Genomic DNA, 113,941 nt, shown 5'->3' with positions numbered 1-113,941 from the left:
CTTCGGCGACATCCTCACCGACCTGGCCGGCGCCATCAGCGGCGGCATCGGGCTCGCGGCCTCGGGCAACATCAACCCCGACCGCGCGTTCCCGAGCATGTTCGAGCCCGTGCACGGCTCGGCCCCCGACATCGCGGGGCAGGGCAAGGCCGACCCGACGGCGGCGATCCTGTCGGCGGCGCTGCTGCTCGAGCACAACGGGCACCCGCAGGCCGCCGCGCGCATCCACGCGGCCGTCGCGAGCGACCTCGCCTCGCGCGGTGCCGAGCGCCGTTCGACGAGCGAGACGGGTGCGGCCATCCTCGCCGCGCTCGCGCGCTGAGCCCGAGTACCCTGATTCCACACCGCGCCGTCGGAGCGCCTCCGGCGGACCTTCCTCGAGGACGACCATGACGAACCTCCTGCCGATGGCCGAGCAGGGCCTGAGCTTCCAGGTGACCCGCAACGACAGCGCCCGCAGCGTCGCCGAGCGCGAGGCGATCCTCGCCGCGCCGGGCTTCGGCAAGCACTTCACCGACCACATGGTCGACATCTGCTGGAGCGTGGGCGGCGGCTGGCATCGCCCGCGCGTGCAGCCCTACGGCCCGATCTCGCTCGACCCGGCCGCGTCGGTGCTGCACTACGGGCAGGAGATCTTCGAGGGCCTCAAGGCCTACCGTCACGCCGACGGCTCGATCTGGTCGTTCCGTCCCGACGCGAACGCGCGCCGCCTGCAGCGCTCGGCGAGGCGCATGGCGCTGCCCGAGCTGCCGGTCGAGCACTTCCTCGCCTCGCTGCGCGAGCTCATCGCGATCGACGGCGACTGGGTGCCGAGCGCGCCGGAGACGAGCCTGTACCTGCGGCCGTTCATGTTCGCGAAGGAGGCCTTCCTCGGCGTGCGCCCCGCGCACAAGGTGGCCTACTACCTCATCGCCTCGCCCGCCGGTGCCTACTTCTCCGGCGGCGTCGCCCCGGTCTCGATCTGGCTGACCACCCAGTACTCGCGCGCCGGCAGGGGCGGCACGGGGGCGGCGAAGACGGGCGGCAACTACGCCTCGTCGCTCGTCGCGCAGGCGGAGGCTGCCGAGCACGGCTGCCAGCAGGTGCTCTTCCTCGACTCGGTCGAGGGCCGCTACCTCGAGGAGCTCGGCGGCATGAACGTCGTGCTCGTGAAGCGCGACGGCACGCTCGTCACCCCGCAGAGCGACTCGATCCTCGAGGGCATCACGCGCGACTCGATCCTGCAGCTGGCTGAGGATCGCGGGCACCGCGTCGAGCGCCGGCGCGTCACGCTCGACGAATGGCGCGAGGGCGTCGCCTCGGGCGAGATCGTCGAGGCCTTCGCGTGCGGCACTGCCGCCGTGGTGACGCCGATCGGCCTGCTGAAGGGCGTCGCCGACGGCGAGAGCTTCGAGATCGGCTCGGCCGACGCGCAGCCCGGCGAGCTGACGATGTCGCTCCGTCAGGAGCTCACCGACATCCAGTACGGCCGCCGCCTCGACCCCCATGGGTGGATGCTCCGCCTCGACGCCTAGGCCCATGGCAGCCTCCTCCGCGCGCCCCGGCGCGCTGCACCGCATCGCCGTGCTCGCGCTGGCGAGTCTCGGTGGCGCCGTGATCGGCCTCGTCGGCTCGTTCACGCACCAGTCGCTGCCGCCCGTCGGCCTGCTGCTCGGGCTCACGACGGTGGGCCTCTACACGGCGGGCCTGCGCGTGTGGGGCGACGACCGCGGGCCGGCGCTCGCGGGCGCCCTGGGCATCTCGGCGGTCGCCCTCGCACTCGCCTCGCCCGGCGCGGGCGCCTCGGTCGTGATCCCGAACAACTGGCTCGGCTACGGCTGGAGCCTGGGTCTCATGCTCATCGCGCTGCTCGTCATCGCCTGGCCCCGCGTCCAGCGTGCTCACCGCCGCCCTGCGGGTAGCATCGAGGAGTCCGCTTCCGAGGAGAAGGAACAGCCCGCGCCGTGACCTACGTGATCGCTCTACCCTGCGTCGACGTCAAAGACCGCGCCTGCATCGACGAGTGTCCCGTCGACTGCATCTACGAGGGCGACCGGATGCTCTACATCCACCCCGACGAGTGCGTCGACTGCGGCGCCTGCGAGCCGGTGTGCCCCGTCGAGGCGATCTACTACGAGGATGACCTGCCCGAGCAGTGGAGCGACTACTACCGCGCGAACGTCGAGTTCTTCCAGGAGATCGGCTCGCCCGGCGGCGCGGCGAAGGTCGGCGTGATCCACAGCGACCACGAGATCGTCGCGTCGCTGCCGCCGCAGAACTGACGCTCGGCGCGCCGCCCGCCCCGCTCGTGCCCCTGCAGCTGCCCGACTTCCCCTGGGATTCCCTCGCGCCGTTCGCCGCGCGCGCCCGCGAGCACGCCGGCGGCGTCGTCGACCTCTCGGTCGGCTCGCCCGTCGACGCGACCCCCGAGGTGGTGCGCGCGGCGCTCGTCGCCGCGACCGACGCGCACGCCTACCCGCAGACGATGGGCACGGCCGCGCTGCGCGACGCGATCGCCCGCTGGTACGCGCGTCGTCGCGACGTGACGGTGGCGGCGGATGCCGTGCTCCCCACGATCGGATCGAAGGAGCTCGTCGCGCTCCTGCCGCTGCTGCTCGGCCTCGGCCGCGACGACATCATCGTGCACCCCCGCACCGCGTACCCCACGTACGCCGTCGGCGCCGCCCTCATCGGCGCTCGTGCGGTCGCCGAGGACGATCCCGCACGCTGGCCCGAGGGCACGCGTCTCATCTGGATCAACTCGCCCGGCAACCCCGACGGCGCCGTCCTCGGCGTCGACCAGCTGCGCGCCGCCGTCCTCCGGGCGCGCGAGCTCGGCGCGGTCATCGTCAACGACGAGTGCTACGCCGAGCTGGGGTGGGAGCCGGAGCGCTGGGCGCACCCGGACGCGCCGGCGGGGCCCGGCGTGCCGAGCATCCTGCATCGATCGGTCGTCGGCGACGACCACACCGGAATGCTGAGCGTCTACTCGCTGTCGAAGCAGTCGAACCTCGCCGGCTACCGCGCCGCGTTCGTGGCGGGCGACCGCGCGATCGTGCGGCAGCTGCTCGAGGCGCGCAAGCACCTCGGGCTCATCCCGCCGGCGCCCGTGCAGGCGGCCATGATCGCGGCGCTCGACGATGACGCCCACGTCGCCGCCCAGCGCGAGACGTATCGAGCGAGGCGGGATGCCCTGGCCGGCGCCCTGCGCACTGCCGGCTTCCGCATCGACCGCTCCGAGGCCGGGCTCTACCTCTGGGCCACGCGCGACGAGCCCGCCCTGACGACGCTCGCGAAGCTCGCCGACCTCGGCATCCTCGCCGCCCCCGGCACGTTCTACGAGGGCGAGGGGTCAGGGCACGTGCGGCTCGCGCTCACCGCGACCGACGAGCGCATCGCGGAGGCCGCGGCGCGGCTGACGGCCGCCGCCTTGTGACGAGCCACGGGCATCCTTGGTCGAAGTCCACAATCGGCACGGTGTGACCTTGGCCGATGCGGTACTGGTCGGCGAGGTCGCCTAGGCTGTACCCGGGTTCCTTCCGCGCACCGGCACCACCCCGACCATCGCGGTCATCGCCCGCCACCACCCCCGACCTACCAACGCGAGGAGGCGCAGTGAGCGACGCCGACAAGGCCACGCTGCAGTTCCCCGGCGGAACCGCGGAGTTCCCCATCCTTCCGAGCGTCGACGGCGCTTCGAGCCTCGACCTCTCCACCCTCACCAAGCAGACCGGGCTCACCGCGCTCGACTACGGCTTCGTGAACACCGCGTCGACCAAGAGCGCGATCACCTACATCGACGGCGATCAGGGCATCCTGCGCTACCGCGGGTACGCCATCGAGGACATCGCCGCGAACTCGACCTTCCTCGAGGTCGCCTGGCTGCTCATCTACGGCGAGCTGCCGAGCCCGAGCGAGCTCGCGGAGTTCGACGAGCGCGTACGCCGGCACACCCTCCTGCACGAGGATCTGAAGCGCTTCTTCGACGCTCTGCCGCACCAGGCGCACCCCATGTCGGTGCTCTCGAGCGCCGTCTCGGCGCTGTCCACCTACTACGGCGACTCGCTCAACCCGCACGACCCCGAGCAGGTCGAGATCTCGACGATCCGCCTGCTGGCGAAGCTGCCGGTCATCGCGGCGTACGCCCACAAGAAGTCGATCGGGCAGGCGTTCCTGTACCCGGACAACTCGCTGAGCTTCGTCGACAACTTCCTGCGCCTCAACTTCGGCACGATGGCCGAGCCGTACGAGGTGAACCCGGTGATGTCGACGGCGCTCGACCGCCTGCTGATCCTGCATGAGGACCACGAGCAGAACGCCTCGACCTCGACCGTGCGCCTCGTCGGCTCGACGGAGGCCAACCTCTTCGCCTCGATCTCGGCCGGCATCAACGCCCTCTCGGGCCCGCTCCACGGCGGCGCGAACGAGGCCGTGCTCTCGATGCTCGCGCGCATTCGTGACTCGGGCGAGAGCGTCGAGCGTTTCGTCGAGCGGGTGAAGAACAAGGAGGACGGCATCAAGCTCATGGGCTTCGGCCACCGGGTGTACAAGTCGTACGACCCGCGCGCCAAGCTCGTGAAGGAGAGCGCCGACGCCGTGCTCGCCGACCTCGGCATCAGCGACCCGTTGCTCGACATCGCGCGCGAGCTCGAGGCGATCGCCCTCGACGACGACTACTTCAAGCAGCGCCGCCTGTACCCGAACGTCGACTTCTACACGGGCGTGATCTACAAGGCGATGGGCTTCCCCACGCGCATGTTCACCGTGCTGTTCGCGATCGGCCGCCTGCCGGGCTGGATCGCCCACTGGCGCGAGATGAACAACGACCCGCAGACGAAGATCGGCCGCCCGCAGCAGCTCTACACGGGCGCGCCGGCGCGCGACTGGCCGCAGCGCTAGTCGCGACGCGGCCTCGAGACGCAGCAGCGGGCCGTTCCCTCGGGGGCGGCCCGCTGCGTCGTCGGCGCGTCCTACGCGTGCAGCGCCTCGTTGAGCACGACGCCCGCGCCGGAGCGGGGCAGCACCTCGACCGCGCCCGTGAGCGAGTTGCGCCGGAACAGCAGCCCCGCCACTCCTGAGAGCTGCGCCGCCTTCACGGTGCGCTGGCGGCCATCCTCGTCGACCGTTCCGTCGAGCACGACGACCTTCGTGCCCGCGGTCACGTACAGCCCCGCCTCCACGACCGAGTCGTCGCCGATCGAGATGCCGATGCCCGAGTTCGCGCCGAGCAGCGCGCGGGCGCCGATCGCGACCCGGTGCGTGCCTCCGCCGGAGAGCGTGCCCATGATCGAGGCTCCGCCGCCGATGTCGCTGCCGTCGCCGACGACGACACCCTGACTGATGCGGCCCTCGACCATCGAGGCGCCGAGCGTGCCGGCGTTGAAGTTCACGAACCCCTCGTGCATGACGGTTGTGCCGGGCGAGAGGTAGGCGCCGAGGCGCACGCGCGAGGCGTCGGCGATGCGCACGCGCGGCGGCGTGACGTAGTCGAGCAGGCGCGGGAACTTGTCGACGCCGAGCGGCGACACCCCAGCGCGCTGCAGCGAGGGCCGGTTCGCGTCGAAGTCGTCGGGGTGCACGGGGCCCGCGGTCGTCCACATCACGATGGGCAGGTGGCCGAAGATGCCGTCGAGGTTGATCGTGTTCGGCTGCACGAGGCGGTGCGACAGCAGATGCAGGCGCAGATACGCATCGGGGGTGGATGCCGGGGCCGCCGCGAGGTCGATCTCGACTGTGCGCGCCTCGATGCGCACCCCTCGGCGCGCGTCCTCCGCCTCCAGGTGCTCGATCTCGGCCGGCACGATGTGCGGGTCGCGGCCCTCCGGCAGCGTGCCGAGCGCGGGGGAGGGGAACCAGGTGTCGAGCACCTCGCCGTCGGCGAGGCGGACGGTCGCGAGGCCGTAGCCCCAGGCGTGCGTGGCGGCGGTCTCAGGCATGATTCCAGGCTAGTCGGGCGGCGAACTAGGCTCGAACCGATGACTGCGCAGCCCTTCGCCCCCGACCTGCTCGCCGACGTCGTCGCCCTCACGGCGGCGCTGTGTGACATCCCGAGCGTTTCGGGCGACGAGCGCGCGATCGCCGACGCCGTCGAGGCGACCCTGCGCGCGCACGCCCCGCACCTCGAGCTCGTGCGCGACGGTGACGCGATCGTCGCGCGCACGAACCTCGGCCGCGCCGAGCGCGTCGTCATCGCCGGGCACCTCGACACCGTGCCGGTCAACGCGAACCTGCCGACGCGACGCAGCGACGACGACGGCGTCGACACGCTGTGGGGCCGCGGCACGGTCGACATGAAGGGCGGCTGCGCGGTCATGCTTGCCCTCGCCGTGCAGCTGACCGAGCCGGTGTGCGACCTCACCTGGGTCTGGTACGACCACGAGGAGGTCGCGAGCGAGCTCAACGGCCTCGGTCGCCTCGCCCGCACACGGCCCGAGATGCTCGAGGCCGACTTCGCGATCCTCGGCGAGCCGAGCAACGGCGTCGTCGAGGGCGGCTGCAACGGCACGCTGCGGCTCGAGCTGCGCACCACCGGTCGGCGCGCGCACTCGGCCCGCGCCTGGATGGGCGTCAACGCCATCCACGCCCTCGCGCCCGTGCTCGAGCGCCTCGCCGCGTACGAGCCCGCGACCGTGACCGTTGACGGCCTCGACTACCGCGAGGGCCTCAACGCGGTCGCGATCGACGGCGGCGTCGCCGGCAACGTGATCCCCGATGCCGCGAGCGTCACTGTCAACTACCGCTTCGCGCCCGACAAGTCGCTCGCCGAGGCCGAGCAGCACGTGCGCGACCTCGTCGCCAATCTCGATCCGGCCATCGAGGTCGTCGTCACCGACGCGGCGGCGGGCGCCCGCCCCGGCCTGGATGCCCCCCTCGCGCAGCGCTTCGTGCGCGCCGTCGGCGGCACCCCGGCGCCGAAGTACGGCTGGACGGACGTCGCCCGCTTCAGCGAGCTCGGCATCCCCGCCGTCAACTACGGCCCCGGTGATCCCTCGCTCGCGCACACCGACGACGAGCGCGTGCCGGTCGAGCAGATCGTCGCGGTCGAGCGCGGGCTGCGCGCCTGGCTCGCGGGCGCCTGAGCTCGCACGCCGCTTCTCCACGGCCGGGCATCCGTCGATTTAGCCGAACGCCCGCCGTACGGGATAATGAAGGCAGAGCTTTCATCGAAAGGGGAGACCGCATATGGCCGCCATGAAGCCGAGGACCGGCGACGGACCGATGGAGGCTGTCAAGGAGGGGCGCCTCATTATCGTGCGCGTCCCGCTGGAGGGCGGTGGCCGTCTGGTCGTCTCCGTCAACGACGACGAGGCGAAAGAGCTGCACGACGCCCTCGCTGCCGCCATCTCCTGACGACAGCACTCGCAGCGCGAACGGGGTCGAGCCTTCGGGCTCGGCCCCGTTCCGCCGTTCCGGGCCCGTTCGCTCGCGGGCGGCCGCGGCCTAGGCCGCGCGCTTGACGATCTGCAGCAGCCCGTCGCCCACCGGCGACAGGGCGACGTGCACGGCGCTCGAGCTCGACAGCTCGCCGATCACCGAGCGGAAGTCGCGCGTCGTCGCCTCGCGCTTGGCGGGGTCGGCGACGGTGTCGCGCCACAGCGCGTGGGGGAGCAGCACGACGCCGCCGACGCGCACGAGGCGCAGGGCGTGCTCGAGGTAGTCGAGCAGGCTCTGCGGGTCGGCGTCGACGAGCACGGCGTCGTAGCTCGACTCGTTCATGCGCGGCAGCACGTCGATCGCGCGGCCGGTGATCATGCGAACCTTGGCGGTAGCGTGCCCGGCGTCGGTGAAGAAGCGGCGGGCGTGCTGCTGGTGCTCGGCCTCGAGGTCGATCGTGGTGAGGTGGGCGTTCGGCGCCCCGCGGAGCATCCACAGACCGCTCACGCCGAGGCCGGTGCCGATCTCGATGATGGCCTGCGCGTCGAGCGCGGCGGTCGCGAGCGCGAGGTGCGAGCCGGTCGCCGCCGTGACGGGCTCGACGCCCTGCTCGATCGAATGGGCGCGGGCCGCGGCGATCTCGTCGGGCTCGACCGTCGACTCCTCGACGTACTTCCACGACAGATCCTTGCTGGCCACGGGCCCTCCTTCTCGCGACCAGCCTAGGGGCGGGGCCCCGGTTCGCCCGGCTATTCTGTGCGGGTGTCCTTCGGCCTGACGTTCGAGAAGCTGCTGCTCATCGGGCTCATCGCCGTCTTCCTCATCGGGCCCGACCGACTGCCGGGGTACGCGGCCCAGTTCGCGCGCCTCATCCGGTCGCTGCGCGACATGGCCAACGGCGCGAAGACCCGCATGCGGGAGGAGATGGGCCCCGACTTCGACGACGTCGACTGGAAGAAGCTCGACCCGCGCCAGTACGACCCGCGCCGCATCATCCGCGAGGCGCTGCTGGAGGACGAGGCGCCGCCCACGCGCCCTGGGGCCGCGGGTGCAGGAGCCGCCGGCGGCTCGGTGCGCGCCGCCGTGCGCGAGTCGGCCTACGCGCAGCGCCAGCGGCTGCTGCGCGAGGGTCGGCCGGCCCCCTTCGACCCCGAGGCCACCTAAGCCTCAGCGCTCGCCGACGGTGCGCCAGCCCTCGACGACGCGCGTCGCCTCCGCGCCGAGCAGCTCCAGCACACGGCGCACGCTCGGGCGCTCGGCTCGGTCGGCGCGCATGAGGGCCGAGATCTGGCGCTCCGCCGGCAGGCCGGAGATCGGGCGGGTGACGATGCCGTTGCCGTGGCTGCGGGTGGTGAACCGCGGCAGGATGGCGATGCCAATGCCGGCGGCGACGAGGCGCTCGACGATGAGGTTGTCCATGATGCGCTGCACGATGCGCGGCTCGCGCCCGACCGCGGCGCCGAGCCGTTCGAGCACGCGATCGTAGGGGTAGCCGACGGGCGCGCCGATCCAGGGCTCGTCGACGAGGTCGGCCCCGCGCACGACGGTCTTCTCCACGAGTCGGTGCCCGGCGGGCAGGGCGACGTCGAAGGGCTCGGTCATGAGCGGCACGCAGCGCAGACCGTGCTCGTTCCAGTGCGCGGGAATGCCCTGCGAGTCGGCGATGACGATGTCGTAGTCGGCGGTGAGCGAGGCGAAGTCGGGCAACGGCAGGTCGTGGTCGGTGAGCACGACCTCGAGCCCCGGCTCGTCGCGCAGCGCCCGCAGCACACCGGGCAGCAGCATCTGACCCGCGGTCGGGAAGGCGCTGACCGTGACGGTGCCGCGCGGGCTCTGCTTGAACTCCTCCCACAGCGCCTCAGCCGCCTCGAGCGCGACGGCGATCGTGCGGGCCGTCTCGGCGAGCGCCTCGCCCGCGCCGGTGAGCACGATGCCTCGCCCTCGCCGCTCGGTGAGCGCGACACCGGCCTCGCGCTCGAGCTGCTTCAGCTGCTGCGAGACGGCACTCGGCGTGCGATGCGTGGCGCGCGCGACGGCCGTCACCGAGCCGCGGTCGGCCAGTTCGCGCAACAGTTCGAGTCGACGCACATCCATGTAGCGAGACTAAACCGATCGTGAAGAAACAGTCGCTTGTCCTTCAGTTTCGACAGGTGTGGAATAGCAGTGTTCAGGAAACAACGAAGGAGATCGCGACCATGCTCGCCGGACTGACCATCATCGCCCTGCTCGGCCTCGCCGGGGCTGTCTCGACCGCCGTGGTGACGGCGAAGGACGGCTATCGCCGGGTGCCGTCGCTCCCGCAGCGCTGACCGCGACCTTCTCGCGACTGCCGTCGGATCCCGCGCTCACCATTCCAGGGGTGAGAGCGGGTTCCGGCGGCAGTCGTCGTTAAGGGGGTGGATGCCTTGCTCTCGGCCCGCCGCCGCCCCACTCAGCGCGGCGTGACCGTGAGCGGCCGGCCCGCGAGCCCGCGGCCGCGCGCCGCGATCACCCGCGCGAGCTCCCGGATCGCCGCGCCCGCCGCGTCGCCCTCGTCGAGCACGATCGGGCGGCCCTCGTCGCCGCCCTCGCGCAGCGCGACCGAGAGCGGCACCTGCGCGAGCAGCGGCACCTCCAGGCGCACCGCGGTCTCCGCGCCTCCGCCCGAGCCGAAGAGCTCGAGCACCGAGCCGTCGGGCTGCGCCAGCCCCGCCATGTTCTCCACGACGCCGATGACGGTCTGCCCCGTCTGGCGCGCGACGATCCCGGAGCGCTCCGCGACGTCGGCGGCGGCCCGCTGCGGCGTGGTCACGACGACGACCTCCGCGTGCGGCAGCAGTTGCCCGACCGAGATGGCGACGTCGCCCGTGCCGGGCGGCATGTCGAGCACAAGCACGTCGAGGTCGCCGAAGTAGACGTCGGTGAGGAACTGCTGCACCGTGCGGTGCAGCATCGGCCCGCGCCACGACACGGCGGTGCGCTCGTCGACGAACATGCCGATCGAGATGACGGCGACGTCGTGCGCACGCGGCGGCATGATCGCCTCGCCGACGCGGGTCGGCTTCTCGCCGGCGATGCCGAGCAGTCCGGGGATGGAGAAGCCGAAGACGTCGGCGTCGACGAGCCCAACGCGCAGCCCCTGCCGCGCGAGGGCGACGGCGAGGTTGGCGGTGATGGTGCTCTTGCCGACGCCGCCCTTGCCGCTCGTCACGGCGATGACCCTCGTGAGCGAGTCGGGGGTGAAGGGCATGGCCGGCCGGTCGCCGCGCAGGCGGGCGATGAGGGCATCCCGCGTCGCCGGCGCCATGACGCCCACCGCAACATCGACGGCGTCGACGCCGGGCACGGCGGATGCCGCGGCGCGCACGTCGCGCTCGATGCGGTCGGCGGCGGGGCAGCCCACGATGGTGAGCTCGAGGTCGATGGCGACGCGGCCGCCCTGCACGCTCACGCGCGGCACCATGTCGAGCTCGGTGACGGGTCGGCGCAGCTCGGGGTCGATGACGCGGTCGAGCGCCCGGCGCACGCTCTGCTCGGTGGGCGCCGGGGATCCGGCGTCAACCACGGCGCGAGCGCTCGGCGTCGTCGGCGGCCGCGGGGCCGGGCGCCGGCTCGTCGCCGCGGTCGAGCTCGTCGAGCAGGCTGCGCAGCTCGGCGCGGATGAACTCCTTCGTCGCCACGTCCTTCATCGCCAGGCGCAGTGCGACGACCTCGCGCGCGAGGTACTCGGTGTCGGCGAGGTTGCGCTCGGCGCGCTGGCGGTCCTGCTCGATCTGCACGCGGTCGCGGTCGTCCTGCCGGTTCTGCGCGAGCAGGATGAGCGGTGCCGCGTACGAGGCCTGCAGCGACAGGATGAGCGTCAGCAGGGTGAAGTTGAGCGAGCGCGGGTCGAACTGCAGGCTCTCGGGCGCCGAGGTGTTGAAGGTGATCCACACGGCGACGAAGACCGTCATGCCGATGAGGAACCACGGCGTGCCCATCGCGCGGGCGAAGCCCTCGGAGAAGCGGCCGATGCGGTCGCGGCTGGAGAACTGCGGCACGAAGAAGGTGCGGCGCTGCGTCTTCGGCGCGTCGAGTCCGGGCGCGCGGGCGGGCGTCGGGCGCCGGGGGCGCCGACGCTCAGCGGCCATCGCCCGGCCTCCTCGCGGCGGGGCCGCGACCGACGCGCGGCACGGGGGCGGGGGAGCGGCGGCGCGCGCGCGGCGGCAGCGGCTCGTCGTGCTCGGCGCTGCGCCAGTCGTCGGGCAGCAGGTAGTCGAGCACGTCGTCGATCGTGACGACGCCGACCAGGCGCCGCGCCTCGTCGACGACGGGCAGCGAGACGAGGTCGTAGCTCGCCAGGCGGCGCGAGACTTCGGCGGCCGAGGTGTCGGGGGCGACGGGCTCGATGCCCTGGTCGAGCAGGGTGCCCAGGCGCTCGTGCGGCGGGTAGCGCAGCATCCGCTGGAAGTGCACCATGCCCAGGTATCGGCCGGTCGGCGGCTCGTACGGCGGCAGCGTCACGCAGATCGCGGCGCCGATCGCCGGCGCGAGCTCGTGACGGCGGATGAGCGCAAGCCCCTCGGCGACGGTCGCGTCGGCCGAGACGATGATCGGCTCGGTCGTCATGAGACCGCCAGCGGTGTCGGCGTCGTACGAGAGCAGGAAGCGCACGTCCTCCGCCTCCTCCGGGTCCATGAGCTCGAGCAGGTGCTCGCCGCGCGTGGCCGGCAGCTGGGCGATGAGGTCGGCGGCGTCGTCGGGCTCCATGTTGTCGAGCACGTCGGCGGCGCGATCGTCGTCGAGCTGCGAGAGGATCTGCACCTGGTCCGACTCCGGCATCTCCTCCAGGGCGTCGGCGAGGCGGTCGTCGGGCAGTTCCTCCGCGACCTCCATGCGGCGCTCCTCCGAGAGCTCCAGCAGCGTGTTGGCGAGGTCGGCGGGCAGCAGGTCGGTGTACTGCGCGATGAGCTGCTCGGCGCTCTGACCCTCGGCGCCCGCGGCGCGCTCGGTGACGTCCGTCCAGCGGGCGAAGACGGTCGCGCCCTTCGCGAACGGGGCGGCGCTCGGGCGGGGCCGGCGCAGGAAGAGCTGGCCGACGGCCCACTCGCCGGGGCCCGATTCCTCGATCGCGACATCCTCGATCGTGGCCTCGCCGCTGCCGTCGCGCAGCGAGACGCGGCGGCCGATCATCTCGGCGAGCACGCGCACCTCACCGCCGCGCTGCTCGAAGCGGCGAAGGTTGATGAGCCCGGTCGTGATGATCTGCCCCGAGCCGATGCTCGTGACACGGCCGATGGAGAGGAACACCCGGCGTCGGCCGGGCACCTCGACGACGAGGCCGACCACGCGCGGAGCATCCGTGCGCCGGTAGACGACCAGCACGTCGCGCACCTTGCCGACCTTGTCGCCGGCGGGGTCGAAGACGGAGCACCCGCTCAGCCGGGCGACGAAGACTTTCGCGGCGCTCACGGTGAAACCCTACCGCCGGGCTGTCAGAATGAGCCGATGACGAACGCCAGCCCCTTCGCGCGCCGCACGGCTCCGACGCCCGCTGTTCCGCGAGGCGACGTGCTCGGAACGTACGACACGTACCCCGAGGCGCAGAAGGTTGTGAACCGGCTCGCGATCGCCGACTTCCCGGTCAAGCAGCTGTCGATCGTCGGCAACGACCTCAAGACCGTCGAGCGCATCACGGGCAAGCTCACCTACGGCCGGGCGGCGCTCGCCGGGGCCGCGAGCGGGGCCTGGTTCGGCCTCTTCCTGGGGCTGCTGCTGTTCCTGTTCTCGCCGACCGGCGACTTCTCGTTCATCCTCGCCGCGGCGCTCATCGGTGCCGGCTTCGGCCTGCTGTTCGGGGTCGTCTCGTACGCCCTCAACCGCCGCCGTCGCGACTTCACCGCGACCCACCAGGTGGTCGCGAGCAACTACCAGGTCATCATCGACCCGAACCTGACGGCGCGCGCCCGCCTCGTGCTCGCTGGCGACGCCTCCGCGGCGGCCGAGCCGGTGGCGGCGGATGCTCCGCTCGCGCCGCCCGCACCCGAGCCCGCACCGCCCCGACCCGCCGCGGCCCCGGCGAGCGGCCCCGGCGAGCGCTCCGCCGGCTCGTCCGGCACGCCCTCGGGGACGACGCCGGACGACGGTCCCGGGGGCGGATCCGGCGCCGCCCCCGTTTCCGACGAGCCCGGCCCACGCTGACCTCCCGACCCGGCGGACGCTTGCGCACCGCTCGGGTCTTCGTAGACTGGCCCGTGGCCCCCGAAAGGGGGACCCGCGCCGTCGCCCTGCGGCGCCTCAGCTCAGCCCGATGGAGACGCCGTGAGCCGACACCGCCTGCCCCGTGAGCGCTCGCGCACCGGACTCGCCGCCGCGGTGTTCGCGGCCGTCACGGCCATGACGCTCGTGATCGCGGGCGTCGTCGGGTGGCGGGCTGGGCTCATCGACCCGCTCGTCTCCGCCTTCGCCTCGGGATGCGGCGATCGCGTCGAGCTCACGGTCGCCGTCGATCCCGAGGCCGCCGCGATCGCGGCCGACGTGGCCGCCGACCTCTCGGTCGACGACGAGGCGTGCGTGCTCCTCGACGTGCGCGAGCAGGAGTCGGCCGACACCGCGGCAGTCGTCGCCGCGGGCGCGCTCGCGGGCGTCGACGCCTGGATCCCGGATTCGACGGTCTGGCTCGATCGGGCGACGTCGACGGCGGCCTCGCTCGGTCGCCCGGCGCCGGCGATCGAGCAGCTCACGGTCATCGCCGCGACGCCCGTCGTGCTCGCGGCGCCCGCCGCGCGCGCCGACGAGCTCGGCGAGGCGCCGAGCTGGAGCCGTGTGGCGGCCGAGACCCTGCCGACCCTGCTGCCCGATCCGGAGCAGTCGGCGGCGAGTCTGGCCGGGCTGCCCGCGCTGCGCGCCGCCGTCGCGGGCGAGGAGGCCGATCGGCGCTTTGCGGCCGCGATGATCCGCCTCGGGCGCGAGATCCCCGCCGATCTCGACCAGGCGCTCGCGATGGCCGCGACCGCCGACGCGGCGACCGTCGTGGTGACGACCGAGCACGCCGTCGCCGCCCGCAACGCCGCGGGGGGCACCGAGCCCTGGGTGGCGATCTACCCCAGCGAGGGCGCGCCGCTGCTGCAGCTGCCGTTCGTCGACCTGGCCCCCGAGACCGAGGCTGCCGGCACCGCCGCCGAGGGCGAGCCGGAGGGCGAGCGCGCCGCCGATCGCCGCGCGGTCGCGCTCGCGACCGTCGCCGCGGCACTGGAGGCGGCCGAGGGCGCTCGCGAGCGCGCGGGGTTCCGCGCCGCCGACGGCAGCGGCACGATCGGCATCGCGGGCGTCGTCGAGCGACTGGAGGGCGCCCTGTCGCCGCCGCCCGCCGCCGAGCAGCTCGCGGCGCTGCGGTCGTGGAGCGTGCTGACCCTGCGCTCCCGCATGCTCGCGGTCATCGACGTCTCGGGCTCGATGGAGGAGCCCGCCGGCGGCGGTCTGCGCCGCATCGACGTCTTCCAGCAGGCGGCGCTCGCGGCGGTGCAGCGCTTCCCCGGGGAGGCGGAGCTCGGGGTGTGGGTCTTCTCGACCGAGCGCGTCGGCGGGCAGGACTGGGAGGACCTCGTGCCGGTGGAGCCGCTCGCCGACCCGGCGCAGCTCGCGCGCATCGCCGAGGTCATCGACTCGCTGCCCGGGCGGCTCGGCGGGGCGACCGGGCTCTACGACACGGTGCTCGCGGCGACCGACCGCGCGCGCCAGACGTGGGAGCCGGACAAGGTCAACTCGGTGCTGCTCATCACCGACGGTCGCAACGAGGATGCCGACGGCCTCTCGCTCGAGCAGCTCATCGCCGAGCTCGACGCGCGCGCCGACCCGGCGCGGCCCGTGCCGGTCATCATGATCGGCTTCGGCCCCGACACCGACCTCGCGGCCATGTCGCGCATCGCGGAGGCCACGGGCGGCGGCGCCTACTCGGCCACACGGCCCGAGGATCTCGGCACCGTGCTCGTCGACGCGCTCTCGCAGCGCACCTGCCGCCCGGACTGCGGCTGAGACCCAGACGCCCCCCACGCGGGCGCGACGCTCCTCGACGTGGCGCAGAGCGAACCCGCGCGGCGCGCGCCCCCTCGTCCTCGCCCACCGGGGCTTGCTACGCTGACCCTGCACGACCGCTCCACCACAACCGAACACCGGGCCGCACAGCGAGTGCGGGAGAGCCGACGGGGCCCAGGCCGCCGACGGCACCGAAGGAGCAAGCCTCCCCGCCAATCTCTCAGGTACGCGTACCGCTCTCGCCAGGCCACTCTGAAAAGCAGAGCGCGCATCCGACACCGCTGTCGGTGACCGACGCTCTCGCCCACGGTGAAAGCGACGCCCCGACCGGCACGACCGGGCTCGGCCGACCGAAGCTCTCAGGCACCATGACAGAGGGGGAGTTCCACCGGCCTTCAGCGTCAGGAGAACTCCGTGTCCGAACCCTCCACTCCCGTCTCGCGTCTCTCGCCCCTGCACGATCAGCACGTCGCGCTCGGCGCGAGCTTCACCGACTTCGCCGGCTGGCAGATGCCGGTGCGCTACACCTCCGACCTCGCCGAGCACCACGCCGTGCGCACCGCCGCGGGCCTGTTCGACATCTCGCACATGGCCGAGATCGCGGTCATCGGCGAGGCCGCCGGCGCCTTCCTCGACGAGGCCCTCGCCGGCCGGCTGTCGGCGCTCTCCGTCGGGAAGGCCAAGTACTCCCTCATCCTCGACGAGCACGGCGGCATCATCGACGACCTCATCGTCTACCGCATCACCGACCACGAGTTCCTGGTCGTCGCGAACGCCTCGAACCGGGATGCCGTGGTCGCCGCCCTCACGCAGCGCACCGCCGACCACGCGGTCGCGATCGACGACCGCACCGACGCGACGGCCCTCATCGCCGTGCAGGGGCCCGCTGCGCGCGCCGTGCTCGAGGCGACGAGCGCCTTCGTCGCCCCCGAGCTCGACGAGCTGAAGTACTACGCCTGGACGACGGGCGCCTTCGTCGCCGACCCGGCGAGCGACGACTCGGTCGCCGTGCTCGTGGCCCGCACCGGCTACACGGGCGAGGACGGCTTCGAGCTCTACCTCGACACCGCGCACGCCGCCGGGCTGTGGGCGGCCCTGCTCGAGGCCGGCGCGCCGCTCGGCCTGCAGCCGTGCGGCCTGGCCTCGCGCGACACGCTGCGCCTCGAGGCGGGCATGCCGCTCTACGGCCACGAGCTCGGCCTGAGCATCCAGCCGGTGCAGGCGGGCCTGGGTCGCGTGGTCGTGACCGACAAGCCGCACTTCGTCGGCAAGGAGGCGATCGAGCGCGGCCCGGGCGACGACGCCCGCGTGCTCGTCGGCCTTGCGGCCGAGGGCAGGCGCGCTGCGCGCGCCGGCTACCCGGTGATGGCGGGCGACGAGGTGGTCGGCGAGATCACCTCCGGCGCGCTGTCGCCGACGCTCGGCCACCCGATCGCGATGGCCTTCGTGCACCCCGCGCACGCCGCCGTCGGCGCGCAGCTCGACCTCGACGTCCGCGGCAGCCGCATCCCTGCGACCGTCGTCCCGCTCCCGTTCTACAAGAAAGAAGCCTGATCATGAGCGTTCCCGCCGACCTGCAGTACACCGCCGAGCACGAGTGGGTGCGCCTCGAGGGCGACGTCGCCACCGTGGGCATCACGCAGTACGCGGCCGACGCCCTCGGTGACGTCGTCTACGTCGACCTGCCGAAGGTGGGCGCGAGCGTCAGCTCGGGCTCGATCGTCGGCGAGGTCGAGTCGACGAAGTCGGTCGGCGAGCTGTACGCGCCGCTCGACGGCGAGGTAGTCGAGGCCAACCAGGCCGTCGTCGACGCCCCCGAGACCATCAACGCCGACCCGTACGGCGACGGCTGGCTCGTCAAGGTGCGCGTCAGCGAGACCCCGGCGCTGCTGAGCGCCGACGAGTACCGCGCCCTCATCGGCCAGTAGGAGCCCGCGACACCCATGTCTCTCGATTTCAGCGCCCGCCACATCGGCATCGACTCCGACGCGCGGCAGCTCATGCTCGACGCGCTCGGCTACGCCTCGCTCGACGACCTTATGGATGCGGCGGTCCCCTCCGCGATCCGCCAGACCGCCCCGCTGCGCAGCCTGCCCCACCCCGCGACCGAGGCCGAGGCGCTCGCCGAGCTGCGCGCCATCGCGGCCGAGAACCGCGTGCGCGTCAGCCTCATCGGCCAGGGCTACTACGGCACGATCACGCCCGCCGTGATCCAGCGGAACGTCCTCGAGAACCCGAGCTGGTACACGGCCTACACGCCGTACCAGCCGGAGATCTCGCAGGGCCGACTGGAGGCGCTGCTGAACTTCCAGACCATGGTGAGCGACCTCACGGGGCTGCACACGGCGAACGCCTCGATGCTCGACGAGGCGACCGCCGTCGTCGAGGGCATGCTGCTGGCGCGCCGCGTGTCGAAGAGCGACTCGAACCTCTTCCTGGTCGACAGCGACGTCTTCGCCCAGACGCGCGCCGTGCTCGACGGCCGGGCCGAAGCGGTCGGCCTCGAGCTGCAGTACCTGCCGCTCGCCGACACCGACCCGGCCGACCTGCCCGAGGCGTTCGGCGTCTTCGTGCAGTACCCGGCCGCCTCGGGCCGCATCTGGGATCCCTCGGCGGTCATCGCCCGCGTCAAGGAGCACGGCGGCCTCGCGATCGTCGCCGCCGACCTGCTCGCGCTCACCCTCATCACGAGCCCCGGCGAGCTCGGCGCCGACGTCGCCGTCGGCACCACCCAGCGCTTCGGCGTGCCCATGGGCTTCGGCGGACCGCACGCCGGCTACCTCGCCGTGCGCGAGGGCCTCGAGCGCTCGATGCCCGGTCGCCTCGTCGGCGTCTCCCGCGACGCGGACGGCCGCCCCGCCTACCGCCTGACCCTGCAGACGCGCGAGCAGCACATCCGCCGCGACAAGGCGACCTCGAACATCTGCACCGCGCAGGTGCTGCTCGCCGTCATGGCGTCGATGTTCGGCGTCTACCACGGGCCCGACGGCCTGCGCCGCATCGCTGACCGCGTGCACGGCCGGGCCACGGCGCTCGCCGAGGCGCTGCGCGGCGCCGGAGTCGAGCTCGCCCACGACGCCTACTTCGACACGCTCGAGGTGCGCGCTCCCGGCCGCGCCCGCGCGATCGCGGCGCGTGCCGCCGCCGACGACCTGCTGGTGTGGGTCGAGAGCGACGACGCGCTGCGCATCTCGGTCGACGAGACGACGGATGCCCGCACGATCGAGCGCCTCGCCTCCGTCTTCGAGGCGCCCGCGCCGCGATCGCAGGCCGACGCCGCGACCGCGTCGGCGATCCCCGGCGACCTGCGGCGGGCATCCGAGTTCATGACGCACCCGGTGTTCCACACGCACCGCAGCGAGACCGCGATGATGCGCTACCTGAAGCGCCTTGCCGACCGCGACTACGCGCTCGACCGCGGCATGATCCCGCTCGGGTCGTGCACGATGAAGCTCAACGCGGCGACCGAGATGGCGGCCGTGACGTGGCCCGAGTTCTCGAGCCTGCACCCCTTCGCGCCGCTCGAGGATGTGCAGGGCTCGCTCGTGCTCATCGGCATGCTCGAGACGTGGCTCGCCGAGCTCACCGGCTACGACGCCGTCTCGCTGCAGCCCAACGCCGGCTCGCAAGGCGAGCTCGCGGGCCTGCTGGCCATTCGCGGTTACCACCGCTCGCGCGGTGACGATCACCGCACGGTGTGCCTGATCCCGTCGAGCGCGCACGGCACCAACGCCGCGAGTGCCGTGCTCGCCGGCATGCGCGTCGTCGTCGTCGGCACGACCGAGACCGGTGACGTCGACCTCGCCGACCTGCGCGCGAAGATCGAGCAGCACCGCGACGAGCTCGCGGCCCTCATGATCACCTACCCCTCCACCCACGGTGTGTACGAGCACGACGTCATGGCGGTCACCGCGGCCGTGCACGAGGCCGGCGGGCAGGTGTACATCGACGGCGCCAACCTCAATGCGCTGCTCGGCTACGCCCGCTACGGCGACATCGGCGGCGACGTCAGCCACCTCAACCTGCACAAGACCTTCTGCATCCCGCACGGCGGCGGCGGTCCCGGCGTCGGGCCGGTCGCGGCGAAGGCGCACCTGGCCGAGTTCCTGCCAGGGCACCCGCTCGCGCAGATGCATCAGCACCCGCCGTTCGACATGACGACCGGCGGCGTGGGAACGGTCGAGCACCGCGGCGCGCCCGTCTCGGCGGCGCCCTACGGCTCGGCGAGCATCCTGCCGATCTCGTGGGCCTACGCGCGCATGATGGGCGCCGAGGGGCTGACGGAGGCGACGGCCAACGCCGTGCTCGCCGCGAACTACGTCGCGCTGCGGCTGCGCGAGCACTACCCGGTGCTGTACGCGGGCGAGAACGGGCTCGTCGCGCACGAGTGCATCCTCGACCTGCGCCCGCTGAAGGAGGCGACGGGCATCGGCAACGACGACGTCGCGAAGCGCCTCATGGATTACGGCTTCCACGCCCCGACCATGTCGTTCCCGGTCGCGGGCACGCTCATGGTCGAGCCGACTGAGTCGGAAGACCTGGCCGAGCTCGAGCGGTTCATCCAGGCCATGATCGCCATCCGCCTCGAGGCTGACCGCGTCGCCGCGGGGGAGTGGCCCGCTGACGACAACCCGCTCGTGAACGCGCCGCACACGGCCGAGAGCGTCATCGCCGGCGAGTGGCAGCACCCGTACTCGCGCGAGCTCGCCGTGTACCCGGCGTCGCTCGTCGCCGACGGCGCTGACGGCTCCGGAGGCTTCGGGGCGACGCGCGCCGACAAGTACTGGCCGCCGGTGCGCCGCGTCGACCAGGCGTACGGCGACCGCAACCTCGTCTGCTCGTGCTTGCCGATCGAAGCGTTCGCCTGACGGCGCGCTGACCGCGGGCGCGCGGGCTACGAAGCGGCGGATGCTCCGCCGAGCCCGCGCGCCCCGGGCAGCAGCGCGAGCTGCTCCTGGATCGTCGCAGCGCTCTGGTACGTCATGCCGACGAGCGCCACGTGCTTCCAGCGCACGACCCCCTCGGCGTCGAGCACGAACACCGAGCGGCGCACGCCGACGCCGAACAGCGACACCCCGTAGGCGTCGACGACGTCGCCGCGCTCGTCGGCGAGCAGCGGGAACGCGAGCTTCGAGCGCCGGGCGAACGACTCGTGCGAGGCCGTCGACTGGCGGCTGATCGCCCAGACCTCGGCGCCGAGCGCCTCGAAGCCAGCGAGCTCGCTCTGGTAGTTGCACAGCTGCGCCGTGCAGCCGGGCGAGGCATCGGCGGGGTAGAACGCGAGCACGAGGGGCGAGCCGCGGTGCTCGCGCAGCGAGAAGAGCCGGTGCTGGGCATCCGTGCCCTCGAGCGTGACGCCGGGCAGGGTGAAGTCGGGCGCGAGCTGACCGATCTCGGGCTGAGGCATGCCGTGAGGTTAGGCGGGCAACCCGAGAAGTTCCGGGAACGCGCTCGCCGCCCAGGGGTATCCCACGAAGATCACAGCGTCGATGACCGTGTGGCCGATGACGAGCGGCAGCACGCGGCCCGTGCGGGTGTAGATCCAGCCGAACACGATGCCCATCACGAAGTTGCCGATGAAGGCCCCGAACCCCTGGTAGAGGTGATACGTCGCCCGCAGGAGCGCGCTCGTGAGGATGATCGCCCACGGGCTCCAGCGCAGGTCGCGCAGCCGGGCGAACAGGTAGCCGACGGCGATGACCTCCTCGGTGACGCCGGCGCGCACGGCGGCGAGCAGCAGCACGGGCACCGTCCACCAGTAGGTGTCGAGCGCCGTGGGCACGACGGTGACGGTGAGACCGAGCTCGCGCCCGAGCAGGTACACGCCGAGGCCCGGCACGCCGATCAGCAGGGCGAGCCCGAGCCCGTCGCGCGTGTCGCGCCACGGCCGCGAGCCGTCGATGCCGAGCCGCTGCAGGTGGGGTCGCGCGGTGCTCCAGAGCAGGAAGGCCACGAGCGCGACGGGCACGAGGTCGAAGAAGACCCCGAGCAGCTGGTAGATGAGGTCGAAGACCTCGCGCTCCGCTCGCGGCCGGTTGATGGTCGCGGTCTGCTGGGCCAGCGGCACGTCGCGCGTGACGCGCTCGGCGATCGCGACGATCGAGTAGACCGCGCTCGCGCCGAGCGAGAGCCCGAGCACGAGCAGGATCTCCGCCCGCAGCCGACGGCGCGAGGGGAGGCCCGGCGCGCGATCGTCGGAGGGCGTCGAGGTCACGGCGCCAGTATCCCGCGCGAACCTCGTCGCACCCTGCGCGCGGACGAGCGACGTTGTGCGATCGGGGGAGCGCACGTGCCCGAACGCCGCCGCTCATTGGCGCACCCCGACAAACCCGAAGGCGACGGATGCTCGACTGACGCCTCGCGGAAGCGCGCAGTCGCGCCACTCCCGCGCGGTCGACGCAACGATCGTGCTTGGTGAGGGCCGGGTGACGCAATGATCCGTACTCGTGCACAGGATTGCTCGAATGTCGTTACCGGTGTGTAACGAATGCGCTTAGGGTTTGGCCTGGCGCTGTGCCCCTCTCTAGGGTCATAGCCAACAGGCGTGACGGCGCGCCCATCCGTGCCGCCGCGCGTCCATCTTGCACAGGAGGAAAATTGCGAATCAGCAGAATCGGGGCAGCGGGTGCGGCCACGATCGCGGCGAGCGCTCTCGTCCTCTCGGCCTGCGCTGCACCGCAGCAGGAGTCCGAGGTCGTCGAAGGCAGCTCGATCACGGTCGCGTGGAACCAGCCGTTCTACTCGTACAACAGCAACACCTCGTTCGGTAACGCCACGGCGAACGCGAACATCGTCTACATGACGAGCGGTGCGTTCAACTACTACGACAACACGCCCGAGCTGCAGCAGGACGAGTCGTTCGGCACCTACGAGGTCGTCTCGGAGGACCCGCTGGTCGTCGAGTACACGATCGCCGATGGCGTGCAGTGGTCGGACGAGGTGCCCGTCGACGAGGCCGACATGCTGCTCGCGTGGGCCGCCAACTCGGGCGTGCTGAACACCCCCGAGTTCGACCCGAGCGAGTTCACCGACCCCGAGACCGGTGAGTTCACCGACGACTACCCGACGGACGTCGTCTACTTCGACGGCGCGCTCGGCGGGGGCCTCGAGAACGTCTCGCAGACGCCCGAGATCGAGGACGGCACCATCACCCTCGAGTACGACAACATCTTCGTCGACTGGGAGCTCGTCTTCGGCGTGGGCCTGCCGGCGCACGTCGTCGCGCAGCGCGCGCTCGGCATCGAGGACGCGCAGGAGGCCAAGGACGCGCTCGTCGAGGCCATCCAGAACGAGGACCAGGAGGCCCTCGCCGCGATCTCGTCGGTCTGGAACTCGGACTGGAACTTCACCGAGATGCCGGCTGAGGAGGACGCGAACCTGCTCGTCGTCAACGGCCCGTACCAGATCACCGACTTCGTGGCCGACCAGTACATCACCCTCGAGGCCAACCCGAACTACGTGGGCGCCAACACCCCGCAGATCGAAGAGGTCACCGTCCGCTTCATCACCGACCCGCTCGCGGCCGTCCAGGCGCTCGCGAACGGCGAGGTCGACGTGATCAGCCCCCAGGCGACCGCCGACGTGGCCGACGCGCTCGCCGAGCTCGACGGCATCACCGTCCTGAACGGCATCGAGGGCACCTACGAGCACATCGACCTGCAGTTCGACCAGTCGAAGAGCGGCACCTTCAACGACCCGCTCGTGCGCGAGGCCTTCCTGAAGACCATCCCGCGCCAGCAGATCGTCGACACGCTCATCAAGCCGCTCAACCCCGAGGCCGAGGTGCGCAACTCGCAGCTCTTCGTGCCCGGTGCGCCCGGCTACGACGAGACCGTCGAGAACAACGGCATGGCCGAGCAGTTCGGTGAGGTCGACATCGAGGGCGCTCAGGCGCTCCTCGCCGAGGCCGGCGTCACGAACCCTGAGGTCTGCATCCTCTACGCGACGAACAACCCTCGCCGCGTGAACGAGTTCGCGCTCATCCAGGAGTCGGCCAACCAGGCCGGCTTCAACGTGACCGACTGCGGCAGCGACCAGTGGGGTGGCCTCCTCGGCACCCCCGGTGCCTACGACGCGGTGTTCTTCGGCTGGCAGTCGACGAGCCTCGGTGTGACCAACAGCTCGGCCACGTTCCGCACGGGCGGCATCAACAACCTCAACTTCTACTCGAACCCCGAGGTTGACGCGCTGCTCGAGGAGCTCGACACGGCTCTCGACCCGCAGGAGCAGATCGACATCCAGCTGCAGATCGACAAGCTGCTGATGGACGACTACTACGGTCTGACCATCTTCCAGTTCCCCGGAATCACGGCGTACAGCGACCGCGTCGAGGGCGTCAGCCCCGGCCCGATCTCGCCGACGATCTTCTGGAACATCTGGGACTGGACGCCGACTGAGACCGAGTAGGTCCGAGGCTCTCTCGGGCTGATCACGTCAGTCAGCTGACTCAGCACCCGGGGCGCTGGAGCCGCCGCACAGCGGCTCCAGCGCCCCACCGCTGAGTGCGTCCAGATCTTCAGTTAGGTAGGGTGCCATTTCCGATGGCCACATTCGTTATTCGGCGACTCATCGCCTCCGTCTTCGTCCTCCTCGCCGCGACGTACCTCATGTACAACCTCGTGGCGCTGTCGGGTGACCCCCTCGAGGAACTCCGTCAGAGCACGGCTCCCAACAAGGAGCAGCTCATCGAGTCGCGCACGCGACTGCTCAATCTCGACGTGCCGCCGCCGCTGCGGTACTTCATCTGGTTCGGCGCGCTCCTGCGCGGCGACTTCGGCGTCACCATCGAGGGGCGCAGCGTCAACGCGCTGCTCGAGCAGGCGCTCGGCTCGACCCTCCAGCTCGTGACCATCTCGACGATCGTCGCGATCTTTCTCGGTCTGATCGTCGGCATCACGACGGCCCTGCGTCAGTACTCGGGCTACGACTACTCGGTCACGTTCGTGTCGTTCCTGTTCTTCTCCCTCCCGATCTTCTGGGTCGCCGTGCTGCTGAAGCAGTTCGTGGCCATCGGGTTCAACGACTTCCTGCAATCCCAGTCGCAGCTGCCGCTCGTCGCCGTCGCCATCATCGCCCTGGTCTCCGGTGCGCTGTGGGCCTCGATCATCCCGGGGTCGACCAAGCGCAAGGCCATCACCTTCGCGATCGCGCTCGCCGCGACCGCCGGCATCCTGACGGTGATGAACCTCACCAACTGGTTCAGCTACCCGGCGCTCACGATCGGCGGCGTCGCGATCATGGGCATCGGCGCGGCCTTCGGGTTCACGGCGCTCATCACCGGGCTCAAGAACCGTCGCGCGCTCATCGCGGCCCTCATCGTCGCGGGCCTCGGCATCGCGCTCTACTACCCCTTCCAGTTCAGCCTGTCGTTCTACGTGACCGAGTGGTGGATGCTGCTGGGGCTCGCCGTGCTCACCGCCATCGTGAGCGGCGCCATCGGCTGGTTCGCCGGCGGCGTCGACCGCGGCCCGGTCATCCGCGTCGCGATCTTCACCGGCATCACCACGGCGTTCGTCATCGCACTCGACCGCTTCATGATGGTGTGGGACGACTACGCGAGCTCGGGGCGCATCCGCGGTCGCCCGATCGCGACCATTGGCGCATCGACCCCGAACCTCGAGGGCTCGCTGTGGGTCGAGGGCGTCGACATCTACACGCACCTGCTGCTGCCGACCCTCGCGCTGATCCTCATCTCGTTCGCGACCTACACGCGCTACTCGCGCGCGAGCCTGCTCGAGGTGCTCAACCAGGACTACATCCGCACGGCGCGGGCCAAGGGCCTCTCCGAGCGCACGGTCGTGGTCCGCCACGCCTTCCGCAACGCCCTCATCCCGATCGCGACGATCGTCGCGTTCGACATCGGCGGCATCGTCGGCGGCGCGGTCATCACCGAGCGCGTCTTCGGCTGGACCGGCATGGGGCAGCTGTTCCAGAACGGTCTGGAAGACGTCGACCCCAACCCCGTCATGGCCTTCTTCGTCGTCGTCGGCGGGCTCGCGATCCTCTTCAACCTGATCGCCGACCTCGTCTACGCCGCCCTCGACCCGCGAATCCGAGTGAACTGATGACGAACAACCCCACCTTCGAGCCGGATCACACGCCTGGCAGCGTGACCGACGCCGAGAACAACCTCGAGCTGAAGGAGGTCGAGGGCCTCAGCCAGGGGCAGATCGTCCGCCGGCGGTTCTTCCGCCACCGCGGCGCCCTCGTCTCCATGGTCGTCCTGGCCTTCATCATCATCACGGCGTTCTCGTCGGTCGGCCTGAGCTTCAGCTTCTTCGGCATCGACGTGCGCACGCCGGGCTGGTGGCAGTGGAACTGGACGCAGATCCCCGACCCGCAGAACGGCGGCGCGCCGACGCTCAGCCTCGTGCCCGAGTTCCTCGGCGGCGAGGGCATCCGCTTCGGCGATCACCCCTTCGGTCAGGACGAGGTCGGTCGCGACATCTTCGCGGTCGTCATGCGCGGCACGCAGCAGTCGATCGTCATCATGGTCGTCGTCGGCGTCATCGCCGTCTCGATCGGCACGGTCATCGGCGCGGTCTCGGGCTTCTTCCGCGGCTGGCGCGACTCGGTGCTCATGCGCTTCACCGACATCATCATCACGATCCCCGTGATCGTCGTCGGCGCCGTCGTCGGCAAGGCCGTGGGCAACCAGGGTGCGCTCGCCCTCGCCATCGTGCTCGGTCTCTTCGCCTGGACGGGTCTCGCGCGCCTCGTGCGCGCCGAGGTGCTGAGCCTGCGCGAGCGCGAGTTCGTCGACGCCGCGCGCGTCGCCGGTGCGAGCAACCGCCGCATCATCTTCAAGCACGTCCTTCCGAACGCGATCGGCGTCATCATCGTCAACGCGACGCTGCTCATGGCCGCGGCGATCCTGCTCGAGACGGCCCTGAGCTTCCTCGGGTTCGGCGTGCAGTCGCCCGACACCTCGCTCGGCAAGATCATCAGCGACAACCAGGCCGCCTTCGCCACGCGCCCGTGGCTGTTCTGGTGGCCCGGCGTGTTCATCATCGCGATCGCGCTGTGCATCAACTTCATCGGCGACGGTCTGCGCGACGCGTTCGACCCGCGCCAGAAGCGCCTGCCCAGCGCCCGCGCGCTCGCGAGGGCCACGGCGAACCGCAATGACCTCGCTCGTGCCGAGGTACTCGTGGGCACGCGCGGCGGTGACACGCAGGTCGACGGCGACGTCACGCCGGGAGGGGCGCCCGACCGGCGCGAGGACGACCGGCCGACGCACGGCTCACGAGGTGACGCCTGATGCTCGAGCTCGCTCGAGCCGCCTCAGAGCACGAGGCTCGCGGCGCACAGCGCCACGAGGCCGCCGAGCACCGAGAGCTCCACGACGTGCAGCGTGCGCCGGGGCTGCGCCTCGGGCGCCTCGGGGCGCAGCAGGCCGTCGTCGCGCAGCTGCTCCCAGTGGCGGCGGATCACGTTCGCCGCGGCGCCGCTGTCGGTGTTGAGCGCATCGCCGGGGCGGATCGAGCCGGCAACGTGGGCCGACTCGCTCACGCGCAGGTCGTCGCGACCGAGCGTCATCGGGGTCCAGCGGCTGCCGGCCGGCGCCGCCCAGGCCTCGATGCGACGGCCGCCCGCCCGCAGGGTGAGCGCCCACTTCGTGTCGATGAGCTGGATGCCCGTCCAGGGCAGCTCCCACGTCACGAAGGGGTTCCGCACGACGACGGCCTCCTCGCGCACGTCGACGCGCGGCAGCCAGAACAGCACGGCGGTGCCGTAGGCCATGAGGCCCAGCCACCAGCCGTAGCGCACGAGGCCCTCGAGGTCGCCCGTGACGACGAACCCCATCAGACCCGCCGCGGCGAGCACCGTCATGACGACGGTCAGCACGCGGCCGAACAGCGGACGGAAGACAGCCGGCTGGAAGCGCATGCTGCCAGCTTCGCAGACCGCCGCATGCCGAACGCAGGGAAGGACCTCCCGTGAGCACCACCACCCCCACCGCTGTCGAGACCGTGCTCGAGGTCGAGAACCTCGGCGTGGACTTCTGGGTCGACGGCGAGTACTACCCGGCCGCGGTCGGCCTCGACTACCGCGTCAAGCGCGGCGAGGTGCTCGCGATCGTCGGCGAGTCCGGCTCCGGCAAGAGCTCGAGCTCGATGGCGCTGCTCGGCCTCCTGCCGCCGACCGCGCGCATCACGGGTTCGATCAAGCTGCTCGGCCGCGAGATCGCGAACCTCGACAACCGCGAGCTGCGCAAGGTGCGCGGCAACCAGATCGCCGTCATCTTCCAGGAGCCCATGACGGCGCTGAACCCCGTGTACACGATCGGGTTCCAGATGGTCGAGACGCTGCGCACGCACTTCGACATGACGCCGAAGCAGGCGAAGGAGCGCGCGATCGAGCTGCTCGAGAAGGTCGAGATGCCCGACCCGGCGACAGCCTTCAACAAGTACCCGCACCAGCTCTCCGGCGGCCAGCGCCAGCGCGCCATGATCGCCCAGTCGATCTCGTGCGACCCAGTGCTGCTCATCGCCGACGAGCCGACGACGGCGCTCGACGTCACCGTGCAGGCCGAGATCCTCGAGCTGCTGCGCAGCCTGCGCACGCGCCTCGACTCCGCGATCGTGCTCATCACGCACGACATGGGCGTGGTCGCCGACCTCGCCGATTCGATCATGGTGATGAAGAACGGCGAGGCCGTGGAGCAGGGAGCGGCGCTCGACATCTTCCAGCGCCCGCAGCATCCGTACACGCAGTCGCTGCTCGCCTCGGTGCCGCACCTTGGCCTCGAGGTCAGCGAGGCGGGCGACGCGCGCCCCGCGCCGTCGACGGCCGCGACGCCCGTGCTGTCGTTCCAGGACGTCGCGATCGAGTACCCCAAGCGCGGTCGGGTGCCGGCTTTCCGCGCCGCGGACGAGATCAACCTCGACGTCTACCCGGGCGAGATCGTCGGCCTCGTGGGCGAGTCGGGCTCCGGCAAGACCACGCTGGGCCGCGCCGCGGTCGGTCTGCTGCCAATCAAGAGCGGCACGCTCATCTCGGCCGGCATCGACATCTCGGCCGGCACGACGAAGGAGCTCAAGGCGCTGCGCCGGAAGGCCGGCATCGTCTTCCAGGATCCGGGCTCGAGCCTCAACCCCCGCATGCCCATCGGCGAGTCCATCGGCGAGCCGCTGCTGCTCGCGGGCGAGGCGGAGGGCAAGGAGCTCGACAAGCGCGTGCAGGAGCTGCTGACCTCGGTCGAGCTGCCCACGAGCTACCGCAACCGCTACCCGCACGAGCTCTCCGGCGGTCAGCGCCAGCGCGTCGGCATCGCCCGCGCCCTCTCGCTCGCGCCCGAGCTGCTCATCGCAGACGAGCCGACGAGCGCGCTCGACGTCTCGGTGCAGGCCCGGTTCCTCGACCTGCTGCAGGAGCTGCAGCAGAAGCTGCAGTTCGCGTGCCTGTTCATCAGCCACGACCTCGCCGTCGTCGACATGCTCGCGCACCGCATCGCCGTCATGCACCGCGGGCGCCTGGTCGAGCAGGGCACGCGCGACGAGATCCTGCGCAGCCCGAAGGAGGCGTACACGCAGCGCCTCATCGCGGCCGTGCCGCTGCCCGACCCGATCGCGCAGCGCGAGCGTCGCGAGAGCCGGCGGGCAGGGCTGTAGGGCATGAGCGGATGCTCGGCGCGCGCCGGGCATCCGCCACCATCACGAACGCACGCAGGGGGCCGAGCAGGCCGACCGACGGGCCGCCGCAGGGCGCCCGGTAGACTGGTCGCGCTGCTCGGCCCTCTCTGTCGTGCCTGAGCCACCACTCCTCCCCGAACGAAGGCTTCTGTTTATGGCGCTCGCCACCCGCTCCGACCTGCGCAACGTGGCGATCGTCGCCCACGTCGACCACGGCAAGACCACCCTCGTCGACGCGATGCTCCGTCAGACGGGGTCGTTCGCCGCGCACGCCCACGTCGACGAGCGCGCGATGGATTCCAACGACCTCGAGCGCGAGAAGGGCATCACGATCCTCGCAAAGAACACGGCGGTGACCTACACCGGCAAGCACGCCGGCGGGCAGGAGATCACGATCAACGTGATCGACACCCCCGGCCACGCCGACTTCGGCGGCGAGGTCGAGCGCGGCCTCAGCATGGTCGACGGCGTCGTGCTGCTCGTCGACGCGAGCGAGGGCCCGCTGCCGCAGACCCGTTTCGTGCTGCGCAAGGCGCTCGCGGCGAAGCTGCCGGTCATCCTGCTGGTCAACAAGACCGACCGGCCGGATGCCCGCATCGAGGCCGTCGAGGAGGAGACCCACGATCTGCTGCTGGGCCTCGCGAGCGACCTGCAGGATGAGGTGCCCGACCTCGACGTCGACGCGATCCTCGACCTGCCGGTGATCTACGCCTCGGGTCGCGCGGGCGCCGCGAGCCGCACCCGCCCGGCCGACGGCCAGCTGCCCGACAATGACGACCTCGAGCCGCTGTTCGAGGCGATCCTCTCGCACATCCCGGCGCCGACCTACGACGACGAGCACCCGCTGCAGGCGCACGTCACGAACCTCGACGCGAGCCCCTTCCTCGGCCGCATCGCCCTGCTGCGCATCTTCAACGGCACCCTGAAGAAGGGTCAGCAGGTCGCGTGGGTGCGCCACGACGGCACGCACAGCCAGATGCGCATCACCGAGCTGCTGAAGACTCGCGCGCTCGAGCGCTACCCGGCCGAGTCGGCCGCGGCGGGCGACATCGTCGCGATCGCCGGCATCGAGGAGATCACGATCGGCGAGACCATCGCCGACCCCGACGACATCCGCCCGCTGCCGGCCATCACGGTCGATGAGCCGGCGATCTCGATGACGATCGGCACCAACACGAGCCCGCTCGTGGGCAAGGTCAAGGGCCACAAGCTCACCGCGCGCATGGTGAAGGATCGCCTCGACCGCGAGCTCATCGGCAACGTGTCGATCCGCGTGGTCGACATCGGCCGCCCCGACGCGTGGGAGGTGCAGGGTCGTGGCGAGCTCGCCCTGGCGATCCTCGTCGAGAACATGCGTCGCGAGGGCTTCGAGCTCACCGTCGGCAAGCCGCAGGTGGTCACGAAGACCATCGACGGCAAGCTGCACGAGCCCTTCGAGCACCTGACCATCGACGCTCCGGAGGAGTACCTGGGTGCGATCACGCAGCTGCTCGCCGCTCGTCGCGGCCGCATGGAGGGCATGTCGAACCACGGCACCGGCTGGGTGCGCATGGAGTTCATCGTGCCGAGCCGCGGCCTCATCGGCTTCCGCACGGAGTTCCTCACGACGACCCGCGGCACGGGCATCGCGAACGCGATCGCGCACGGCTACGAGCCGTGGGCCGGGTCGATCGTCGCGCGCAACAACGGCTCGATCGTGGCCGACCGCGCGGGCGTCGTGACGAGCAACGCGATGATGGCCCTGCAGGAGCGCATGACGTTCTTCGTGAACCCCACGGAGGAGGTCTACGAGGGCATGGTGGTGGGCGAGAACTCGCGCGCCGACGACATGGACGTCAACATCACCAAGGAGAAGAAGCTCAACAACATCCGCTCGTCGACGGCGGAGGAGCTCGAGCGCCTCACACCGCCTCGTCAGCTGACGCTCGAGGAGTGCCTCGAGTTCGCCCGCGAGGATGAGTGCGTCGAGGTAACACCCGAGAAGGTGCGCATCCGCAAGGTCGAGCTCGACCAGACGCTGCGCGCCCGCGCCGCCTCGCGCCTGAAGAAGCAGAACGCCTGACCCCAGGAGGACTCATGACCCGTCGCCCCCGCACCGCTCGACTGGCCGCCGCCGCGCTCGCGGGCGCCCTCGCGCTCGGCGCGAGCGGCTGCGCGACGGGCACCCCGATCGACAACATCGTCGAGGGGCTCGTCGACCAGGGCGTCGAGCAGATCACCTCGGGCATCGACGAGTCGATCCGCGGGCTCGTCGACGACGTGCTCGGCGGCGTCGAGCTGACGACCGACGGCGAGGCGCCCTCGAGCTTCCCGAGCGAGGTGCCGCTCACGGGCGAGGTGCTCGGCGGGGGAGCGGGCCCCGAGGGCTCGGGCTGGGTCGTGCGCACGCGCCTGTCGAGCGCCGCGCAGTTCGACGAGGCGGCGGCCGCCCTCGAGGCGGCGGGCTTCGCCGGCAGCGGGGTCTCGAGCGACGACGCCAGCGGGTACGGCGCCTTCACGTCGGGCTCGTACCGCGTCGACCTCTCGGTCGCGACGGATGCTCAGGGCGAGGTCACGGCGACGTACGTCGTCACCCCCGCCTGAGCATCCGCCCGCGGTCTCGCGCCGGCGACCGCTCGCGGCCGCGGGCACTCGATGCGAACGCATGAAGCAGGACTGAACAGAAGGTAGGCTCGCACGGTGAAGATCGCGCGCTTCAGCACCGACGGAACGCCCCGCTACGGCATCGTCGACGACGACGAGCTCGTCGTGCTCTCGGGCGACCCGATGTACCACGGCTACGACACGACCGGCGAGCGGGTGCCGCTGAAGGACGCGAAGATCCTGGCGCCGGTCATCCCGCGCTCGAAGGTCGTCTGCGTCGGCATGAACTACGCCGCCCACGCCAAGGAGATGGGGCACGACGCCCTGCCGAACCCGCTCATCTTCCTCAAGCCCAACACCGCCGTCGTCGGCCCGGGCGACGCCATCGTCATCCCGCCGGTCGACGGCCGCATCGTGCACGAGGGCGAGCTCGCGATCGTCATCGGCTCGGTCGCCAAGCGCGTCAAGGCCGAGAACTGGCGCGACGTCGTGTTCGGCTTCACGATCGCCAACGACGTCTCGGCGCGCGACGTCATGTTCGCCGACGGCCAGTGGGCGCGCGCGAAGGGCTACGACACGTTCTGCCCGATCGGCCCCTACATCGACACCGAGATCGACCCGACGAACCTCGAGATCGAGACCTTCGTCGACGGTGAGCTGCGGCGCAAGGGCAACACGGCCGACCTGCTGCACAAGATCCCTGAGCTGATCGAGTTCATCAGCGACGTGTGGACCCTGCTGCCCGGCGACCTCATCCTCACCGGCACGCCTGACGGCCTCGGCGGCTTTGTCGACGGCCAGACGGTCGACATCACGATCGAGGGCCTCGGCACGCTCAGCAACCCGGCGAAGAACCGCGACGACCGAGACTTCTGATTCGCGCGGTCGCGCTCGCGACCGTCGTGCACGCGGCGGATGCTCGGCAGGAGCATGATGGAGCCATGAGCTCCGCCCCTCCGGCCCCGGCGACGGTCGCGGCGGTCGACGTTGCTCGCGTGCAGCGCCGCGTGCGCTCGACCCTCATGGCGGGGCAGGTGCTCGCCGGCCTCGGCATGGGCTCGACCCTCAGCATCGGCGCCATCCTCGCCGCCGAGGTCTCGGGCTCGCCCGCCTACAGCGGCCTCGCCGCCACGATGGCGACCCTCGGCGCCGCGCTCGCCGCCATCCCGCTCGCGCGGCTCGCCGGCCGGGCCGGGCGCGCGACCGCCCTCGCGACGGGCGCCCTGACCGCCGCGACCGGTGCGGTGCTCTCGATCGTCGCCGCGGGGCTGCCGAGCTTCCCGCTGCTGCTCGTCGGCATCATGCTCATCGGCGTCGGCACGGCCGTGAACCTCCAGTCGCGCTTCGCCGCCTCCGACCTCGCCGCGCCCGCGACGCGCGGCCGCGACCTCTCGCTCGTCGTCTGGGCGACGACCGTCGGCGCCGTGAGCGGCCCCAACCTCATCGGCCCCGGCGAGACCCTCGGGGCGGCCATCGGGCTGCCACCGCTCTCCGGCCCGTTCCTGTTCACCGTCATCGCGCAGGTCGCGGCGGCGACCCTCTACCTCGTGGCGCTGCGCCCTGACCCGCTGCGGCTGGCGCTGCAGCTCGCCCGTGATGCCGCGGCGGCAGCGGCCGAGGCGGGGGAGTCGGTGGCCGAGGCGGCGCGCAGCGACCGCGCGGGCATCCGCCTCGCGCTCGTCGCGCTCGCCCTCAGCCACGCGACGATGGTGAGCGTCATGGCGATGACGCCCGTGCACCTCACCGATCACGGCGCGAGCCTCGTGATCGTCGGGTTCACGATCAGCCTGCACATCGCCGGCATGTACGCGCTCTCGCCGGTCTTCGGCATCCTCGCCGACCGGCTCGGGCGCTGGTGGACGATCCTCATCGGGCAGGCGCTGCTCGTGGCGAGCCTGCTCTTCACCGCGCTCGGCGCCGAGAGCGAGGCGGCCGTGGTGGCAGGGCTCATCCTGCTCGGCCTCGGCTGGAGCGCCTCGACCGTCGCCGGCAGCGCGCTGCTCACCGAGTCGACCGCGCCCGAGCGGCGGCCGGTCATCCAGGGCCGCAGCGACCTGCTCATGAGCGGCAGCGGCGCCGTCGGCGGCCTGCTCGCCGGCCCGACCCTCGCCGCGCTCGGGTACTCGGGGCTCTCGTTCGTGACGCTCGGCCTCGTCGCGGTCGTCGTCGCCCTGCTCGCGCTCACCCCCCGGGCCGCGGGAGGCGCCGCACCCCGCCGGTAGGATCGCAGGCGATGACCACTCCCGCCTTCTCCACCGCCACGGGCAGCGATGTCCGCGTGCGCTTCTGCCCCTCGCCGACCGGCACGCCTCACGTCGGCCTCGTGCGCACCGCCCTGTTCAACTGGGCGTACGCGCGCCACACGGGCGGGAAGCTGATCTTCCGCATCGAGGACACCGACGCGGCGCGCGACAGCGAGGAGAGCTACCACCAGCTGCTCGACGCGCTGCGGTGGCTCGGCATCGACTGGGACGAGGGCGTCGAGGTCGGCGGCCCGCAGGCGCCCTACCGCCAGTCGCAGCGCGGCGAGATCTACGCCGAGATCATCCAGAAGCTCAAGGATGCCGGCCACCTGTACGAGTCGTACCTCACGCCGGAGGAGATCGAGGCCCGCAACATCGCCGCAGGCCGCGACCCGAAGATGGGCTACGACAACGCCGAGCGCGAGCTCACCGAGGCCCAGCGCGAGGCGTACCGCGCCGAGGGCCGCCAGCCGGCGCTGCGCCTGCGCGTGCCCGACACGGCGCTGAGTTTCACCGACCTCGTGCGCGGTGACATCACCTTCCCGGCGGGCAGCTTCGTCGACTTCGTCGTGGTGCGCCCCAACGGCGCCCCGCTCTACACGTTCGTGAACCCCGTCGACGATGCGCTCATGGGCGTCACGCACGTGCTGCGCGGCGAGGATCTGCTGTCGTCGACGCCGCGCCAGATCGCGCTGTATCACGCGCTCATCGACATCGGCGTGGCCGAGGCCATCCCGCAGTTCGGGCACCTGCCGTTCGTCATGGGCGAGGGCAACAGGAAGCTCAGCAAGCGCGACCCGCAGTCGAACCTCTTCCACCACCGCGACCGCGGGTTCATCCCCGAGGGCCTGCTCAACTACCTGTCACTGCTGGGCTGGTCGCTCAGCCACGACCGCGACGTCTTCACGCTCGACGAGCTCGTCGCCGCCTTCGACGTGCGCGACGTCAACCCCAACCCGGCGCGGTTCGACCAGAAGAAGGCCGAGGCCATCAACGGCGACCACGTGCGGCGACTGCCGCTCGAGGAGTTCGTCGAGCGGAGCATCCCCTATTGCAGCGGGGCGGGCCTATTCAACGACGTTCCCCGCCCGAAGGAGCGGGAGCTGCTGGCGAAGGCCGCCCCGCTCGTGCAGGAGCGCGTGGGCCTGCTCGGCGAGGTGCCGGGCATGGTCGGCTTCCTGTTCACGGCCGACGACGACCTCGAGATCGAGGCGGATGCTCGCGCCTCGCTCGGCGATGACGCGGTCGCCGTGCTCGAGGCCGGCATCGGCGCCCTCGAATGGCTCGAGGAGTACACGCCGGAGGGCATCGAGGCCGCCCTGCGCACGGCGCTCATCGACGGGCTCGGCCTCAAGCCGAAGGTCGCGTTCGGGCCGCTGCGCGTCGCCGTCTCGGGTCGCCGCGTGAGCCCGCCGCTGTTCGAGTCGATGGAGCTCCTCGGCCGCGACTCGACGCTCGCCCGCCTGCGGCGCTTGCGCGACAGCCTGCAGCAGGCCTAGCGCTTCGCCGTCGCCGGCGGCGCGGGCAAGACCCGCACGTCGGCGACCTTCTGCGCGATCGCGATCTGCGCGGGCGGCCGCAGCAGCGCCCACGCCGCGGCCATGACGCCCGTGGAGAGCGCGAAGAGCCCGACCCCGAGCCAGCTCTCGGCGTCGTCGACGCCGGCGTAGATGCCGTTGAGGTTCTCGCGCGCTCCCGTGAGCAGCACGAGCGCGACGTGCGCCACGGTGAAGGCCACGAAGTACCAGAGCACGAGGCGGTGGGTGCGGCGAGCCGCGGCGTCGCCGAGCGGCCCGCGGGCGCGCATCCACCGCTTCGGCCACACCGGCGACAGGCGCAGTCCGGTGACGAGCGCGAGCGGCGAGGCGATGACGACGGTGGCCGCGTAGAAGAGCTGTTGCAGGCTGTTGTAGCGCGTCCAGGTGTCGTGGTCGGGCCAGTCGAGGGCGAGGTACTGCAGCGCTGACGAGAGCGCGTTCGGCACGACGGCGAGGTCGGTGGGCACGAGCCGCTGCCAGTGCCCGCTCGCGACGAGGGCGATGACGTAGACGACGCCGGTCGCGACCCAGAGCGTGTCGACGATCATGTGCCACCACGCGTGCAGGCCGAGTCGGGCCGGATTCCTGGCGACGATCGGGCCGAGGGTGCGCCGCGTCACGAACGCGGGCGGGCGCTGCCCGGCGCGCAGGTGCAGGCCCGAGCTGACGATGAAGAGCAGGAAGAAGGCGCTGAGCCAGTGCGTCCAGCGCAGCCAGGCGGGGAACCCCTCGGGGGTGCCGGGCGGCGGGTCGTACGCGCCCGGGTAGGTGCTGATGAAGGATGCCCCGGCCGGGCTGTCGAGGAACGCCCGCGCCGCGAGCATCGCGCCCGCGAGCGCGGCGAGGGCCGCGGCGACGGCGACGACCACGGCTCGGCGGCGGGAGGCGGTCGGGCGCGGCACGGCTCTTACCGTAGCGCGCGGCGCGGGAGCGAGGCTGGGGGAGGGGCGGGTCGCGTCGGCGCGCCGCGGCTAGGCTGGCGGGATGTCCGACTTCCCCTCACGGGTTCCCGCGTGGGCGCGGTGGATCCCGGCCGTGCTGCTGTCGATTGTCATCGTGGGGGTCGTCATCTTCGCCGTGACCGAGGGACCCCGGCTGCAGGCAGGGCCCGGCCCGGCCGAGACCGACGAGGTCGATGAGCTCAACTTCTCGGTGTTCACCGAGGAGGGGCTGGCGTACATCGACGAGCAGCGCATCCCGCGCCTCGATCTGCGCGAGCTGCCCGTCGAGACCGAGCCGCTCGGGCTGCCCGCCGAGGGTGAGCTCGTCATCGGGCCGCACCCGCAGGATCTGGACTACCGGCTGGTGCTGCTCACGACGTCGGGCGAGCGCGGGGCGCGCTTCACGACGCCGGCGTTCGCGATCGTGACCGAGGGCGGGGCCGTTCGCGAGCTGCGCATTCAGCCGACGCGCGGGGGAGCCGCTGGCGCCTTCCCGACCTTCCGCGACGTCGAGGCGTTCGCGAACGACAGCGCCGAGCGCTTCGGCTTCGCGCCGCTCGAGCCCGGCACTCTCACCGATCTTGTCGTCGCGGCCCAGCAGTCGGGCGTGCAGCAGCCACTCTCGACGGGCACGGGCGACCGCATCGGGCTGCCCACGCGCGTCGACATCGTGTGCTTCCCCGAGGCGTACTGCGGGGCTGAGATCGTCGTGAGCGTCGAGTGAGCCCCCACTGCTCAGGGCGTCGGATGCCCGGGGCGCGCCCGGGCGGAGGCCCGCGTTCGTGCCCGCTCACCCGGTAGGGTAAACTCGCTTCTCGGCCCGCTCGCGGGCCTCCCGGCGATCGAGGGCCCCGGCCCGCGATACCCCGGTGGGGTATGGTGTAATTGGCAACACGGCTGATTCTGGTTCAGTTGTTCTTGGTTCGAGTCCAGGTACCCCAGCAAGTCCTCCTCTCCGCGTAGCCTGCAGGCATGCGCCTCGGAGTCATCGACGTCGGCTCGAACACCGTCCACCTGCTCGTCGTCGACGCGCACCCCGGCGCGAGCCCTGTGCCGTACCACTCCGAGCGCTCGACGCTGCGGCTCATGCGGTTCCTCGACGCCGAGGGCGCGATCGTCGAGGAGGGCCAGCGACTGCTCATCGACGCGATCGGCAGCGCGGCGGCGACGGTCGCCGAGATCGGCGTCGACGACGTCATCTCGACCGCGACCTCGGCGATCCGCGAGGCCGCCAACGGCGAGCAGGTGCTCGCGCGCATCGCCCGCGAGACGGGCGTCGAGCTGCAGGTGCTCTCGGGCGACGACGAGGCGCGCATCACGATGCTCGCCGTGCGGCGCTGGTTCGGCTGGTCGGCGGGCGAGATCCTGCTGTTTGACATCGGCGGCGGCTCGTTCGAGATCGCGCAGGGTGCCGACGAGTACCCCGACGTGCAGGTCTCGCTGCCCCTCGGCGCCGGCCGCGTCACGATCAACCACCTGCGCGACGCCCCGCCCGCCCGCGAGGCCGTCTCCGCCCTGCGCGCGCACGCCCGCGCCGTCTTCACCGAAGCGCGCGACACGGTCTTCGCCGACCGGCCCCGGCCGACGCGCGTCGTCGGCACGTCGAAGACGATCCGCTCGCTCGGCAGGCTCGTCGGCGGTCCCGCCGACCCGCTCACGGGCGAGGCGGCGCCAATCCGCTACGAAGGCCTCAAGGAGTGGGAGCCGACCCTGCGCGAGATGCCCTCGGAGGTGCGGCAGTACTTGCCCGGCATCACGCCCGAGCGCGGCTACCAGATCCTCGCCGGGGCCATCCTGCTGCGCACGGCGATGAAGGTCTTCGACGTGCCGACGCTCACGATCTCGCCGTGGGCGCTGCGTGAGGGCATCGTGCTGCGCTACATCGACGCGCTCGATCGCGCCTGACGCGGGGCGGATGCTCGTCCCTGCGCGCGACAGCATCCAGGTATAGACATCAGCACTATCGATAGTTACGCTATCCACATGAGGATGAGCGAGCTGAGCACGGCGACGGCCACCCCGGTGCCGACGCTGAAGTTCTACCTGCGCGAGGGCCTGCTGCACGCCGGCGAGCGCACGAGCCCCAATCAGGCGCAGTACGACGAGAGTCACATCAATCGCGTGCGCCTCGTCCGGGCGCTCATCGACGTCGGCGGGCTGCCTGTCGCCCGCGCCGCCGAGGTCGTCTCGGCGATGCAACGCGACGACCTGCCCGTGCACTCCGTTCTTGGCATCGCCCAGCGCGCCGTGACCGAGCGTCTCGCGCCCTCGAGCGCTCCGGAGGAAGAGTCGCCGAGCGGCACCGGCCGCCGCCTGATCGACGAGCTCTGCGCGCGCCGCGGCTGGCGTGTGCACCGCGAGAACCCCGGGCTCGCCATGGCCGCCCGCGTCCTCGACGCCTACGTCGCTCTCGGCCAGGATGCTCTGCTGGAGGCCCTCGACGCCTACGCCGACGCCGCCGAGCTCGTGGCCCGCGCCGACCTCGCCGCCGTCGCCGCGGCGGGCGAGCGCTCGCGCGGCGACCGCACCGAGATGGTCGACGTCGTCATCGTCGGCACCGTGCTCGGCGACGCGCTCGCCGCGGGGCTGCGCCGAGCGGCCCAGGAGCACGCCTCGCTCGAGCGGTTCCCCGCCCCCGACCTCGACCACGACCGACAGGACACGCCGTGCTGAACGAGACCCGAGCATTCACCCACGACCACGACCACGACGCCGATGGCGACCTGACGCTCACCGGGCGCGCCGACTGGCGGCCCGACTGGCGGCTCGACCTGCCGCCGCAGCAGTGGCACCGGCCGCTGCTCGCGCTCGCGGCGGCCCTGGCCGTGCTGACGATCGTCGCCGCGGTCGGCTACGCGGTCGACGGCCGCGAGCTCGTCGGCCGGCCGCTGTGGGAGAAGCCGCTGAAGTTCGCGATCTCGGGCACGATCTACGCCGCGACGTGGGCGTGGCTGCTCGGGCACCTCACGGCGCTGCCGGGCCGCCGTCGCACCCGGCGAATCGCGTGGTGGGCGGGCACGGTCATCGCCGTGACCCTCGCGATCGAGCTCGTCATCATCGTCGGCTTCGCCGCGGCGGGCCTGCGCAGCCACTTCATGGTCGACACGCCGCTCGCGACGACGGCGTGGTCGATCATGGCGAGCGCGATCACGACGCTGTGGGTCGCCACGCTCGTCGCAGGGGTCGTGCTGTGGCGCAGCCCCGGCGCCGACGCGGCCCGTCGGGCGTCACTGCGGGCGGGCATCCTGCTGTCGCTCGTGGGACTCGCGCTCGGGTTCCTCATGACGGGGCCGACGAGCGCTCAGCTGGCCGACTTCCAAGGCGTCGCCGGGGCGCACACCGTCGGCCTGCCCGATGGTGGCCCCGGCCTGCCGCTGCTCGGCTGGAGCACGGTCGCCGGCGACCTGCGCATCCCTCACTTCGTCGGCATGCACGCGCTGCAGGCGCTGCCGCTGCTCGCGCTGCTGCTCGAGCTCGCCGCCCGACGCGCACGCGTGCTCGCCTCGGCTGAGGTGCGCCGACGCCTCGTGCTCGTGGGCGCGGCGGCGTTCGCGGCGGTCGTCGCGAACGTGACGCAGCAGGCCCTGCGCGGGCAGTCGATCGTCGCGCCGGATGCCCTCACGCTGTCGCTCGCGATCGCCACCGCCGCGCTCACCGCGGTCGCCGCGGGGGTTGTGCTGGCTACGGCTCGGCGCGACGCGCGTCGGCGCACCCGCGCCGTCGCCGTCCCGGCGAGCGTCGCTCCCTAGACCTCGAGCGCGTCGCCCGCGACGAGCGGGAAGAAGCGCCCGCCGTGCTGCTCGACGACGTGCTGGATGCGCCCGTTCGCCATCGCGTTGCCCGCGTCGGAGTTCACCCGCTCGTGCGTCGGGAACGCCCGGCGCGGCCGCACCGCGTTCAGGTAGTCCATGACCTCGCCGATCTTGAGCCACGGCGCGCTCGCCGGCACCGCGAGCACGTCGACCGGCACGCCGGGGTCGGTGAACGAGTCGCCCGGGTAGTACAGCGCGTCGTCGATCATGACGCCGAGGTTGTCGATGACGGGGATGCTCGCGTGGATGACCGCGTGCCGACCGCCCGAGAAGGCGAGCCGGAACGGCCCCGCCTCACGGGCATCCCCCGCGGCGACGACCTGCCAGTCGTAGCCCGGGTGCGCGGCGGCGACACCGGCGGGCGCGAAGAGGGCGGCGTCGGGGGAGGCGGCGAGGAGCCGGTCGAGGTGCTCGGGCGTGACGTGGTCGGCGTGCTCGTGCGTGACGACGACGGCGACGAGGCCGGGGGCGTCGAAGGGGGCGGCGAACAGGCCGGGGTCGACGACGAGACGCGCGCCCTCCTTCTCGAGCTCCAGGCAGGCGTGCTCGTGCTTGGTGAGGATCATGCCGTCACGGTACTCGCGCCAGCCGTGTGCGCGCCCCTACCGCACCGGTACCCCCGGGGGGTACGCTTACCGGATGATCGACGACATCAAGAAGCGCTCACTCCACCGCGCGCGGATCCTGCAGGGCCAGATGCGCGGCATCGAGCGCATGATCGAGGCCGACGAGTACTGCGTCGACATCATCACGCAGTCGCTCGCCATCCAGAAGAGCCTGCGCAGCCTCAACAAGCTGCTCGTCGAGAACCACCTGCGCACGCACGTGACCGACATGTTCGACGCCGGCGGCGACGAGCGCGAGAGGGCCGTCGCCGAGCTGCTCGCCGTCTTCGAGCTGCAGAACAACCGCGGCAGCTGACGCGCCGCGACGCGCCGACCGGGCGGATGCCCGCCGCGCGCCGCGCACGACCGTTCCGCCCCCATAATCGGCAGGTGTGACGACGGTGCGCACGCTCGCGGTGGCGATCAACCCCACGGCCTCCTTCGGTCGCGGCCGCGAGGTCGGCCCTCGCGTGGTCGCCCTCCTGCGCGAGCGCGGGCACGTCGTGCACGAGCTCGTCGAGCCGAGCCTCGAGGCGGTGCGGGCTGCCGCCGCGGCCAGGCTCGCCTCCGGAGTCGACGCCCTCGTCGTGGTCGGCGGCGACGGCATGGTCAACCTCGGCGTCGAGCTCACCGCCGGCACGGGCACCCGGCTGGGCATCGTGCCGAGCGGCACCGGCAACGACATGGCGCGCGGGCTGGGCATCCCCCTCAACGACCCCGAGGCGGCGATCGAGCGGATGCTCGACGCCCTCGATCACGGCCCCCGCGTCATCGACGCGGCCCGCATCGATCACGGCACCGCGTCGCCCGCCGGCACCACCGGCACCGCCGGAACCGCCTCGATCGGCGGGGCCGGCCGCCCCGGCGGCTCCCGCCGCTTCGCGTGCGTGCTCTCGGCCGGCTTCGACGCGATCGTCAACGAGCGCGCGAACCGCCTGCGCCGCCCGCGCGGCCGCAGCCGCTACACGGTCGCGCTGCTCATCGAGCTCGCCCGGCTGCGCCCGATCGCGTACCGGCTCGTGATCGACGGGGAGGAGCTGCGCGAGCGCGCGCTGCTCGTCTCAGTCGGCAACAACACCTCGCTCGGCGGCGGCATGCGCGTCACACCGGACGCGCTGCTCGACGACGGCCTGCTCGACGTCATGATCGTGCGCCCCCTCGGGCGGCTGGCGTTCCTGCGCATCTTCCCGCGCGTGTTCGCGGGCACGCACGTGACCGACCCGCGCGTGATCATGCGGCGCGGGCGCAGCATCCGCATCGAGGCCGACGGCATCGTCGCGTACGCCGACGGCGAGCGCATCGCGCCGCTGCCGATCGACGTCACGGTCGAGCCGGGGGCGCTGCGCGTGCTCGCTCCGGCGCCCTGAGCGGCCGCGGAGGAGAGGGGGTCGCGTGCCGAGGCAGTCGTTTTGGAATCCGCTCGGCACCTATGCCATACTCGTCCAGTCGCGAACGGCCCCATCGTATAGCGGCCTAGTACGCCGCCCTCTCACGGCGGTAACGCGGGTTCGAATCCCGCTGGGGTCACCAGACACGAAACCCCCGGTCATGCCGGGGGTTTCGTCATTCTCGCCGGCGCGGCACGGGCCCAGCGCGTGCGCGGTGCGCGTGCGGCGCGGCCGCGGGGGCGGATGCTCGCCGCGCGCTTCCCGGACGCCCGCCCAGAGCGCGCGCCGCTCGCGCGGGTAGACTCGCCCAGTTCGCCGCCCCCCGCGGCTCCGTCACCACCCCCCCGGAAGGCCTTCGTGGACTACGTCATCCCCGTCTGGTTCGAGATCGGCTCGTTCGTCGTGCTGAGCCTGATCCTGCTCGCCGATCTGCTGCTCGTCGTCAAGCGGCCGCACGTGCCGAGCCCGAAGGAGTCGGGTCTCTGGGTCGCCTTCTACGTGGCGCTCGCGCTCGTCTTCGCCGGCATGATGTTCGCCTTCGTGGGCCCCGACGCGGGCGGCGAGTTCGTCGCCGGCTGGCTGACCGAGTACAGCCTCTCGATCGACAACCTCTTCGTGTTCGTCATCATCATGGCCCAGTTCGCGGTGCCCAAGAAGATGCAGCAGGAGGTGCTGATGGTCGGCATCATCCTGGCGCTGATCTTCCGCGGCGTGTTCATCCTGCTCGGCGCCGCGCTCATCGAGAACTTCAGCTGGGTCTTCTACATCTTCGGCGCGTTCCTGCTCGTCACGGCCGCGCAGCAGGCGTTCTCGGGCCGCGAGGACGACGAGGAGCGCGAGTCGAAGCTCATCGGCTTCCTGCGCAAGCGCATCGCGATCACCGACGAGTTCGACGGCATGAAGATCCGCACGCGCGTCGACGGCAAGACCTTCTTCACGCCCCTGCTCATCGTCTTCATCGCGATCGGCACGACCGACCTGATCTTCGCGCTCGACTCGATCCCGGCGATCTTCGGCATCACGCAGAGCCCGTTCATCGTCTTCACCGCGAACGTCTTCGCGCTCATGGGGCTGCGCCAGCTGTACTTCCTGCTCGGCCACCTGGTCGACAAGCTCGAGTACCTGAAGTACGGCATCGCGTTCATCCTCGCCTTCATCGGCGTGAAGCTCGTGCTGCACGCCCTGCACGAGAACGAGCTGCCGTTCATCAATGGCGGCGAGCACGTCAACGTGCCCGAGATCGACACGTGGACCTCGCTCGCGGTCATCATCGCCTCGATGGCGGTCGCTGTGGTGGCGAGCCTCATCAAGATCCGCCGCGAGCACCGCTACATCCCGAGCCTGACGGGCCCGAGCGACGACGACGCTCCCGCGGTCGTCGAGGCCACGGCCGAGGGCGAGCCCACGGTCGCGGCGCCCGGCGACGCGCGCGATCGCTAGTCACCCGACGGCCAGCGGCCGCCCCCGCACGCCCCGCCCTCGCCTCGCGCGAGCGGCGGGGCGTCGCCGTTCCGGCACTGAGTGCTGCTCAACGATTCTGTAGGGTGGTGCACCGACGGGTCGAGTGCTGAGGGGGGCGATGGCGTGCGCGCGCAGACGGAGGTGACCGTCGGGTCGGCTGCAACCCGCATCGTCGTCTCCGCCGAGACCTCGGCCGGTGCCGTGCGACCCCTCAACGAGGACTCCTTCCGGGCAGCCCCGCCGCTCTTCGTCGTCGCCGATGGGATGGGCGGTCACGAGCGGGGCGACGTCGCCAGCCGCACGGCGATCGCGGCGATCGCCGATCGCGTTCCCGAGGGCTCGACGCCGACGGTCGACGAGCTGCTCGCCGCGATCGGCGCCGCGAACGACGCGGTGCGCGAGCGCTCCGAGCGCGACGGCGTGACGGGCGTCTCGGGCACGACGCTCGTCGTGCTCGGGCTCGTGCGCGGCGACAGCGAGGGCTCGGCCTACTGGCTCGCGGCGAACATCGGCGACTCGCGCCTCTACGCCTGGAGCGGCCGCGACCTCCGCCAGCTCACCGTCGACCACTCGCTCGTGCAGGAGCTCGTCGATGCCGGCACGCTCAGCGTCGCCGACGCCGCCTCCCACCCCGACCGCAACGTGATCACGCGCGCCGTGGGGGTGCGCCCCGAGGTGAGCGCCGACGTCTGGCTGCTGCCGGTCGTGGGCGACCAGGTCTTCCTGCTGTGCTCCGACGGGCTGACCCGCGAGCTCAGCGACGCCGACATCGCGGCGCTGCTGCGCGAGCACGGCGCGCACGGCGAGCGGCCGACGATCGCGCAGGCGCTCGTCGACGCGGCGGTCGCGGCGGGTGGCTCCGACAACGTCACGGCGATCGTCGTCGAGGCGTCGAGCCCCGGTGCGCCGGAGGCGAGCGATCCCGGCCTCGCCTCGACCCGCGACCGGCTCGAGGCCGACGCGGAGGACACGCTGCCGCGCGCCCCGGAGCCCGCCCGATGACGGCCCGGTACGCGCTCGGCGAGGCGGCGGATGCCCTGCTCGCCGTCCGCGGCGGCCTCGCAGTGCTCGTCGCCGAGGCGCCGGGTCGCACCGCCGTGAGCGCCGCGGCGCTCTGGGCCGCGCTCGCCGAGCCGCAGCCGCTCACCCGCGTGCTCGAGCACCTGACGAGCGCAGGGCTCGCCGACGCCCCGGAGTTCGCGATCGTCGAGCTCGACGGCCCCGCCGCGCGCGTCGTCGTCCGCGGTGCGCTCACCGTCGCGGTCGAGCGCTCCGGCGCCCACGACGAGCTCGACGGGGCAGGGGTCGCCACCTGGCGCGAGTCGCTCGTGCCCGCCTTCGACGTGCTGCGCATCGGCTCGCCGGTGGGCGACGGGCTGCCCCTCGAGGCCGGCGTCGTGCGGGCCCGCGGGGTCGAGCTGGGCGCTCCCGGGTCGGTGGAGCCGAACGGCGAGCGGAACGTCGAGCATGGGGCGGTCGCGAGCCCCGATTCCTCGCCGCTCACCGCCCCCACGCTCGTGCCGCTCTCCAGCGAGACGCTCGTGCAGCACGCGCTGGCCGAGCAGCTGTTCGAGGCGACGATCGTGCGCTCGGTCACCGAGGCCGAGCTGATCGGCGACCATGACGGGCTCACGGTCGTCGGCGCGAGCATCCCCGGCTTCGCGGAGCGCGCGCGCCCCGCAGCGGTCGAGGCTCCGGCGGCGCCCGCCGCGCCCCGCTTCGTCGTCGAGACCGACCAGGGCGTCGTCGAGCCGCTCGCCCCCGCCGTCATCGTCGGTCGCTCGCCGAGCGCCAGCCAGGTCGCGAGCGGCGCCGTGCCGAGGCTCATCGTGATCCGCGACAACCCCGACATCTCGCGCACCCACGTGCGCATCGCGCTCGAGGGCGACACCGTCGTCGTCACCGACCTGCACTCGCGCAACGGCACGAGCGTGCGACTGCCGGGCAAGCCGCCGCAGCTGCTGCGTGCCGGCGAGGCCACCGCCGTGCTCGACGGCACCGTCGTCGACCTCGGCGGCACGACCCTCACGGTGCGGAGCCGCTGATGCGCCGCGCCCCCAGCACCCCGCCCGCCCTGCCGGGCTACGAGCACGTGCGCCTGCTCGGCTCGGGCGGGTTCAGCGACGTGTTCCTGTACGAGCAGCGACTGCCGAGCCGACCGGTGGCCGTGAAGGTGCTGCTGACCGACGGGCTCGAGCCGCGAGCGCGGCAGGCGTTCGTCGACGAGGCGAACCTCATGGCCCGCTTGAGCGCGCATCCTTCGATCGTCACGATCTTCCACGCCGACATCGCCGCCGACGACCGGCCGTACCTCGTGATGGAGTTCTGCTCCGGCCCCAGCCTCGGCGAGCAGGTCAAGCGCGGCCCCTTCGCCGTGGCCGACGCGCTGCGCACTGGCGTGCGCCTCGCGGGTGCGATCGCGACGGCGCACGAGGCGGGCATCCTGCACCGCGACATCAAGCCGGCGAACGTGCTCACCAACGCCTACGGGTGGCCGGCGCTGACCGACTTCGGCATCTCGTCGAGCGTCGTCGACGAGCCCGTGTCGATCACGACGACGCTCAGCGAGCTGCGCGGCGGCTCGAGCACCGAGGGCGAGTCGGTCGGCATGAGCGTGCCGTGGTCGCCTCCCGAGATGTTCGCCGATCGCCCCGACCCGGATGTCCGCTCCGACGTCTTCTCGCTCGCGGCGACCCTGCACACGCTGCTCGCCGGGCGCACCCCCTTCGAGATCCCGGGTCGCCCCAACGGGGCGCTCGACCTCATCGGGCGCATCGAGCGCGGTGCCATCACGCCGCTCACCCGCAGCGATGTGCCCGCCTCGCTCGCGGCCGTGCTGCGACGCGGCATGGCGACCGCGCGCGAGCAGCGCTACGCGAGCGCCGTCGAGTTCGGGCGGGCCCTGCAGCGCGTCGAGCTCGAGCTCGGCTACGCCGCCACGCCCCTCGACGTGCCCACCTCCCTCGCTGCCGAGCCGCCGCGCGCCCCGCAGGGGGAGGAGGCGAACGCCGATGAGACGCGCGTGCGCGGTGTCACTGTCATCGACGCGGCTCCCGCACCCGCCGCTGCGGTGCCCGTGCCGCCGGCCGCGCCGGCTGCGTCGGCACCGCCTGCGACGCCGACCACGCCGGCGCTCGAGGCGACCGTCGTGCGCGACGCCGCGCCCGCGAGCGGGCTCGCCCCCGCCCTCGACGCGACGGTCGTCCGCGGCGCGGCCCCGTCGGGCGCCGCGCCCGGAGTAGCTGCCCCCGCGGCGACCCGCCCGTCGTCTCCGGCTCGCGACGACACCACGGGGCACGGCGCCGAGGTGCCCGAGGCCGCAGGCAGCCCCGAGGCCCCGCCGACCGGGCCCCGCGCGCGGCGCGGCGTGCGCGTGCTCGTCGCCGCGGGCGCGCTCCTGCTCGTCGCCGCCGTGGTCGTCGGCGTCATCGTCGGCGGCGGCGTCGTGCGCGATCGCCCCGACGCGACCGCCCAGCCCTCCGACGAGCCCGGCATCGCCATCCCGGTCGAGACCGTGCCGAGCCCCGTGCTCGTCTCCGCCGGCCCGAGCGACGACGGCTCGGCCGCCGTCTTCGAGATCGCCAACCCCGAGCCGGAGGAGGGCGATCAGCTGCGCTGGGCCCGCGCCGAGCAGCCGGGCGACCGTCGACCAGTCGAGGGCGATCGCATCGTCGTGCCGCTCACGGCGCCCGGCGCGCGCGTGTGCATCGAGGCCGAGATCATCCGCGCCGGTCGCGCCTCCGCGGCCCCTCTCGAGAGCTGCTACCCCGCATGAATGAATCCGTGACCGAGCCGATGACCGCCGCGGCGCTCGCCGCCCCGCGCGTGGAGTTCTGCGGCGAGTGGTTCGACGTGGACCCCGCGACGGGTCTCGGCATCGGCCGCGAGGCCGACCTGACGATCGACGACAACCCGTTCCTGCACCGCGTCTTCCTGCGCGTGCACGCCGAGCACGGCCTGTGGTGGCTCGCCAACGTCGGCAGCGCCCTCTCGGCGACGATCTCCGACTCCTCCGGCGCCGTGCAGGCCTGGCTCGGGCCGGGTGCACGCCTGCCCATCGTCTTCCCGACCCTGCACGTGCTGTTCACGGCGGGCTCGACGACGTACGACTTCACCGTGCACACGGAGGACGACTACTTCGCCACCGCACCGACGCTCGACACCGACCCCGGTTCGACGACGCGCATGCCGATCAGCTTCACCTCCAGCCAGCGCCTGCTCATCATCGCCCTCGCGGAGGACGTGCTGCGGCAGAGCGTGCCGGGCCGCGGCGCGATCCCGACCTCGGCCGACGCCGCCGCGCGGCTCGGCTGGCCGCTCACGACCTTCAACCGCAAGCTCGACAACGTCTGCGACAAGCTCGACCGCATCGGGGTGCAGGGGCTGCGCGGCGGGCCCGGCAAGCTCGCGACGCAGCGCCGCGCGCGGCTCGTCGAGTACGCGGTCGTCACGCGCCTGGTCAGCGCCGACGACCTGCCGCTGCTCGATGCACAGGGGTAGCGCTCCCCATCGCAGCTGATTTTTCCCCGTGTTACCGTGACCGCTGGACTCGACCGATGACGATGTGAATGGGATGACCGGGTGACGCTGCTGGGCGGATGGACGCGCTCTCGCCGCACCCTCGCATCCTCGCTCGCGGTCGCCCTCCTGGCAGGCGTTCCCGTCGGGCTCGCGATCGCCTACGAGGGCTTCCCCGTGAGCGAGGTCGATCTCGACTCGCGCGACGTGTGGGTCACCAACGGCGAGGAATCGCTCGCCGGGCGCCTCAACCGGCAGATCGACGAGCTCACCGCGGGCGTGCGCACCGCCGGCAACGACATCGACGTGCTGCAGCACGGCCGCACCGTGCTGCTGCACGATCGGCAGGCCAGCACGCTCGAGCGCATCGATCAGGCGCGCGCGACGCTCATCGAGCGCACCGACCTGCCCACCGGCGCGCGCGTGAGCCTTGGCCGCGAGACGCTGTCGGTGCTCGACCCCGCGACCGGCTCGCTCTGGGTCGTCGACGTCGCCAACGAGCTGAGCTTCGACGCGGCGGCGCGCGAGCCCGACCTCGAGCTCGGCGACGACGCGCGCGCCGTCGTGGGCCGCGACGGCGTCGTGCACGCCACCTCGCCCGAGCAGGGTCTGCTGTACCGCATCGACGGCCCCGGGTTCGCGCCCGTCGAGTCGTCGATCGACCTGCCGCGCGAGCACGAGCTGACGGTCGTCGGCTCGACAGCCGTCGTGCTCGACGACGCCGCCGACGTGATCGTGACGGGCGAGGGGCGACGCATCGAGCTCGAGCACGACGCGCTGCGCCTGCAGCAGCCGAGCGACGAGTCGAGCGCGGTCGTCGTCGCGACGGGCGAGGGAGTGCTCCGGGTGCCGCTCGAGGGCGGCGAGGTCGAGCGCCTCGAGGCGACCTCGGCCGCGGCACGCACGCCCGAGCAGGTGGCGGCGCCCGTGCAGCTCGCGGGGTGCATCCACGCCGCCTTCCCCGAGGGTCGCGCCTACCTCTACGCCTGCGACGGCGCCGAGCCGCGCGTGCTCGACATCGAGCAGCCGACGAGCGGCTCTCGGCTCGAGTTCCGCGTCAACCGCCAGGTCATCGCGCTCAACGACCTGCTCACCGGCAACGCCTGGGTGCTCGAGAGCTCGCTGCGCCTCGTCGACAACTGGGACGAGATCACGCCACCGCAGCTGGAGGAGAGCGAGGAGGGTGACGAGGAGGCCTCGGAGGAGTCGTTCGAGGACACGCTCGCCGAGCGCACGGAGGAGAACCGGCCCCCGATCGCCCGACCCGACGAGTTCGGCGTGCGCGCGGGTCGCACGACGATCCTGCCCGTGCTCGACAACGACACCGACCCCGACGGCGACGTGCTCGTCGTCACCAACGTCAGCCCCGTGCCGGAGACCGTCGGCCGCCTCGACCTCATCGACGGCGGTCGCGCGCTGCAGTTCACCCCCGCCGCGAACGCCGCCGGCGGGGCGAGCTTCCGCTACACCGTGAGCGACGGCCGCTCGGGAGGCGTCGCCGAGTCGACCGTCGCGCTCGCCATCACGAGCGCCGAGGCCAACGGCGCGCCCGAGCAGCTGCGATCGAGTCGCACCGCCGTCGAGACCGGGCAGTCGATCACCTACAACGTGCTGCCGAACTTCCGCGACCCCGACGGCGACGAGATCTTCCTCGACAGCGCCGCGGCGACGACCTCCGACGAGCTCAGCTTCACGCCCGACGGCTTCATCACCTTCCGGCATCGCTCGGGCGAGCTCGGGGCGAAGACGATCTCGTTCGTGGTCTCCGACGGCCGCGCGAGCGCGAGCGGCGAGCTCGAGATCGAGGTCGTCGCGGCGGGCACGCTCACCCCCGTCGGCACGCCAGACTTCGCCGAGGTCATCGTCGGCGAGACCGTCGTGATCGAGCCGCTGCTGAACGACCTCTCGCCGTCAGGGGCGGCGCTGCGGCTGCTGTCGATCGACGAGGTGCCCGAGTCGGTGACGGCCGAGATCAACCCGGAGTCGGGGCGGGTCTCCGTGACGCCGACCGAGCCCGGTGCGGTGTACCTGAAGTACGGGCTCGGAGCGGAGGCCGCGACGAGCGTCGGCCTCATCCGCATCGAGGCCAGGCCGCGGCCCGACGAGCCGCTCGCCCCGGTCGCCGTCGCCGACGTCGCCTACCTGCGCGCCGGCGAGCCGACCTCCGTGCGCGTGCTGAGCAACGACGTGTCGCCGTCTGGCTCGGTGCTGGCCGTGCAGTCGGTCTCGACGGAGGCGACCGCCGAGGGCGTCTCGGTCGAGCTGCTCAACAACACGATCATCCGCATCACCGCCTCGGCCGCCGTGACCGAGCAGACGCAGGTGAGCTACACCATCTCCGACGGCGCGGCGACGGCCGTCGCGGGCGTCACGATCGTGCCCGTGCCGCCGATCGTGAACCGGCAGCCCCCGATCGCGGTGGATGATCGGCGCACGGTGCGCGCGGGCGACTTCACGAGCGTGCCGGTGCTCGACAACGACATCCATCCCGATCGCGCCCGCATCACGCTCGACCCGCAGCTCGCCGAGGTCGAGGGCGTGGGCGAGGGGCTCGCGTTCACGCAGGGCGACGCCGTCCGGTTCCAGGCGCCGGAGACTCCCGGCGAGTACTCGGTCGTGTACCGCATCTCCGACCAGTTCGGCGAGTCGGCGACCGCGCGGGCGACCTTCGTCGTGACGCCGCGTGACGCCGAGTCGAACGAGCCGCCGGTGCTCGCGCAGCAGACCGCCCGCACCTTCGCCGGTTCGTCCGTGCGCATCGACGTGCCCCTCGACGACGTGGACCCCGACGGCGACTCGGTCGTGCTCGCGGGGCTCGCCGCGCCGCCGGGCCTCGGAGCGATCGTCGACAGCGGGCCCACCTGGTTCGTCTACGAGGCCTACGCCAACTCGCGCGGCACCGACCGCTTCTCCTACGAGGTGGAGGACGCGCTGGGCGAGCGCGCGACCGGCGAGATCGTCGTCGGCGTCGTCCCGCGGCCGGAGGTGCAGGCGCAGCCCACGGCGGTCGACGACCGCATCCAGGTCAGGCCCGGACGCACCGCCTCCGTCGAGGTGCTGCTGAACGACTCCGACCCCAACGGCTACCCGCTGAGCGTGTCGCGCGAGCTGCTCGAGGTCGACGACGGACTCGAAGCGGAGCTCGACGGCGCGAAGATCATCATCAGCGCACCCGAGGTCGAGGGCGGCTACGCGCTGCGCTACGAGATGACCAACGGCAATGGCGGCGTCGACAGCGCCTTCGTGCAGGTGGAGGTCACCTCCTCGGCCGAGATCCCCTTCCCCTCCGCCGACGACCACTACGTGCTCGACTCCGAGCTCGAGGGCACCGACCCGGTCGTGGTCGACGTGAGCGACCTCATCGACAACCCCAACGGTCGCGACAGCGACCTGCTGCTCTCGACCGAGGGGCCGAACGCCGACCGCGCCGGGGTCGACCAGTCCTCCGGCACCGTCACGGTCACGCCGGGGGACGAGCGCCACGCGATCGCCTACCGCGTCACCGACCCCGACGACGACACGCTCACGGCGACGGCCTTCATCGTCGTGCCGCCCGCGGTGACGGAGGAGCGCGAATCGCCGCCGTACCTGCGACCCGACCTCGAGCAGCAGATCGTCGAGATGGACGGCGAGATCCAGTGGGATCTCGCGGACATCGTCGTCGTCCCGACCGGCCGCCCCGCGATCCTCACAGGGCCCGAGAACGTCCGGGCCAGTGACGCCGACGGCTCGAGCCTTGTCGTCGACGGCGACACGCTGCGCTACGCGCCCGCAGAGGGCTTCCGCGGGCAGGCCTCGATCGTGTTCGAGGTCACCGACGGCGCCTCGGCCGACGACCCGAACGGCAACACCGCGCTGCTGACACTGCCGGTGACGGTCGGCGACCCCGACTTCCGCGACGCGCCGCCGGAGTTCACCGCGCTCTCGCTCGAGATCGAGGCGGGGGAGGCGGCCCAGACGGTGGACCTGCGCGACTCGACGGCCCACCCGAACCGCGCCGTCATCGCCGACGTCGCGTACGGCGGCCTCTCGACGCCGTCAAACGGCATCGAGGCATCGCTCGGCGGCTCGCAGCTCACGGTCTCGGCGCCGTTCGGCGTGCAGCCCGGCACGAGCACCACCCTCGCCGTCGAGCTTCGCTACCGCGACTTCGTCGTGCCCGGCCAGATCACGGTGACGGTCGTCGCCTCCCAGCGGCCCCTCGTGCAGGCGGTCACCGACGAGGCGAAGGGGCAACGCAGCGTGACGACGACGGTCGACGTGCTCGCCAACGACTTCAACCCCTTCGCGGGCGAGTCGCTGGAGGTCATCGACGCCGTCGTCGAGAACGCCGCCGAGACCAGCGCCCAGGTGCGCTTCACGGCCGAGGGAGCGGTGACGGTCGACCCCGACGCCTCCTTCATCGGCGTCGTGAGCGTCGTGTACACGGTGCAGGACGCCACCCAGGATCCGAGCAGGCACGTGCAGGGTCGACTGCTGCTCACGGTGCGCGACGTGCCCGACCAGCCCGCCCCGCCCGCGATCGTGAGCGAGCAGGATCAGGCCGTCGTCATCGGCTGGCAGGCGCCCGCCACGAACGGCGAGCCCATCCTCGACTACACGATCACCTGGCAGGGCGGCTCGACCACTGTGGGCGCCGGGGCCGCCCAGGCGACGATCGGCGGCCTCACCAACGGCACCGCGTACACCTTCCGCGTGAGCGCCCGCAACGTGCTCGGCTCGAGCACGACGTCACCGGAGAGCGCCGCGGCGCGCCCCTTCGGCACCCCGAGCGCGCCGGGCTCGGTCTCCATCTCGGCCACGAGTAACGGCTCGGGGCGCGTGAACTTCAGCTGGAGCGCCGCGAACGGCAACGGCCGCGACGTCGCCGAGTACGAGTGGCGCCTGAGCGACGGCCAGACCGGGCGCGTCAGCGGCACGACGCTCTCCAGCTCGGCGGTCGGCGTCGTCGGCAACGGCTACACCGTCGATGTCGTCGCCATCGGCCCCTCCGGCCTGCAGAGCCCCCCGACGAGGAGCGCGGGCGCCGCCACTCCGGAGCCGGGAGCGCCGAACTGGGCCGAGGCCGCCGTCGGCGCGCGCGGCGATCGCACCCTGACGCTCACGTGGGGAAACGCGCCGAGCACGGGTGAGATCGACCGCTGGGAGATCAACATCTCCGAAGACGGCCGCAACTGGGGCTGGCAGCGCGTGGGCAGCGACCGCCGCCACACCTTCCAGGGCGCGTTCGGCTCGAACTACCGCTTCCAGGTCCGCGCCGTCGACAACGGCGCCACGGGCGCCTCGACGACGTCGAACACCGTGACGCCCCGCGACGTGCTGCCGCCGCCGGCCCCGAGCGCGACGATCTACAAGGGCGGCATCTCGCCCTACGCCCCGTGCTGCAACTCGGTCGGCATCGACTACCGCGACTTCACGCCGGGCAACTACCGCATCACGACCTTCCTCGACGGCAGCAACGGCGGTCTGACCGACAACGTCTACTCGCTGGGCGCCAGCGGCTCCCGGCTGATCGACAACGCGCTCGGCACGCGGCGCGACAGCCAGATCCGGGTGCGGATCGTCTCGGTCGCGACCGGCCAAGTGTTCTGGTCGAACACCATCAGCGGCGAGCAGTGGAACAACCTGCGACCGCGATGACCCGGCATCAGCATCCCTTCACGAATCGAGAGGCGAAGACCGCATGACCGTCACCACCGAGCAGGCGGCCTGGTTCGCCGACGCCTTCGACCGGCTCGTCGGCAACATCGACCAGGCGATCCTCGGCAAGCGCCACGTGATCCGTCTCATCGTCGCGGCGATGCTCTCCGACGGACACGTGCTCCTGGAGGACTACCCGGGCACGGGCAAGACCGTGCTCGCCAAGGCGCTCGCCAACACGCTCGACGGCACGCACTCGCGCATCCAGTTCACGCCCGACCTGCTGCCCTCCGACGTCACGGGCGTCACGATCTACGACCAGGGCAAGGGCGTGTTCGAGTTCCACAAGGGGCCGATCTTCGCCTCGATCGTGCTCGCCGACGAGATCAACCGCGCGAGCCCCAAGACCCAGAGCGCGCTGCTGGAGGTCATGGAGGAGGGGGTCGTGACCGTCGACGGCGTCGGCTACGCCGTCGGCGCGCCCTTCATGGTCATCGCGACGCAGAACCCCGTCGAGCAGGCCGGCACCTACTCGCTGCCGGAGGCGCAGCTCGACCGGTTCCTCATCAAGACCTCGCTCGGCTACCCCGACCGCGACACGAGCGTCACGCTGCTGCTCGACGCCTCCAACCGGGCGCGCGCCTCGGCCGTGCAGCCGCTCATCGGCGGCGACGCGATCACGACGATGGCCAGGCTCGCCGCCGACGTGCACGTCGACCCCTCGGTCGTCGGCTACGTGAGCGACATCGTCGCGGCCACGCGCGAGCACGCCGACGTCGTGCTCGGCGTCAGCATGCGCGGGGCGATGGCGCTCGCCCGCGCGATCAAGACCTGGGCGATCGCCGCGGGCCGCACCTACGCGACCCCCGACGACGTGCGCGAGCTCGCGGTGCCCGTGCTGGCGCACCGCCTCATCGTCGACCCCGAGAGCGCGTTCGCCGGCGTGCGCGCCGAGCAGATCGTCGAGGGGCTGCTCGCCGACATCGAGCCGCCCGCCTACCGCGCGGCATGACCGCCTCCGCCGAGCCCGACGGCCGTCGAGCCCGCCGCGTCGTGCGGCCGGCTCGGCGTCGTGCGAGCGCGCGCTCCTGGGTGAGACGGCTGCGGCCCCGTCGCCGCGGCTCGAGCGCGCCGCGACCTGCCAGGGCTCGGCGCACCAGCGCGGTCGGGGCGGCCGTCCTCCTGGCCGCGTCGGCCGTGCGCCGGGCGCTCGGCCCCGTCGTCGGCGTCGTCACCGCCCTCGGCTGGATCGTGCTCGGCTCCGGTCTGGCCTCCCTGCTCGCCGGGGCTCTGCTGGGCTGGCTCGAGTTCACCGCCCTCGGTGCGGTGCTGCTCGCCGCCCTTGTCGTGAGCGGCGCCTTCCTCGTCGGTCGCACCGCCTACCGCGTGCGCATCGAGCTCGAGCCCCGCCGCGTCGTCGCGGGCGACCGCGCGCTCGGGCGCCTCGTGGTCACGGGCGCGAGCGGGCGCCGCTCGTCGCCGTCGCGCCTCGAGCTGCCGGTCGGCGCGGGCGCCGCCGAGTTCGAGATCCCGGCGCTCGGCCCCGGTGACGAGCACGACGAGCTCTTCGCCGTGCCCACCGAGCGCCGCGCCGTCATCGTCGCCGGCCCCGCGCTCTCCGTGCGCGGCGACCAGCTGGGGATGCTGCGCCGCACCGTAGCGTGGGGCGATGCCGTCGAGCTCTTCGTGCACCCCCGCACGGCGCGGCTGTCGCCGAGCGCCGCAGGGCTGACGCGCGACCTCGAGGGCGCCACGACCCCGACGATCACGAACGACGACATCACCTTCCACGCGCTGCGGGCCTACGAGCCGGGCGATGACCGTCGCACCGTGCACTGGCGCACCTCGGCGCGCACCGGCCAGCTCATGGTGCGGCAGTTCGAAGAGACCCGGCGCTCGCAGCTGGCGCTCGTGCTCGACGTCGACCGCGCGCGGTGCGCGAGCGACGACGAGTTCGAGCTCGCCGTCTCGATCGCCGCCTCGATCGGCGTGCAGGCGCTGCGCGACGGCACGAGCGCCGCGCTCGTCACCGAATCGGGTGCGCTGCGCACGGCGACGCCGACCGCGCTGCTCGACGACACCTGCCGGCTCGAGCAGCGCGACTCGCCCCACGCGACCCTGCGCGAGGCGGCCCGCGCCGCGACCCGACGGCTCGCCCCGCCGAGCCTGCTCGTCGTCGTCGGCGGCTCGGGCCTTACCGTCGCCGACGTGCGCGCCGTGCGTTCGCTCTTCAGCATCGACACCACGACCCTCGGGCTGCGCGCCGCGCTCGACGAGCCGAGCGCCGTCTCCGTCGTCGACGGGCTGCGCGTCGCGACCGTCGGCTCGCTCGCCGACCTGCCGCGACTCATCCGGAGGCTCTCGTGACGACGCTCGCCCCGCGCACGATCGCCGATGTGCTCGTGCCACTCGTGCTCGCCGCGATCGGCCTGCTCGGCTTCGCCGCCGCCTTCGACTCCGCCGCCTACGCGCTCGCCGGCGGGGGAGGGCTGCTCGTGGGCGCCGCCGCGGCGATCCTCGCCGCGCGACTGCGGCTCGGCGTGCTCGGCTCCACCGGGGTGTTCGTCGCGGCGTACGTGCTGCTCGGCACGCCGTTCGTCGCCCCCGCCGACGGGCTGCTGATCGCGCTGCCGTCGTTCGTCTCGCTTGCCGCCCTCGCCCTCGGCCCGGTGCTCGGCTGGGCCGACATCCTCACGCTGCAGGCGCCGCTGAGCCTGCCCGCCTACGTCACCGCCGTGCCGTACGTCGCCGCGGTCATCGTCGCCTTCACGAGCACCACCCTCGCGGTGCGCTGGCTGACCCGCCGCCGCACGCCCGCCCGCGCCGCCCTCCTGCTCGTCGGCCCCGCGGCGCTGTACGCGGTCGGCGTGCTGCTCGGCACCGACGAGCCGGTGCTCGCGCTCGCGCGCGGGGGAGCCTTCGCCGCGATCGCGCTCGTCTGGCTCGGGTGGCGGCGGCGCCCCGAGGCGGCGGCCACCGCATCCGCCGCTCGCCCGATGGTGCGGCGCAAGCTCGTCGGCACCGCGATCGTCGTCGTCGCGGCCCTCGCGCTCGGCACCGTCGCGGCGGCCGCGCTCGCCCCGCGCACCGACGACCGCTTCGTGCTGCGCGAGCAGGTCGAGCCGCCGTTCGAGCCGCTGGAGGTGCCGAGCCCGCTCGCCGGGTTCCGCGAGTACACGAAGGATCTGGTCGACACCGAGCTGCTGCGCGTCGAGGGGCTGCGCCCCGGCGACCGCCTGCGCCTGGCCACCATGGATGTCTACGACGGCGTCACATGGAACGTCGCCGGCGCCGCCGAGGCGCTCGAGGGCTCGGGGCGGTTCCGGCTCGTGGGCCGGACGATCCCCGAGCCGCCGCTCGCCACGACCGAGCCGACGAGCACCGTCGAGGTCGACGTCGTCGCCTACGACGACGTGTGGCTGCCGACTGCCGGCTACGCCCGACGCATCGACTTCACCGGCGCCGACGGCGCCCCCGACCGCGCCGACGTGCGCTACAACGCCGCGACCGGCTCGACCGTCGTCACGAGCGGCGCGACCGACGCCCTCGGCTACCGCATCGCGACGGCGCGCCAGAGCGTGCCCGACGACGCCTCGCTCGCGGATGCTCCCATCGCGCCGTTCGCGCCGGCCCCCGTCGTCGGCGTGCCCGACACGGTCGTCGCGCTCGCGGCCGAGCTGACCGCGACCGCGGAGTCGCCCATCGAGCAGCTGCGCGCCCTCGAGCAGCACCTCGCCACCACCGGCTACTACAGCCGCGGCACCGCGAACGACCAGGTGCCCTCGCGCGCCGGGCACGCCGCCGACCGCATGAACGACATGGTGACGCTGCCGAGCATGGTCGGCGACGAGGAGCAGTACGCCTCGCTGTTCGCGCTCATGGCGCGCAGCCTCGACTACCCGACGCGCGTGGTCATGGGCTTCGCGCCCGAGGTCGACGACGACGGCGGCGAGGTCGTCGTCACGGGCGACGACGTCACGGCGTGGGTCGAGGTCGCGTTCGACGAGGTCGGCTGGGTGCCGTTCTTCCCCGTGCCCGACGAGACCGACGTGCCGCAGGATCAGATCCCCGAGCCGCGCACCGAGCCGCAGCCGCAGGTGCGGCAGCCGCCGCGCACCGACACCGAGCAGGACGACCTCGTCACGAGCGTCGAGATCGACGACTCCGACGACGAGGAGCGCGACGCCGCTGCCCTGCCCGGCTGGCTCGTCGGGGCGATGCTCGCCGCGGGCGTGCCGCTGCTGCTGGTGCTCGGCCCGATGCTGCTCATCGCCGCGATCAAGCGCCGCCGCCTCGAGCGCCGTCGCCGCGCGGCCGAGGGTCACCTCGCCGTCGCCGGCGCGTGGGACGAGCTCGTCGACCGGCTCGCCGAGCTGGGGGCGAGCATCCCCGCCCGCCAGACGCGCCCCCTCGTCGCGGCGGGCCTCGCCGCGCACGCGCCGGAGGAGCTTCCCGCGCTCGCCCGCACGGCCGACGAGGCGGTGTTCTCCGGCCGCGCGGTCGATGCCGACGAGGTCGATCGCGCCTGGCAGGGGGCGCTCGCCGCGATCGAGCGCGCGACGGCGGCCGCCCCGCGGGGCGAGCGGCTGCGCAGCCGCTTCCGGCTCGCGAGCCTGCGGGCCCGGGCGCGCCGCCTCGTGGAGCGCGCCGAGCGCGTGCGACGCGACTGACGGAGTCGCTCCGCCGCCGGTGTCCACCCCGTTCTCGCGACGGGCGACGGAAGGCTAGGATCGCTCGCGACCGACGAGGAGGTGCGGTGACCGACCACGACGCCGAGCGGCCCGCTCGGATCACCCCGCCGCCCGGGCTGATCCCGCAGACCGAACCGCCCGATACCACCCCCGAGCCGCCCGCGGCGACGCGGGGCCGCATCGACCTGCCGGCGGGCCTCGCCGACTCCGGCACCGTGCGGATGCCCGCATCGCCTCGCCCGACACCCGTCGCCGCCCCGAGACCCGCGGCCCCCAATCACGCCCCCGCGTCGCCCGACCGCCCTCGCATGCCCGCCTTCTTCCCCGCGACGCCGGGCATGCCGGCGGCGCCGCCGACCCCGCCTGCGGCGCCGCCCGTCCCGCCCGTCGCTCCGCCCGCCCCGCCCGCGGCGGAGCCCGCCCCGCCCGCGGTGCCGCCCGCCCCGCCGACCGCCTCCCCGGCTACGACACTGCTCGCCCTCGAGCTGCCCGACGGCTCGCGCCTGCCCGTCACCGGTCGCATGCTGCTCGGCCGCGACCCGGGCGAGCTCGACGGCTGGCGCGGTGCCGAGCGCGTGCGCCTGGCCGACCCGGGTCGGTCGGTGTCGAAGACGCACGCCGCGATCGAGCCCGACCAGGAGTCGCTGCTCGTGCACGACCTCGCCTCGACGAACGGCACCGAGCGGGTCACCGCGGCGGGCGAATCGGCGCCTGTCGCTCCTGGCCACCCGCAGCGGGTGGAGGCCGGCGACGTGCTGCACCTCGGGTCGTTCCGGGTGCTCGTGCTCGCGGTCGGCTGACCTGCCCCGGCCGCCGACGACCGCCCCGGCCCGATCTCAGCCCTGCCGCAGCACCTTCTGCAGCGCCTTGCCGCGCGCGAGCTCGTCAACGAGCTTGTCGAGGTAGCGGATACGCTGCATGAGCGGATCCTCGATCTGCTCCACCCGCACACCGCAGATGACGCCCGTGATGCTCGAGGCGGCCGGGTTGAGGTCGGCCTCGGCGAAGAACCGCTCGAACGTCGAGCCCTCGTCGAGGTGGCGCTGCAGGGCGTCGTGGTCGTAGCCGGTGAGCCACGTGATGACCTCGTCGAGCTCGGCGCGCGTGCGGCCCTTGCGCTCCACCTTGGTGACGTAGAGCGGGTAGACGCTCGCGACGGGCATCTGGAAGACGCGGCTCATGGCGGGAGTGTAGACCCGCCCGCGCGGCGGAGGGCAGGGCATCCCGGTGATATTCTGAGCAGATGCTTCCCGGTCGGCTCCTCCTTCGTCGCCGCGGCGAGTCCTGATTCCTCCAGGCCCCTCTCGTCGCGGAGTCCGCCATCGGCCGGAGCCCTTGAACGAAGAAGGAAGACGCACGCGTCATGACCGCTGACACCGCATCGCCCCGCCCGCGCACCCTCGCCGAGAAGGTGTGGGATGCCCACCTCGTGAAGCGCGGTGAGAACGGCGAGCCCGATCTGCTCTACATCGACCTGCACCTCGTGCACGAGGTCACGAGCCCGCAGGCCTTCGACGGCCTCCGCCTCGCCGGCCGCCCGGTGCGCCGCCCCGATCTGACGATCGCGACGGAGGACCACAACACCCCGACGCTCGACATCGACAAGCCGATCGCCGAGCCGACGAGCCGCATCCAGATCGAGACCCTGCGCAAGAACTGCGCCGAGTTCGGCGTGCGCCTGCACTCGCTCGGCGACGTCGAGCAGGGCATCGTGCACGTCGTCGGCCCGCAGCTGGGCCTGACGATGCCGGGCATCACGGTCGTCTGCGGCGACTCGCACACCTCCACGCACGGCGCGTTCGGCGCGCTCGCGATGGGCATCGGCACGAGCGAGGTCGAGCACGTGCTCGCCACGCAGACGCTGCCGCTGAAGCCGTTCAAGACGATGGCGATCACCGTCGAGGGCACGCTGCGGCCCGGTGTCACCGCGAAGGACATCATCCTCGCCGTCATCGCGAAGATCGGCACGGGCGGCGGGCAGGGCTACGTGCTCGAGTACCGCGGCTCGGCGATCCGGGCGCTGTCGATGGATGGCCGCATGACGATCTGCAACATGTCGATCGAGGCGGGAGCGCGCGCCGGCATGGTCGCGCCCGACGAGACCACCTACGCCTACCTGCAGGGCCGCCCGCACGCGCCGCAGGGCGCCGACTGGGAGACGGCCGTCGAGTACTGGAACACGCTGCGCACCGACGACGACGCCGTCTTCGACGCGGAGGTCTTCATCGACGCCGACGAGCTCGAGCCGTTCGTCACCTGGGGCACGAACCCCGGCCAGGGCGTGAACCTCAACGACTCGGTGCCCGACCCGTCGACGATCATCGACCCGAACGAGCGCGCCGCCGCCGAGCGGGCGCTGGAGTACATGGACCTGCAGGCGGGCACGCCGATGAAGCAGATCCCCGTCGACGCCGTCTTCATGGGCTCGTGCACGAACAGCCGCCTCGACGACCTGCGCGCCTTCACCTCGATCATCAGGGGGCAGAAGAAGGCCGACGGCGTGCGCGTCATGGTCGTGCCCGGCTCGGCGCGCGTGCGCCTCGAGGCGGAGGCCGAGGGCCTGGACAAGATCGTCGAGGAGTTCGGCGGCGAGTGGCGCTTCGCCGGGTGCTCGATGTGCCTCGGCATGAACCCCGACCAGCTCGCGCCCGGCGAGCGCTGCGCCTCGACGAGCAACCGCAACTTCGAGGGTCGCCAGGGCAAGGGCGGCCGCACGCACCTCGTGAGCCCGCTCGTCGCCGCGGCGACGGCGATCCGCGGCACGCTCTCGAGCCCCGCCGATCTCATCGAGCTCGGCATCGAGGTCGACCCCGCCTACACCGGCATCGAGGGAGTGAGCGCGTAATGGAGAAGATCAGCACCATCACGGGCGTCGCGGTGCCGCTGCGCCGCTCGAACGTCGACACCGACCAGATCATCCCGGCCGTCTACCTCAAGCGCGTGACAAAGACCGGCTACGACGATGGGCTGTTCTCCGCCTGGCGCCAGGATCCGGAGTTCGTGCTCAACCAGCCCGCGTACGCCAACCCGCGCGTGCTCATCGCCGGCCCCGACTTCGGCACGGGCTCCAGCCGCGAGCACGCCGTCTGGGCGCTGCGCGACTTCGGCTTCCGTGCCGTGATCAGCCCTCGGTTCGCCGACATCTTCCGCGGCAACGCCGGCAAGCAGGGCCTGCTCGCCGGCACCGTCGACGAGGAGACGGTCGAGCGCATGTGGGCCGAGATCGAGGCGAACCCGGGCCTGGAGGCGACCGTCGACCTGAATGCGAGGAATGTCACGGTCGGGAGTATCGTTGCCTCCTTCGACATCGACGACTACACGCGGTGGCGCCTGCTGGAGGGGCTCGACGACATCGGGCTGACCCTCCGTGACGAGCAGGCGATCACCGACTTCGAGGCCCGCCGCGAATCCTGGCGGCCCCGCACGCTCCCCGCCCGGTGACCCCGGGCCGACCGGAAGAGGTCCGCATGACCACCACCAGCACGCTCGACCTCGACTCGCAGAAGGCGGCCGAGCGCGTCGGCCTCGCCTCCGACACGATCGTCATCCGCGGCGGCAAGCCGCTCACGGGTCGCATCGAGGTGCGCGGGGCGAAGAACCTCGTCACCAAGGCGATGGTCGCCGCGCTGCTCGCCGACACCCCGAGCACGCTCAAGGGCGTGCCGGAGATCAGCGACGTGCACGTGGTGCGCGGCCTGCTCGAGGCGCACGGCGTGGCCGTGACCGAGACCGAGGCGGGCACGCTCGAGCTCGACCCGACGAACGTGCAGACCGCCCACATCGCCGAGATCAACGCGCACGCCGGCTCCAGCCGCATCCCGATCCTGTTCTGCGGGCCGCTGCTGCACCAGCTCGGAGAGGCGTTCATCCCCGACCTCGGCGGCTGCAAGATCGGCGACCGCCCCATCGACTTCCACCTCAACGCGCTGCGCGCCCTCGGCGCGACGGTCGAGAAGCTGCCCGACGGCATCCGTCTCACCGCCCCGAACGGGCTGTCCGGCGCCCGCATCGAGCTGCCCTACCCGAGCGTCGGCGCGACCGAGCAGGTGCTGCTGTCGGCCGTGCGCGCGACGGGCACGACCGAGCTGAAGAACGCCGCGATCGAGCCCGAGATCATGGATCTCATCGCGATCCTGCAGAAGATGGGCGCGATCATCTCGGTCGAGCCGAACCGCGTCATCGTCATCGAGGGCGTCGAGACGCTGCGCGGCTACCTGCACTCGGCGATCTTCGACCGCAACGAGGCCGCGAGCTGGGCCTCCGCGGCCCTCGCCACGCGCGGCGACATCGTCGTCGGCGGGGCGAAGCAGCAGGAGCTCATGACGTTCCTCAACGTCTACCGCAAGGTCGGTGGCGAGTTCGAGGTGCTGGAGGACGGCATCCGCTTCTGGCACCCCGGCACCCCGCTCAAGCCCGTCATGGTCGAGACCGACGTGCACCCCGGCTTCATGACCGACTGGCAGCAGCCGCTCATCGTCGCCCTCACGCAGGCTGAGGGGCAGTCGGTCGTGCACGAGACCGTGTACGAGAATCGTTTCGGCTTCACCGACGCCCTCAACGAGATGGGCGCCGACATCGTCGTGTACAAGAGCGGCATCGCCTCGATCACCCGCCGCGTGCCGCGCCGCCCGCTCGAGCAGGCCGCCGTCATCACCGGGCCCACCCCGCTGCACGGCGCCGACGTGCGCGTGCCCGACCTGCGCGGCGGCTTCAGCCACCTCATCGCGGCGCTCGCCGCCGAGGGCACCTCGACGATCAGCAACGTCGGCATCATCAGCCGCGGCTACGAGCTCTTCATCGACAAGCTCGCCCAGCTCGGCGCCGATTTCGAGCTCGTGCAGTAGTCGGTGCGGGCGGGTCGCGCCGCGGCCCGCTCGCACGCCAGCGACTACCCTGGTGCGGTGACCGACGCCACCCCTGCGAGTGCGCAGCCCCGCCCCGCCCGACGTCGCCGCGAGAAGACGCTGCTCTGGCACCTCATCGCCGCGCTGCTGCTGCCGATCCTCACCCTCATGGCGAAGTACGTGACGATCGACGGCCACAAGCTGCCCAAGCAGGGCGCCTTCATCCTTGCGCCGAACCACTACAGCGAGATCGACCCGGTCATCATGGGCCGCTTCGTGTGGGGCCTCGGGCGGGTGCCGCGGTTCCTGGCGAAGGCGAGCGTGTTCAAGAACCCCGTGCTGGGGGCGATCCTGCGCGCGAGCGGTCAGATCCCGGTCGACCGCGAGGGCGGCGGGCGCTCCGACGCGCCGCTCAAGGCCGCGCAGCAGCTCGTCGACAACGAGCTCGCCGTGATCATCTACCCCGAGGGCACCCTCACGCGCGACCCCGACCTGTGGCCGATGCGCGGCAAGTCCGGCGCGGTGCGCATGGCGCTGCAGGCCGGCGTGCCGATCATCCCGGCGGCCCACTGGGGCACGCAGCAGATCATGGCGCGCTACTCGAAGAAGATCAGCTTCTTCCCGCGCAAGCGCATCGTGTGCAAGATCGGCGACCCCGTCGACCTGAGCGACCTCATGGGCCGGCCCATCGACCAGGCGGTGCTCACCGAGGGCACGACGCGCGTCATGAACGCCATCGCGGCTCTGCTCGGCGACCTGCGCGGCGAGCAGCCGCCGGCCGAGCGGTGGGATCCTGTGAAGAACAACCAGAAGGAGACGGGCCGCTTTGAGTGAGTTGACCGCGGCCGGCGTGCAGCCCGCGCGCGAGCATCCGCCGCTGACCGAGGCCCTGCGCCTGCCGCTGACCGACATCGAACCGGATGCCCTGCGCATCGCCGTGCTGGGCGCGGGCTCGTGGGGCACGACGTTCGCGAAGCTGCTCGCCGACGGCGGCAGCGACGTCGTGCTGTGGGCCCGTCGCCGCGAGGTCGCGCAGGAGATCACCGAGACCCACCGCAACAGCGACTACCTGCCCGGCATCAACCTGCCGCCGAACCTGCGCGCGCACGATTCGCTCGAGCGCGTGCTCGCGGGCGCGCAGCAGGTCTACCTCTCGGTGCCGAGCCAGTCGCTGCGCTCGAACCTGCACTCGATCCGCGACATCGTGCCGCCCGACGTGCCGGTCGTGAGCCTCATGAAGGGCGTCGAGCGGGGCACGGGCCTGCGCATGAGCGAGGTCATCGCCGCCGAGCTCGCGATCGACGTCGACCGCATCGCCGTCGTGAGCGGCCCGAACCTGGCGCTCGAGATCGCCAAGAAGCAGCCGACCGCGGCCGTTGTGGCGAGCTCGAGCCGCGACACGGCCGTCGCGGTCGCCGCCGCGGCGACGAACGACTACTTCCGCTCGTTCGTCAACACCGACGTCATCGGCACCGAGTTCGGCGGCGTGCTGAAGAACCTCATCGCCGTCGCGGTCGGCATTGCCGACGGCGTGGGCTACGGCGAGAACACGAAGGCCTCGATCATCACCCGCGGCCTCGTCGAGCTGACCCACTTCGCCGTCGCCTACGGCGCCCGACCCGAGACGATGTCGGGCCTCGCGGGCCTGGGCGACCTCATCGCCACGTGCGAGTCGAAGCTGTCGCGCAACAACACCGCGGGTCGCCTGCTCGGGCAGGGCTACGCCTTCACCGAGGTCATCGCGCAGATGAACCAGACCGCCGAGGGTCTGTCGTCGGTCGGGCCGATCCTCGAGCTCGCCGCGCAGCGCGGGGTGACGATGCCGATCGTCGCGCAGGTCGCGCAGGTGCTCGAGGGCACACTCGACCCGCGCGAGCTGGCACCGCACCTGGCCACCGACAGCGACGAGCCGCAGGGCGAGTGAGCGGGCGACGCCGGCCGGGCGCGCGGCGCGCACCGAGCATCCTGACCCCTGTTCGGGGGATGCCTGACGGTAGGCTGAACGCGTGATCACGACTCTCGCGGGAGGCCGCGTCCTGGCCGAGAAGTTCGGCTCGACCCCGCCGCGCGTCGTCGCGCTGCACGGCTGGGGCCGCGATGGCTCCGACTTCGCGACGATCCTGAGCGGGCTCGACGCGGTGAGCATCCACCTGCCCGGGTTCGGGCCGGCGCCCGCTCCCGACGACGTGTGGGGCACCGAGCAGTACGCCGAGCTCGTCGCCGACGCGATCGCCGCCTACGCGCCCGTCGTCATCGTCGGCCACTCGTTCGGCGGCCGCGTCGCCGTGCGCCTCGCCGCGCGCCGCCCGGAGCTCGTGCGCGGCCTGCTGCTCACCGGGGCCCCGCTCGTGCGCCTCGCCGCGCCGAGCGCGCCGCCGCTGTCGTTCCGCCTGGCCCGCTGGGCGAACCGGGCAGGCCTGCTGAGCGACGCGCGCATGGATGACCTGCGCAACCAGCGCGGCTCCGCCGACTATCGCGCCGCCCAGGGCGTCATGCGCGGCATCCTCGTGAAGGCCGTCGGCGAGAACTACGACGACGATCTCGCCGCGCTGACCTGCCCGATCCGCATGGTGTGGGGCGAGCACGATACCGCCGCCCCGACCGACGCCGGTCGCGTCGCCGCCGAGCGCTGCGGCGCGAGCTTCCGCGTCGTCGGCGGCACCGAGCACCTGCTCACCGGCGACCTCGAGCTCGCCGTGCGCGAAGAGCTGCTGACCTTCCTCGACGAACTGGATCGCACCGCATGACCCTGCTCGCCCCCTTCACGCTCGTGGCGCTGGGGCTCGCGGCCCTCGCCGCCGTGCCCGTCGCCGCCCGCTGGCTGCGCGTCGCCCAGCGCGAGCACTACGTGCCCACGTGGGTCTCGCGCATGGCCGGGCTGTGGCTGACGCGCGAGCCGGCGACGCTGCTGGGCTTCGCCGTCGCGTCGCTGCTCGTCGTGGTCGCCGCGATCGCGGTCGTGTCGTCGGGGGCGGATGCTCCGCTCGCGCTCGCCGCCGTCGCCGCCGTCGTGCTGCTCGCGTTCCTGCCGCTCGGGCTGAAGCCGCGCGGCACCTCGGCGAAGTTCGCCATCACGGCGCGGGTCAAGCGCCTGCTCGTGGTCTGGATCGTGCTGCACCTGGGCCTCGCCCTGGCCCTCGCCGCGCTGCTCGGGGCGGCCGGCCCGGCCCTCGTGCTTCTGCTGAGCGCGCCGATCACCGACCTCGCGCTCGCGATCACCGCGCCGATCGAGAAGGCCGGCTCGAAGAAGTTCGTCGACCAGGCCAAGAAGCGCCTCGACCAGGTGAAGCCGCGTGTGGTCGCGATCACCGGGTCATACGGCAAGACGAGCACGAAGAACTACGTCGCGCACCTGCTGTCGGCCACGTACACGACCGTCGCGAGCCCCGCATCCTTCAACAACCGCCTCGGCCTCTCGCGCGCCGTCAACGACAGGCTCGTGCCGGGCACCGAGATCTTCGTGGCCGAGATGGGCATCTTCGGCGCCGGCGAGATCCGCGAGCTGTCGACGCACTTCCCGCCCGACATCGCAGCGATCACGGTCATCGGCGAGGCCCACCTGCAGCGCATGCGTACGACCGACACGATCTTCCGCGCGAAGGCCGAGATCACCGAGCAGGCGCGCACCGTCGTGCTGCCGATCGACGACCCGCGGCTGGCGCGCCTGGCCGAGGAGTGCGCGGCGAAGGGCAAGCGGGTGGTGACGGTGTCGCTGCAGCCCGGAGTCGACGCCGACGTCGTGCTCGACGCGACGGGTGCCGACGAGCCGGGTGCCCCGGGTGCCGCCACGATCCGCATCGGGCGCGAGGCGCAGCCGGTGCCGGTCGCGATCTCGAGCACCGGCCACGCCGTCAACGTCGCCGTCGCCGCGGGCATCGCGTTCGCGGCGGATGTGCCGGTCGCCACGATCGCCGGCCGCCTGGCCGATCTTCCCGGCTCGCAGCACCGCGCCGAGGTGCAGCAGGCGCCGAGCGGCGCGCTCGTCGTGGACGACACCTACAACTCGAACCCCGTCGGCGCGCACCGCGCCCTCGAGGGCGCGGCGCGGCTCGCGGCCGAGCGCGGCGGCGAGCTCGTCGTCGTGACCCCCGGCATGGTCGAGCTCGGCCCCGTGCAGGTCGAGCGCAACCGCGCCTTCGGTGCCGCGATCAAGCAGGCCGGCGCGACGCTCTACGCGGTCGGCCGCACCAACCGTGCGGCGCTGCTTGCCGGCTACGGCGAGGGCGCGCACGCGGTCGACGGCCGCGAGGCCGCCGTCGCCGAGGCCGTCCGGAAGGCCGGTGACCGGGGCGTTATCCTCTACGAGAACGACCTGCCCGACCACTACCCGTGAGTCGCCGCCCGGGCGGGGCGCAGGCCGCGGCGCACGACCTGACAGGGGAATCATGAGCGCTGCGCAGTCCGCACCGTGGGCCGTCGTCTTCGGCGGGCCGAGCCCCGAGCACGAGATCTCGATCCTCACGGGTCTGCAGGCCGAGCGCGTGCTCGTCGCCGCCGGCCACCGCGTGGTGCCGATCTACTGGGCTCCGACGGGGGAGTGGTACCGGGTTCCCGACGCGACCGAGGCGAAGGACTACCTCGAGGGCGCGCCGCGCGAGTCGGTCGCGCTCGAGGTGCGCGTCTCGGGTGAGGCGGGGCTCTACCGCCGCAAGCGGCTGGGCGCTGAGAAGCTCGAGATCGAGGCGGCCCTGCTGTGCCTGCACGGCGGCGTGGGCGAGGGCGGCGGAGCCGCCGCGCTGTTCTCGCTGCTGGGCATCCCCGCCACCGGGTCGACCCTGTTCGCGGGCGCCGTGGGCATGGACAAGCTCGCGTTCGGCGGCCTCATGACGGCCGCGGGCATCCCCTCGCTGCCGCGTGAGGCCGTGTCGACGCTGCGCGAGCCCTCGTTCGCGGGCCCGTACATCGTCAAGCCGCGCTTCGGCGGCTCGTCGATCGGCATCGAGATCGCCGACGACATCGACGCCGCGCGCGCCCTCACCGGCGCGAGCGTGCACCTGCGCAACGGCGCCGTGCTCGAGCCGTACCGCCCCGAGCTCGTCGACCTCAACATCTCGTTCCGCACGCATCCGCAGCTGGAGATCACGCAGCTCGAGAAGCCGCTGCGCGGCGAGGGGCAGAGCGCCCTCTACTCGTACGCCGAGAAGTACCTCGCCGGCGGTGCCGGGTCGGATGCCGGGCTCACGAGCGCGCCGCGCGAGTTCCCCGCGCAGGTCGCCGAGAGCGTGCACGAGGCCGCGCGCGACCTCGCAGCCCGCGTCGCCGACGTCACGCGCCTCACGGGCATCGTGCGCGTCGACCTGCTGCTCGACGAGGCGACGGGCGAGCTGTACGTCAACGAGGTCAACTCGATCCCCGGGGCCCTGTCGCTCTACCTGTGGGCGCCGCAGCGCCCCGCGGCCGAGGTGCTCGTCGACGCGATCGTCGAGGCGCGCGACCAGCGCGTCGTCTTCCCGCAGGCCGGCTTCGGCGGCGGGGCCGCGCTGCGCGCCGCGGGCGGCATCGCGGGCAAGCTCGTCGGGCTCGACGGCCCGCGCGCGTAGGCGATCGCGGGCGGCCTCGCCGGTCGCCGGCGCCGCCGCCCGAGTGCGGCCGCTGAGCGCGGCCCCCTCCCGCTAGTCCTGCGGGGCGACGCTGCCGCCGCCGAACACGTCGGTCGCGTCGAGGCACTGCCCGGTCGCCTCGGTGACCGCGACGCTCGCGCTGATGGGGCGCAGCGCGTCGGGCCCGCGCACGACGTCGTTGTCGACGATCACCTCGGTCGCGGGCGAGCGGCCGTAGGTTGTGAAGACGTAGCGCGGAGCATCCGACTCGTCCAGCAGCCAGTCGACGCCGTCGACGGTGAAGCACGGCAGCTCGCTCGGGCCGACCTCCGGCAGCCCGCAGCGGTAGATGATCGCCGCCGGGTCACCCCACGCCGCTGTCGCCTGCGCGTTGGTCGACCGGCGCTCGAATCCGGCGATCTCGTCGGGCAGCCGCACCGAGATCTCGGCGCACGAGTACGCGTTCGCCTCCGGAGCCGCCTCGAGGTTGACGGTGCCGGCGCAGCCCGCGAGCGCGAGCGGCACGAGGGCGAGCGCGGCGGCGGATGCCCGGCGCGCGCGGGCGGGGCGAGTGCGGTGCGACATCGGTCACCACGCTATCGCGGCGGGGCTCGGCGCCGGCCGCGAGCCCGTCGCGCTCGGCGCCGGCCGCGAGCCCGCCGCGGTCAGGGCAGCAGCGAGCCGAGGGTGAGCACGAGCGTCGTCCACAGGCCGCTCAGCAGCCCGACCGCCATGAGCACGAGCGCGACGCCGATGAGGCCGCGGAACACGGCGTCGCCCCGGTCGCGCTCTGGTGCCGCGGCGCCCGTGCGGGCGCGCCGCTCCAGCCGGCGGGCCCGCAGCAGCGCGAGCACTCCGAGCACGGCGGCGAGCGGGGGCCCGACGAAGCGCAGCGCGTCGATCGCCGCGCGCACCGGCGCGGTCACGGCGAGCGGTGGGGCCACGAGCTGCGCTCCGAGCACGAGCACCGCGGCGATCGCGGCGATCGTCAGCAGCGCTCGCGACGCGGCGCGCAGGCGGTGCGGGGTCACGGTGCTCCTCTCGGTAGGCGGGCTCGGCGGCGCTCGAGGGGTCCGGCACCGGCGGCCCAGGCTAGCGTGGTGGCCATGACCGCTCCCGAGCCCGACCCGGTCGACCCGGTCGACACGCTCGGCGCGGTCGGCGAGCTCGCGGCGCTCGCCCGCATCATCCCCCGGCTGCCGGCGAGCGAGGCCGCCGTGCTCGGCCCCGGCGACGACGCCGCGGTGCTCGCCGCTCCCGACGGCCGGTACGTCGTGACGACCGACATGATGATCCACGGCCCCGACTTCCGGCGCGCGTGGTCGAGCCCGCACGACCTCGGCTGGAAGGCCGCCGCCACGAACCTCAGCGACGTCGCCGCGATGGGCGCCCGCCCGACGAGCCTCGTGGTCGCGCTCGCGGCTCCCGCCGAGACGCCGGTCGCCGACCTCGAGGCCTTCGCCGACGGTCTCGCCGAGGCCTGCGCCACGCTCGCGCCGGGCTGCGGCGTCGTCGGCGGCGACCTCAGCGTGTCGCACACCCTCACGATCGCGGTGACGGCGTTCGGCGACCTCGAGGGGCGCGAGCCGGTGCGGCGCGACGGCGCGCGGCCGGGCGACGTCGTCGCGGTCTCCGGCCCGCTGGGGCTCGCGGCGCAGGGCCTGGCCCTGCTGTTCGAGCTCGGCGTCGACTCCACGGGGGCGCCGGATGCCGCGGCGGCCGCTCGAGCGCGCGCCGAGCATCCGCTGCCGGTCGCCGCCCAGCTCACCCCGCACCCGCCGATCGCGGACGGCGTGGCCGCCGCCCTCGCCGGCGCCACCGCGATGCTCGACCTCAGCGACGGGCTCGCGCTCGACGCCCGGCGCGTGGCCCGCGCGAGCGGTGTCGTCATCGACCTCGACGCCCGCGCGCTCGCCGAGGAGGGCACGGGCCCCCTCGCGCTCACCGGCGGCGAGGACCACTCGCTGCTCGCGACCTTCCCGCCGCACGTCGCGCTGCCGGGCGGCTTCCGCGCGATCGGCGTCGTCGCGGCCGTCGACGATCGGCACGGCGGGCGACCGGCGGTGCTCGTCGACGGGCACGTCGTCGACGAGCGGGGCGGCTGGGACCCGTTCGCGGAGTGGAGCGGTCTCGCCGACTGAAGTCGTCGCGCGCCGCGTGTAAGAACCGCGGAACCCTCGACATAATCCCCGTGAAGAGTCGCCCACCATCGGGGGTCGGGCGCCGCAGCAGAGGGCAGGCAGCATGATCACTCCCCACCAGCACCGTGAGCTCGCCCGGTGGGCCGCCCTCTGCGCCGAGCGCGCGCTGGCCGTGTTCGAGGGCGAGCGCGAGCAGGATCCGCGCCCCCGCGCCGCCATCGCCGCGGCCCGCGCCTGGGCGAGCGGCGCGATCACGACCGAGGCGGCGCGCGAGATCTCGTTCCTCGCCCACGCCGCCGCGCGCGAGGCCGTCGGTGCGGAGGCCGTCGCCGCGGCCCGCGCCGCCGGGCACGCCGCCGCCGTCGCGCACGTCGTCACACACGCCGCGCACGCCGCCGACTACGCGGCCCGCGCCGCCGCCGACCCCGCCGACGAGCGCTGCTGGCAGCGGTCGATCATCGACGCCGAGCTGCTCGAGCAGGTCGCGCGCCAGTCGCAGCGCGACCTCGACCGCCAGCCGGCTTAGTCGTCCGCGCCCGCGCCGTCGTCGCCCGCGTCGGCCGCGCTCGCGCCGTCGTCGCCCGCGTCGGCCTCGCTCGCGCCCTCCGCCTCGAGCCAGTACACGGCCGTCTCGCCGTAGTCGCTGCGTCGCGCGAGCGCGAGCCCGGCGGGCCACTCGGGCGCCGGCGACCGCGACGAGCGCTCGAGCACGACCACCGCATCCGTCGCCAATCGGGGCACGAGCGCGGCGAGCACGTGGTCGAGCTCGAGCCCGCCGAGCTCGTACGGCGGGTCGACGAAGACGAGATCCCACTGCCCCGGCATCGAGGTCAGGTACGACTGCACGGGCTTGCCCGAGACGTGGATGCTCGGCGCAGACCCGCGCGGCGCCCGCTGCTGCACGAGCTGGGCATTGCGCTTGCAGACCTGCACGGCGGCGTGGCTGCGCTCCACGAGCATCACGGAGGAGGCCCCGCGCGACGCCGCCTCGAGCCCGAGGGCCCCGCTGCCGGCGTACAGGTCGAGCACGCGCGCGCCGTCGACGAGGTCGCGGGCCTCGAGCGCGCTGAAGATCGCCTCGCGCACGCGGTCGGAGGTGGGGCGGGTGCCCGCCCCCGGCACCTTGAGCGTGAGGGAGCCGGCGAATCCGGCGATGATGCGCGTCACGCGTCCACGGTAGTGCGGCGGCGTCGCAGCCCGCGGCTACCGTAGTCACCGTGACCGGCCCTCTCGACGTCAAGCTCGCGAGCGTGCTCGGCGATCGCAGCGCGAAGGCCCTCGCGAAGGCGTTCGGCATGGCGACGGTCGGTGACCTGCTCGCGCACGTGCCGCGCCGCTACGCCCGCCGCGGTGAGCTGACGGCGCTGAGCGAGCTGCAGGTGGGCGAGTCGGTGACGATCGTCGCCGAGATCCTCAGCGTCACCGAGCGCACGATGCGGGCCAGGCGCGGCAGCATCCTCGAGGTCACGATCGGCGACGGCCGGGGCGTCCTCGCCCTGACGTTCTTCAACCAGGCGTGGCGCAAGGCCGACCTCGTGAAGGGTCGCCGCGGCATCTTCGCCGGCAAGGTCGGCGAGTACCGGGGCATCCGCCAGCTCGCGCACCCCGACTACGAGCTGTTCGAGGCGGGCGACGAGCGCGACACCGGGCCGCAGGCGCAGCAGTGGGCGATGCAGCCGATCCCGATCTACCCGGCGACCTCCACCGTCGCGAGCTGGCAGGTGCAGAAGGCGGTCGCGGTCGCACTCGACACGCTCGGCCCGCTCGACGACCCGATCCCGGCCGAGGTGCGCGCCGAGCGCGAGCTGCTCGACCACCGGCAGGCGCTCGAGTGGGTGCACCGGCCCGACGACGACAGGCAGTGGCGCCGCGCGCGCGACACCCTGCGGTTCCACGAGGCATTCCTGCTGCAGGTCGCCCTGCTGCAGCGGCGCGCCCAGTTGCGCGAGCAGCCGGCCACGCCGCGCACGCCCGGCGCCGAGCTCGCGGGCTTCGACGCGCAGCTGCCGTTCGAGCTCACCGCCGACCAGCGGCTCGTGGGGGAGGAGATCGCGCGCGACCTCGCCTCGCCCGTGCCGATGAACCGGCTCGTGCAGGGCGAGGTCGGCTCGGGCAAGACGCTCGTCGCGGTGCGCGCGATGCTCACGGTCGCCGAGTCGGGCGGCCAGAGCGCCCTGCTCGCACCGACGGAGGTGCTCGCCGCCCAGCACCTGCGCTCGATCGTCGCCACGCTCGGCCCCGACCGCGCCGCGCGCCTTCGGCCGGTGCTGCTGACCGGCCAGCTGAGCCAGGCCGAGCGGCGCTCGACGCTGCTGAGCATCGCGAGCGGAGCATCCCGCATCGTCGTCGGCACCCACGCGCTGCTCGGCGACAAAGTGCAGTTCGCTGACCTCGGCCTCGTCGTCGTCGACGAGCAGCACCGCTTCGGGGTCGAGCAGCGCGAGACCCTGCGCCGGAAGGGCAGCGTGCCGCCGCACGTGCTCGTGCTCACGGCGACGCCGATCCCGCGCACGGTCGCGATGACGGTCTTCGGCGACCTCGACGTCTCGACGATCGCGACGCTGCCGGCCGGGCGCATCCCGATCGTGAGCCACGTCGTGCCGCTCGCCGAGCGGCAGGAGCTCTGGCACCGCGCCTGGCAGCGCCTCGGCGAAGAGCTCGCGCAGGGCCGCCAGGGCTTCGTCGTCGTGCCCGCGATCGACGCCACCACGCCGGAGGACGACCCCGACGCCCTCGAGCCCGACGCCGACGAGGCCGGCGCCGGCGGTGCGGCGCCCTCCGGGCAGGGGGCGGATGCTGCGCGCCGCCCGCCCGCCTCCGTCACCGAGCTGACGCCCCTGCTGCGATCGCACCCCGCGCTCGCCGGGCGTCGAGTCGAGCCGCTGCACGGCCGCATGTCGACCGACGAGAAAGACGCCGTCATGCGCGCGTTCGCGGCCGGCGACATCGACGTGCTCGTCGCGACGACCGTCATCGAGGTCGGCGTCGACGTGCCGAACGCCTCGACGATGGTCGTCGTCGAGGCCGACCGCTTCGGCGTCAGCCAGCTGCACCAGCTGCGCGGTCGCGTCGGCCGTGGCGGCGTGCCGGGCCTGTGCCTGTTCGTCACGAGCGCCGAGCAGGGCAGCCTCGCGCGCGAGCGCGTCGAGGCGGTCGCGTCGACGCTCGACGGCTTCGAGCTCGCCACGATCGACCTCGAGCTGCGGCGCGAGGGCGACGTGCTGGGCGCGACGCAGAGCGGCGGGCGCTCGAGCCTGCGGCTGCTGCGGGTCGCGAATGACGGCGACGTGATCGGCGACGCGCGCGTGGCGGCGGCCGAGCTGCTCGAGCGCGACCCGACCCTCGCCGGGCATCCTGGCCTGCGCGACGCGCTCGATCGCCGCCTCGACGACGAGGCGCGCGCGTACCTCGAGAAGAACTAGTCGCGGCGCGTCAAGCCGCTCACCAGCTTCGCGCGGTCGACTAGCGTGGTCACCGGGGAGGACCCGGGGGAGGACGCATGAGGGTCATCAGCTACAACCTCCGCAAGCATGCGGCGGTCGGCGAGCTCGCCGACCTCGTCACCGCGCACGACCCGCAGCTGGTGTGCCTGCAAGAGATCGACACCTCGCAGCTGCCCGCCGAGCTCGGCCCGCTGCACCTCGCCGACGCGACCAAGCGCAACCGGCTGGGGCTCGCCGTGTACTACGACCGCGAGCGGTTCGAGTCGAAGGCGACCGCGGCGTTTCAGCTGAAGAAGTCGCTGCACGATCGCATCGCGGCTCCCGCGCACGAGCGCGTGCTCGGCACGCACCTCATCGACCTCGAGTCGAGCCGCGAGCTCGTCGTGGCCTCGTTCCACGCGGCGCCGCTGACCGCCCTGAACTCGCTGCGGCGCAAGCAGATCCACGCCGCCCACGAGGCGCTGCGCGGGTTCGGCCCGAACCTGCCCACCCTCATGGTGGGCGACTTCAACTACCCCGTGTTCAAGGACTTCCTGCACGCCGACGTGCGCGACAGCGGCTACGAGCTCACGCTCAGCGACGCCCGCACCTACACGCGCTACAAGTTCTTCCGCGGCCACTTCGACTTCGCGACCTCGATCGGTCTCGACATCGCGAGCGTGCGCACCCTGCCGCAGGGCGTCAGCGACCACCTGCCGATCCTCGTCGCCGCCGACTACGCCGCGCGCGCCGAGGCCGCGGCCTGACCGCCCCGCACGATCAGGACCTTCGACCCGGTCGCGCGCCCGGACCGCGCCGAGCGAGCCCCACTAGGCTGGGAGCCGTGAGCAGAGTCGCCGTCGTCCCGGGTTCGTACGACCCGATCACCCTGGGCCACCTCGACGTCATCGAGCGCGCCGCGCGCATCTTCGACGAGGTGCACGTCGTCGTCGTGCACAACCCCGGCAAGACCGCCATGCTGCCGATCGCGCAGCGAGTCTCGCTCATCGAGCAGGCGATCGCCGACCGCGCGCTGCCCTCGAACATCGTCGTCACCGGCTGGAGCGTCGGGCTGCTCGTCGACTACTGCACCGACGTCGGGGCGAGCGTGCTCGTGAAGGGCATCCGCAGCCAGGTCGACGTCGCCTACGAGACGCCCATGGCGATCGTGAACCGCAACCTCGCTGGCGTCGAGACGGTGTTCATGCTGCCCGACCCGGCGCACGCCCACGTGTCGAGCTCGCTCGTGCGGCAGGTCGCCTCCCTCGGCGGCGACGTCGCGCCGTACGTGCCGCGCGCGGTCGCCGAGTTCCTGCTCTCGCTCGAAGACTGACCGCTGCCGCCCACCGGCGCCCGGAATGGCGGAAGGCCGCCACCGGGGCGAACCTCCGGTGACGGCCTCCTGACGATGCCCCCCGATGCTGCGGGGGCGGATGCTCGGCGCACGATCGTCGCCGATCAGCGCGGCGGCAGCGTGAGCAGCAGCTGGCGCTGCAGCAGTCGCTCGCGCTGCTCGAGGCTGAGCTCGTGCTGCACGCGTCGCGCGCGGCGCTCGTGCTGCACGGCCACGGTGGAGCGGCGGCTCCACTGCACGAGTGCGACGCCGAGGTGCAGGGCGATGCGGTCGACGAGGCTGACGCGGCGCGCCGGCACGCTGCGGCTGCTCGGGTGCGACGAGCGCACCGGGGCGGAGTGACTCGGTCGAGTCGTGGTGGTGTTCATGAGTGGTGGTGTTCCTTCACTGCGCGGGGAAGCGATTCAGGCGCGCGTGGTCGCGCGACGGAGGACGTTCCCGGGGGATGCCGCTTCTGGCGGCGGAGGGGGAGCGGCGGCGTCGGCGCATCCTCACAATGGAGGAGCGCGGTGACTCGCCGTGAACGGGGCGATGACCCGCAGATGCACGGTGCTCGACGGTCGGCGGCAGGAGAGCCGCAGCGCGAGCGCGCGGTGCCCGGGTCGGGCTTCTTCAGCGCCGCCACCGTCTGACCGGCGGCGTGCTGACCGTCGCGGCTAGGCGGTGAAGGCGCCGACGAAGCCGGCACGGAGACGGGTGATTCCCGTCGTCTTGATGATCAACATGTCGGCCTCCTCTCGGCGTGTCAGGGCCCCTCACGGTGAGTGGGCCTCGTGAACAGTAGCGGTCGACCGGAGTGCCGCGCAAGCATCATCTGCCCCCCTTCTGGGGGTGCCGATGCGCGATCGGGGGTCTTGTCGATCGCGGCCGGCGCGACCTAGCGTTGCCCACGACCACCGAGGAGTTCGACCCATGCCGTTCACGGCCCGCTTCGCGTCGATCGAGACGCTCACCGGACTGACCGCCGGCCAGCTGATCGCCGCGGCTCGCGATCGCGGGTTCGCGTGCCCGACGGCGACGCTCGACGAGATCGCCGCCTGGCTCGAGGACGACTACGACCTCGGCCCGGAGCACGCCGAGGCGATCGCCCATGCGCTGCGGGAGGACGCCGCCTAGCTCGGCGCGTCGGTGGTGCGCCGCTCGGCGGTCTCGCGGGCGTGCAGGCGCTCCAGGCCATCGAGAATCAATTCGGTCATGAGCGCGAACTCGGCGGCGTGGTCGTGCGCGGAGTCGGCGAGGACGGCGGTGATCGCCGGGAACTCATCGGCGCGCTCGCCACGAGCGACGGCCGCGACCTCCTCGCCGAGCTGCTGCAGGGTCGGGCGGCGCAGCTCCTGCAGGGTGAAGCCCATGATGGTGCCGTCGACGAGGTGGAGGCCGTGGTGCGCGAGCTGGGGCGAGAAGCCGGCGTCGAGCATCCGCCGTTGCAGCGCCTCGGCGTAGCGCAGACGGTTCCGGCCGACCGTGGGGCGTGCGGCGACGAGCTCGCACGCCCACGGGCGGGCGAGGAGCACCTCGTGGGCGCGCGCCATCGTGGTGCGGGCGACGACGCGCCAGTCCGACTCGTCGGGGAGCGGGTCCGCCCACATCCCGACGACGTGGTCGACGAGGCCGTCGAGCAGGTCGCCCTTGTCGCGCACGTGGCCGTAGAGCGACATCGCCTCGACGCCGAGGGCAGCCCCGAGGCGACGCATCGACAGCGCGGGGAGGCCGTCGCGGTCAGCGACGCTCAGCGCGGCGGAGAGGATCCGCTCGCGCGAGAGCGGAGCGCGAGGGCTCGTGGGCATGCGAATGGTCCTTCCCCTTGACAGGGCGACGTCGACACGGCACCCTTACGCTGTAAGTATACACCGTAAGGAGCGAGATGAGAGCGATAGAACGGCGATCGTACGGTGGGCCGGAACGACTCGAGGTCGTGGTGACGGACGCCCCGGTGGCCGGCGTCGGCCAGGTCGTCGTGCGGCAGCAGGCGAGCTCGGTGAACCCGCTCGACTGGCATGAACTGCGGGGCAAGCCGTACCTCGTGCGACTCGCGCGTGGGCTGCCGCGCCCGCGCGAGCAGCGCATGGGCAGCGACATCTCGGGCGTCGTCGAGTCGGTGGGCCCGGGCGTGACCGGTCTCGTGCCGGGCGACGAGGTGTTCGGCTTCGGCCGGGGCGCGTGGGCCGAGCGCGTCGTGGTCTCGGCCGAGGGCGTGGTGCGCAGGCCCGCCTCGCTCGACGCGCTCGACGCCGGCGGCGTCGGCGTCGCTGGCATCACAGCGCTGCAGGCGCTCGAGCGGGCCGAGGTCGGCGCCGGGCACCGAGTGCTCATCGTCGGCGCCTCAGGCGGTGTCGGCACCTTCGCGGTGCAGCTGGCGAAGCTGCTCGGTGCCCACGTCACGGCGGTCACGAGCACGCCCAACCTCTCGCTCGTCGCTCGGCTCGGCGCCGACGACCTCGTCGACTACACGGTCGACGACGTCACGCGCGGCATCCCGCGCTTCGACGTCGTGCTCGACGTCGCCGGGGGCCGCTCGCCGCGCGAGCTGCGCAGCGTGCTCACGCCCACCGGAACGCTCGTGCGCTGCGGCGAACCGCGCGGCCAGTGGATCGGCCCGCTCCTCGCCTTCGCAGGTGCGGCGCTGAGCACGCGGCTCACCCGGCGCCGCACGATCGCCCTCCTCGCCGAGCGCGACCGGGCCGACCTGCAGCGCCTCGCCGACTGGCTCGCGACCACCGCGCTGCGCGTCGTCGTCGACGGCGTGCACGACCTCGACGATGTCGCGGTCGCCGTCGCGCGCTCCGAGTCGCGTCGCGCGCGCGGCAAGATCCTGCTCGCGATCGACGCCGCCTAGGGTTGCCCGCATGGGCGCCAACGCCGAGAAGCCGATCCTGCTGTTCGCCTCGACCACCGAGTGGGAGGCGTTCCTCGAGGCGAACCCCGAGCACGAGGGCGTGCGGCTGCAGACGCGCAAGAAGCGGTCGACCGCACCCGGCATCACGTACGACGAGGCGCTCGAGTCAGCCCTGTGCTTCGGCTGGATCGACGGGCAGATCTACGGCTTCGACGACGACTACTCGCTGCAGGTCTTCACGCCGCGCCGACCGCGCTCGGTGTGGTCGCAGCGCAACGTCGGCATCGTCGAGCGACTCATCCACGAGGGGCGGATGCGCGCGGCCGGCCTCGCCCAGGTCGAGCGCGCGAAGGCCGACGGCCGGTGGGAGGCCGCCTACCGGCAGAAGGGCATGGTCGTGCCCGACGACCTGCGGGCAGCGCTCGACGCCGCACCGCGCGCCGCGGCGACCTTCGCCGCGCTGACGGCGCAGCAGCGCTTCGGCATCGTCTTCCGGCTCGACGGCGTGAAACGCGCCGAGACGCGCGAGCGCAAGCTGCGCGGCTATGTCGAGCAGCTCGAGCGGGGCGAGTCGCCGATCTGAGGAGCCGACCCGCGCACGGCAGCGCCGCTCAGGTCTCGATCGCGCCGCCGCGAGCGGCGAGGTGGTCGCGCAGCGAGTAGCCGGGGTTCTCCGCGCGGAGGGCGAGGTACTCGTCGAAGGCGAGCTGCTCGCGCAGGCTCGAACCAGCGCGCATGCGGTCGGCCTGAGCCTGCTCGGTGGCCTGGATGCGCGCGGCGAGCGGCAGCGCATCCTCTGCGTGCTCAGCGGCGACGACGACCACGCCGTCATCGTCGGCGACGATCGTGTCGCCCGGCCGGATCGTCGTGCCGCCGATCGTCGCGGTGCGCATGGCGGGAGCGGCGGGCGGGATGCGCACGGGGCCGCGCGGGAAGGCTCCGCGGCTGAAGACCGGGATGCCGATCTCGACCAGCTGCGCCGTGTCGCGGTGGAAGCCGTCGATGACGATGCCCGCGAGGCCCGCGCGGTGCGCCTCGAGCGCGAGCAGGTCGCCGACGCACGCCTCGTCGTCGCGACCGCCGTTGTCGACGACGAGCACCGCTCCGGGCGGCGCCTCGCCGATGATCTCGAGAATCACGTCGACGCTGCCCAGGTGCGTCACCGGCGCCGCAGGGCCCTGCACGATGCGACCCGGCAGCACCGGCCGCAGGGCGAACGCTGGGGCGGGCACGCGCAGCCGCACGAGGGCATCGACGACGGGGCCGGTGGCGAGCGCGGGCTCGGCGAGGTGCAGCGCGGTGGAGAGGTCGGGGGCGTCGCTCATGCGCTCGACTCTGCCCTGTCGGGGTGCGCGTGCGCCAGACTGGGCCGGTGACCCAGGCACGCATCGGCTACGCGGCGTCGCTCGAGCAGTTCGGCCCGACCGAGGCGATCGAGCTCGCGGCCCTCGCCGAGCGGCACGGCTTCGTCGGCACCGTCGCGAGCGAGGGCTTCCAGCCGTTCACACCGCAGCAGGGCCAGTCGCCCTTCGTCTGGAACGTCGTCTCGGCGCTCGGCGCGCGCACGACCGGCCCGCTCGGGGTCGGGCCGGTGTCGCCGACGTTCCGCTGGCACCCGGCGATGGTCGCGCAGGCCGCGGCGACGCTCGCCGCGATGTACCCGGGGCGGCACTGGCTCGCGCTCGGCAGCGGTGAGGCGCTCAGCGACCACATCGTCGGCGAGCGCTGGCCGGAGGCGCCCGAGCGCATCGCGCGCATGTTCGAGGCGCTGTCGATCATCACGAAGCTCTTCGCCGCTTCGCTCGCGGGCCGCGACACCAAGCACGACGGCGAGTTCGTGCGGCTCGAGACGGCGCGGCTGTGGACGATGCCCGAGGTCGCGCCGAGCATCCTCATTCAGACGGCCGGCCCCCTGACGGCGAAGCGGGCCGGGCGCAGCGCCGACGGTCTGCTCATCGAGGCCGCGCCGTACGACCGCATCGGGATGCTCTTCCAGCGCTTCGATGAGGGCGCGCGCGAAGCGGGTCGCGACCTCGCCTCCACGACCAGGGTTCTGCGCCTGCACCTGTCGTGGGCGCCCACCGACGAGGAGGCGATGGCGAACGCGCTCGCCGAATGGCCGAACGGGGGCATGCGGTTCGCGAAGAGCGACATCCGCTCGCCGTTCGATCTGGAGCAGATCGCGAAGCTCGTGCGGCCCGACGACATGTCGGCGCGCATGGTCGTCTCGAGCGACCCCGACGTGCACCGCGCCGCGGTGCAGGCGCACCTCGGCCTCGGCTTCGACGAGGTCTACCTTCACAACGTGGGCCGCGACCAGCGCGCCTTCATCGAAGTCTTCGGCCGCGACGTGCTGCCGAAGCTGACGCGCTAGGAGGCGCGATGTCGTTCCAGGCCTATCTCGACGCGATCGAGGCGAAGACGGGCCGCACCCCGCGGCAGCTGCTCGACGAGGCGATCGCGCGCGGATACCAGCAGTCCGGCGTGAAGGCGGGCGTCATCGTGCAGTGGCTGGCCGACGCGTACGGGCTCGGCCGCGGCCACGCGATGGCGATGGTGCACGTCATCACGAAGGGGCCGCAGATCTCGTCGAAGCACGTCGGCAGCGACGGCGTGCACCGCGACGAGACCGACACCCTCTGGCTCGACGGGGTCGCGACGAAGCCGCAGGGCTAGGCGGGCTCGCTCGCCGGCGGCTCGGGGAGGGCGGCGAGCCAGTCGCCCCAGAACTGCTTCCAGCGGGCGGCGTCGGCCGCGGTCGCCAGCTGGGAGTGCGTGACGGTGAGGCGCGTGCGGTCGGCGGGCGCGGCATCCACCGCGAACGAGACGACGCCGAGCCGCTCATCGCCCCGCAGCAGCTCGAAGCGCGGCGTCTTCACGCCCGGCTTCGACAGCATCGGCGTCTGGTGGTCGGGCAGCAGCGCGGCGCGCGAGGCGTCGTCGAGCAGCAGCTCGCGCACGTCGGGGCGGCTCATCGGCACGACGCGCGAGCGCGACACGGTGAACGTGCCGTCGGGCATCTGCCCGGGCAGGCGCAGGCCCGTGATGCGCTCGAGGCCGACCGTGACGCCCTGCGCCCACCACGGGTCGACGCCCTGTTCGACGAGCCACGTGGCGATCGCGGTGTGCCCGGCGGCGCGGCCCGGGCCGGCGTCGATCGCGGCGACCCAGTCGTTCCAGCCGCGGCCAGTCTTCTCGCGCACGAGGGCGTCGGCGTGGTCGGGCTGCGCGACCCAGTCGCGGTCGGCGGATGCTGCGCTCGCGGGTTCGGAGCTCTCGGTCATGCGGTCCTCCGTGGGGGTGCTGCGCGGGGGCGGGGCGGGGCGGTGCGGAGCGGTGCGAGGCGGTGCGGGGCGGTGCGAGGTGACGGCGACGCTCTCGCCAGTGTGCCGCCGCTGCCACGTGCCGCGCCAGGCACTCACGCGTTCCGGGCCAGCGGGACGCGGCGGCCGGCGCCACCACTCCGGCCCGATCGCGGAATCTCGCGCACGCCCTCGCGCAACCTGGGCAACCCTCACTATGGTGAGCCCGTGTACCTGCTGCTGAGCGCGCTGCCGCTCCTCGTGATGATCCTCACGCTCGCCGACGTCATCACCGGCGGTGAGGAGCGCGTGCGGCACCTCAACCGCACCTTCTGGATCATCATCGTGATCCTGCTGCCGGTCGTCGGCAGCATCCTGTGGTGGACGATCGGGCGCGAGTACCCGCAGCGCTCCCGCGAGATGCCGGCGAGCTTCGGCGACCCGCGCCGCACCGAGCGGGTCGAGCGCGAGCTCGCCACGCGGTCGGCCGCGAGCACGGAGGCGCAGCTCGCCCGCCTCGACGCCGAGATCGCCGAGGCCGAGGCCGCCGCGCGCATCCGCCGCCTCGAGGCCGAGCTCGCCGAGCGCCGCCGCGGCGCCCACGACGCCGGCGAGGGCGCCGCCGCGCGAGAATGACGGCATGACCCAGCCCGACGACGCGACGACGCCCGCGCACGCCGCGCAGCTCGCGCGGGCCGCGCAGCCCGACGCCCCCGACCCGCTCACCGTGGTCGGCGTGCCCGGCATCCCCGAGATCGCGCCCGGCGACGACCTGCCCGCCCTCATCGCCGCAGCCGCCGCGCGCGCCGGCGCCCGGCCCGGCGACATCCTCGCCGTCACGAGCAAGGTCATCAGCAAGGCCGAGGGGCGCATCGTCGAGGCCGACGACCGCGAGCAGGCGATCACCGACGAGACGGTGCGCGTCGTGGCGACGCGCGAGCACCTCGGCGGTGTCACGCGCATCGTCGAGAACCGGCTTGGCCTCGTGATGGCTGCCGCGGGCGTCGACGCGAGCAACACGGCCGACGGCACCGTGCTGCTGCTGCCGGTCGACCCCGATGGCAGCGCGGCCCGCATCCGGGCATCCGTCGAGGCGGTCGTCGGCGCGCCGATCGGCGTCGTCATCACCGACACGGCCGGGCGCGCGTGGCGCGAGGGCCAGACCGACATCGCGATCGGCGCGAGCGGCGTGCGGCTGCTCGACGACCTGCGCGGCGCGCACGACGCGCACGGCCGGCTGCTGAGCGTGACGGCTCCGGCGATCGGCGACGAGATCGCCGCCGCTGCCGACCTCGTGAAGGGCAAGACCAGCGGGATGCCCGTGGCGATCGTGCGCGGCCTCTCCCGTCACCTCGACGGGGCCGCGGCCGGCGGGCGCGCGCTGATCCGCCCGGCGGCCGACGACCTGTTCCAGCTCGGGCACCGCGAGGCGTTCGAGGAGGGCCGCGCGGCCGGCCGCGAGGCGGGCTATGCGGAGGGCTACGCCGACGGGTTCGCCGAGGGGCAGGCGGAGGCGCGCGGCGACGGCGCAGCATCCTGACGAAAGATCATCAGGTGCGCGCGGTTCACGGCACATTTTTCGCGAGGCCGTGACAGTGTGAGCGAGTGAGCACGACGACGAGCCCGACGCACGCCGAGCAGCCCCTCGACCGACAGCCCCTCGACCCGGAGCGCTTCGCAGAGCTCGGCGACGCGATCCGACGGGCGATGAACGGCGTCATCGACGGCAAGCCCGAGGCGGTCGACACGGCGCTGACGGTGCTGCTCGCCGAGGGGCACCTGCTCATCGAGGATGTTCCCGGCGTCGGCAAGACGGTGCTCGCCCGCGCCCTCGCGCGGTGCATCGACGGCACGGTGAGCCGCATCCAGTTCACGCCCGACCTGCTGCCGGCCGACATCACGGGCGTGAGCGTGTTCCGCCAGCAGCTGGGCACCTTCGAGTTCACGCCGGGCCCGGTCTTCGCGCACATCGTCATCGGCGACGAGATCAACCGCGCGAGCCCCAAGACCCAGTCGGCGCTGCTGGAGTGCATGGAGGAGGGCCAGGTCACCGTCGACGGCATCACGCACCGGCTCGAGGCGCCGTTCCTCGTCGTCGCGACGCAGAACCCCGTCGAGATGGAGGGCACCTACCCGCTGCCGGAGGCGCAGCGCGACCGCTTCATGGCCCGCATCTCGATCGGGTACCCGGATGCCGAGAGCGAGCAGCGCATGCTGCGCGACCGCGAGCACGGCTCGCCCCTCGATCGCCTCACCCCGATCGTCGACGTGGCGGGTCTGCGCCGCATGATCGCGACCGTGCGCGAGGTGTACGTGAGCCCCGCCGTCGAGACCTACGCCGTCGCGATCGTGCAGGCCACGCGCGACGACTCGGCGCTGCGGCTCGGCGCGAGCCCCCGATCGACCCTGCAGCTCGTGCGCGCCGCCCGCGCCCGCGCCGCGCTCGACGGCCGCGACTTCGTCGTGCCCGACGACATCGACGCCCTCGCCACCGCCGTGCTCGCCCACCGCATGGTGCTCGTGCCGCGCGCGCAGCACCCCGACGGTCGGCCGGTGCGCGGCGTCGACGAGGTCGTCGCGCGCATCATCGCCACGACGCCCGTGCCGGTGCCGCAGGCCCCGCGCTCCTAGGGTCGCGCGGTGGGCGAGGGGCGCGAGCGCGCGCGGCGACGACGCCGCGCGGGCGCCGGTGCTCCCCGGCTCACCGGCCGCGGGTGGGGCTTCCTCGTCGTCGGCGCCAACCTGTTCGCGCTCGCCTACGGGCTGCAGCGCCCCGAGCTGCTCCCCGCCGCCGTCATCGCGGTCGGCGCCCCCGTCGTCGCGCTGCTCGTCGTCGCGGCCGCGCGCCCGCGCGTGCGGGTGTCGCGCCACCTCGACCCGGTCGTCGCCGTCGAGGGCTCGCCCGTGCGTGTGGGGGTCACCGTTGCCGGCCGCGCCCGCGCCGCCGAGTGGCTCGAGCGCGTGCCGATGCGCCCCGGCTTCGCGGGACCCGGCCGACTGCTGGAGGTGCGCGGCTCGCGCCCGCGGCAGCTCGGCTACCGCTACTGGCCCGCCCACCGCGGCCTCGTCGCCGTCGGCCCGCTGCTCATCGAGGATCGCGACCCCTTCGCCCTCGCCGTGCGCGTCACCGACACGGTCGCGGTGACGACGCAGCTCGTCGTGCCCGAGGTGGTGCTGCTCGCGCCAGGCCCCGTGCCTGACCCGGCGGCGGAGAGCGGCCCGCGCACGACGCGCTCGCGCGAGCGCAGCGCCGACGACGTCATCACGCGCGAGTACCGGCAGGGCGACGCGCTGCGGCGCGTGCACTGGCGCGTCTCGGCTCGACAGGGCGAGCTCATGGTGCGGCAGGACGAACCCCAGGCGGGGCCCCGCGCGCGCCTCATCGTCGACACGCTGCGGCCCGGGCATCCGGACCTCGATCTGCGCGTCGCGACGGCGGCCGCCGGCTCGGCCGGCCCCGGGGCGGTCGCGGGCGGGTCGGCCCCCTCCGGCTCGCGCACCTTCGAGTGGTGCGTGCGCATGGCCGCCTCGGTGGGCGCGCACCTCGCCGAGCGCGGCTACGCCGTCGACCTCGTGACGCCCTCGACCCGCCCGGTCGGCACGCCGCGCGCCGACGGCCCGGTCGGCGAGCTGCTGGGCGAGCTGGCCGTGCTGCCGCTTGCGCACCGCAGCGCCCTGCCGCCGGCGTCGGTGGCGCCGGGCAGCGTGCCGCTCGTCGCCGTCGCCAGTCGCCCCGACGATGACACGGTGCGGTGGATGCTCGGCCAGCGCCCGCCCGGATCCCTCGCCATCGCCCTGCTCGTGCGCCCCGCGGCCGCGGCCGGGCCCGCCGACGACGCCGAGCTCGCCCTCGAGCGCGCCTTCGGCGACGCGGGCTGGATCGTCGCGACCGTGCCGCTCGGCACCCCGCCCGACGAGGCGTGGCTCGCGCTCAGCGGGGTGGGGCCCGCGCTGACCGGGGTGGAGGCGCTCGCGGCGCGCGTTGCCGGGTCGGGAGCGGCGAGCGCGGGGGGTGCCCGTGGCTGAGACCGAGGGGCCGCTCGTGCGGCGCGTCGGCCGCGCTCGAGGGCGCGGCGCCGTCGCCGTGCCCGCCGCCGCGCTGCTCATGATCGCGGTCGCCCTCACCGGCTTCACCGCGCTGCTGCAGCCGGGGCAGTGGTGGCTGACCTCCACCGTAGTCGCCGCGGCCGCGGTGGGCGCCGGCCTGCTGGCCCGCTGGCGCGCGCCGAGGTGGCGACCCCTGTGGTCGGTGCTCGGGGGGAGCGCGGGGCTCGTGGTCATCCTCATCGCCCTCTTCGCCGCCGACACCGCGATCGCCGTCGTGATCCCGACCATCGACACCGCCGAGCGGTTCGCGGCCCTCATCGCCGAGGGCGAGCTGTCGATCGCCGAGCAGGCGCTGCCCGCCGAGGCCGACGCGGGCATCCGCTTCCTGCTCGCGCTCGGGGTCGGGGCGCTCGCCATCGCGACCGACTCGCTCGCCTCGCTCAGTCGGCGACCGGCGCTCGCCGTCGTGCCCGTGCTGGGCATCCTCGCCGTTCCCGTCGTGCTCGACCCCGGTGCCCTGCCGCTGCCGACCGTGCTCGTCACCGCCGGCGCCTACCTGCTCATGCTCGCCCTGCACCGGCCCGCCGCGAGCGGGGGAGGAGCCGGCCTCGCGCGTGCCGTCACCGCGGGCGCCGTCGTGCTCGTCGTCGCGCTCGTGCTGCCGCCCGCCCTGCCCTCGGTGCTCGAAGGCTCGCGCCTGCCCGGCACGGGCCCGGCCGGCATCGTCACGGGCATCAACCCCGTCGTCGAGCTCGGCGACGACCTGCGCCGGCCGACGCCCGTCACCGTGCTCAGCTACTCGACGCAGCTCGAGGGCGGGCAGTACCTGACGCTCTCGCACCTCGCCGAGTTCAGCGGGCAGGAGGTGCTGCCCGTGCCGTTCGAGGGCTCGCGCGAGGAGGCCGGCGAGCTCGGGCCGCCGCCGTGGTTCGATCCTGCCGTCGAGCGCACCGTCGTCGAATCGACCATCACGCTGCGCAACGTGCGCTCCCGGTGGGTGCCGCTGCCCCCGGCGCCCGTCAGCACCTCGGGCCTCGAGGGCGGGTGGATCATCGACCGCGACGGCGTCACCGTCCGCACGCAGGAGGGGAGCATCCGCGCCGGCACCTACACGGTCGAGAACTGGGTGGCGCAGCCCACCCCCGCGCAGCTCGCCGCCGCCACCGTCGCCGACCCCGGGCTAGAGCTGTACCGCACGCTGCCCGCCGACCTCGACCCGATCGTCGAGCAGACCGCGCGCGAAGTCACCGCTGGGCTCGACAACCCCTACGAGCAGGCGCTCGCGCTGCAGCGGTGGTTCACCGGCGGCGAGTTCACCTACTCGGAGGAGGCGCCCGTCGAGCAGGGTTTCGACGGCTCGGGAGCGGCGATCGTCGCCGCCTTCCTCGAGGCGCGCACCGGGTACTGCGTGCACTTCGGGTCGGCGATGACGCTCATGGCGCGCACGCTCGGCATCCCGACCCGCATGGCGGTCGGGTTCCTGCCCGGCACCCGCAACCCCGTCATCCCGAGCGAGTACACCGTCTCGTCGGACGAGCTGCACACCTGGCCAGAGCTGCACTTCGACGGCATCGGCTGGGTGCGCTTCGAGCCGACGCCCTCGCGCGGCACCGTGCCCGCGTACGCCGCCGACGACGTCGTGCCCTCGAACGCGCCGTCGCCGTCGGCCTCGACCGAGCCCTCGCAGCCGCCCTCGCCGAGCGCGACCGCCTCGCCCGGAGCGCCCTCGCCCGGCCAATCGGGAGGCCCCGACCTGCCCGACGAGGAGGTCGAGGGCGGGGCGGACGGCGGTGCGGGCGGCGACCGCGGCCTGCTCGGCGGCACCATCGGCGGGGTGGATGCCCGCCTCGTGCTCGGCGCGGCGCTGCTGCTGCTCGTCGCCCTGCTCGCCGCGCCCGCCGTCTGGCGGCGCATGCTGCGCGCGCGCCGACTGCGCTCGTCGGATCCGCTCGACGCCTGGCGCGAACTCCGCGACACGGCCCGCGACCTGGGGCTGCCCGCGGAGGCGACCCGCACGCCCCGCGAGCTCGCCGCCGCGTGGGCGGGGGTCGTGGCGGCGGCGGCCGCGCCCGCCGGCGCAGCCACGCCCGCCCGTGGCGGGCCGGGCGCCACCCCGCCGCGCGCGGAGGCGCCCGAGGCCGGCGACCTCGCACTCCTCGACGACCTGCGCCGCGCCCTCGAGGCCTGCGCCTACGGTGCGCCGGCCGCGCGCGTCGCCGCGCCGGACATCCGCCCGCTGCTGCGTGCCCTGCGTGCCGCGACGCCGTGGCCGCGTCGCCTGCTCGCGCTCGTCGCGCCCCAGTCGCTCGCGCAGCGCGACACCGATGCTTCCCTCGCGCTCGAGCCCTCTTGACCCACCTCGCGTGGGCGGCCCTACCGGAGTTCGGCGTCCGAGTGTCCCTCCCGGGCCGCCCTGCCGCGGCCGGCTCAGGGTGGTCTGCGCACACGGGCGTCCGAAATGCAGGAGCTCGTGCGCGCCGGAAGTCGTGCCGGCGCACCATCGAGCATGGGTCCGTGGCGGTCCACCTCTCGACTCCTGCATCTTGGATCGTGCCCACAGTGGCCCGGGGGCACGCCGAACCTCATCGCCTCGGCACGCGCGAGTCATCCCCTCGCGCGACCGCGGCCAGCACCGCGGCCTCCACTGATGGCCAGTCGTGCATCACCTGACGGAAGCTGAAGCGCAGCACCCGATAGCCCAGGGTCGAGAGGAGAGCGTCGCGTCTGCGGTCCTCCTCGAACGTGCTCGCCGTGTCGTGGAAGGCCCGCCCGTCGAGCTCGACCACGAGAGCCGTGCCGATGAGCATGTCGACTCGCCCGACTCCCGGGAGCTGAACCTGCCGCCGCATCGGCAGTCGGTGGCTGAGCCGGAGCCAGAACAGCGTCTCGATGCCGGACTCGCAGGTGCCGTCGATGCCCCTACGGCCGACCGGGTGACCCGCAAGCTCGAGCTCGTGCCACAACTCGGGTGCCGTGTGCAACGCCGCGTCGAGGCTCGCGAGGTACAGCTCGGTCGGCGCGCAGGACCGCAGGCTCGTGAGCGCCGAGACCGGGTCGGCGATGAGGGCCCCGGGCTCGGGGGCGCGAGCGAGCCAGTGCACCCGCACGTCCGACCGAGGGCCGAGGCGTCGGCTCGAGTCGTCCGCCGACCTCAGTCGTGACGCCGTCGAGGGCACCCCGACGTGCAGCCGTCGGTCGCCGATGGTCCAGATCCCGGCGGAGTCGAGCGCGGTGGAGCAGGTGAGGACGCCGCCGACGCGAGCGGCTCGCACCACCGTGTCGGCGAGGCCCGGTCGTGCGTACCAGCCCTGCCGCACGCGCACGAGCGTTCCATCGCGCAGCAGTCGCCGGATCGCGCTCTGTCCGATGCCGTGCTCGGCGAGAGTCGACGTCGAGAGGATGCCGCCGAGGGCCGGGTCGAGGTGCTTCCACGCGTCCATGGCCGAAGCGTCGGGCCTCAGGGGGCTCGAGGAGCGCCGGTGCTGCGCTTCGGTGGAGTCGTCGAGCGACCAACAGCGGGTCGCGGCGCGGCGTCCGACGTGCAGGACTCGTCCGCGCTCGACGGCGCCCGAACGGCGTGATGTCGCGGCTATCGCGTGCTCTAGCCGCGTGCGATCCTGCATTTCGGACGACGCTGGCACCGCAGAGGCGTGCGCATCGATCGTTCGCCGGCGGCGCTCCGCCGAGGGCCGCCGACCGCACGGGGACAGAAGCCCGGCAGCCGCCGAGCGCAGCGCAGCGCCACCGCGCGCAGCGCCCCCTACCGCGCGATGTCGCCGTACGCCCCGCCCGTCGCACGCAGCAGGTCGTCGGGCGCGAGCTCGAGGTCGAAGCCGCGCCGGCCGCCCGAGACGAGCACGGTCTCCCACAGGGCGGCGCTCTCGTCGACGATGGTCGGCAGCGCCGTCTTCTGCCCGATGGGCGAGATGCCGCCGACGACGTAACCGGTCTTGCGTTCGGCGAGCACGGGCGCGGCCATGACGGCGCGCTTCGCGCCGACGCTCGCGGCGAGCGCCTTGAGGTCGAGCATCGTCGACACGGGTACGACACCGACGACGAGGCGCCCGTCGGCTTCGGCGAGCAGCGTCTTGAACACGCGCTCGGGCGCGACGCCGAGCGCGGTCGCCGCTTCGAGCCCGTACGAGGGGGCGGCCGGGTCGTGCTCGTACGCCCGCGGCGTGTACGGGATGCCCAGCGCCGTCAGCGCGACCGTCGCCGGGGTCGCCGGCCCGCCCTGCGATCGCGGCTTAGCCATCGCCGTCCGCGGGCGACACGACCCCCGGCCCGCTGTCGACCGCGGCACCAGAAACAGCCCCAGAACCGAACCCAGCCCCAGCCCCCGCCGCATCCCCGTGCGCCCTGAACAGCAGCATCGACGCCGGCCCGACCTCGAGCCGTGACCCGGGAGCGTGCCACGCCTCGAGCCCGGTGATGTCGTCGTGCGAGCTATCCCACTGCAGGGTGTAGCCGTCGACGCCGACGTGCTCGGGCAGCGTCACGGTGACGGATTCTTCGAGCCCGTGCACGATGAGCAGCACGCGGTTGAACTCCTCGAACTCGGGGGTCGAGGCGGCGAGGTACTGCAGCGTGCGCTCGGCGGGCGAGTCCCAGTCGTCCATGGTCATGGCGCGGCCGTCTTTGTTGTACCAGTCCATCTGGGTGGCGCTCGGCACGGTCTCGCCCCAGCGCCCGTACCGCACGGGCCGCAGCGCGGGATTCTCCCGACGCAGAGACAGCAGCCGCGCCGTCACCCGGTGCAGGTCCTCCTGCCAGCCGTCGCGCGTCCAGGTGTGCCAGGTCAGTTCGCTGTCGTGGCAGTAGGCGTTGTTGTTGCCGCGCTGGGTGCGGCCCCATTCGTCGCCGGCGGTGATCATGGGGATGCCCGCGCTGAGCAGCAGGGTTCCGAGCAGGTTCCGCATGGCCTTGCGCCGGTCGGCGAGCACGCGCTCGTCGCCGGTGGGGCCTTCGACGCCGAAGTTGTACGACCGGTTGTTGTCGGTGCCGTCGCGGTTGTCTTCGCCGTTGCCGATGTTGTGCTTGTGGTCGTAGGCGGTGAGGTCGGCGAGGGTGAACCCGTCGTGGGCGGTGATGAAGTTGACGCTGGCGAGGGGCCCGCGGTCGGCGGCGAAGACGTGGGCTGAGCCGGTCATGCGCCGTGCGAGCGAGCCGATGCCTTCGGGGGCCGAGCCGACGTGTCGGCTGGCCGCAGCATCCGTCAGCCAGAAGGCGCGGGCGCGGTCGCGGAACCCGTCATTCCACTCGGAGTACCCGGCGGGGAAGTTGCCGACCTGCCAGCCCCCGAGCCCGACGTCCCACGGCTCGGCGATCATCTTCACGCCCTGCAGCGCCGGGTCGTCGAGGATCGCCCGCAGGAGCGGGTGCTCGGGATCGAACGAAGCATGCTTGTCGCGCCCGAGGGTGGCCATGAGGTCGAAGCGGAACCCGTCGACCTGCACCTCGTTGGCCCAGTACCGCAGCGAGTCGAGCACGAGCCGCTGAGCGGCGGGCAGCGAGAAGTCGATGGTGTTGCCGCAGCCGGTGGTGTCGATGTACTGCCCGTCGGGGGTCTGCCGGTAGTAGCTGGCGTTGTCGATGCCGCGCAGGCTCGTGGTGGGGCCGTCGCGGCCTTCTTCGGCGGTGTGGTTGTAGACGACGTCGAGCACGACTTCGAGCCCGGCCTCGTGCAGCAGGCGCACCATGCCTTTGAACTCGCGCAGCACGGCGCCGGTGCCGCCGGTCTGGGCGGCGCGCGTGGCGAGGTGGGTGGCGGGGGTGAAGAAGTTCAGGGTGTTGTAGCCCCAGTAGTTGGTGAGGCCCTGCGTGCGCAGGCGCTGCTCGCTGACGCTCTGGTGCACGGGCAGCAGCTGCACGGTGGTGACGCCGAGGTCGCGCAGGTAGGCGATGGTCTCGGGGTGGGCGAGGCCGGCGTAGGTGCCGCGCAGCTCGTCGGGGATGGCGGGGTGCAGCTTGGTGAGTCCGCGCACGTGGGTCTCGTAGAGCACGGTGTGGTCGAGCGGGATGCCCGGCTTCGCCACCCCGCCCCAGTCGAACTCGTCGTGCTGCACGTACGAGCGCCAGTCGCCGTCGGTGGTGCGGGCGAGGCCGCGCGCGTAGGGGTCGATGAGGTGCCGCTGCGGGTCGTAGGCGTGGGTGGGGCCGTCGGGCCCGTCGACGCGGATCGAGTACCGCGCCCCGGGCCGCAGCTCGGGGTGCTCGGCGCTCCAGACGTGGTGGCGGTTGGGCTGCATCTCGACGGTGGTGGCGACCCAGCGGGAGTCGTCGGGGTCGAAGAGGCACAGCTCCATGCGGGTGGCGTGGCGGCTGTAGACGCGCAGGCGCCCGCCGTGGGGGGTCTGCTGGACGCCGAGGTGGCCCAGGTGGGCGAGGTGCCCGAGGGGTTCGGCGGCTGACATGCGTTTTAGAGTAGGTGACGCCGGTTCGCGCTCTGCGCCCGCGCGCCGGGGCGCACTCGCTGAGCGAACGTCCGGTTTCGCCCGCGGGTGCCGTTCTCGTCGGGGCCGTCGCAGCGAGAGGGGGATGCCCGTGGCCGTGTACCTCGATCACGCCGCCGGTTCGCCCATGCCGGCCTCGGTGCGCGGCGCCTACCTCTCGGCGCTCGAGGCGGTGGGCAACCCGTCGTCGATCCATTCGGCCGGGCAGGCGGCGCGCGGCATGCTCGAGGATGCCCGCGAGCGCCTCGCGGCGACCCTCGGCGTCGACGCGGTCGAGATGGTCTTCACGGGCGGCGGCACGGAGGCCGTGAACCTCGGGGTGAAAGGGCTGTTCTGGAAGCGGCAGGGCGGCTCGGCGACGCCAAGCGCTCGCCCGCGCCCGCGCATCCTCGTGCCGCGCGCCGAGCACCACGCGACGCTCGATGCCGTCGAGTGGCTCGCCGCGCACGAGGGCGCGGTGCTGCGCTGGCTCGAGGTCGACGAGGTGGGTGCGCTGCGGCTCGGCGACCTCGCAGCGGCGCTGGCCGAGAACCCCGACGACGTCGCCCTCCTCACGATGCTCGCCGCCAACAACGAGGTCGGCACCCTGCAGCCCGTCGCCGAGGCCGCGGCGCTCGCCGCCGCCCAGGGCGTCCCCGTGCATGTGGACGCGATCGCCGCCTACGGGCAACTGCCGCTCGCGCCCCTGCCCGCCGGCGTCTCGGCGGTCTCGCTCTCGGCCCACAAGCTCGGCGGCCCCGTCGGCGTCGGAGCCCTCGTGCTGCGCCGCGGCGCCGACGTCGTGCCGCTCCTGCACGGCGGCTCGCAGCAGCGCGGACGCTCCGGCACGATGGATGCCGCGGGAGCGGCCGCCTTCGCCGCCGCCTCCGCCGAGGCCCACGCCGCGATCGCGGAGCGGGCCGCACGCAAGGCGCAGCTGCGCGACCGCCTGGCGGCGGGCATCCTCGCCGCTCTGCCGCAGGTCGAGCTGCGCGGCGCCGCGGGCCGCGCGGCCGTCGCACGCGCGGCCGGCCGCGACGCCGAGGCCGCGCAGTGGGCCGCGCGCGCCCTGCCCGGCACGCTGCACCTGACCGTTCCGGGGGCCGAGGGCGACTCGCTGCTCATGCTGCTCGATCTCGCCGGCTTCGCCGTCTCGACGGGCTCGGCGTGCCAGGCCGGCGTGCCCGAGCCGAGCCACGTGCTGCTCGCGATGGGCCTCGACGAGCAGGCGGCGCGCGGTGCGCTGCGCATCTCGCTGGGCCCCGAGACGACCGAGGCCGAGGTCGACGCGCTGCTCGCGGCCCTGCCGGCGGCCGTCGAGCGCGCGACCTCGGCGGGTCTCGCGGCCCGCACCCCGAGCCTCGGTCGTTAGCCGCCCGGCGCACCCGCGTACCCTGGAACCCGTGCGAGTCCTGGCAGCGATGAGCGGTGGCGTCGACAGCGCCGTCGCCGCCGCGCGCGCGGTCGACGCAGGCCATGACGTCGTCGGCGTGCACCTGGCGCTGAGCCGCATGCCCGGCACGCTGCGCACCGGCAGCCGCGGCTGCTGCACGATCGAGGACAGCCTCGATGCCCGCCGCGCGGCGGATCTGCTGGGCATCCCCTTCTACGTGTGGGATTTCTCCGAGCGCTTCCGCGCCGACGTCGTCGACGACTTCATCAGCGAGTACGCCGCCGGCCGCACCCCGAACCCGTGCATGCGCTGCAACGAGCGCATCAAGTTCGCGGCCGTGCTCGAGAAGGCCCTCGCGCTCGGCTTCGACGCGGTCGCGACCGGCCACTACGCCCACATCGTCACCGACGCCGAGGGCAACCGCGAGCTGCACCGCGCGAGCGACGAGGCCAAAGACCAGTCGTACGTGCTCGGCGTGCTGACGACCGAGCAGCTCGCGCACGCGATGTTCCCGCTCGGCACGACGCCGTCGAAGGCGGTCGTGCGCGCCGAGGCCGCGGCGCGCGGGCTCACGGTCGCGCAGAAGCCCGACAGCCACGACATCTGCTTCATCCCTGACGGCGACACGCGCGGCTGGCTCGCCGACCGCATCGCACCGCAGCAGGGCGCGATCGTCGACCGCGACGGCACCCCGGTCGGCTCGCACGATGGCGCGACGAGCTTCACGGTCGGCCAGCGCCGCGGCCTGAACCTCGGCGTGCCGGCCCCCGACGGCCGCCCGCGCTTCGTGCTCGAGGTGCGCCCGCGCACGAACGAGGTCGTCGTCGGCCCGAAGGAGGCGCTCGCGATCCGCGAGCTCGCCGGCGCCCGCTTCTCGTGGGCGGGCCTCGATCCGGTGGCGAGCGGCCTCACCCACGTGACCGCTGAGGGGGATGCCTGGGCTCCGTTCTCGTGCCAGGTGCAGGTGCGCGCGCACGCCGACCCGGTCGCGGCGACGGCTCGCCTGGCGCCGAGCACCACCCCCGACGGCACCACCGACGTCACCGCCCCCGAGCTCGTCGTCGAGGTCGACGAGCCCCTGCTCGGGGTGGCTCCCGGCCAGACCGCGGTGCTGTACTCGGGCACGCGCGTGCTGGGCCAGTGCACGATCGACCGCACCGTGAGCGCGGTGCCGGCCACGGCATCCTGAGCGGGCCCTCGCCACCGGAAGCGCCCCGGCGCAACCCCCGGCCGAGCGTCAGTGGTCGCTCCTAGACTGACGCCGTGACTGACGAGCAGGCGCACGAGACCCCCGTCGACGAGCTCAGCCGCGACGCCGCGCACGCCGAGGTCGAGGCGCTGACGACGCGCATCCTCGAGCTGCGCGACGCGTACTACGCGCGCGACGCCCTGCTGGAGGACGACGCCACCTACGACGCCCTCGTGCGCCGCCTCGAGCTCATCGAGCACGCCTTCCCCGAGCTGCAGAAGCAAGACAGCCCGACGCAGACGGTCGGCGGCACCGCCGTCACGACGCTGTTCGCGCCGGTCGAGCACGCCGAGCGCATGCTGAGCCTCGACAACGTCTTCAGCGCGGAGGAGTTCGCCGAGTGGGCGGCGAAGGTCGAGCGCGACGCGAACCGCCCGGTGCGCTGGCTGTGCGAGCTGAAGATCGACGGCCTCGCCCTCAACCTGCGCTACGAGCGCGGCGTGCTGGTCACGGCGGCGACGCGCGGCGACGGGCGCGTGGGTGAGGATGTCACGCAGAACGTGCTGCAGGTGGCGGGCATCCCGACCCGGCTCGCGGGCGACCCGGCCGAGCTGCCCGAGCTGGTCGAGGTGCGCGGCGAGGTGTTCATCCCGAAGGCGGCGTTCGACGAGCTCAACGCGCTGCAGCGCGAGGCGGGCGAGCGCGAGTTCGCGAACCCCCGCAACGCCGCGAGCGGCAGCCTGCGCCAGAAGAGCGAGGGCAAGAACGACGAGCAGCTGGCGCGCATGCGCGATCGCCTGAGCCGCTTGCGGATGCTCGTGCACGGCATCGGCGCCTGGCCGAACCCGCCCGTGGCCGCCCAGAGCGAGGTCTACGAGCTGCTCGAGCGCTGGGGTCTGCCGATCAGCAGCCACTTCCGCGTGCACGACTCTGCGGCCGGCGCGGCCGAGTTCATCGCCTACCACGGCGAGCACCGGCACGACGTCGAGCACGAGATCGACGGCGTCGTGGTGAAGGTCGACGAGCTCGACCTGCACGACGAGCTCGGCGCGACGAGCCGCGCCCCGCGCTGGGCGATCGCCTACAAGTACCCGCCCGAGCAGGTGAACACGACGCTGCTCGACATCGTCGTGAGCGTCGGGCGCACGGGCCGCGCGACGCCGTTCGCCGTCATGGAGAAGGTGCGCGTGGCCGGCAGCGAGGTGCGCCAGGCGACCCTGCACAACCAGGACGTGGTGAAGGCCAAGGGCGTGCTCATCGGCGACACGGTCGTGCTGCGCAAGGCCGGTGACGTGATCCCCGAGGTGCTCGGCCCCGTCGTCGAGCTGCGCGACGGCAGCGAGCGCGAGTTCGTCATGCCGACGAACTGCCCCGAGTGCGGCACCCCCCTCGCTCCCGCGAAGGAAGGCGACATCGACCTGCGCTGCCCGAACGCGCGCAGCTGCCCCGCCCAGGTGCGCGGCCGCGTCGAGCACATCGGCAGCCGCGGCGCCCTCGACATCGAGGCCCTCGGCGAGGTGAGCGCGGCCGCGCTCACGCAGCCCGACGTGCCGAGCATCCCGCCCCTCGAGACGGAGGCGGGCCTGTTCGAGCTCACCGTCGAGCAGCTACTGCCGATCGAGGTCGTCGTGACCGACGCCGAGACGGGGCTGCCCAAGCTCGAGGCCGACGGCACGGCCAGGCGGCGCTCGCCGTTCCGCCGCAACCCGACCGCCGCCGAGAAGAAGCAGGGGCTCCAGGGCCCCCAGCCGAGCGCCGCCGCCCTCACCCTGCTCGCCGAGCTCGAGAAGGCGAAGACGAAGCCGCTGTGGCGGCTGCTCGTGAGCCTCAACATCCGGCACGTGGGCCCGGTCTCGGCTCGCGCGCTCGCCGACTGGTTCGGCTCGCTCGACGCGATCCGCGCCGCGACCAAAGACGAGCTGGCGGCCGTCGACGGCGTCGGCGGCATCATCGCCGAGGCCGTCATCGACTGGTTCGCCGTCGACTGGCACGTCGACATCGTCGAGCGCTGGGCCGCCGCCGGCGTGCAGTTCGCCACCCCCGGCCACCCCGGTCCGGGCGCCGCGGCCGCCGCCGGGGGAGTGCTCGCCGGCCTCACCGTCGTCGCCACCGGCACCCTCGAGGGCTTCACGCGTGAGGGCGCGCAAGAGGCGATCATCGCCGCCGGCGGCAAGGCCGCGTCGAGCGTCAGCAAGAAGACCGACTTCGTCGCCGCCGGCCCCGGCGCCGGCTCGAAGCTCGCCAAGGCCGAGCAGCTCGGGGTGCGCATCATCGACGCCGCCCAGTTCGCCATCCTCGTCACCGAGGGCCCCGACGCGCTGCCGCCGGCGGTGGAGGGCGCCTGAGCCGCGCTCGACCGCACCGACAGGATCGGATCATGCTCATCGTCATGGCCGGGCTCCCGGCGTCGGGTAAGAGCGCGCTCGCCGAGACCCTCGCCCGCGCCCTGCGCTGCGCCGTGCTGTCAGTCGACCCGATCGAGGCGGCGCTCTGGCGAGCCGGCATCGCGCGCACCGAACCGACGGGCCTCGCCGCCTACGTGGTCGCCGAAGACCTCGCGCGCGAGCAGCTGCTCCTCGGCCACGACGTCATCATCGACGCGGTCAACGACGCGGCGGAGGCGCGAGAGCAATGGCGCTCGCTCGCGTCGACGGCGGAGGTTCCGATCGCCTTCCTCGAGGTGCACTGCAGCGACCCCGTCGTGCACGAGCAGCGGCTGCGGTCACGTCGTCGCGAGATCCCCGGCTTCTCCGAGCCGACCTGGCAGGAGGTGCGCGACCGCGAGCCGGCGCTGCGCTCGTGGACCGGCCGACGACTCCGGCTCGACTCGGTCAGGCCGATCCCCGACCTGCTCGGGGCCGCATTGACCTACCTCGACGACGTGCGCACGACCGCTCCACCCGCCTGACCGAACGGCCGTGAACCCCTCGCGACACGCCGCCAACCGGTCCGGCGAGGGCTCCGAACACCTCCAGGATGCTCGCTCGAGGTCGACCCGGAGCCTCGAGCGAGCCCTCCGCAGGTAGACCCGCCGGGTCTTCCCGAGCCTGCGACCGACCCTCACGAGCCCCATCGACCCCACCAGCAACACTGCCAACATCCGCGGAATTCCGCGGATCTGGAGCCCTCATGTCCCCCTTTTTGTGGACAGGAATGCGTCGCGGACTGTGAGAATTGCGGGGGATTCCAAACCGAACCCCCCGATCGGAGGGCATTTCCCCTAGCATGAAAACGCGTCAGTCGACCCCGTTTCGGGGTCGTTCCCCCAACTGTCGCCCATTGATGCCCAAGACAGGGGATACCCGAATTGCTGCTCGAGGCCACGGCAGTCGTGCTGACCTCGCTGACCGTCGCGACGGTCGCGGGGCCCCTCGGCACGCCCCGAACCTCTGAGCAGCCTCCGCCAGCCGCCGTGCAGAGCGTCGAGCACGCCGTCGCGTTGACCGCTCCGGCGGGCCACTCCGATGATCTCGCGACCCGCATCGACCCCGCGTCTGTGAGCGTTCCCGTGCCGCGAGCGGCGCTGCCGCTCTCCACGCTCGCCGCCCTCGAGGGCACCGATCTGCTGCACGGCCTCGCAGCGACGGCGCCCATCACCGCGGCGAGCCTCGCCGACCGTCACCCCGAGGCGGTGCGGCAGCTGCTCGCCTCGCCGCCGGCCCCTCGGCTGGTCGAGAGCTGGTGGCGCAACCTCGACGACCGCGCGCAGCGCTCTCTCGCGGCGGCGGCGCCGGAGGTCGTCGGCAACCTCGACGGCGTGCCGTTCGCCATCCGCAACGAGGCGAACCGCAGCGTGCTGCGCGACACGATCCGCGAGCTCGAGCTCGGCCTCACCGGCGAGGTGGGGCGCGCGCTCGCGACGCAGAGCAACGAGCGGCTGCAGATGCTCTACGCCGTCGCCGACGCGCTTGGCCCGTCGACCGCGAACCCGCAGCGCAGCCTCATCACCCTCGACACGCAGGACGCCGGCAAGGCCGCGATCGTGCTCGGCGACCTGCAGACCGCCGACTACGTCAGCTACCTGATTCCCGGCATGTTCATCTCGGTCGGCGGCAACATCGTGGAGTGGACCGACACGGCGGCCCGCCTCTACGACGAGCAGGTGTCGTGGCTCAACCTGCTCGCCGACGCGGGCGCCGAGCCGGGCACGCGTACCGTCGCGACCGTCGCCTGGATCGGCTACCAGACCCCCCACCTGCTCAACGTCGGCAGCCTCGATCTCGCCTACGAGGGTCGTGACGCGCTCGCCGATGCGCTCGTCGGGCTCGAGACCCTGCGCCGCAACGACCCGCCGCACGTGAGCCTGCTGGCCCACTCGTACGGCTCCACCGCGGCGATGCTCGCCCTCAGCGAGACCGAGGTCGAGGTCGACGCCCTCGCCATGATCGGCTCGCCCGGTTCACCGGTGACGAGCGCCGACGACCTGCACGTGCGCGGCGCGATCTTCGTCGGCGAGGCCGCGTGGGATCCGATCTCGAACAGCTCCTTCTTCGGCGGCGACCCCGGCTCGGGCGAGTTCGGCGCGGCGGTGATGAGTGTGCGCGGCGGCATCGACGTCGTTACCAACGAGGTGCTCGTCGGCTCGACCGGCCACAACGAGTACTTCAGCCCCGGCACCGAGGCGATGCGCAACATGGCGCTCATCGGCATCGACCAGGCCGAGCTCGTCACCGACGGCTCCGAGCGCGACAGCGAGCGCACACTGGCTCTCGCGCTCGGCTCGCGCTGAGCATCCGCCCGCACCGCATGATCGATCGCGATCGGATGCTCGCGCGCGCGCCGCGCGGAAAGGTCGGTGCACGTCCCGCTCAGCGGGCGCGTCGCCGCTCGGTGTTACTGTGCGTGCGCACACCGACCGATCGGATGACGATGCGCACTGCGGCGCGATTCGCGCCCCTCGCGGCACTGGCGCTGCTGGGGCTCAGCGGGTGCGCCCTGGAGGGCCCGAGCGAGGTGACCGACGCCGAGGCGCGCGAGCGGTTCGTGGCCGTGCTCGACGCCACCCAGCGCACGGTGGGCGGCTCGTGGCAGATCGATGACGACCCGACGCCGCGCGAGTGCACCATTCCGCTGTGGGTGACGGGCGAGCGATTCCCGGCCCTGCGCGTGGGCGACGCCCCGCGCGACGTGCAGCGCGCGGCCGACGCCGTCGAGCAGTCGTGGCTCGATGACGGGATGACCGTGGAGCGTCAGACCGTCGGCGATGTGCTCGAGGTCTCGGCGACCTCCGAGCACGGCGAGGTGTTCATCCTGCGCCTCAGTGACAGCGCGGCGACGCTGCAGGGCGAAAGCGAGTGCCGGCCGGTCGACTGAGCGCGCTCAGTCGGCGGTGAAGACGAGCTCGACGCCCGGGCCGGTGAGTACGAGCTCATCACCGGTCGACTCGGCGCGCGAGACGCCGACGAGGGCGTCGTAGTAGCGGCCCTCGAGCTGCATCTGCTCGGGGTCGGCGCAGGCGCGCTCGGTGGTCTGGATGCCGCCGCCCTCGCCGCCGAAGCGCAGCCCGCCGCCCGTGACGCTGAGGGTGCCGCTGTAGAGGTTGCACGGGCTGTCACCCGAGAAGTCGCGGCCCTCGACCCGCAGCGTCACCGGGCTCGCCGACTCGATGAAGGCGCCGTCGGCATCGGAGCCGCTCACGAGCACCCACGACCCCTGCAGCGGCTCGACGGTGGCGTCGGCGGCGCAGGCGGTGAGCGCGCCGAGTGCGGCCGCCGCGAGGGCCAGGGCGGCGAGCCCTCGGGCGCGAGCGCGCGTGACCATGGCGAAGCCCTCCTCGTCGACGGATGCTGCGCCCACTCTGCTCCGAACGCGCGGCCTGCGCCAGCCCCCGCGCCCCGCTGAGCCCCGCACGCGCCTCACTAGACTGGGAGCATCCCCCACCGACGGCCCCTAGGGAGCTGCATGTCTGAGATCACGCCCGAGCGCGTCGCCCACCTGGCGATGCTCGCGCGCATCGCCCTGACCGACGACGAGATTCAGAAGCTCACGGGTGAGCTCGGCGCGATCGTCGACTCCGTGGCGAAGGTGCAGCAGGTCGCGACGCCCGACGTCGTCGCCACGAGCCACCCGATCCCGCTCACGGGCGGCATGCGCCCCGACGTGGTCGGCGAGACGCTCACGACCGAGCAGGCCCTTGCCGGCGCGCCCGACCACGACGGCAGCCGGTTCCGCGTCACCGCGATCCTGGGGGAGGAGCAGTGAGCGCCGCCGACCTGACCCGCGCCACCGCCGCCGACCTCGCGCACCGCCTCAGCACCGGAGAGGTCTCGAGCGTCGAGGTCACGCAGGCGCACCTCGACCGCATCGCCGCCGTCGATGGCGACGTGCACGCCTTCCTCCACGTCTCCGAGCACGCGCTCGACACCGCCCGTCAGGTCGACGCCGACCGCGCCGCGGGCCTCGCGCTGCCCGAACTCGCGGGCGTGCCGATCGCGATCAAGGATGTGCTCTGCACGCTCGACATGCCGTCGACGTCGGGCTCGAAGATCCTCGAGGGCTGGGTGCCGCCGTACGACGCGACGGTCGTCGCCCGCCTGCGGGCGGCCCGCATGGTGCCGCTCGGCAAGACCAACATGGACGAGTTCGCGATGGGCTCCTCCACCGAGCACTCGGCGTACGGCCCCACCAAGAACCCGTGGGATCTCGAGCGCATCCCCGGCGGCTCGGGCGGCGGCTCGGCCGCGGCCGTCGCCGCGTTCGAGGCACCCGTCGCGCTCGGCTCCGACACGGGCGGCTCGATCCGCCAGCCCGGCGCCGTCACGGGCACGGTCGGCGTGAAGCCGACGTACGGCGGCGTGAGCCGCTACGGCGCGATCGCCCTCGCGAGCAGCCTCGACCAGGTGGGCCCCGTGTCGCGCACGGTGCTGGATGCTGCGCTCGTGCACGACGTCATCGGCGGCCATGATCCGCGCGACGCCACGAGCATCCCCGACCAGTGGCCCTCGATGGCCGAGGCCGCCCGCCGCGGGCTGACCGGTGACGCGCTCAAGGGTCTGCGCGTCGGCGTGGTGCGTGAGCTCGAGGGCGACGGCTTCCAGTCGGGCGTCAAGCAGCGGTACCACGAGACCCTCGACCTGCTGGCCGGTGCCGGCGCCGAGATCGTCGAGGTCAGCTGCCCGCACTTCGAGTACGCGGTCGCCGCGTACTACCTGATCCTGCCGGCGGAGGCCTCGAGCAACCTCGCGAAGTTCGACTCGGTGCGCTTCGGCCTGCGCGCGAACGTCACCGGCACGGTCGAAGACGTCATGGGCGCGACCCGGGAGGCGGGCTTCGGGCCGGAGGTGAAGCGCCGCATCATCCTCGGCACGTACGCGCTGAGCGCCGGCTACTACGACGCCTACTACGGCAGCGCGCAGAAGGTGCGCACGCTCATCCAGCAGGATTTCGACGCCGCGTTCGAGCAGGCCGACATCCTTGTCTCGCCCTCGGCGCCCACCACGGCGTTCAAGTTCGGCGAGAAGCTCGCCGACCCGCTGGCGATGTACCTCAACGACGTCACGACGATTCCCGCGAACCTCGCCGGCGTGCCCGGCATGGGCCTGCCGATGGGCCTCGCGCCCGAGGACGGCCTGCCGACGGGTCTGCAGCTCATGGCGCCCGCGCGCCACGACGCCCGCCTCTACGAAGTGGGCGCTGCGATCGAGCAGCTGCTCGAGGGTCAGTGGGGTCAGCCGCTGTGGAGCCAGGCTCCTGCGCTTGCGACGGCGCTCGGATCGAACGGAGGGGCCCGCTGATGGCGAAGGCGCAGCTGATGGACTTCGACAAGGCGCTCGAGCTGTTCGAGCCCGTGCTCGGCTTCGAGGTGCACGTCGAGCTCTCGACGAAGACGAAGATGTTTTCCGACGCGCCGAACCCGGCGTTCTCGGGCAACGAGATCACCGAGCCCAACACGGCGATCACGCCCGTGTGCCTGGGCCTGCCGGGCTCGCTCCCGGTCGTCAACGAGCAGGCCGTGCGGTACTCGATCTCGCTGGGTCTCGCGCTCGGCTGCCAGATCGCGCCGACGAGCCGCTTCGCGCGCAAGAACTACTTCTACCCGGATCTCGCGAAGAACTACCAGATCAGCCAGTACGACGAGCCGATCGCCTTCGAGGGATCTCTCGAGGTCGAGCTGGAGGATGGCACGCTCGTGCAGGTGCCGATCGAGCGCGCCCACATGGAGGAGGACGCCGGCAAGCTGACGCACGTCGGCGGCTCGACGGGCCGCATCCAGGGCGCCGAGTACTCGCTCGTCGACTACAACCGCGCCGGCGTGCCGCTCGTCGAGATCGTGACGAAGCCGATCGTCGGCGCCGAGCACCGCGCGCCGGAGCTCGCGAAGGCCTACGTGTCGACGATCCGCGACATCGTGCGTGCTCTCGGCATCTCGGAGGCCCGCATGGAGCGCGGCAACCTGCGCTGCGACGCGAACGTGTCGCTGCGGCCGCGCGGGCAGCAGCAGTTCGGCACGCGCACTGAGACGAAGAACGTCAACTCGCTGCGCAGCGTCGAGCGGGCCGTGCGGTACGAGATCCAGCGCCAGGCGGCGATCCTCGCGGCGGGCGGCACGATCACGCAAGAGACGCGCCACTGGCATGAAGACACCGGCACGACGTCGCCCGGCCGCCCGAAGAGCGACGCCGACGACTACCGGTACTTCCCCGAGCCCGACCTGCTGCCGGTCACGCCGACTGCGGCCCTGATCGAAGAACTGCGGGATGCTCTGCCCGAGGCTCCGGCCGCGCGCCGACGCCGCCTGAAGGAGGAGTGGGGCTTCAGCGACCTCGAGTTCCGCGACGTCGTGAACTCGGGCCTGCTCGTCGAGGTGGCCGACACGGTCGCCGCGGGCGCCGCCCCCCAGCAGGCGCGCAAGTGGTGGACGGGTGAGATCGCCCGCATCGCCAACGCGACCGACGCGGAGCCCGCGTCGCTCATCTCACCGGCCCACGTCGCCGAGATCGTCGCCCTCGTCGAGTCGGGAGCCCTCACTGACCGACTCGCCCGACAGGTCGTCGAGGGCGTCATCGCGGGGGAGGGCTCGCCGGCCGAGGTCGTCGCGGCTCGTGGTCTCGAGGTCGTCTCGGACGACGGCGCGCTCATCACCGCCGTCGACACTGCGCTCGCTTCGCAGCCGGATGTTCTCGAGAAGATCCGTGACGGCAAGGTGCAGGCCGCTGGCGCTGTCATCGGCGCGGTGATGAAGGCGATGGGCGGCAAGGCTGATGCGGCTCGCGTGCGCGAGTTGGTGCTTGAGCGCGCCGCGCAGTAGTCGCGGGCTTCCCCAGAGCGGATGGTTTCTCATTGGCGAGTGTGCCGGTTGTGGCACACACGCCATTCTGCGTGACCGCCCGTTACTCGTTGTCTTGTGAGGAGAGGGCGGCCGACGGCAACGCGCTGTCGATACCGGGCTCGGTCTCGACGACCTGCGTAGGACGAAGCTTCGGCGGCGTCGCTGCCCACGCCTTCAAGACCTGGCCGATCTCGAGGTAGGCGCAGTCGATCGCGTCGACCATCGAGTCGATGAACGAGCCTCGTCCGGTTCCGCGCTTCGCGCCCATCGGCACTGAGCGCGCGACGGTGAAGGTCTTGATGTCCCGTCCGGACTCGGGAACCAGCAATGTAGGGGTCTCGCGCACGGCACCCAAGAGCGCGGCCGGGCCGCTACTCGAGCGAACGGGGGTCGCCTCGATACGAACGCTCGGCGGTGCGTCCTTCAACTGACGCACGAGCCAATTCACTCGGGTGGTCGGCCGCCCTTCCTTGGGGGCATCGAGCTCGAACGAGGCGGTGATGGTGCCGGCGCGAAGGTCGGCGACAACGGCGAGGTCGGACACTGCACCCGGTATCCGCAGGCCGCCGCGCAGTTGACCGTCGCGCACGAGTTCAGCGACCAGGCGGGTACTCCGCGCTTTCGGATCGGCTGCTTCGGCACGGTTGAGGGCGGGCAGCACTTCGGAACCGAGCTGTCGCCCGAGGCGCAGCCCGGCGAAGCGCAGAAGCGCATCGAACCGGCTTGCGACCTCAGCCACTCCCTTGTCATTGGCCCGAAGTGTGCCCGACGCCAGCGCTTCGCGCACCGGCACCCAGTTCGGCCCCATGTCCTCGAAAGAGAGCGCCCCGGACTTCGGGTGCTCGAGGTAACGAATCAGCTCGCCGAGGATCCATGCCTGTTCGGGGTCGGCGATCCCGCGATGCTCTTTCTGCACGACGGCCGCGGTGAGGATCTCCGACCACGAGTAGTGGTGCAGCGCCACCTTCTTGAGCTTGCGGCCGTCGATGGCGGTCGGATGCGTGCCCATCGCAGACGGGATCTCGTTCGAGATGGTGATGAGCGCGTCGAATCCCTGCTCCCGGGCGACGTCGAGGTAGTCCTCGAGCTGTGCAGTCTCCAGGACGTTCGTCCCCGTCTTGACTTCGACGAGCGCCGTCCACGTCTTTGCGCCGCGGCTCGCGCGGATTAGTCCGTCCGGGTAGACCCGACGCTCGCCGATGGTGAACGGCACTTCGATGAAGGTCTCGAGACTCGCCGCCGGCGCACCGAGCGGCTGCGTGAGCGTCTTGCCGAAGTCTCGAACAGCAGACATCACTGCCAGGAGAGCGGAGGTCGCCCGACGCTCCTGCTCGTCTGCTCCATTGATCCCTGAGGTGGGGATCAGGCGGGCGGCGTTCCAAGCGGGTTCCGGTGAGGGGGTCTTCGCTGCCATCGAGGTCTTCTGCTTTCTGTTGGATCAGGTTTCGGGGCCGCTGGTGGGTACGAGACTTGCGCTATAGGAACTCATCGTGTGCGACCGACCCATAACCCGTCGCGCGCTCGCGTCATCCCCACGTAGAGCTCGCGCCGCTCGATCTCCCAGCGCTCCCTGGCCCCATCGTGGGCGCCGGGTGCGAAATTGCCGAGCAGCGACTCGCGCACGCGCGCCACGAGCACCTGCTTGAACTCGAGCCCCTTGGCGCGCTTGATCGTGCCGACCTTCACGCGTTCGGTCACGACCCCCGAGTAGTCGCTGAGCTTGACTGTCTCGAGCCCGGCCCGGCGCAGCGCGCCAGCGCACGCCTCCGCATCGCGGTTCGTGGCGCAGAGCACGCCGATGTCTCCGGCCGAGACGCCCGAGATCACGAGCGACCGCACGTGCGACACGAGCGCCGCGTCGTGCTCGGTCGCGGAGGTGAAGACCGCCGACTGCGGGGCGGGGCCCGTCCGCGGGATGGCGACCGCCGCATCCCCTCGCAGCGCGCCGCCCTCGATGTCGACGAACTCGTCGCCTTCGACGACCGTCGCCGCGAAGGCCGCGATCTCGCGAGTGTTGCGGTAGTTCGTGGAGAGCACGACGCCGCGTCCGGCGACGGTGAGCCCGGCCTCCGCGAGCGTGTAGCCGCCGGGGTAGATGGTCTGCTGGCCGTCGCCTATGAGCGTCAGACCGTCGGGGCGGTCGCCGACGAGGGCGTAGAGCATCCGGATCATGGCGCACGAGAGGTCTTGCGCCTCGTCGATGACGACCGCGCTGACTCCCTCGAGGGGGCGCTCGCGCAGCGACGCCTCGGCGCGCAGGATGACGTCTTCGAAATCCATGACGCCCGCGTCGCGGAGGTTCTGCTGGTACTGCAGGTAGAGCCGCCACACCTCGCGGCGCTGGTCGACGCTCAGCCGTCGGCGGCGCCCGGCGCGGGCGAGGTCGGCGTACTGCTTGAAGGTCGTCAGGCCGCGGCCCTTGATGACGTGCAGCAGCTCGTCGTGCCAGTAGCGCGAGTTCGAGTCGAGCGCCGCGAGCGGGCCCTGCCGGCCGACCTGCGCCCACGCTCGGTTGAACGCCTGCGTCGCCTCGGGCAGCTTCACGACTACGCGGTGCCCGCGCTCGCGCAGCACCCGCAGCGCGAACTGGTGGATGCCGGTGAACTCGACGCGGTCGGCCACCTCCGGCGCGAGCCGCGTCATGAGCGTGGCGAGCACGTCGGGCAGCGTGCGCACGTAGGTGGTGACGACGACGCGCCCGGTGGATGCCCGAGCCAGGTACGCCGCCCGATGCAGCCCGACGACCGTCTTGCCGCATCCTGCCGGGCCGCGGATGCGCGAGGGGCCGCTGAAGCTGCGCCGCACGAGCTTCGCCTGGTCGGGGTGCAGGAAGGCCATCCACTCCTCGATGGGGGCGGCGAGCATCCCGGCCAGGAAGGTGTCGGCGATCTCGTCGAGCGTCAGCAGCGGCTCATCCTGGGTGACGATCGGGTCGGGGATGCTCGCATCGAGCTCGCTCGGAGCCTCACCCACGAGCGGGAAGTGGTCGAGCACCAGGCTCAGCACCGCGTTCTGCTGCTTGTCGGTCAGGCGGCGCCCGAAGCCGGCGATTTGCTTGGCGGCGGCCCGCTCGCCGACGACCATGAGTCCGCCGAGACCTTGCAGGGGAGTGGGTGGCATCGAGGAGCCGGCCAGCACGACCAGCACATGCACCTCGCCCGGTGCGAGGCCGAGCTCGGCGAGCGCCGCCTCGGTGCTGTAGCCGACATCGGCGAGGCCGGCGAGCTCATCGGTCACGTCGGCCTGCCCGCGGAAGATGCGGCCCGCGGCGATCGCTACGTCCTTCCACGCCTTCGTGTCGACGACGAAGACGCCGCCCGGCCCGACGAGCACGTGGTCGATCTGCGCGCGGCTGCCGCGGCGGGCGCCCGGCCAGCCGCGGTCGTGCAGGAAGGTGTAGCCCTGCGCGGTCAGCGGGGCGAGCGTGCCGGCGACCTGGCGCTCGGTGCGGTGGGCGAGCATCCACCGCTGGGCCTCGTCGCGGGCGATCGCGGCGAGGCGCTCGTGCTCGTCGGCGAGCGCGACCAGGCGACGGGCCTCGGTGCCCGCGGACCTTCCCGCCTCGCTCATGCGCCCCCTTGCTGAGTGTCGCTCCAGTCTCGTCGAGAAGTGGAGCGATCGTCAGGGGCGCGCTGTGCCCAGTTCGGGGGTGAGCATCGACGGTCAGCGCAGGTGCAGCAGCATCGTGTCTGACCCGCCGTTGCGCCCCACGACCTCGAACCCGGTTCGCTCGTAGAGCCGCCGGGCCGGGTTGGCGTCCTCCACGCTGAGACTCAGCGCGGGCAGCCCTCGCCGCCGAGCCTCCTGAACGAGCGCGTCGAGCAGCGCCGTGCCCACTCCGCGGCCGCGATACGGCTGAAACGTCGTGAGGCTCAGCTCGGGCGTCTCGGCGTCGACGAACCCGTACCCCGGGTCTGAGGCGGGCAGCAGCACAGCCCACGCCACGCCGGCCTCGGCGCCGTCGACGAGCGCGGCGAACCCGAAGTCGCTATCGCCGGGGAACCCCGTGAAGTAGTGCGACAGCTCGGGCGCCTCGTCGATGTCGGCGACTCCGTAGCGCGGCCCGCTCCAGTTCATGTTGGCGAGCGTCGCCTCCCGCAGCAGCGGGCGGTCGGCGGTGGTGAGGGGTCGCAGGAGCATCGCGCCACGCTACTCGCTGGGGGCGTTCTCGCGATCCCTCACTCGGCACGTCGCGGCATGTGCCGCAACAGGCACACACGAGAAACGCACAACCGCCGTCCGGGCCCCGAGCTGACAGCACCGGCGGTACGGCCCCTAGGGCCGCGGATCCTCCGCGTCGTACTCGCGCAGCGTGCGCTGCGCCCGCAGGATGACGGCCGCCGCGACCACGATCACGAACCCGCCCAGCAGCGGCGGGAACCACAGCAGCGCCGTCACGCTCAGCACGCCGACGTACAGGTCGCCGATGCGCGGCCCGCCCGTGACGACGACCGTGAACAACCCCTGCAGGCGGCCCCGCATCGCATCGGGGACCGACGCCTGCAGCATCGTGTTGCGGTAGATCATGCTGACGCTGTCGGCCGCGCCCGAGAGCGCCAGCAGCACGCTCGCCGCGACGAGCGCCGGCCAGTTCACCGACTCGGCCGACCACGACGACGACACCGGCGCACCCGACACGGCCGCGAGCAGCAGCACCACCCCGAGCCCGAGGATCGTCAGCCCGTACGCCGCGACGCCCGCGATGACGCCGAGCCCCTGCCGCCGCACGCCGCCGAGGCGACCCGGGAAAACCCCCAGCACGAGCACGCCCACCGCGATCGCCGACGTCAGCACGCCGACGGTCACCGCCCCGCCGCCGATGAGCACCGCCCCGATCGCCGGGAACAGCACGCGCGGGTTGCCGAACGTCATCGCGAAGATGTCGAGCAGGAACGAGGCACGGATGTTCGGCGCCACCCGCAGGAACCGCCACCCCTCCACGACCGACCGCACGCCGGGCCGCAGCGCCTCGCCCTCCGGCCGCACCGCCGGCAGCGTGTAGAGCCCGACGAACGCGGCGACGAACAGCACCGTGTCGATCGTGTACGTCCACGAGATGCCCACGCCCGCCACGAGCACGCCGGCGAGCGCCGGGCCGACCGTCAGCATGAGCCCGCCGCTGATGCCCCCGAGCGCGCCCGCCGCCGGCAGCAGCTCGCGCCGGATCAGCCGCGGCACGATCGCCTGCCTCGCGACCCCGACCATCGTCGCCGCGACGGTGTTGAGCGTGATCAGCAGGTACAGCGGCAGCACCGGCTCCGCCTGCGACCACGAGTACGCCGCGAGCCCCGCCGTCGAGCCCCACGCCACGAGCGCCGACACGAGCGCCACGATGCGCCGGTCGAACGAGTCGGCGAGCACCCCGCCGTAGAGCCCTGCGACGATCATCGGCACGAGCGCGAACGCCGCCACGTACGACACCATGAGCGTCGACTGCGTGCGGGCGTAGACATCCAGCCCCACCGCCAGGATCGTCATCTGGCTGCCGATGCCCGTGATCGTGCCGCCCACCCACATGCGCGCGAACGCGGGGCTCTCGCGCAGCGGAGCGAGGTCGACGAAGTGGCGGCGGGCGAGCGACGCGCGAGGAGCCGAGATGGTTGCCTCCGAAGAACACGCACCGGCGGCGGATGTCCGCGGTGCGACCCTCCATGCAATCACGGCCGCGCTGCGCGCATTCCCATCGCGGCCCCTGTCGCCCGCGACCGCTACTGTCACCCCATGAAGCCGGAGCATCGAACGGGGCCGTGGCCCCGCAGCGTCGTCTTCGCCCTCGTGTCGCTCCTGGCCGGAGCGCTGAGTGGCGGGCTCATCATGATGGTCGCCGCCGGTGCTGCCGGCTCGTTCCCGTTCGGGCTCATGGGCATGCTCGCTGGAGCCGTGCTGGCGGTGTTCGGCGTCGTCGGCGCGCTCGTCGGCGGGTGGCTCGTGTCAGCCCGCACCGAGTCGCTCGCATGGCGCGGGCTCGGCGTCGCGCTCGGTACGGCGATCGTCGTGGGCGCTGCGGTGTCCGGCTTCGGCGTCGCCGCGCCCGGAGCGCTGACGATCACCGCGATCATCGTCGTGGGCCTCACGCTTTCCGCCGTCGCGCCCTGGCGGGGAGGCTTCGCCCGCCGCATCGAGGGCCCCGCAGCGCCGACCGCCGACCCCGGTGTCGGAGTCTGACGGCAGACTTCTCGCATGCCCATCGACTTCGACTTCGAGAGCGCCCTCTTCGAATGGAGCGGCAACGCCGCCTGGCACTTCGTCGCCGTCCCCGAGCCGATGAGCGACGAGATCGCCGCCCGCATGGAGGGCTTCACGCGCGGCTTCGGCAGCGTGCGCGTGCAGGTGCGCATCGGCGGCAGCGAGTGGGCGACGAGCGTCTTCCCCGACTCCAAGACGGGCTGCTACCTCCTGCCCGTGAAGAAGGCCGTGCGCCTGGCCGAGGGCCTCACCGCCGGATCGACGGCGCGCGTGCACCTCGAGCTCGCGGAGGTGCGCACGTGAGCACGCACGCCTTCCTCCTCCGCGCCGTGAACGTCGGCGGCACGGCGAAGCTCTCCATGGCCGAGCTCCGCGCCCTCGCCGCTGAGCTCGGAGCCACCGACGTCGCCACCTACATCGCCTCCGGCAACCTCCTCGCCACTCCGCCCGGCCCGCCCGCCGAGTTCGCCGCAACCCTGTCGGGCGCCGTCGAACAGCGCTACGGCTTCTCGCGCGAGGTCATCGTGCGCGACGCCGCCGCCCTCCGTGCGGCGCTCGCCGAGCATCCCTTCGAGGTCACGGATGCCGCGCGCTCGTTCGTCGCGCCCCTCACCGCCGCCCCCGATCCGGCCGCGATCGCGGCGGCCGCCACCGTCCCCGCAGGCGATGACGCCTGGGCCGTCATCGGCGACGACCTGCACGTGCGCTACGAGAACGGCGCAGGCCGCGCGCAGCTCGACCTCGCCCGACTGCTGCGCGTGCTCGGCGTCGCCGGAACCGCCCGCAACCTGCGGACGATCGAGACCCTGATCGGGATGCTGGAGCCCAGCGGTAGCTAGGCGTACGTGACGCCCGTCATCCGCTCCGACTCGCTCCACAGCAGCTCGCCCACACCCGGCTCGAGTGCGCCCGCCGGCACCTCGGCCGTCGTCGTGCCGCCGCGCAGCTCGCGACGGCCGTTCGGGCCGTAGTAACCGCCCGGCTCGACGTCAGGGGCGGTCGCCGCGTAGATCGACGGCCGCGCGCCGTCGGCGCCGGTCTGGCCGACGAGCAGCGACAGCTTCAGCGCCCACTGCGGCACCGGCTTCTTGCCGAAGCGCGGGCCGTTCGAGGCGAGGTTCGTCGTGCTGAAGCCGGGGTGCGCCGTGACCGACGTGAGGCCCCACCCGTGGGCGACCGAGCGCGACTGCAGCTCGCGGCCGAACACGAGATTCGCGAGCTTCGTCATCGAGTACACGCGCCACGGGTCGTAGGGCGCCTCGCCGGCGATCGCCTCGCGCGTGATGCGCCCGGGCCGCGCGGCGATGCTCGCCGTCGACACGACGCGGGCCTCGACCGCGGCGCGCAGCGCGGGCAGCAGCAGCCCGGTGAGCGCGAACGGCCCGAGGTGGTTCGTGCCGAACTGCAGCTCGAAGCCGTCGGCGGTTTCGAGGCGCTGCGGCACCGCCATGACTCCGGCGTTGTTGACGAGGATGTCGAGGGGGCGGGCATCCGCCACGACCTGCGCCGCGAAGGTGCGCACGCTGTCGAGCGACGCAAGATCGAGCGGCCGCACTTCGAGCTCGCCGCGGGGTGAGCGGGCGAGCAGCTCGCGACGAGCATCCGCCCCCTTCTGCGCGTCGCGGGAGGTCATGATGACGTGGGCTCCGGCGCCGGCGAGAGCGCCGGAGATCTCGAGGCCCAGGCCGCTGTTCGCGCCGGTGACGACGGCGAGGCGGCCGGAGAGGTCGGGCAGGGGGCGGTCGAGGGCGGGTCGGCGGGCCATGGGGCATTCCTATCGAGCGCGCCTGAGCGGCCGCCCGCAGAGGGGCGCCATGCGGGCGGATGCCCGGCCGGCGTCGTGCGCAGCGCGGCGGGCACGGCTCCACCGCGCCGTGCCCGCCGCCGTTGCAGGCCCCGCCCGCATCCTGGTCGGGCGGGGCAGTCGGGGGAGGGGTGCGTCAGGCGTGCTGGCCCGCGTGCACGCCCTCGCTGATCTCTTCGACGACCTTCGCGCAGAAGGCGGGCAGGTCGTCGGGGGTGCGGCTCGAGACAAGGCCCTGGTCGGTGACGACCTCCTCGTCGACCCAGCGCGCGCCCGCGTTGATGAGGTCGGTGCGCAGCGAGGGGTAGCTGGTGATCTCACGGTCGCGCACGACGTCGGCCTCGATGAGGATCCACGCGCCGTGGCAGATGACGCCCACCGGCTTGCCCTGCTCGAAGAAGCGCTTCGCGAACGCGACCGCCTCGCCGCTCATGCGCAGATGGTCGGCGTTGACGACGCCGCCCGGCAGCACGAGCGCGTCGAAGTCGTCGGCGCTCACCTCGGCCACCGCCTTGTCGACCGACTGCGAGTGGCCGTTCTTGCCCTCGATCGTGCCGGTCGCGGGCGAGACGAGCGTGGCGCTCGCGCCGGCGGCGGTCACGGCCGACCAGGGCTCGGTGAGCTCGCTGTCCTCGTAGCCGTCGGTGAGCAGGAAGGCGACGGAGCGCCCGGTGATCTCAGCCATGTCTCTCCTCCATCTGTGTCGATCTCGGTTCGATGCGGGCCACGGTACGCACCCCACCCCCCGAACGGGGGCCATTGTCAGGGGGCGCCAAGGCGGCGTGCACGCGGCGCCCAGGGCGCTCGCGGCGAACGGGCCTGGTCAGAGCGCGGAGCCCGCGTGAGCGCGAGCAGCCCGCGTCAGCGCGAGCAGGCGGCGGCGATCGCCGCGACGTGCCGGGCGTCGGTGCCGCAGCATCCGCCGACGACGCTCAGCTGCGGGTGCGTCGCGATGAGCACCGCGAGGCGCTCGCCGAGGTCGACGGGGTCCCCGTCGTCGAGCTCGTCGGCGGCATCCAGCTCGGTGTGGCTGAGTGTCGACGCGTTCGCGCGCAGGCCGCGCAGGCGCCGCAGCGCCGCGTCGCCGCCGTCGAGCGCCGGCGCGACGTGCACCGGATGCGCGCAGTTGACCATGAAGTACGCGGCGGCGGCAACCGTCGCCTCATCGACGGCACCGATCGCCTCGGCGAGGCCCTCGCCCGAGGGCAGTCGGCCGTCGACCTCGACCGTGAACGAGATGACGACGGGCGCGCCGACCTGCCGCGCGGCGAGCACGATGCCGGCCGCCTCGGCCGACGAGGTGATCGTCAGCGCCGAGACGAGGTCGGCGCCCGCCGCGTGCAGCGCCGCGACCTGCGGGAAGTGGTAGTCGGCCGCATCGGCGGCGCTCATCGCATCCTCGACGAGGTAGCCGTCGCCGCGCGGACCCACGCACCCGCTCACGAGCATCCCCGCCTCGGCGGAGCCGCGCCCCTCGCCCGCGCGCGCCTCGACGACGCGACGCACGAGCGCGACGGCCTCGGCGTTGACGCGCGCGAGCGCGGCCGCGTCGTAGCCGAGCACCGCGCCCCAGTCTCGGCTGGCGCGCCACGTCGGCGTCTCGAGCACGACGCCCGTGCCGTGGTGCTGGGCGAGTGCGACGTACTCGTCGTAGTAGCGCTCGAGCCGAGCGCGGCCGTCGGGGGTGTCGACGAGGGGGAAGGCCGCGAACTCGGGCAGGTCGAGCCCGTCGTGGAAGATCAGCACTGTCTCGAGGCCGCCGTCGGTGAGGTGCAGCCGGCCGTC

At 72.9% G+C, this 113,941-nt stretch carries 104 protein-coding genes, 2 tRNA genes, 1 pseudogene and 1 riboswitch (2 of these 108 running past the window's edge); of the genes and pseudogenes, 77 read left to right on the top strand and 30 right to left on the bottom strand.

Translation table 11 applies throughout. The annotated features are described in order from the left end of the window. The 6 genes from ID804_RS11215 to ID804_RS11190 form a co-directional block, all read left to right on the top strand. Positions 1-322: the final stretch of a 3-isopropylmalate dehydrogenase gene (locus tag ID804_RS11215; protein WP_169080133.1), read on the top strand. 737 nt of this gene lie to the left of the window's left edge; 322 of the gene's 1,059 nt are visible here — the last part of the coding sequence; its start codon lies off the left edge, out of view; it ends in the stop codon at positions 320-322. Between the two features lie 67 nt (positions 323-389). Further along, entirely contained in the window at positions 390-1,514 is a 1,125-nt protein-coding gene (locus ID804_RS11210; protein ID WP_169080131.1) for a branched-chain amino acid aminotransferase, read from the top strand. Positions 1,515-1,518: 4 nt separating this feature from the next. After that, entirely contained in the window at positions 1,519-1,947 is a 429-nt protein-coding gene (locus ID804_RS11205; protein ID WP_169080129.1) for a hypothetical protein, read from the top strand. Next, a complete protein-coding gene (gene fdxA, locus ID804_RS11200) occupies positions 1,944-2,261 on the top strand; it encodes a ferredoxin (protein WP_169080127.1) in 318 nt (105 codons plus the stop codon). The genes ID804_RS11205 and fdxA overlap by 4 nt, the downstream gene beginning before the upstream one ends. Positions 2,262-2,287: 26 nt before the next feature. Then, on the top strand, positions 2,288-3,415 hold the full coding sequence (gene dapC / locus ID804_RS11195) for a succinyldiaminopimelate transaminase (RefSeq protein WP_169080125.1): 1,128 nt from the start codon (positions 2,288-2,290) through the stop codon (positions 3,413-3,415). Between the two features lie 179 nt (positions 3,416-3,594). Further along, positions 3,595-4,878 (top strand): citrate synthase, encoded by a 1,284-nt coding sequence (locus ID804_RS11190; protein ID WP_317451278.1) that lies wholly within the window; start codon positions 3,595-3,597, stop codon positions 4,876-4,878. 71 nt (positions 4,879-4,949) lie between these two features. On the opposite strand, the gene dapD is transcribed toward ID804_RS11190, so the two are convergent. Further along, on the bottom strand, positions 4,950-5,915 hold the full coding sequence (gene dapD / locus ID804_RS11185; RefSeq protein ID WP_169080121.1) for a 2,3,4,5-tetrahydropyridine-2,6-dicarboxylate N-succinyltransferase: 966 nt from the start codon (positions 5,913-5,915) through the stop codon (positions 4,950-4,952). 39 nt (positions 5,916-5,954) lie between these two features. On the opposite strand from dapD, the gene dapE reads away from it, so the two are divergent. Further along, positions 5,955-7,058: a succinyl-diaminopimelate desuccinylase gene (gene dapE / locus ID804_RS11180; protein WP_169080119.1), complete on the top strand. Its 1,104-nt coding sequence runs from the start codon at positions 5,955-5,957 to the stop codon at positions 7,056-7,058. Between the two features lie 103 nt (positions 7,059-7,161). Beyond that, positions 7,162-7,329: a DUF3117 domain-containing protein gene (locus ID804_RS11175; protein ID WP_082514986.1), complete on the top strand. Its 168-nt coding sequence runs from the start codon at positions 7,162-7,164 to the stop codon at positions 7,327-7,329. Positions 7,330-7,419: 90 nt separating this feature from the next. Here ID804_RS11175 and ID804_RS11170 read toward each other — a convergent pair whose 3' ends face one another. Next, positions 7,420-8,052 (bottom strand): O-methyltransferase, encoded by a 633-nt coding sequence (locus tag ID804_RS11170; RefSeq protein ID WP_169080117.1) that lies wholly within the window; start codon positions 8,050-8,052, stop codon positions 7,420-7,422. Between the two features lie 63 nt (positions 8,053-8,115). Between ID804_RS11170 and ID804_RS11165 the strand changes: the two genes are divergently transcribed. Continuing rightward, on the top strand, positions 8,116-8,517 hold the full coding sequence (locus ID804_RS11165; RefSeq protein ID WP_169080115.1) for a twin-arginine translocase TatA/TatE family subunit: 402 nt from the start codon (positions 8,116-8,118) through the stop codon (positions 8,515-8,517). Positions 8,518-8,520: 3 nt separating this feature from the next. Here the strand turns inward: ID804_RS11165 and ID804_RS11160 are convergent, their stop codons facing one another. Then, complete coding sequence (locus ID804_RS11160; protein WP_169080113.1) at positions 8,521-9,447, bottom strand: LysR family transcriptional regulator; 927 nt, start codon at positions 9,445-9,447, stop codon at positions 8,521-8,523. A 20-nt stretch (positions 9,448-9,467) separates the two neighbouring features. Here ID804_RS11160 and ID804_RS11155 point away from each other — a divergent pair, with 20 nt between their 5' ends. Next, positions 9,468-9,662, top strand: coding sequence for a hypothetical protein (locus ID804_RS11155; RefSeq protein WP_169080111.1), 195 nt, complete (start codon positions 9,468-9,470; stop codon positions 9,660-9,662). 122 nt (positions 9,663-9,784) lie between these two features. Here the strand turns inward: ID804_RS11155 and ID804_RS11150 are convergent, their stop codons facing one another. From ID804_RS11150 to ID804_RS11140, 3 genes are read right to left on the bottom strand one after another with little or no spacing between them, the layout of a single operon-like run. After that, positions 9,785-10,897, bottom strand: a complete 1,113-nt coding sequence (locus ID804_RS11150) for an Mrp/NBP35 family ATP-binding protein (RefSeq protein WP_169080109.1) — start codon at positions 10,895-10,897, stop codon at positions 9,785-9,787. Beyond that, entirely contained in the window at positions 10,890-11,462 is a 573-nt protein-coding gene (locus tag ID804_RS11145; RefSeq protein ID WP_169080107.1) for a DUF1003 domain-containing protein, read from the bottom strand. The genes ID804_RS11150 and ID804_RS11145 overlap by 8 nt, the downstream gene beginning before the upstream one ends. After that, positions 11,452-12,783: a magnesium transporter MgtE N-terminal domain-containing protein gene (locus ID804_RS11140; protein WP_169080105.1), complete on the bottom strand. Its 1,332-nt coding sequence runs from the start codon at positions 12,781-12,783 to the stop codon at positions 11,452-11,454. The genes ID804_RS11145 and ID804_RS11140 overlap by 11 nt, the downstream gene beginning before the upstream one ends. A 36-nt stretch (positions 12,784-12,819) precedes the next feature. Here ID804_RS11140 and ID804_RS11135 point away from each other — a divergent pair, with 36 nt between their 5' ends. The 5 genes from ID804_RS11135 to gcvP all read left to right on the top strand — a co-directional run bounded on the left by ID804_RS11135 (position 12,820) and on the right by gcvP (position 20,213). Next, the gene (locus tag ID804_RS11135) at positions 12,820-13,512 is read left to right on the top strand and encodes a YflT domain-containing protein (protein ID WP_188219202.1); all 693 of its coding nucleotides are present in this window, start codon (positions 12,820-12,822) and stop codon (positions 13,510-13,512) included. Positions 13,513-13,632: 120 nt separating this feature from the next. After that, complete coding sequence (locus ID804_RS12485) at positions 13,633-15,345, top strand: VWA domain-containing protein (protein ID WP_169080103.1); 1,713 nt, start codon at positions 13,633-13,635, stop codon at positions 15,343-15,345. A gap of 146 nt (positions 15,346-15,491) precedes the next feature. Continuing rightward, positions 15,492-15,591: riboswitch (glycine riboswitch) on the top strand. Positions 15,592-15,759: 168 nt separating this feature from the next. After that, a complete protein-coding gene (gcvT, locus tag ID804_RS11125) occupies positions 15,760-16,899 on the top strand; it encodes a glycine cleavage system aminomethyltransferase GcvT (protein WP_169080101.1) in 1,140 nt (379 codons plus the stop codon). A 2-nt stretch (positions 16,900-16,901) separates the two neighbouring features. Further along, complete coding sequence (gene gcvH, locus ID804_RS11120; RefSeq protein WP_169080099.1) at positions 16,902-17,273, top strand: glycine cleavage system protein GcvH; 372 nt, start codon at positions 16,902-16,904, stop codon at positions 17,271-17,273. A 15-nt stretch (positions 17,274-17,288) separates the two neighbouring features. Continuing rightward, the gene (gcvP, locus tag ID804_RS11115) at positions 17,289-20,213 is read left to right on the top strand and encodes an aminomethyl-transferring glycine dehydrogenase (protein ID WP_169080097.1); all 2,925 of its coding nucleotides are present in this window, start codon (positions 17,289-17,291) and stop codon (positions 20,211-20,213) included. A gap of 26 nt (positions 20,214-20,239) precedes the next feature. Here gcvP and ID804_RS11110 read toward each other — a convergent pair whose 3' ends face one another. Together ID804_RS11110 and ID804_RS11105 are read right to left on the bottom strand one after the other, a co-directional pair. Beyond that, on the bottom strand, positions 20,240-20,752 hold the full coding sequence (locus ID804_RS11110) for a peroxiredoxin (protein ID WP_169080095.1): 513 nt from the start codon (positions 20,750-20,752) through the stop codon (positions 20,240-20,242). 9 nt (positions 20,753-20,761) lie between these two features. After that, positions 20,762-21,559: a CPBP family intramembrane glutamic endopeptidase gene (locus ID804_RS11105; protein ID WP_169080093.1), complete on the bottom strand. Its 798-nt coding sequence runs from the start codon at positions 21,557-21,559 to the stop codon at positions 20,762-20,764. Positions 21,560-21,942: 383 nt separating this feature from the next. On the opposite strand from ID804_RS11105, the gene ID804_RS11100 reads away from it, so the two are divergent. The 3 genes from ID804_RS11100 to ID804_RS11090 all read left to right on the top strand — a co-directional run bounded on the left by ID804_RS11100 (position 21,943) and on the right by ID804_RS11090 (position 26,605). Beyond that, positions 21,943-23,751: an ABC transporter family substrate-binding protein gene (locus tag ID804_RS11100; protein ID WP_211161225.1), complete on the top strand. Its 1,809-nt coding sequence runs from the start codon at positions 21,943-21,945 to the stop codon at positions 23,749-23,751. Positions 23,752-23,885: 134 nt separating this feature from the next. After that, on the top strand, positions 23,886-25,409 hold the full coding sequence (locus ID804_RS11095; RefSeq protein ID WP_169080091.1) for an ABC transporter permease: 1,524 nt from the start codon (positions 23,886-23,888) through the stop codon (positions 25,407-25,409). Then, positions 25,409-26,605 carry an ABC transporter permease gene (locus tag ID804_RS11090; RefSeq protein WP_169080089.1) on the top strand — a complete coding sequence of 399 codons (1,197 nt, stop codon included), beginning with the start codon at positions 25,409-25,411 and terminating at the stop codon, positions 26,603-26,605. Before ID804_RS11095 ends, ID804_RS11090 begins: the two co-directional genes overlap by 1 nt. A gap of 23 nt (positions 26,606-26,628) precedes the next feature. Here ID804_RS11090 and ID804_RS11085 read toward each other — a convergent pair whose 3' ends face one another. Further along, the gene (locus tag ID804_RS11085; protein WP_169080087.1) at positions 26,629-27,234 is read right to left on the bottom strand and encodes a PH domain-containing protein; all 606 of its coding nucleotides are present in this window, start codon (positions 27,232-27,234) and stop codon (positions 26,629-26,631) included. Between the two features lie 50 nt (positions 27,235-27,284). On the opposite strand from ID804_RS11085, the gene ID804_RS11080 reads away from it, so the two are divergent. The 6 genes from ID804_RS11080 (at position 27,285) to gltX (ending at position 35,304) form a co-directional block, all read left to right on the top strand. Beyond that, positions 27,285-28,958 (top strand): dipeptide ABC transporter ATP-binding protein, encoded by a 1,674-nt coding sequence (locus ID804_RS11080; RefSeq protein ID WP_169080085.1) that lies wholly within the window; start codon positions 27,285-27,287, stop codon positions 28,956-28,958. Positions 28,959-29,133: 175 nt separating this feature from the next. Continuing rightward, positions 29,134-31,041, top strand: coding sequence for a translational GTPase TypA (gene typA / locus ID804_RS11075; protein WP_169080083.1), 1,908 nt, complete (start codon positions 29,134-29,136; stop codon positions 31,039-31,041). A 14-nt stretch (positions 31,042-31,055) separates the two neighbouring features. Continuing rightward, entirely contained in the window at positions 31,056-31,562 is a 507-nt protein-coding gene (locus tag ID804_RS11070) for a hypothetical protein (RefSeq protein ID WP_169080081.1), read from the top strand. Between the two features lie 96 nt (positions 31,563-31,658). Continuing rightward, positions 31,659-32,438, top strand: a complete 780-nt coding sequence (locus ID804_RS11065) for a fumarylacetoacetate hydrolase family protein (protein ID WP_169080079.1) — start codon at positions 31,659-31,661, stop codon at positions 32,436-32,438. A gap of 65 nt (positions 32,439-32,503) precedes the next feature. Continuing rightward, positions 32,504-33,784, top strand: coding sequence for an MFS transporter (locus tag ID804_RS11060; RefSeq protein WP_169080077.1), 1,281 nt, complete (start codon positions 32,504-32,506; stop codon positions 33,782-33,784). An 11-nt stretch (positions 33,785-33,795) separates the two neighbouring features. Beyond that, the gene (gene gltX / locus ID804_RS11055; RefSeq protein WP_169080075.1) at positions 33,796-35,304 is read left to right on the top strand and encodes a glutamate--tRNA ligase; all 1,509 of its coding nucleotides are present in this window, start codon (positions 33,796-33,798) and stop codon (positions 35,302-35,304) included. Here gltX and ID804_RS11050 read toward each other — a convergent pair. After that, the gene (locus ID804_RS11050; RefSeq protein WP_317451277.1) at positions 35,301-36,245 is read right to left on the bottom strand and encodes a cytochrome b/b6 domain-containing protein; all 945 of its coding nucleotides are present in this window, start codon (positions 36,243-36,245) and stop codon (positions 35,301-35,303) included. The genes gltX and ID804_RS11050 overlap by 4 nt on opposite strands. Positions 36,246-36,327: 82 nt before the next feature. Here ID804_RS11050 and ID804_RS11045 point away from each other — a divergent pair, with 82 nt between their 5' ends. The 5 genes and pseudogenes from ID804_RS11045 to ID804_RS11025 form a co-directional block, all read left to right on the top strand. Next, positions 36,328-37,008: a hypothetical protein gene (locus tag ID804_RS11045; RefSeq protein ID WP_169080073.1), complete on the top strand. Its 681-nt coding sequence runs from the start codon at positions 36,328-36,330 to the stop codon at positions 37,006-37,008. A gap of 146 nt (positions 37,009-37,154) precedes the next feature. Next, positions 37,155-37,226: transfer RNA gene (locus ID804_RS11040), tRNA-Gln, on the top strand. A 30-nt stretch (positions 37,227-37,256) separates the two neighbouring features. Beyond that, the gene (locus ID804_RS11035) at positions 37,257-38,189 is read left to right on the top strand and encodes a Ppx/GppA phosphatase family protein (RefSeq protein WP_169080071.1); all 933 of its coding nucleotides are present in this window, start codon (positions 37,257-37,259) and stop codon (positions 38,187-38,189) included. A gap of 84 nt (positions 38,190-38,273) precedes the next feature. Then, positions 38,274-38,957 (top strand): MerR family transcriptional regulator, encoded by a 684-nt coding sequence (locus ID804_RS11030; RefSeq protein WP_211161224.1) that lies wholly within the window; start codon positions 38,274-38,276, stop codon positions 38,955-38,957. Beyond that, positions 38,912-40,033 (top strand): annotated as a pseudogene (locus tag ID804_RS11025) (hypothetical protein); the annotation flags it as partial. The gene ID804_RS11030 and the pseudogene ID804_RS11025, both read left to right, overlap by 46 nt. Here the strand turns inward: ID804_RS11025 and ID804_RS11020 are convergent. Further along, positions 40,030-40,662, bottom strand: coding sequence for an MBL fold metallo-hydrolase (locus tag ID804_RS11020; protein WP_169080065.1), 633 nt, complete (start codon positions 40,660-40,662; stop codon positions 40,030-40,032). The pseudogene ID804_RS11025 and the gene ID804_RS11020 sit on opposite strands and share 4 nt — an antisense overlap. A 73-nt stretch (positions 40,663-40,735) precedes the next feature. Between ID804_RS11020 and ID804_RS11015 the strand changes: the two genes are divergently transcribed. The 13 genes from ID804_RS11015 (at position 40,736) to ID804_RS12470 (ending at position 59,199) form a co-directional block, all read left to right on the top strand. After that, positions 40,736-41,017, top strand: a complete 282-nt coding sequence (locus tag ID804_RS11015; RefSeq protein ID WP_169080063.1) for a metal-sensitive transcriptional regulator — start codon at positions 40,736-40,738, stop codon at positions 41,015-41,017. Positions 41,018-41,093: 76 nt separating this feature from the next. Continuing rightward, on the top strand, positions 41,094-42,068 hold the full coding sequence (locus tag ID804_RS11010; protein ID WP_169080061.1) for a diacylglycerol kinase family protein: 975 nt from the start codon (positions 41,094-41,096) through the stop codon (positions 42,066-42,068). A gap of 87 nt (positions 42,069-42,155) precedes the next feature. Beyond that, positions 42,156-42,231, top strand: a tRNA-Glu gene (locus ID804_RS11005). A gap of 215 nt (positions 42,232-42,446) precedes the next feature. After that, positions 42,447-43,529: a TerC family protein gene (locus ID804_RS11000; RefSeq protein ID WP_317451276.1), complete on the top strand. Its 1,083-nt coding sequence runs from the start codon at positions 42,447-42,449 to the stop codon at positions 43,527-43,529. A gap of 144 nt (positions 43,530-43,673) precedes the next feature. Beyond that, positions 43,674-44,552, top strand: a complete 879-nt coding sequence (locus ID804_RS10995; protein ID WP_317451275.1) for a PP2C family protein-serine/threonine phosphatase — start codon at positions 43,674-43,676, stop codon at positions 44,550-44,552. After that, a complete protein-coding gene (locus ID804_RS10990; protein ID WP_169080057.1) occupies positions 44,549-45,595 on the top strand; it encodes an FHA domain-containing protein in 1,047 nt (348 codons plus the stop codon). Before ID804_RS10995 ends, ID804_RS10990 begins: the two co-directional genes overlap by 4 nt. Beyond that, positions 45,595-47,325 (top strand): serine/threonine-protein kinase, encoded by a 1,731-nt coding sequence (locus ID804_RS10985; protein WP_169080055.1) that lies wholly within the window; start codon positions 45,595-45,597, stop codon positions 47,323-47,325. The genes ID804_RS10990 and ID804_RS10985 overlap by 1 nt, the downstream gene beginning before the upstream one ends. A 20-nt stretch (positions 47,326-47,345) precedes the next feature. After that, positions 47,346-48,050, top strand: a complete 705-nt coding sequence (locus ID804_RS10980) for a hypothetical protein (RefSeq protein WP_169080271.1) — start codon at positions 47,346-47,348, stop codon at positions 48,048-48,050. A gap of 81 nt (positions 48,051-48,131) precedes the next feature. Beyond that, positions 48,132-53,708, top strand: coding sequence for an Ig-like domain-containing protein (locus ID804_RS10975; protein WP_169080053.1), 5,577 nt, complete (start codon positions 48,132-48,134; stop codon positions 53,706-53,708). A 43-nt stretch (positions 53,709-53,751) separates the two neighbouring features. Continuing rightward, positions 53,752-54,720 (top strand): AAA family ATPase, encoded by a 969-nt coding sequence (locus tag ID804_RS10970; protein WP_169080051.1) that lies wholly within the window; start codon positions 53,752-53,754, stop codon positions 54,718-54,720. 185 nt (positions 54,721-54,905) lie between these two features. Beyond that, positions 54,906-56,075 carry a DUF58 domain-containing protein gene (locus ID804_RS12480; protein WP_169080050.1) on the top strand — a complete coding sequence of 390 codons (1,170 nt, stop codon included), beginning with the start codon at positions 54,906-54,908 and terminating at the stop codon, positions 56,073-56,075. Further along, on the top strand, positions 56,072-58,378 hold the full coding sequence (locus ID804_RS12475; protein WP_169080048.1) for a transglutaminase domain-containing protein: 2,307 nt from the start codon (positions 56,072-56,074) through the stop codon (positions 58,376-58,378). The genes ID804_RS12480 and ID804_RS12475 overlap by 4 nt, the downstream gene beginning before the upstream one ends. 86 nt (positions 58,379-58,464) lie before the next feature. Further along, positions 58,465-59,199, top strand: a complete 735-nt coding sequence (locus ID804_RS12470; RefSeq protein ID WP_169080046.1) for an FHA domain-containing protein — start codon at positions 58,465-58,467, stop codon at positions 59,197-59,199. A gap of 36 nt (positions 59,200-59,235) precedes the next feature. Here ID804_RS12470 and ID804_RS10950 read toward each other — a convergent pair whose 3' ends face one another. After that, entirely contained in the window at positions 59,236-59,580 is a 345-nt protein-coding gene (locus tag ID804_RS10950; RefSeq protein WP_169080044.1) for a DUF2200 domain-containing protein, read from the bottom strand. Between the two features lie 182 nt (positions 59,581-59,762). Between ID804_RS10950 and leuC the strand changes: the two genes are divergently transcribed. The 8 genes from leuC (at position 59,763) to ID804_RS10910 (ending at position 68,783) form a co-directional block, all read left to right on the top strand. After that, positions 59,763-61,244, top strand: a complete 1,482-nt coding sequence (gene leuC, locus ID804_RS10945; RefSeq protein WP_169080042.1) for a 3-isopropylmalate dehydratase large subunit — start codon at positions 59,763-59,765, stop codon at positions 61,242-61,244. Continuing rightward, a complete protein-coding gene (gene leuD, locus ID804_RS10940; protein ID WP_169080040.1) occupies positions 61,244-61,840 on the top strand; it encodes a 3-isopropylmalate dehydratase small subunit in 597 nt (198 codons plus the stop codon). The genes leuC and leuD overlap by 1 nt, the downstream gene beginning before the upstream one ends. A 26-nt stretch (positions 61,841-61,866) precedes the next feature. Beyond that, positions 61,867-63,243: a UDP-N-acetylglucosamine 1-carboxyvinyltransferase gene (gene murA, locus ID804_RS10935; protein WP_169080038.1), complete on the top strand. Its 1,377-nt coding sequence runs from the start codon at positions 61,867-61,869 to the stop codon at positions 63,241-63,243. 57 nt (positions 63,244-63,300) lie between these two features. Then, a complete protein-coding gene (locus ID804_RS10930; protein ID WP_317451274.1) occupies positions 63,301-64,077 on the top strand; it encodes a lysophospholipid acyltransferase family protein in 777 nt (258 codons plus the stop codon). 67 nt (positions 64,078-64,144) lie between these two features. Then, positions 64,145-65,167: an NAD(P)H-dependent glycerol-3-phosphate dehydrogenase gene (locus tag ID804_RS10925; RefSeq protein ID WP_211161241.1), complete on the top strand. Its 1,023-nt coding sequence runs from the start codon at positions 64,145-64,147 to the stop codon at positions 65,165-65,167. Between the two features lie 82 nt (positions 65,168-65,249). Next, complete coding sequence (locus ID804_RS10920; protein WP_169080036.1) at positions 65,250-65,990, top strand: alpha/beta fold hydrolase; 741 nt, start codon at positions 65,250-65,252, stop codon at positions 65,988-65,990. Beyond that, positions 65,987-67,576: a Mur ligase family protein gene (locus tag ID804_RS10915; RefSeq protein WP_169080034.1), complete on the top strand. Its 1,590-nt coding sequence runs from the start codon at positions 65,987-65,989 to the stop codon at positions 67,574-67,576. The genes ID804_RS10920 and ID804_RS10915 overlap by 4 nt, the downstream gene beginning before the upstream one ends. A gap of 52 nt (positions 67,577-67,628) precedes the next feature. Next, on the top strand, positions 67,629-68,783 hold the full coding sequence (locus ID804_RS10910; RefSeq protein WP_169080032.1) for a D-alanine--D-alanine ligase family protein: 1,155 nt from the start codon (positions 67,629-67,631) through the stop codon (positions 68,781-68,783). A gap of 72 nt (positions 68,784-68,855) precedes the next feature. On the opposite strand, the gene ID804_RS10905 is transcribed toward ID804_RS10910, so the two are convergent. Further along, positions 68,856-69,368 carry a DUF3515 domain-containing protein gene (locus ID804_RS10905; protein ID WP_169080030.1) on the bottom strand — a complete coding sequence of 171 codons (513 nt, stop codon included), beginning with the start codon at positions 69,366-69,368 and terminating at the stop codon, positions 68,856-68,858. An 80-nt stretch (positions 69,369-69,448) separates the two neighbouring features. Further along, positions 69,449-69,814: a hypothetical protein gene (locus tag ID804_RS10900; protein WP_169080028.1), complete on the bottom strand. Its 366-nt coding sequence runs from the start codon at positions 69,812-69,814 to the stop codon at positions 69,449-69,451. Between the two features lie 75 nt (positions 69,815-69,889). On the opposite strand from ID804_RS10900, the gene thiL reads away from it, so the two are divergent. Further along, positions 69,890-70,924 carry a thiamine-phosphate kinase gene (thiL, locus tag ID804_RS10895; RefSeq protein ID WP_169080026.1) on the top strand — a complete coding sequence of 345 codons (1,035 nt, stop codon included), beginning with the start codon at positions 69,890-69,892 and terminating at the stop codon, positions 70,922-70,924. A gap of 103 nt (positions 70,925-71,027) precedes the next feature. Then, a complete protein-coding gene (locus ID804_RS10890; protein ID WP_169080024.1) occupies positions 71,028-71,450 on the top strand; it encodes a putative immunity protein in 423 nt (140 codons plus the stop codon). On the opposite strand, the gene rsmD is transcribed toward ID804_RS10890, so the two are convergent. After that, the gene (gene rsmD / locus ID804_RS10885) at positions 71,447-72,091 is read right to left on the bottom strand and encodes a 16S rRNA (guanine(966)-N(2))-methyltransferase RsmD (RefSeq protein ID WP_169080022.1); all 645 of its coding nucleotides are present in this window, start codon (positions 72,089-72,091) and stop codon (positions 71,447-71,449) included. The genes ID804_RS10890 and rsmD overlap by 4 nt on opposite strands. Before the next feature lie 50 nt (positions 72,092-72,141). Here rsmD and ID804_RS10880 point away from each other — a divergent pair, with 50 nt between their 5' ends. The 3 genes from ID804_RS10880 to coaD all read left to right on the top strand — a co-directional run bounded on the left by ID804_RS10880 (position 72,142) and on the right by coaD (position 75,679). Next, entirely contained in the window at positions 72,142-74,346 is a 2,205-nt protein-coding gene (locus tag ID804_RS10880) for an ATP-dependent DNA helicase RecG (RefSeq protein ID WP_169080020.1), read from the top strand. A gap of 77 nt (positions 74,347-74,423) precedes the next feature. Next, positions 74,424-75,113 carry an endonuclease/exonuclease/phosphatase family protein gene (locus ID804_RS10875; protein ID WP_169080018.1) on the top strand — a complete coding sequence of 230 codons (690 nt, stop codon included), beginning with the start codon at positions 74,424-74,426 and terminating at the stop codon, positions 75,111-75,113. Positions 75,114-75,190: 77 nt separating this feature from the next. Next, the gene (coaD, locus tag ID804_RS10870) at positions 75,191-75,679 is read left to right on the top strand and encodes a pantetheine-phosphate adenylyltransferase (RefSeq protein WP_169080016.1); all 489 of its coding nucleotides are present in this window, start codon (positions 75,191-75,193) and stop codon (positions 75,677-75,679) included. Positions 75,680-75,804: 125 nt separating this feature from the next. On the opposite strand, the gene ID804_RS10865 is transcribed toward coaD, so the two are convergent. Beyond that, positions 75,805-76,068 carry a hypothetical protein gene (locus ID804_RS10865; RefSeq protein ID WP_169080014.1) on the bottom strand — a complete coding sequence of 88 codons (264 nt, stop codon included), beginning with the start codon at positions 76,066-76,068 and terminating at the stop codon, positions 75,805-75,807. A gap of 544 nt (positions 76,069-76,612) precedes the next feature. Between ID804_RS10865 and ID804_RS10860 the strand changes: the two genes are divergently transcribed. After that, positions 76,613-76,816, top strand: a complete 204-nt coding sequence (locus ID804_RS10860) for a DUF4287 domain-containing protein (protein WP_169080012.1) — start codon at positions 76,613-76,615, stop codon at positions 76,814-76,816. Here ID804_RS10860 and ID804_RS10855 read toward each other — a convergent pair. Further along, complete coding sequence (locus tag ID804_RS10855; RefSeq protein WP_169080010.1) at positions 76,813-77,487, bottom strand: TetR/AcrR family transcriptional regulator C-terminal domain-containing protein; 675 nt, start codon at positions 77,485-77,487, stop codon at positions 76,813-76,815. The genes ID804_RS10860 and ID804_RS10855 overlap by 4 nt on opposite strands. Positions 77,488-77,615: 128 nt before the next feature. On the opposite strand from ID804_RS10855, the gene ID804_RS10850 reads away from it, so the two are divergent. Then, a complete protein-coding gene (locus tag ID804_RS10850) occupies positions 77,616-78,536 on the top strand; it encodes an NAD(P)-dependent alcohol dehydrogenase (RefSeq protein ID WP_169080008.1) in 921 nt (306 codons plus the stop codon). A gap of 10 nt (positions 78,537-78,546) precedes the next feature. Beyond that, complete coding sequence (locus tag ID804_RS10845; RefSeq protein WP_169080006.1) at positions 78,547-79,119, top strand: YdeI/OmpD-associated family protein; 573 nt, start codon at positions 78,547-78,549, stop codon at positions 79,117-79,119. Positions 79,120-79,147: 28 nt separating this feature from the next. Here ID804_RS10845 and ID804_RS10840 read toward each other — a convergent pair whose 3' ends face one another. After that, positions 79,148-79,861 carry an RraA family protein gene (locus tag ID804_RS10840; protein WP_169080004.1) on the bottom strand — a complete coding sequence of 238 codons (714 nt, stop codon included), beginning with the start codon at positions 79,859-79,861 and terminating at the stop codon, positions 79,148-79,150. A gap of 47 nt (positions 79,862-79,908) precedes the next feature. Between ID804_RS10840 and ID804_RS10835 the strand changes: the two genes are divergently transcribed. Then, complete coding sequence (locus tag ID804_RS10835) at positions 79,909-80,910, top strand: TIGR03557 family F420-dependent LLM class oxidoreductase (RefSeq protein WP_169080002.1); 1,002 nt, start codon at positions 79,909-79,911, stop codon at positions 80,908-80,910. Between the two features lie 8 nt (positions 80,911-80,918). Continuing rightward, entirely contained in the window at positions 80,919-81,212 is a 294-nt protein-coding gene (locus tag ID804_RS10830) for a DUF4287 domain-containing protein (protein WP_169080000.1), read from the top strand. On the opposite strand, the gene ID804_RS10825 is transcribed toward ID804_RS10830, so the two are convergent. Further along, on the bottom strand, positions 81,209-81,820 hold the full coding sequence (locus ID804_RS10825; RefSeq protein ID WP_169079998.1) for a hypothetical protein: 612 nt from the start codon (positions 81,818-81,820) through the stop codon (positions 81,209-81,211). The genes ID804_RS10830 and ID804_RS10825 overlap by 4 nt on opposite strands. A 246-nt stretch (positions 81,821-82,066) precedes the next feature. Here ID804_RS10825 and ID804_RS10820 point away from each other — a divergent pair, with 246 nt between their 5' ends. The 5 genes from ID804_RS10820 (at position 82,067) to ID804_RS10800 (ending at position 88,238) form a co-directional block, all read left to right on the top strand. After that, positions 82,067-82,474, top strand: coding sequence for a PLD nuclease N-terminal domain-containing protein (locus tag ID804_RS10820; RefSeq protein WP_317451273.1), 408 nt, complete (start codon positions 82,067-82,069; stop codon positions 82,472-82,474). Between the two features lie 4 nt (positions 82,475-82,478). Continuing rightward, positions 82,479-83,378, top strand: a complete 900-nt coding sequence (locus tag ID804_RS10815) for a coenzyme F420-0:L-glutamate ligase (protein WP_169079996.1) — start codon at positions 82,479-82,481, stop codon at positions 83,376-83,378. A gap of 167 nt (positions 83,379-83,545) precedes the next feature. Continuing rightward, complete coding sequence (locus ID804_RS10810; RefSeq protein ID WP_169080263.1) at positions 83,546-84,469, top strand: AAA family ATPase; 924 nt, start codon at positions 83,546-83,548, stop codon at positions 84,467-84,469. Positions 84,470-84,478: 9 nt separating this feature from the next. Then, complete coding sequence (locus ID804_RS10805) at positions 84,479-85,864, top strand: DUF58 domain-containing protein (protein WP_169079994.1); 1,386 nt, start codon at positions 84,479-84,481, stop codon at positions 85,862-85,864. Next, on the top strand, positions 85,857-88,238 hold the full coding sequence (locus ID804_RS10800) for a transglutaminase TgpA family protein (RefSeq protein ID WP_169079992.1): 2,382 nt from the start codon (positions 85,857-85,859) through the stop codon (positions 88,236-88,238). The genes ID804_RS10805 and ID804_RS10800 overlap by 8 nt, the downstream gene beginning before the upstream one ends. 229 nt (positions 88,239-88,467) lie before the next feature. Here the strand turns inward: ID804_RS10800 and ID804_RS10795 are convergent, their stop codons facing one another. The 3 genes from ID804_RS10795 to glgX all read right to left on the bottom strand — a co-directional run bounded on the left by ID804_RS10795 (position 88,468) and on the right by glgX (position 92,298). Beyond that, entirely contained in the window at positions 88,468-89,325 is an 858-nt protein-coding gene (locus tag ID804_RS10795) for a type IV toxin-antitoxin system AbiEi family antitoxin domain-containing protein (protein ID WP_169079990.1), read from the bottom strand. Positions 89,326-89,645: 320 nt separating this feature from the next. Continuing rightward, positions 89,646-90,140, bottom strand: coding sequence for a Cys-tRNA(Pro) deacylase (gene ybaK, locus ID804_RS10790; RefSeq protein WP_169079988.1), 495 nt, complete (start codon positions 90,138-90,140; stop codon positions 89,646-89,648). Continuing rightward, positions 90,133-92,298 carry a glycogen debranching protein GlgX gene (gene glgX / locus ID804_RS10785; protein WP_169079986.1) on the bottom strand — a complete coding sequence of 722 codons (2,166 nt, stop codon included), beginning with the start codon at positions 92,296-92,298 and terminating at the stop codon, positions 90,133-90,135. Before glgX ends, ybaK begins: the two co-directional genes overlap by 8 nt. A 130-nt stretch (positions 92,299-92,428) precedes the next feature. Here glgX and ID804_RS10780 point away from each other — a divergent pair, with 130 nt between their 5' ends. The 6 genes from ID804_RS10780 to ID804_RS10755 all read left to right on the top strand — a co-directional run bounded on the left by ID804_RS10780 (position 92,429) and on the right by ID804_RS10755 (position 100,211). Then, positions 92,429-93,688: a cysteine desulfurase family protein gene (locus tag ID804_RS10780; RefSeq protein ID WP_169079984.1), complete on the top strand. Its 1,260-nt coding sequence runs from the start codon at positions 92,429-92,431 to the stop codon at positions 93,686-93,688. Between the two features lie 49 nt (positions 93,689-93,737). Further along, positions 93,738-94,898 (top strand): tRNA 2-thiouridine(34) synthase MnmA, encoded by a 1,161-nt coding sequence (mnmA, locus tag ID804_RS10775; protein ID WP_169080262.1) that lies wholly within the window; start codon positions 93,738-93,740, stop codon positions 94,896-94,898. A gap of 74 nt (positions 94,899-94,972) precedes the next feature. Beyond that, positions 94,973-97,243: an NAD-dependent DNA ligase LigA gene (ligA, locus tag ID804_RS10770; protein ID WP_169079982.1), complete on the top strand. Its 2,271-nt coding sequence runs from the start codon at positions 94,973-94,975 to the stop codon at positions 97,241-97,243. Positions 97,244-97,275: 32 nt separating this feature from the next. Continuing rightward, on the top strand, positions 97,276-97,806 hold the full coding sequence (locus ID804_RS10765; RefSeq protein ID WP_169079980.1) for a P-loop nucleotide/nucleoside kinase family protein: 531 nt from the start codon (positions 97,276-97,278) through the stop codon (positions 97,804-97,806). Between the two features lie 399 nt (positions 97,807-98,205). Next, entirely contained in the window at positions 98,206-99,627 is a 1,422-nt protein-coding gene (locus tag ID804_RS10760) for an alpha/beta hydrolase (RefSeq protein ID WP_169079978.1), read from the top strand. A 134-nt stretch (positions 99,628-99,761) separates the two neighbouring features. After that, positions 99,762-100,211, top strand: a complete 450-nt coding sequence (locus tag ID804_RS10755) for a hypothetical protein (RefSeq protein WP_188219201.1) — start codon at positions 99,762-99,764, stop codon at positions 100,209-100,211. Between the two features lie 6 nt (positions 100,212-100,217). On the opposite strand, the gene ID804_RS10750 is transcribed toward ID804_RS10755, so the two are convergent. Next, positions 100,218-100,694 carry an META domain-containing protein gene (locus ID804_RS10750; protein WP_169079974.1) on the bottom strand — a complete coding sequence of 159 codons (477 nt, stop codon included), beginning with the start codon at positions 100,692-100,694 and terminating at the stop codon, positions 100,218-100,220. Positions 100,695-100,799: 105 nt separating this feature from the next. Between ID804_RS10750 and gatC the strand changes: the two genes are divergently transcribed. From gatC to gatB, 3 genes are read left to right on the top strand one after another with little or no spacing between them, the layout of a single operon-like run. Continuing rightward, positions 100,800-101,099, top strand: coding sequence for an Asp-tRNA(Asn)/Glu-tRNA(Gln) amidotransferase subunit GatC (gatC, locus tag ID804_RS10745; RefSeq protein ID WP_169079972.1), 300 nt, complete (start codon positions 100,800-100,802; stop codon positions 101,097-101,099). After that, positions 101,096-102,631 (top strand): Asp-tRNA(Asn)/Glu-tRNA(Gln) amidotransferase subunit GatA, encoded by a 1,536-nt coding sequence (gene gatA / locus ID804_RS10740; protein WP_169079970.1) that lies wholly within the window; start codon positions 101,096-101,098, stop codon positions 102,629-102,631. The genes gatC and gatA overlap by 4 nt, the downstream gene beginning before the upstream one ends. Further along, complete coding sequence (gene gatB / locus ID804_RS10735; protein ID WP_169079968.1) at positions 102,631-104,145, top strand: Asp-tRNA(Asn)/Glu-tRNA(Gln) amidotransferase subunit GatB; 1,515 nt, start codon at positions 102,631-102,633, stop codon at positions 104,143-104,145. Before gatA ends, gatB begins: the two co-directional genes overlap by 1 nt. Before the next feature lie 82 nt (positions 104,146-104,227). Here gatB and ID804_RS10730 read toward each other — a convergent pair whose 3' ends face one another. The 4 genes from ID804_RS10730 to ID804_RS10715 form a co-directional block, all read right to left on the bottom strand. Continuing rightward, a complete protein-coding gene (locus tag ID804_RS10730; protein ID WP_169079966.1) occupies positions 104,228-105,580 on the bottom strand; it encodes a hypothetical protein in 1,353 nt (450 codons plus the stop codon). Positions 105,581-105,651: 71 nt separating this feature from the next. Next, entirely contained in the window at positions 105,652-107,736 is a 2,085-nt protein-coding gene (locus ID804_RS10725; RefSeq protein WP_169079964.1) for a nuclease-related domain-containing DEAD/DEAH box helicase, read from the bottom strand. A gap of 93 nt (positions 107,737-107,829) precedes the next feature. Further along, entirely contained in the window at positions 107,830-108,306 is a 477-nt protein-coding gene (locus ID804_RS10720) for a GNAT family N-acetyltransferase (RefSeq protein ID WP_169079962.1), read from the bottom strand. A 135-nt stretch (positions 108,307-108,441) separates the two neighbouring features. Continuing rightward, positions 108,442-109,710 carry an MFS transporter gene (locus tag ID804_RS10715; RefSeq protein ID WP_223159146.1) on the bottom strand — a complete coding sequence of 423 codons (1,269 nt, stop codon included), beginning with the start codon at positions 109,708-109,710 and terminating at the stop codon, positions 108,442-108,444. Positions 109,711-109,887: 177 nt separating this feature from the next. On the opposite strand from ID804_RS10715, the gene ID804_RS10710 reads away from it, so the two are divergent. From ID804_RS10710 to ID804_RS10700, 3 genes are read left to right on the top strand one after another with little or no spacing between them, the layout of a single operon-like run. Continuing rightward, positions 109,888-110,331, top strand: coding sequence for a hypothetical protein (locus ID804_RS10710; protein ID WP_169079958.1), 444 nt, complete (start codon positions 109,888-109,890; stop codon positions 110,329-110,331). Between the two features lie 15 nt (positions 110,332-110,346). Further along, positions 110,347-110,655, top strand: coding sequence for a DUF1905 domain-containing protein (locus tag ID804_RS10705; RefSeq protein ID WP_169079956.1), 309 nt, complete (start codon positions 110,347-110,349; stop codon positions 110,653-110,655). Beyond that, the gene (locus ID804_RS10700) at positions 110,652-111,191 is read left to right on the top strand and encodes a DUF1697 domain-containing protein (RefSeq protein ID WP_169079953.1); all 540 of its coding nucleotides are present in this window, start codon (positions 110,652-110,654) and stop codon (positions 111,189-111,191) included. The genes ID804_RS10705 and ID804_RS10700 overlap by 4 nt, the downstream gene beginning before the upstream one ends. Here the strand turns inward: ID804_RS10700 and ID804_RS10695 are convergent. The 3 genes from ID804_RS10695 to ID804_RS10685 form a co-directional block, all read right to left on the bottom strand. Further along, positions 111,188-112,117, bottom strand: coding sequence for an SDR family oxidoreductase (locus tag ID804_RS10695; protein ID WP_169079951.1), 930 nt, complete (start codon positions 112,115-112,117; stop codon positions 111,188-111,190). The genes ID804_RS10700 and ID804_RS10695 overlap by 4 nt on opposite strands. A gap of 175 nt (positions 112,118-112,292) precedes the next feature. Continuing rightward, positions 112,293-112,841 carry a type 1 glutamine amidotransferase domain-containing protein gene (locus ID804_RS10690; protein ID WP_169079949.1) on the bottom strand — a complete coding sequence of 183 codons (549 nt, stop codon included), beginning with the start codon at positions 112,839-112,841 and terminating at the stop codon, positions 112,293-112,295. A 176-nt stretch (positions 112,842-113,017) separates the two neighbouring features. Next, positions 113,018-113,941, bottom strand: partial view of a homocysteine S-methyltransferase family protein gene (locus ID804_RS10685; RefSeq protein WP_317451271.1) — the 3' portion only. Its footprint extends 51 nt past the window's final position; the window shows 924 of its 975 coding nt (coding positions 52-975); its start codon lies beyond the right edge, outside the window — the gene reads right to left on this strand; it ends in the stop codon at positions 113,018-113,020.

The organism is Microcella alkalica (genome assembly GCF_014595885.1).
Lineage (GTDB): Bacteria > Actinomycetota > Actinomycetes > Actinomycetales > Microbacteriaceae > Microcella > Microcella alkaliphila_B.
This window is presented reverse-complemented; position numbering and strand designations above follow the sequence as displayed.

Bases quoted from the DNA above. Each gene is read 5' to 3' on its own strand.
- ID804_RS10845 (WP_169080006.1), top strand. From the start codon at position 78,547: ATGGGCGCCAACGCCGAGAAGCCGATCCTGCTGTTCGCCTCGACCACC.
- ID804_RS11145 (WP_169080107.1), bottom strand. From the start codon at position 11,462: ATGGCCGCTGAGCGTCGGCGCCCCCGGCGCCCGACGCCCGCCCGCGCG.
- ID804_RS11030 (WP_211161224.1), top strand. From the start codon at position 38,274: ATGAGCGAGCTGAGCACGGCGACGGCCACCCCGGTGCCGACGCTGAAG.
- ID804_RS10695 (WP_169079951.1), bottom strand. From the start codon at position 112,117: ATGGCCCGCCGACCCGCCCTCGACCGCCCCCTGCCCGACCTCTCCGGC.
- ID804_RS10710 (WP_169079958.1), top strand. From the start codon at position 109,888: ATGAAGCCGGAGCATCGAACGGGGCCGTGGCCCCGCAGCGTCGTCTTC.
- mnmA (WP_169080262.1), top strand. From the start codon at position 93,738: ATGAGCGGTGGCGTCGACAGCGCCGTCGCCGCCGCGCGCGCGGTCGAC.
- dapE (WP_169080119.1), top strand. From the start codon at position 5,955: ATGACTGCGCAGCCCTTCGCCCCCGACCTGCTCGCCGACGTCGTCGCC.
- gcvH (WP_169080099.1), top strand. From the start codon at position 16,902: ATGAGCGTTCCCGCCGACCTGCAGTACACCGCCGAGCACGAGTGGGTG.
- gltX (WP_169080075.1), top strand. From the start codon at position 33,796: ATGACCACTCCCGCCTTCTCCACCGCCACGGGCAGCGATGTCCGCGTG.
- ID804_RS11085 (WP_169080087.1), bottom strand. From the start codon at position 27,234: ATGCGCTTCCAGCCGGCTGTCTTCCGTCCGCTGTTCGGCCGCGTGCTG.
- ID804_RS10830 (WP_169080000.1), top strand. From the start codon at position 80,919: ATGTCGTTCCAGGCCTATCTCGACGCGATCGAGGCGAAGACGGGCCGC.
- ybaK (WP_169079988.1), bottom strand. From the start codon at position 90,140: ATGGCTAAGCCGCGATCGCAGGGCGGGCCGGCGACCCCGGCGACGGTC.
- thiL (WP_169080026.1), top strand. From the start codon at position 69,890: ATGACCGCTCCCGAGCCCGACCCGGTCGACCCGGTCGACACGCTCGGC.
- ID804_RS10905 (WP_169080030.1), bottom strand. From the start codon at position 69,368: ATGTCGCACCGCACTCGCCCCGCCCGCGCGCGCCGGGCATCCGCCGCC.
- leuD (WP_169080040.1), top strand. From the start codon at position 61,244: ATGGAGAAGATCAGCACCATCACGGGCGTCGCGGTGCCGCTGCGCCGC.
- ID804_RS10795 (WP_169079990.1), bottom strand. From the start codon at position 89,325: ATGGACGCGTGGAAGCACCTCGACCCGGCCCTCGGCGGCATCCTCTCG.
- gatC (WP_169079972.1), top strand. From the start codon at position 100,800: ATGTCTGAGATCACGCCCGAGCGCGTCGCCCACCTGGCGATGCTCGCG.
- ID804_RS11015 (WP_169080063.1), top strand. From the start codon at position 40,736: ATGATCGACGACATCAAGAAGCGCTCACTCCACCGCGCGCGGATCCTG.
- ID804_RS10810 (WP_169080263.1), top strand. From the start codon at position 83,546: ATGAACGGCGTCATCGACGGCAAGCCCGAGGCGGTCGACACGGCGCTG.
- ID804_RS11060 (WP_169080077.1), top strand. From the start codon at position 32,504: ATGAGCTCCGCCCCTCCGGCCCCGGCGACGGTCGCGGCGGTCGACGTT.
- ID804_RS11045 (WP_169080073.1), top strand. From the start codon at position 36,328: ATGTCCGACTTCCCCTCACGGGTTCCCGCGTGGGCGCGGTGGATCCCG.
- ID804_RS11070 (WP_169080081.1), top strand. From the start codon at position 31,056: ATGACCCGTCGCCCCCGCACCGCTCGACTGGCCGCCGCCGCGCTCGCG.
- ID804_RS10910 (WP_169080032.1), top strand. From the start codon at position 67,629: ATGAGCGCTGCGCAGTCCGCACCGTGGGCCGTCGTCTTCGGCGGGCCG.
- ID804_RS10690 (WP_169079949.1), bottom strand. From the start codon at position 112,841: ATGGCTGAGATCACCGGGCGCTCCGTCGCCTTCCTGCTCACCGACGGC.
- ID804_RS10840 (WP_169080004.1), bottom strand. From the start codon at position 79,861: ATGAGCGACGCCCCCGACCTCTCCACCGCGCTGCACCTCGCCGAGCCC.
- ID804_RS11095 (WP_169080091.1), top strand. From the start codon at position 23,886: ATGGCCACATTCGTTATTCGGCGACTCATCGCCTCCGTCTTCGTCCTC.
- ID804_RS11035 (WP_169080071.1), top strand. From the start codon at position 37,257: ATGCGCCTCGGAGTCATCGACGTCGGCTCGAACACCGTCCACCTGCTC.
- typA (WP_169080083.1), top strand. From the start codon at position 29,134: ATGGCGCTCGCCACCCGCTCCGACCTGCGCAACGTGGCGATCGTCGCC.
- ID804_RS10765 (WP_169079980.1), top strand. From the start codon at position 97,276: ATGCTCATCGTCATGGCCGGGCTCCCGGCGTCGGGTAAGAGCGCGCTC.
- ID804_RS10985 (WP_169080055.1), top strand. From the start codon at position 45,595: ATGCGCCGCGCCCCCAGCACCCCGCCCGCCCTGCCGGGCTACGAGCAC.
- ID804_RS10855 (WP_169080010.1), bottom strand. From the start codon at position 77,487: ATGCCCACGAGCCCTCGCGCTCCGCTCTCGCGCGAGCGGATCCTCTCC.
- ID804_RS10970 (WP_169080051.1), top strand. From the start codon at position 53,752: ATGACCGTCACCACCGAGCAGGCGGCCTGGTTCGCCGACGCCTTCGAC.
- ID804_RS10890 (WP_169080024.1), top strand. From the start codon at position 71,028: ATGATCACTCCCCACCAGCACCGTGAGCTCGCCCGGTGGGCCGCCCTC.
- ID804_RS10915 (WP_169080034.1), top strand. From the start codon at position 65,987: ATGACCCTGCTCGCCCCCTTCACGCTCGTGGCGCTGGGGCTCGCGGCC.
- ID804_RS10725 (WP_169079964.1), bottom strand. From the start codon at position 107,736: ATGAGCGAGGCGGGAAGGTCCGCGGGCACCGAGGCCCGTCGCCTGGTC.
- ID804_RS11135 (WP_188219202.1), top strand. From the start codon at position 12,820: ATGACGAACGCCAGCCCCTTCGCGCGCCGCACGGCTCCGACGCCCGCT.
- ID804_RS10815 (WP_169079996.1), top strand. From the start codon at position 82,479: ATGACCCAGCCCGACGACGCGACGACGCCCGCGCACGCCGCGCAGCTC.
- ID804_RS11210 (WP_169080131.1), top strand. From the start codon at position 390: ATGACGAACCTCCTGCCGATGGCCGAGCAGGGCCTGAGCTTCCAGGTG.
- ID804_RS10980 (WP_169080271.1), top strand. From the start codon at position 47,346: ATGACCGCCGCGGCGCTCGCCGCCCCGCGCGTGGAGTTCTGCGGCGAG.
- ID804_RS10825 (WP_169079998.1), bottom strand. From the start codon at position 81,820: ATGACCGAGAGCTCCGAACCCGCGAGCGCAGCATCCGCCGACCGCGAC.
- ID804_RS11110 (WP_169080095.1), bottom strand. From the start codon at position 20,752: ATGCCTCAGCCCGAGATCGGTCAGCTCGCGCCCGACTTCACCCTGCCC.
- ID804_RS11090 (WP_169080089.1), top strand. From the start codon at position 25,409: ATGACGAACAACCCCACCTTCGAGCCGGATCACACGCCTGGCAGCGTG.
- dapD (WP_169080121.1), bottom strand. From the start codon at position 5,915: ATGCCTGAGACCGCCGCCACGCACGCCTGGGGCTACGGCCTCGCGACC.
- ID804_RS11020 (WP_169080065.1), bottom strand. From the start codon at position 40,662: ATGATCCTCACCAAGCACGAGCACGCCTGCCTGGAGCTCGAGAAGGAG.
- ID804_RS10720 (WP_169079962.1), bottom strand. From the start codon at position 108,306: ATGCTCCTGCGACCCCTCACCACCGCCGACCGCCCGCTGCTGCGGGAG.
- ID804_RS10865 (WP_169080014.1), bottom strand. From the start codon at position 76,068: ATGAACACCACCACGACTCGACCGAGTCACTCCGCCCCGGTGCGCTCG.
- ID804_RS10755 (WP_188219201.1), top strand. From the start codon at position 99,762: ATGACGATGCGCACTGCGGCGCGATTCGCGCCCCTCGCGGCACTGGCG.
- ID804_RS10860 (WP_169080012.1), top strand. From the start codon at position 76,613: ATGCCGTTCACGGCCCGCTTCGCGTCGATCGAGACGCTCACCGGACTG.
- ID804_RS10990 (WP_169080057.1), top strand. From the start codon at position 44,549: ATGACGGCCCGGTACGCGCTCGGCGAGGCGGCGGATGCCCTGCTCGCC.
- ID804_RS10730 (WP_169079966.1), bottom strand. From the start codon at position 105,580: ATGGCAGCGAAGACCCCCTCACCGGAACCCGCTTGGAACGCCGCCCGC.
- ID804_RS11160 (WP_169080113.1), bottom strand. From the start codon at position 9,447: ATGGATGTGCGTCGACTCGAACTGTTGCGCGAACTGGCCGACCGCGGC.
- glgX (WP_169079986.1), bottom strand. From the start codon at position 92,298: ATGTCAGCCGCCGAACCCCTCGGGCACCTCGCCCACCTGGGCCACCTC.
- ID804_RS10705 (WP_169079956.1), top strand. From the start codon at position 110,347: ATGCCCATCGACTTCGACTTCGAGAGCGCCCTCTTCGAATGGAGCGGC.
- ID804_RS10950 (WP_169080044.1), bottom strand. From the start codon at position 59,580: ATGAGCCGCGTCTTCCAGATGCCCGTCGCGAGCGTCTACCCGCTCTAC.
- ID804_RS10875 (WP_169080018.1), top strand. From the start codon at position 74,424: ATGAGGGTCATCAGCTACAACCTCCGCAAGCATGCGGCGGTCGGCGAG.
- ID804_RS11205 (WP_169080129.1), top strand. From the start codon at position 1,519: ATGGCAGCCTCCTCCGCGCGCCCCGGCGCGCTGCACCGCATCGCCGTG.
- gatB (WP_169079968.1), top strand. From the start codon at position 102,631: ATGGCGAAGGCGCAGCTGATGGACTTCGACAAGGCGCTCGAGCTGTTC.
- leuC (WP_169080042.1), top strand. From the start codon at position 59,763: ATGACCGCTGACACCGCATCGCCCCGCCCGCGCACCCTCGCCGAGAAG.
- murA (WP_169080038.1), top strand. From the start codon at position 61,867: ATGACCACCACCAGCACGCTCGACCTCGACTCGCAGAAGGCGGCCGAG.
- ID804_RS11175 (WP_082514986.1), top strand. From the start codon at position 7,162: ATGGCCGCCATGAAGCCGAGGACCGGCGACGGACCGATGGAGGCTGTC.
- gcvP (WP_169080097.1), top strand. From the start codon at position 17,289: ATGTCTCTCGATTTCAGCGCCCGCCACATCGGCATCGACTCCGACGCG.